Raw genomic sequence first — 114,981 nt, 5'->3', positions numbered from 1 at the left:
GTAACCACCATTCATTCCCTATACACGCTGTAAATCGGTTAGAATCCTGCGGTTAAACCCATTTTTCGGAACGAGGCGCCATGCAACTCTTGCAAGCCGAACGCGATGCGCTCCTGAAGCCGCTGGCTACGGTCACCGGTATTGTTGAGCGCAGGCATACCCTGCCCATTCTCTCGAACGTGTTGATCAAGAAGGATGGCGACGCCCTGTCCTTTACCGGCACCGATCTTGAAATTCAGATCAGTAGCCGCCAGGCCGAAGGCTTCTCTGGCGACGATTTCGCTATTACAGTCGCGGCTAAAAAGCTGTCTGATATCTTGCGTGCTATTGCGGATAAAACCGTTGTGAGCATGGAAGAGGCTGATGGCCGTCTGACGATCAAAGCAGGCAAAAGCCGCTTTAATCTGCAGACGCTGCCCGCAGCTGATTTCCCGCAGCTGGCGGTAGATACCAATCTGCGCGCCACAGTACGTATGCCTCAGGGGCAGTTAAAAGCCTTGCTGGGCCGTACCCAGTTTACGATGGCTCACCAGGATATCCGTTATTACCTAAACGGTTTGTTCATGGTTACTGAAGGCAATTTGCTCAAACTGGTTGCCACCGATGGGCACCGTCTGGCGTTTGCCTCGGCAGAAATCCTGGGGGATTTTGCTAAAAACGAAGTGATCCTGCCACGTAAAACCATCCTGGAGCTGTATAAATTACTGGCCGATTCGGATGACGAAGTCACGATCGATATCGCCAGCAATCAGGTGCGTTTTGCCTTTGGCAATATTGTGATTCACAGCAAGGTTGTTGACGGTAAATTCCCCGATTACAACCGCGTGATTCCGCAAAACAACGATAAAGGTTTGCTGATCGAGCGCCAGATGTTGCTGGCCTCTATGCAGCGTGCTGCGATTTTATCTAACGAAAAATTCCGTGGCGTGCGCTTAGTGCTGACCGACGGCCTGCTTAAAATTATGTGTAATAACAATGAGCAGGAAGAAGCGCAGGAAGAAGTAGAAGTGGATTACAGCGGCGCGCCGCTGGATATCGGCTTTAACATCCAGTATCTGCTGGACGTATTAACCAATACATCGGTTGAAACGCTGCACTTCTCGTTTGGCGATGTGACTTCCTCGGTACTGGTTACTATTCCGGATAACGAGCACTTCAAATATATCGTCATGCCAATGCGTATTTAGTCCGGCAGGCTGCTGCTAAGGTCGGGGCTGCCCGGCCTTTTGCATTTGTAAGATGTTAGGTTTTAGCCCCGGCGATGGAAGATTCGCACTGTTTTTATGATCTTGATCGGCCTTGCTTTTAGCTAAGATGAGCACCGTTTACATCGTTATAAAAATTTAGCCGAACCGAAATAATGGTTTGGTTTGTTTGTTGATTTAAGGAATAAGCAATGTCTGAGCAACAAGAATATGGCGCCGATAGCATTAGAATTCTGAAAGGCCTTGAAGCCGTTCGGAAACGTCCGGGCATGTATATCGGTGATACACAGGACGGCAGCGGCCTGCACCATATGGTGTTCGAAGTGCTGGATAACGCCATTGACGAGGCGCTGGCCGGGCATTGCGACACAATTAAAGTGATTATCCACGCCGATAATTCGATCAGCGTAGAAGATAACGGCCGTGGTATTCCAACCGATATCAAAGAAGACGACGAATTTAAGCGCTCTGCCGCCGAAATCGTCATGACCGAGCTGCACGCCGGTGGTAAGTTTGACCAGAATAGCTACAAAGTTTCTGGCGGCTTGCATGGTGTGGGTGTGTCGGTGGTGAATGCCTTATCCGACTGGCTGAAGCTGACGATTCGCCGCAACGGCAAAGCGCACAGCATGGAGTTCCGTCAGGGCGAGGCGGTTTCGCCGCTGGCCGTGATTGGTGACACCGAGCGCCGTGGTACCGAAGTGCATTTTATGGCTTCGATCGAGACTTTTGGCCTGGTTGAATACCACTTCGAGATTCTGGCAAAGCGTATTCGCGAGCTTTCCTTCCTGAATAACGGCGTAAAAATTCAACTGCTGGACCGCAGCCACGGCAAAGAAGAAAACTTTGCCTATGTGGGCGGAGTAAGCGGCTTTGTTGAATATATGAACCGCAATAAATCGGTACTGCACCCGCATATCTTTCATGCCTATGGCGAGAAAGACGGCATGATGGTGGAAGTAGCGATGCAATGGAACGATTCCTATCAGGAATCGGTGCAATGCTTTACCAATAATATCCCGCAAAGGGATGGCGGCAGCCACATGACTGCGCTGCGCCAGGTGATGACACGTACGCTTAATCAATATATTGAGCAAAACGAGCACGCCAAAAAAGCCAAGGTAGAAACCTCCGGCGACGATATGCGCGAAGGCCTGACCTGTGTGCTGTCGGTAAAAATGCCTGATCCAAAATTTAGCAGCCAGACCAAAGACAAGCTGGTTTCCAGCGAAATTGGCCCGGTTGTCAGCGAAGTGATCAGCCAGGCTCTGGCCGATTTCCTCTTAGAAAACCCCAGTGACGCTAAAATTATTTGCGGCAAGATTGTGGATGCAGCCCGTGCCCGCGATGCTGCCCGCCGTGCGCGCGAGCTGACCCGCCGTAAAGGCGTGCTCGATGGCCTGGGCCTGCCGGGTAAGCTGGCCGACTGCCAGGAAAAAGACCCTGCCAAATCAGAAATCTACCTCGTCGAGGGTGATTCTGCGGGTGGATCGGCCAAGCAAGGCCGCGATCGCAAGTTCCAGGCGATTTTGCCTTTGAAAGGTAAAATCCTGAACGTGGAACGCGCACGTTTCGACAAAATGATCTCCAGCCAGGAAGTTGGCACACTGATTACCGCGCTGGGCTGCGGGATTGGTAAAGACGATTTCAATATCGAAAAACTGCGCTACCACCGCATCATTATCATGACCGATGCGGACGTGGACGGCTCGCACATCCGAACGCTGCTGCTGACCTTCTTCTACCGCCAGCTGCCAGAGCTGGTGGAGCGCGGCTATATCTATATCGCCCAGCCGCCACTATTCAAAATCAAACACGGCAAGAGCGAGTCTTACCTGAAAGATGAAGCCGAGCTGAAGCAATACCTGCTGCGCCAGGCTTTAAATGGTGCATCCCTCTTGCCGGGCGAAGACCGTGAAGCCATTGCTGGTGAAGCGCTGGAAAAACTGGCCCGCCAGTACTTTGCCTCTGAAGCAGTGATCGACCGCCACAGCCGCTTTATTGATGCAGCCGTACTGCAGGCCATGATTGCCCTGCCAGCACTGACATTAAGCAACGAAGCCGAAGCACAGCAAAGTGTGGATCTGCTGACCAGCGCTATGGAAAAAGTGGCCACGCCAAACAGCCCGCGCTACACCTTCAGCTTTACCCGCTCAGAAGAAAGCTATGTGATCACCGCATCGCGCCGCCAGCATGGCGTATCAACACTGCAATACCTGGACGAAGCCTTCCTGCTGTCCGGCGATTACGCGCAAATGCGCAAAACCGCCGACATGCTGAACGGCCTCTTGGGTGACGGCGCTAAAGTAAAACGCGGCGAGCAAGTACAAGCTGTGACTAACTTTAAAGACGCCATCGAATGGCTGCTTGGCCTGATCCGCCGCAACATCGCCATCCAGCGCTATAAAGGTCTGGGCGAAATGAACCCGGAACAGCTATGGGAAACCACCATGGACGTCACCGTGCGCCGCCTGCTGAAAGTGAACGTTGAGGATGCTCTGGGGGCGGATGCGGTGTTCACTACGCTGATGGGTGATCAGGTGGAGCCACGTCGTCAATTTATCGAACAGAATGCGCTGATTGCGCGGAATGTGGATATTTGATTTGTTGTAGGATCCCATTAACTTCTGGATATTTCCCATTTTTCTATATTTTTGGGATTTCAGTTTGAAGCTGAAAAAGCCCCGGAAGGGGCTTTTTTGCTAGGTTTTGACCCATTTGGCTATGAAAAACACAGAGTGTGAGATTGACAAAACATTTGCGTTTTGTGCTCTGACCGCAATTTCTTTCGCACAAGGTGTGTGGATTTTGTTGTCTGTTGTTGAAGATCGGCACTATGCCATGCAAGGTGTTATCCCAGTATAAGCAGTCTGTCATGTACCATTAACGCACGGCATTCTTGGTGCATGTCCGCGAGACTTGGTATGAAAAGTGCAATCCACCAAGGATGAGTAATGACAAAAAAGTCCATGCGAACAGAACGAGAGGTCTTTGCAGATCTGGCTGAGATTTGCTGCCAGCCTGGCTACGTGCATGCTATAGGCAACATCTGCTTTCGAGATAACGTGATCCTTCATGCAGGTGACATGAAGGAGTCCGATATGAGGGATATGTTCTCTCCCTCGAGGCTAATTCGAACGGAGATCAATACTTTACTCGGCTTGATGATCAAAGCAGATATTGACTGGACCTTGCCTGCAGCGAGGATACAGCAGGAATACATGGATACATCGGAGAAACTCCTTCAGGAGCTACACCATTGTCTATCTGGGGAGTTTTGGTCAGGTCTAACGAAGGAAGCTGTGGAAGGTGGCTTCAACCCGTTCGAGCGTGGGGAGGTGTTGCGAGAACCGATTTTCTATAGCGGTGAAGCGGCCTACATTTTTCAGTACCTTGATCTGGCAACTCGTAAATACGCAGCGGATTCGCAATGGCTGCAAGTAAACCGTGGCTTCACCATTGATCACGCCACGCGTGTCGCGAAAGCAGTCGAGGGCGTCCATTCTGACCGCTTTGACACAATTCGTGAGCTCATGCGAAAGCAGCATCCTGACGAGTGGACAATGCTCCCTCTTTTCGCCTTCACTGCCGATGAGATTGCAGCAAAGGCGAATCTTGCTACTGATATTGTGGAGCGAGTACTTGGGGCATTTGAACTGTCATCAACAGAGCGCAATGAAGGATTCAATGCGCTTCACGACTTCAATGTGATTACGGCTATGCCCCTACTGAGGATGCCAAGCGGAGAGTTTTTATCACTACAGTCCTACTCATTGGCCGAAACGATATACGAAGCGCCCCATCATTGGATGTATCAAGACGAGGCATATCGTCCAATACTTTCGAAGAACCGAGGTGACTTTACTGAATATTTTGTAGCTGAACGACTGGGTTTGGTCTTTGGGAAGGATCATGTGCATTTGAATGTGGATATCTTCAAGACTAAGGCCACAAAGGTATCTGACGTAGATGTGCTTGTCGTTTGGGGCAATCGGGTCATCATTGTGCAGGCAAAATCAAAGCGCCTCACGCTTGAGTCGAGAAAAGGAAATGATCAGGTTATTCGCAGTGACTTCAAGAAAGCGGTGCAGGTTGCTTATGACCAAGGAGCTGCTTGCGCCACAAGCCTGATCGAAAAAGGAAGCAGGCTTGTGGCTGCTGATGGGCGCGAGGTCGTATTGCCGGATGAGATCAAGGAGATTTACATCTTCTGTGTCGTCAGTGACCACTATCCAGCCTTGAGCTTTCAGGCACGGCAATTCCTGAAGACAGAAACCATTGATCGGGTACAAGCGCCGTTGGTCATGGACGTGTTTGCGGTGGATGCCATGACCGAAATGCTTCAGTCCCCATTACAGTTTCTTAGCTATGTGGACCGACGAGCCAATTATGCTGAGCAACTCATGGCGTCGCAGGAACTAACAATTCTTGGCTATCACTTGACGAAAAATCTATGGGTGCAACCTGATGTTAATCTGATGCACCTGTGCGATGATTTTTCGGCTGGGCTAGACATTGCGATGGCGGTGAGGCGTGCTGGCATGCAAGGCGCCGCCACACCCGATGGTGTTCTGACTCGATTTGGAAAGACGACAGTTGGGCGAGTAGTGAAGGAAATAGAAGCTCGACCTGACCCTGCAACTATTGATCTCGGCTTCCTACTACTAGCAATGAGCGAGCAGGCTGTGAGGGACATGAGTCGAGTCTTAGATAAACTGGCTGCTCGGACTCGTGCTGATGGTAAGGTGCATGACGTTACGTTTGGTTTTCAGGAAGGCTTAGGTATTACCTTTCATTGCTCTGATGAGCCATTAAACGTGGCTGGCCCTCGACTGGAGTCATACTGTGCGTTGCGTAAATATCGAGAGAAAGCCTCGCAGTGGTTTGGTCTTTGCATGACTTCAACGGGACCTGACGTACGATTTGGTATTTCGCTGGTATTCCCTTGGAATCAAGATGAACTGATGGATGAGAGTACAAAAGAAATGATTGAGTCAGTCCCGAATAGCCAAGCTCTTCAGGAGCTGATGATGGGACGAAGCCGAGTGCATAAAATTGGCCGAAATGACCCCTGCCCTTGCGGCAGCGGATTCAAATATAAGAAGTGTTGTCTTAATCGTCACTAAGTTTACAATGCACACTGCGCTTACAAATTTTTCTTGGTTGTTGGTTTGGTAGTAAGAAATCGTATTGGGTTTGGCTAAATTTTTTATCAGCCCACCATTTTATTATTCGTAATGCGTTGGGTAGATAAAACACGCCTATCTTACTTGCTAGGGATTACTTAACTTTTAGTGCCTTCGGCACATTGATTTTGGCGCGGGTGTCCCCCGCTGGGGACTTACTTTCTTGCTTCGCCAAGAAAGTAAGCAAAGAAGGCGACCCCGGAAGCACGAAGGCCCCTCATCTGCGGACAATCGAGCGGCGGCTGCGGAACTCGCTCGCAAGCTCGCTCAAACAGTCCTCGCCGAAACCCCGCCCGCTTGTTCCTCGCTTCGGCGTGCTTCAAGGGGATTCTTAAGCCCTATGCACCTAGCGCAGCATGGATGTTTTTTCTTTGAGTGCAGCGGGAAATTAGTTAAAGAAGGTATTACGCCATATAGATTTAAAAACTATGTCGTTAATGCTTTTATTTTTTTATAAGTATTTGTCTGCGTTAATTTCTGATAATTGAAATCAAAGTTTTGTGTTTGCCAACAGTTTGGAAGGCTATAAATGCGCTCTCTGCACGGGGCTTTAGAGTCCCCTTGAAGCACGCCGAGCGAGGAACAAGCGGGGTGGGGTAGTCGTCAATTCGTGTTTGAGCGAAGCGAGTTGAATTGACGCCACCTCGATTGTCCGCAGCGAGGGGATGTCGTGCTTCGTGGGGCGGCCTTCTTTCGCTTCCTTTCTTGGCCGTTCAAGAAAGGAAGGCCCCAGCGGGGGCACCCGCACCAAAACTAACGTGCCGAAGGCACTAAAAATCATGCAGCCAGATTACAGGCTGGATGATTACACCCCCTCCCCAAAATGCACCGCCAGCCAAACCGCGCCATCACTCACTTCCAGTACGGTATGTGGGGTGTGGGCGGGGATAAACAGATAGTCGCCGCTGTGCAGTGCCACGGTTTTACCGGCGATATCCAGCGCCGCTTCGCCCTGAAGCAGCAGCACCCATTCGTCCTGCGGCTGGATGTATTCGGTGTGGGCGATGCGGGGGGAGCTGATGATGCGCTCTATTAGCAGGCCGGGCTGGGTGTGCAGGGGCTCGAAGTGCTCGCCGGTGGCTGGGGGCTTGCTTTGGTGGAAGATATTTTGGGGCATGGTTGGCCTCTGTAATGAATGGTGGAAGGCTGTGTTGATTATATTTTCAATACCGTGCTTGATTCATTGTCAGCAGCAAGCAGGTTGGGCTGAGTCTACGCAGCCCAACAGCGCTTATAATCTGTGGCGGTTAAGAGGCTTGTAAATTGGGAATAGAGGTTAATTGAAAATGGATGAAGCAAGCGGCATAAAGAATCAAACTCCACTCGCTGGTGAATTCTTGCTGTACGAAACCAGCGATGGGCGCACTCGGGTTGAGTGCCGTTTTGTTGAAGATACGCTTTGGTTAACTCAGGCGCTGATGGCTGAGCTTTTTCAAGTGAAAGTGCCAACGATCAATGAGCATTTGAAAACCTTGTATGCCGATGCAGAGCTGCAGCCCGAGGCAACTATTAGGAAATTCCTAATAGTTCGTTCCGAGGGCCCCCACCAGGTCAGCCGTAACCTTGACCACTATAACCTCGATGCCATTCTTGCCGTGGGCTACCGTGTTCGCTCTGCCCGAGGTACACAGTTTCGGCGTTGGGCTACGGAGCGTTTGAGTGAGTATCTGATTAAGGGCTTTACGCTGGATGATGAGCGGCTGAAGAATCCGCCGGTGGCGGGGTCGGGGGTACCGGATCGTTGTGATGAGTTGCTTGAGCGTATCCGCGATATTCGTGCCAGTGAGCGGCGGGTGTATTTGCGGGTGCGGGAGATTTTTGCGCTGGCGGCGGATTATTCGCCTTCGGCTGGCACAAACCACGCAGTTTTTCCAAAATAAGCTGTATTTAAATACAACAGGGAACATATGAGTGATATTCAGCTTTTTCAACTTTCCCAGTATAAAGCGCTGCCTTTAAAAGGGCGTGCTTCAGATTTGGAAAAGCCGCTACAAACTCTGATTGAGCGCAATTTAGATGTTTTATTGGGGGTGCGGTTTTTGGCCTCTGAATATGCGACGGGTAAAACACATGGTGGGCGGATCGATACCTTGGGCTTGGATGAAAATAATTGCCCGGTGATTATTGAATACAAGCGCTCGCAATCTGAAAGCGTGATTAATCAGGGTTTGTTTTATTTAAACTGGCTGATGGATCATCAGGCGGAATTCAAGTTACTGGTCATGGAGCGCTATGACAAGCCGTTGGCAGATGCTATTGATTGGAGCGGGCCACGGGTGATTTGTATTGCGGCGGATTTTACTAAGTATGACGAGCATGCCGTGCAGCAAATGAACCGGCAGATCGAGCTGGTGCGCTATCGCCTATTTGGAGAAGACTTATTGCTGCTGGAGGCCGCCAATACCCCTAATGTGCAATCTGTAGCGCCAAACAATGCCTTAGTTAAACCGCGTGGCTCGGATAAAAGCATGGCCGAGTTATTGCCGGAGCTAAGCCCTGAGCTGCGTGAGCTGCTGGCATCTTTAGAGGGCTATATCTTGTCGCTAGGGGATGATGTGCAGCGGCGGGAATTGAAGCTTTATTATGCTTTTAAGCGTTTAAAGAATTTTGCATCTATCGTTTTGCAAAAAGGGCGTTTATTGCTGTTTCTGCATTTAGATCCGGGGTTAATTATTAATGAACCTAATGGTCGCGATGTGAGGGACGTCGGGCATTGGGGTACGGGTCATGCAGAGCTGGGTATATCTAATCAGGCCGAGTTTGAAAATGCCAAGCCATTTATTTTGAAGGCTTATAAAGGCTAACCACTACTGGGAACAAGATACAAAGGGGCGGCATTGCATGCCTAACCTCTACTTTTAAGTGAGCTTAAAAATGAGAGGATTACCGGTTCATAGTTATTGACTCTGGTAGTGGATAGCGATCTGATAGCGTCGCTCTTGCCAGTGGAGCTCTGCGGGGGGCCGGGGGTAGGGGGCTGCACTAGCTACCTGTAAATGTGCTGCGCGATCAAATTCACGAACTTGTGACGGCGTGCCAATATCCTGGCTTACTATTTCCCCCTGCCGGTCAATAACAAATTCAACTACCACGATACCATGCTGACGACCGCTTAAAATCTTTGGTGTTTTTTTGTGGGCCAACAGATGGCGACGGACAGCCAAATCAAACTGATCACTCAGCTCCTGACTACCATGCTGCTGGGCTTGGCCAGTTTCTATTTGTTTATTATTGCTTTGTCTTGAGCCTTGGTCGCCTTGTTGTCCCTCTTTACTGGCCACCCTTGCAGGGCTGGGTGACAATGCTTCCTGCTTGGGATCGTTCTTTTCAGCTATATCTTGCATTATGTTTTTGCTGACCAGAGGTCTAGGTGGGAGCACTGATTGGGTTGGCTTTCGGAAGGTCTCTTTCGTAGGGGGGGGAGGTGGATCCATTTGTATTGGTTGCGTTGATTTTACTTTGATAGCAGGGGTTTGGGGGGGGCTATGAGTATTTGCCCCGGCCAGCGCAGTAGCGATACCAAGGCTTAGTCGTGTCGATTTTACTACTGCGGTGGTTACCAATGGCGCGGGTTGGTTGAATAAATACTGCGCTAAAAACAGCAGATGTAACAGAATTGAGCCAATCACCCAGCGTGATAAATTAGCAAACTCATTCATGGCGTATGCCCGTTAATGGTTGCAACGTCAGTAGCGCTAATACCAGCTGCTTGCAGTAACCCCAGGGTTTCGATCAGTCGTTGTACTGGCAGGTTTTTGTCCATTTGCAAGATCAACGATGCTTCCGGTGTCTTTTTGAGGCTACTTAACCGATTTGCTAGTTGCTCATGGTCGAGCCAATCGCTGTTATCCAGTTGCCAGCGTGCGGCATGGCTATCGATTAACAAATTGATCGGTAATGCATTTTGCCGGGTTAGTGGGGCAGCTTGCTCACTGGTAGGCAGATCCAGTTTACTGGTAAGCAGGGGGGCGTTGATCATCAACATCATAAAGGCTAGCAGCGAGAAGATTACATCGACCATGGGGGTCATGGTCTCTTGTAACCCTTTCTCTGCAGTTGGTTGTTCACTAACCCGAATCATGGTGTGGCCCCCTTCAGGATGTAGCCGCTGTGATTTTGGGTACTTAGCTCAACAGCATGTAACTGTGACAAGCGATTGAGGATCTGGCTACTTTGCGCCAGATCGCGCTTGATTCGCGACTGCATCAAGGCGTGAGCTAAGGTGCAGCAGATGGCGATTATCATACCTGCGGCAGTGGTCGACATTGCCTGCCACAGGCCATCAGCCACGATAGCGGGCTCAACAGGCCCATGATGTCGACCCAGATCATAAAATGCGCGCATTAGGCCGATAATGGTGCCCAGCAAGCCCAGCATCGGTGCAAGGGTTGTAATGGTCATTAGCCCTGATAGCCGATTTTTAAGCTGGCTAGCCAGCTCTTCCAATACGAGGCTTACTGCGCAGTCACGTAATGCTTTCTCTTGATCCTTGTGACGGATCAGGGTGGTTAGTGCCTCTTCATAAAAAGGGCGGATAGCCAGCAATTGTGTTTCGGCTTGTGCTACATCGGCTTGTTTCAGTGCAGTTAACACGGCGTGTTGGTCGGCTGGTTTCAAGCGGCGTTTGCTTAGTAGAAACAGAGTTCGTTCGGCGATCAATGCCAGTGCTAATATCGAGCAAAGCAGCAGAGGCAAGGCGGTAAAAATTGTCCACGGATTTTGCGGTAGCAGCTCCATCAGAGAGCTCCTTCGGGGTGAGTTTTTTTATCAGAGGATGCATTGTTTGCATTATCTGCGGCAGCAATTTGCAGCTCAAAGGTGTGCAGGCGCTTGTAAACCGAGATCAATTCCACGATGCTTGACCAGCTTCTGACCAAAAATTCCAATGAGCTTACAACTTTACTAAAAGCACGCTGGATTTGTTGCAAGACACCCAGGGTAATAACGCCGCTGACGATAGTCGGCACCAAAATGACATATGGCAGGATCGAGGAGAATTGCAGATAAGACCATTTGGCCAGATCAAAATAGAGGTAATGGCGATACATCTGCACATAGTTGTGGCGAACCTTGTCAAACAGCTCGTGCAAGCTCATAGGGGAGGCTCTCTGTGGATCATCTTCGCCAAGCACCAGCTCTTTCCGTAGTGCGGCTTCCGCTTTCTGGTTGTTAAATTCCAGCCCGGGCAGCTTGATGCCCACTATCGCCAGCAGGACGGTGCCACAAATGGCAGATAACATCGCGGAGTAGATCAGAATATGCGGCACTTCACCCAGCAGGGGGACTTCGCTGACGTGCTTACTCAGATTCCACAGTAGTGGCTGGAAGGCGATCAGAGTCATGACGGAGTGAAGTAAGGATACGCCTAGCCCCTCCATGATCCGGGCAAAGCGCATGGTATCTTCTTGTACACGCTGTGAGGCCCCTTCGATGTGGTGTACCAGGTGCCAGTAGCGGCAGTAGTGTTGATGCATCGCGGTTCGCCAGCGAAAGACGTAGTGACGAATATAGAACTCCAGCACGATGGCGATCAGTACATATACCACTGATATTTTTATAAATACCCATAGCTGGCTAAACAGCTCGGATTGGCTGACCGCATGAGGGGTCGCCAGGGCCTTTTGGATCAGGTTATAAAAATCGCCAAACCAGTTGTTCACCTTGACATCCAGTTGCACCTTGTACCAGGTGGTTGCCAGGATCAGCACACTGCCCAGCAGGGACCAGTGTAACCAGCGACGTTGCATAAAAAAGTTGCGAAACATGAGTCAAATTACTCCTGGGTTATGTGTGGCGCAGGCCGGCTAATAAGGGTGATGGCATTGGGCTTGGCAAACAGGTTTTTTGCGATGGATTTCAGCTCTGTCAGCCGGATCTGCCGCGCCAGGGAGGGCATGGCGGAGAGGTAACGCATATCACCATAAGCCTGGTGGCTTAAAATCATCCGGTGCAGCCAGGTGTTGTCGTCTTGCAAGCGGTATTGCTCGGCAAACTCGATATCTTTGCTTAGCCGCACCAGGCGTTGCTCATCAAGACGTTCATCCAACTTGCTCAGGATGTGCAAGGCTGCTTGTTGCAGCTCTTCGGCCCTCTCCGGGGCACAACTGAAGCTCAGTTCACTGATCAGCTGTTGGCTGGCACGATCGAGTTTCATTTCAAAGCGAACGCTATAGACTCCAGCCCGTTTGAGTCTCAATTCTTCTTTAAGCGCCTCTTGGGCGACTGGATTGAGGCTGGATAGCACGAACGCCTGCTCGGGAGTCCAGTTCATCTGTTGCCGGGTTTCGACCCGAATCCGTGCACCGCTGGCTGTTGAATCGATGATGTTTGTCTGTTGTTGCCCGGCGTATATCGGGTGGGGCAGCGGGTCAAGTGCCGGCTGACGTTTGATGGGGGTTAGATAGGTTTGTATCAGATTAGTGACCTCATCTTCTGCCAGCTCTCCCACTAGATAGAAGCGGGTCGGGGCCTGCAGGTGTGCGTTGGCAATGGTGCCCAGCTGTGCCGGTTGGGTGAGGCTGGCAAGACGCGGTGCCACGGGATGGGAGGCGAGCCCTGATTGCTGCATGGTTTGCCAGGCATTGGCTTGAGCTGAAAGTTTATGTCGGCGCGCCTGTTCTACCTGGGGGCGCACCTCGGCCAGCACATAGTCGGCAATACGGCCGGCTTGCAGATAGTGGCCATACTCGGTTAGCAGCGCCGGTAGTTGGCCGGGGCGCACTATGGCTGCCAGATCAAGGTGATCACCTTTGAGTTCCCATGACCAGTGTGGTTGTTGCTTGTCGTTGAAATAGGCCTGATTTTGCTGCTGTGACCAGAAGTCAAAGCCACTTTGCTGCCAAATCTGCACCGCTGTCTGGCTATCGAGGCTGGCGTAGCGACTGTTCTGATAACCTCCTTGTGCCTGGGCACGCACCAGTATTTGACCTCCTTGGGTACGGCGGTTTAGCCAGACGATTTCATCCCCATTGGCCAGTTGCCAGCGCACTACTGGTTGCTGAGGATCGCGCTGGGGCAGGCCGAGGTCAGTGCTTGCAGCTGGAAATTTCAGGGCGGGAAGGGTTGGAGCCTTGATGGCTGGTGCCGTGCTGACCACGAGTTTGTTGCTGGCGAGCGGACGGGTGGGCAGGGTTGCTAACTCACTGGAGTTAGCTTGCGTTTGCCATGTGTGGATTGCCGCAGCACTAGGTAAGGTGAACGATTTACCTCCGGGGATTTGAAAATAGGCGAAGCGGTCTTCGGCATCGAGCAGGGTGCGTAGTCGCTCGTTGAGCTGCTCAATGGTTAGCGCATCCAGCCATTGGCGGGTGTGCTGCTGATAGCGTTCAGTGGATTGAATGGGGCCTGAATGGAGCAGGGCTTCGGTGATCTTGTCTTCCCACTGAGCAAACTGACGCTTGGCAAGTTGTTGGGGATAGCTGGCAATCTGCTTATAGGCTCCCTGCTTGAGTTCATCGAGTAAGGTTTGATCGAGGCCGTGCTGGCGCAAATAGGCTTGCTCTTGCAGCACAAACATCAATCCTTGGTGATAGTCATGGGTATTGGCCGCCATTGCCAGCGTCAGCCTGGCAGGGGTTGGTTCATCCATTACCATGCTCCAGTTGCTGATCCCTGCAGGCAGGGCCTGAGCCCGACGGCGGACATGGTCACGTAGCAGACGACGCAGAAAGTAGTTCTCAAGAGATTGCTGCTTGCCGGTCAGGGTGTCACGGCTGGCCTGGGCTGTGCGCATTCCCATTGCAACACGGCTGCTGGTGCCTTTGGGATCTTGAATCTTACCAATATACAACTGCTTGTTGAGCGGTAGGTCGAGATAGGGGCGTGGTGTTGCTTGGGAGTTGTCTGGCTGGCCAAAGTGACGTTCGATCGTCTGTTTCAGCGTGGCTTTGTCAAGATGCCCTGCGACTACTAATAGCATGTTGGCCGGGCGATAGTGACGTTGATAAAACTGCTGCAGATCTGCAGTACTGATCCGCGCCAGGTCTGCACCAGTGCCAATGCTGGTGCGCTCGACATAGCGTGAGCCGTTGCGGGTGATTGCTTTTTTTTGGCTATTGATACGGGAGGCGACGTTTTCACCCTGGCGCATCTCTTCGGTGATGATTTGTCGTTCTTGCTGCCAGCTCTGCTCGGTAAAGGTGGGGTGCAAGGCGAGCTGGCTAAGTAGAGCCATGGCTCCGTCCAGATTTAGTGCATCGTCCGGGCGTGTGCGGATCATATATTGAGTGTGTGCCAGTCCGGTGACGGCATTTACCTGCAGGCCGGTTTTCCAGCCTAGCTGGGCCAGATAACGGTGTACGGTCTGAGGGTGAGCATGAGTTTCACGAAATACCATGTGCTCTACAGCATGAGCGACGCCACTGGGGCCTGTTTCATCGATTGCTCCGGCTTGTACGATGAGGCGCAGGTTAAATGGGTCGCTTTTTTGCGAACTGGGATACGCCACATAACGCAGGCCATTAGCTAATTGCCCTTGGATAAGCTCGGGAGCCCAGGTTAATCCGGGTTCGTCGGCATAAGCATGTGTGACCAAAGGGGGGGCACTAAACGAAGAAATTACAATAAAAGGTAAGCAGCGCAATAGAAGAGAGGTCATTTGATTCCATCATCTCGAATGTATCATTATTAATGCGAATGATATTGATAATAACTATCATTAAGAATACTATCTATAAATTAATGAGCCTAGCTAAAGCTTCATCAATTAATAACTTAATGGTCATTTTGTGGTTGAGGGCTTGGCTTTCTGAGTTGCTTTTAAATAAACAAGCTGCATTTGTTCGATAAGTAGGAGCGTTATGAAGCACCCCATCATTGTTGGTTGTCTAAGCTGCAGTTTATTGAGTGCCCACGCGAAGGAGGCCATCGATTTAGGGGCCATGGAAGTGAGCAGCACTACAGAGACTGCGAGCTCAAGTAGCCCACAACCTGCTGCTACGGCTTATGACAGTTTCGATCCTCTTGATACCGGCTTAAGTGTGATCAATCGCGAAACTATTGCCGCTGGCTATGAAGGGGGGACGGATTTTACCGGCTTATTACAAAACTTGCCGTTTGTGCAAATGGATACTGAACGCCAGGCGGGTACAGCTGAAGCTGCGCAGTCACTGCGGCCATCTGATTTTTCAATCTCTGGCGGCAATTACTATGACAATAGCATTTTGATTGATGGTGTCAGTGCTACCTCGATCATGGATGTTTCATCCAAATCGAAAAATGATTTTAATGAAGTATATGGTCAAACTTCCCAGACACTTTATGTAGATACATCCTTAATCGGCAGCGTAGACGTACTCGACTCCAACATTTCGGCCCGCTATGGCGACTTTATCGGAGGGGTTGTCGATATCAAGTTACGTCAGCCGGCACGCAAGTTCGGCGTTTCGGTTAGTGGAGGCTTTCAAAACGATAGTATGGTTAGTTACCGCAAATCTGGTAATGGTGAAGTAACTAAAGAAAAACCTGACTTTACTAAATACCAGAGTTCGTTCTCTGTCGATATGCCGCTGAGTGAGCGTTTATTTGTTCTGGCATCTATCAGCCGCTCAGAATCTGCTGTGTCTTATAACATGAGCGAAAACTACGGTGGCAATCAATTTAAAACAGGGGATCGTAGCAGTAATTATTTATTAAAAGCTCTATATGAGTACAGCGATGCTCTAAGTCTGGAAGGCCAACTGGTTTATAGTCCTTATCGCAGCGAGCACCAACCAGATAACAGTATCAACAGCCTAAACCTTAACCGCAGTGATGGCTTGTCTGCTTATGTGGCGGCTAATGGTGTGCGGGGAGCTGGCAATTGGCAACACAAGCTCTCTTACCAGTTGTCAGATGCAAGCCGGGAGTGGGATGGCGATCGCTTCCAGTGGCCCTCGAAAGCGGCTTCGGTGAACTGGTGTGACAGTACCAACTGTACCGAGGGAGGCTTTGGTTCACTGGATCAGACCCAGCAAGACATAGCCTATCACTTTACCTTTAATCAGCCGCTGGCTGGGGGTGATTTGAGTCTTGGGTCGGAACTGCGTTATACCGTAGCGCGTAAGCAACGGCCTCAAGACAACCGTTACTACAGTGGTGGTAAGGTGATGAACAGCGGCGTCACTGCTAACTGTGCCGCAGGTGATCCGGCTTGCCGTGGTGATGTGGTGCTGACTCAATACAGTGACTACGCCGCTTATGATGCGGAGGTAGCATTATTTAGTCAGGCCGTGTGGGCGGAGTATTTTCGCAGGATTGGTGCGGTGGAGTTGCGAGCAGGTGCCCGTTTGAATCATGATGATTTCTTGGGCAATCTCAATCTTTCCCCACGCGTAAGTGCCAACTGGTCATTGTTTGATGATACCTATTTGACACTGGGGGCTAATCGTTATTACGCAGCTAACATGGTTGGTTATGCGATTCGTTCCCAGTATCCCGACAGTTATTTCTATCGGCGCTCTGTAAATACTACTAATGGCGAGGTAGGAAGTTGGGCGTTGGGTAGTACAAGTCGAAGTACTGACTATGGCCAAGGCGATCTGAAAACGCCCTATAGTGATGAACTCACAGCAGCACTGACCTTCCCGGCTCCGCTGGACGGCCATTTCCGGGTTAAGGGGGTTTATCGCCAGAACCGGGATGGCTTTGCCAATAGCCAACGAGACAAAGTCTCGTTTGAACCGGGGGATGGCAGTAAATCCACTACTACGACTCTCTATACTCTGACCAATGATGGCAAGAGTGACTACAAGGGGTTGGCGTTGGAGTGGCAAGGGCAGGTTGAGCGCCATAGCTTTAACGCCAATATCACCTGGTCCAAGACCAAGACCTTTGGCGATACGAGCAGTTACTTTGATTATACCGACCCACAAGAGCAAGTTTATTACCAGGGCCGGGTGATCGGTATGGATGAGTTGTATGCTCTAAATGAGCGTAGTAACTTTGCTGCTCCCATTCGTGCCGCGGCAGGCTGGACTGCCCGCTGGAGTACGCAATTGCAGACCAATGCCTCACTGAACTACCGCGGTGGGTATGATTTTCTTGGTGATAGCGGTAATGATGTGAAGGTTGATGGCAGCTCTTATGATCGTTATGAGCAGATTACTATCGGCTCCTTTACTACCGTGAACCTCAATGCCCGTTATCTATTGCCAAAGTGGCAACAGCATTTGATGAGTGTGGATGTTCGGGTGAGCAACGTGTTTAACCGCACACCAGAGATTGCTAGTAACAGCAGCTCTGCCAGTTATCGGCTGGGTCGTTCAGTCTGGTTGGGGCTAAATTGCAGCTACTAATAATGGAGCATCTTGTAGCGTAATTACTTTATCCCGAGTGAGATGCTAATCCCCCCATAAAACCAGCTCATTTTGAGTTAGCCTATATTCAGCCCGGCAATCTGCAGCAAAACGCATATATTGAGCGCAATATGTGCACTGTGTGCGATATGAATGGCTAGCTTGCGATGATTTTGAAAGTCTTGCTGAAGTGCAAGAAACAGCAATGCAATGGCTGTGGTATTTATGTGGCATTTATAATAACGAATGCCCGTATATGGGATTGGGTGGCATTACCCCTCAATAGGCATACGTACCTGGCCCCTAATTTAAAGTGAGCTTGAATAATGTGTGGGTTGCCGTGTCTTATTCGTAATGAGGAGATCGGCCCGGCGGGATGTTATCCGTTTTTGCTTCAGGTAAACTGCGCCATGGCTGGTTTTTACCGGCTTTTGCCTGGTTCATCCTTTGCGTGGATGACCGCCTGGAGATATAAAAAATGACACAGAATCAATCAGAAGCCATTGTGGTGGCAGCTCTGTATAAATTTGTAACACTGGCCGATTTTAAAGCGCTTAAAGAGCTGCTTTTGCAATCCATGCTGGATAACGAAGTAAAAGGTACTTTGCTGCTGGCTTTTGAGGGCATTAATGGTACGGTGGCGGGGACTCGTGCCGGGATTGATGGCTTATTGGCATGGCTAAAAAGTGACGCTCGTTTTATCGATCTGGATCACAAAGAATCCTATTGTGATGAGCAGCCGTTTTACCGCAGCAAGGTTAAATTAAAGAAAGAAATCGTCACCTTAGGTGTGCCGGGCGTAGACCCTAATCAGGCTGTTGGTACCTATGTAGAGCCAGAGGATTGGAACGCGCTGATTAGCAATCCTGAAGTATTGCTGATCGATACACGCAACGATTATGAAGTGGCGATTGGTACGTTTGAGGGTGCAATTGACCCTAAAACAGCCAGCTTTCGCGAATTTCCAGATTATATTAAGCAGCATTTCGACCCTGCTAAACACAAGAAAGTCGCCATGTTTTGCACCGGCGGGATTCGTTGCGAAAAAGCCTCCAGCTATATGTTAGGGGAGGGCTTTGAAGAAGTTTTCCATCTGAAAGGTGGCATTCTTAAATACCTGGAAACGGTTAAGCAGGAAGAGAGCAAATGGGAGGGCGATTGCTTTGTGTTTGATAATCGCGTAACCGTACGCCACGATTTAAGCGAGGGTGATTTTGACCTTTGTCACGCCTGCCGTCAGCCCGTATCTGTGAGTGATCGTCAGTCTTCTCATTTTGTTGTCGGAATCAGTTGCCCGCACTGCTGGAATTCCCTGAGCGAAAAAACCAGAAATAGTGCGCGCGAGCGGCAAAAGCAGATTGAGCTGGCCAAAAAACGTAATCAGCCTAACCCGCTGGGGCGCAATATGCGGGGTAAGGATTAAACCAAGGGAGCTGTAAGTCGTAATGGGGCTTGCTCCGGTGCTGTGCTCGTTATTATGCAGTGTTAATAAAGCCAGGCAAAAAGCGCTTGGCTTTATTGCATTCTAATAGTTAAATGAGAATGAGAAGGTTTGCTTTTTATGGCCAAGCTTAATGTAGACCAGAGTTTAGCCCCTGTGCTGGCTGATCTATAGCGTAAGGTGAGTTGCTTTGCCCATCCTGTATTTTCCCAATTTTTGCTAAGGAAGTGCTTTTTGAAATACTCCACCCCACCCCGTTCAGCTTTGCTCGTGATGCTTAGCATTATTTTGCTGGCGCATGCTTATCTGGGAATGCGTTTATTTCCTGCTTTGGGTTTATACGGTATGGGTTTATCGCTGGGCTGGCTCACCTTGGTGCTGTCCAGCTTGCTGCTGCCTTTGGGTTTAGCAGCCAGGTTGATCAGTCAGCCGCCCTGGGCTGATCGCCTTGCCTGGCTGGGCCTGCTGGTGATGGGGCTGTTTTCTTCGTTATTTGTGCTTTGCCTACTGCGCGATGTCTCTTTGCTGCCTTTGTCTTATTTATTAAGCGATGCGGCTTATCAGAGCTGGCAGATTCAAAGTGCTTTGGGCGTGTTTGCAGGAGCTGTGCTGTTTACTTTTCTGGGCTTGATTAATGCAAGGCGTAGTGCGGCAATTGTGGATGTGGCAGTATCGGTTGCCAATTTGCCCGCAGAATTAGTCGGCTTCACCATTGCTCAAATTAGTGATATTCATGTCGGGCCAACGATTAAGCGCCCTTATCTGGATGCCATTGTTGATAAGGTAAATGGCCTTGAGGCCGATCTGGTGGCGGTAACGGGTGATCTGGTTGATGGCAATGTAGCCGATCTGTCCGCGCATACTGCGCCGCTGGCACGATTAAAATCCACTCATGGCACATTTTTTGTGACCGGTAATCATGAATATTATTCTGGTGCATTGCCGTGGATTGCTGAGCTGCGCCGCCTTGGCCTGCAAGTGCTGCTGAACGAGCATGTTTTGCTTTTGCACGGCGGCCATCAGCTGGTGGTGGCGGGGGTGACTGATTACAGTGCCGGGCATTTTTATCCTGATCATCAAAGTAATGCATCGGCGGCACTGGCAGGATCGCCCGGTGATTCGCCATTTAAATTATTACTCGCGCATCAGCCACGCAGTGCTTTTAAGGCGCAGGATCTGGGCCTGCATTTGCAATTATCCGGCCATACCCACGGTGGGCAGTTTTTCCCCTGGAATTTCTTTGTCCGTTTTCAGCAGCCCTTTACGGCTGGTTTGAATTTGCTGGGAAATGTGCTGGTATACACTAGCCGGGGTACAGGTTATTGGGGCCCGCCTAAACGTTTGTTTGCGCCATCGGAAATTACCCGGGTTACTTTGCAGCGTGGATAATAAAGGGATTATCATTATTTTAAAATCGGGTTTGCAAAGTAGTTATCTATGCTTTTTGGCGAAATAAGACTTTAGCCAAAGGTAAAATTTTGTTTGTGATTTCGCTGCCTGTAAGTAAATAAGTTTATCAATTGGTTGCTAATGTTCTATCTTTTAATGAGCTTGATACGTTGATAAAGGATGCGGCAATGACATTGAAATTTAGATTATTTCTGATGGGGCTCTCTGGCGTAGCTGCTGTCCTGATCATGGGGTTTATTGGTTTGAACGGCCAGAATTCATCACACAAAAGTGTGGATGATTTGCTTGGCGGCTTATCCATTATGCGCAATCAAATGGGATCGGACATGATGCACGATGCAATTCGTGGCGATGTCCTGTCTGCAATATTGGCAATTAAAAATAATGATATGAAAGGAGTTGAATCTGCAGAAAAAGATTTAGCAGAGCATGGTAATCATTTTAAAGAGCTATTTGCCAATAACGAAAAAATTGCAAAAGAAGCACAAATTAAAAATAAGATTGCCGCTGTAAAACCCGTTGTTGATACTTATATTGCACTGGCAACCAAGCTGTTTGCCAGTGCCAAAGCCGATCCGGCACAAATGGAAAAAGATCTGCCTATTTTTCAGCATCAATTTGAAGTTTTGGAAGAAGAAATGGCCAGTTTGTCAGATTTAATTGAAAAACAATCTGCTGAACAATCAAAAGGCTCTGCAGATATTTTTGCTCAGTCACAATTACACATGCTGGTGTTTCTCGCCGTGGTGATTGTTATCATGACTTTAATTTCTGCCTTGGTTACCAGACAAATATCATCTGTATTAAGTGAAGCAATCTCCATTGCCCAGGATATTGCTCATGGTGATTTTCGCCGTAATATCGAGACTTCACGTAAAGATGAAATGGGGCAGTTATTATTATCTTTAAAGGCAATGCAAAATCATCTGGAAAGTATTATCCGGCAGGTAAGCGATAGTGCAGAAGAAGTGATTTGCTACGGGCAAGAGCTGGCGGCGCAATCTACCCTAATCAGAACGGCATCGGAAAATCAGAATACCTCGGCAGAAGCTATTGCCGAATCAGTTGGCAAAATGGTGGAGAGTATCGAGCAGGTTAGCGGCAGCACACAACGTGCTCATAGCCTGACAGCAGAATCTGCCGAGCTGTCTAATGATGGGGCCAAAATGATTGCAGGTGTGCTGGCAGGGATGGATGAAGTTGAAAAATCGGTTTCTGAAACCTCAGGTATTATTCGCGGCTTAGGTGAGCAATCCGATCAGATTAATTCGATTGTGAATGTCATTAAAGAAATTGCCGATCAAACTAATCTGCTGGCTTTAAATGCAGCGATTGAAGCTGCCAGGGCGGGTGAGCAGGGACGGGGGTTTGCTGTTGTGGCAGATGAGGTGCGTACCCTGGCACACAGAACTACGCAGGCTACCCAGGAAATTGGCGGTGTGATCAGTAGTATTTTACAAGGCACCCGGGATGCGATTGAGAGCATGGATAGAGGAGTACAGCGGGTTAAGGATGGTAATGAGCAGGCAAAGGCAGTAGCTTTGGTGGTGCAGCGCAGCTGTGCAGGTTCTGAGCATGTAATTGAATCGGTGATGGATATTGCGACGGCCATGCAGGAGCAAAACAGGGGCAGCGATATGATTTCACAGGGTATCGGGCAGATTGTAGAGATGTCGGGTGAAAATGTAGGAGCCACCCAGCGTGCCGTGGATACCACCGCACGCCTGAATGAGCTGGCGATTAAAATGAAAGGGTTAATCTCGCAATTTAAGCTGCATACTTTAAAAACCAGCCGGGAAAATATTGATTAAATTCTTATCCTGAAGTGCTTTATCAGAAAAGGGTGAAATTAAGTCAGCAGCCTTCGCTTTCTATATTCATCATGCAATAGGACGGGCGATCTATATCAATGATCTCGCTACGAATCAGAATTTTTAATTGCTGCGGGTTATCTATTTTCAGGGCTTGAAGCAGTGCTTCTGAAAGTGATTTTTTAACCTCGGCTGAGCGGCCGCTCAGAATCCGCAATTGAATATGAATAAATGCTCTGCCTTCTGCGACATTCCCAATCTGGAAATGATCAAAGCCCATTGCACGGCTTTGGATATCTCCTTCAGCAAAATGGCCGGATTCAATCAGGGCATTGTTTAACTGCTGCAAGGCAAGGTTTGCATCAAATGTACTTAAATTATTACTGTATTCAATGTTGATATGTGGCATGAGTTTCACCTTCAGGGCGGCTTTGCAGCCAGACCCCGGATATTATCTCTGTTTAATCAATACGTTCAAGCGGCGCTTTGGGTAAAGGCGGGTTTGCTTCTGTATGTTGAATATGGTGCACTGTGCGCTGTGGGTAAGGAATAGAGATTCTTGCCGCATCAAATGCTTTTTTGATGTTTTCTGTTGTATCAAAAAAGACAGGCCAGTAATACTCGCTATCTGCCCAGACGCGTACCGTGAAATTAACCGAGCTATCTGCCAGGGCAGAAACGACAACCATAGGCGCAGGATCCTGGTGAATGCGCTTATCCGCATTTAATACGGATAACATTACTTTTCGTGCGTGATCAATATCATCGTCATAGCCAATTCCAAATATAAAATCAACACGGCGCACTGGCATGGCGGAATAATTAGTTAAATTGCCATTAGCTAAGGGGCCATTGGGCATCACAATGAGTTTATTATCACCCGTACGTAAACGAGTGGTAAAAATTTGAATACCTTCTACGGTTCCTAGTTGCCCCTGTGCTTCAATAAGATCACCTGCTTTAAATGGTTTGAACATTAAAATCAACACGCCGCCTGCAAAATTAGACAAGCTGCCTTGTAGTGCCAGGCCAATAGCCAAACCGGCAGCACCCAAAATAGCAATAAATGAAGTGGTTTCAATACCAATCATGGATGCGGCGCTAATTAGTAGCAGTGCTTTTAATGCCACATTGGCAAGGCTGCCTAAAAAGTGCCGTAAAGTGGATTCAACATTGCCACGGGCCAGTACTTTTTCAAGTAATTGTGTGGCAATACCAATTAGCTTCCAGCCAATAAATAGTGTAATCAGCGCAGCAAATAATTTAGGTGCGTAACTGATCGCCTGAGCTTGCAGAATCTCAATCCAATTCATTCGATTCACTTTATTTAGGTGATAATGATTTTGATTGTTACAGATATGGCAGGATATTCTAAGTGAATAAATTACGCTATATAGAGGAAATGCTGCACAGAATTGGGGTGGGGCATGCTTTTCTGCTGGTTTGCTAAGCGAACAAGTGATTGAATCATCTCAGTGCGGGTGAAACCCAACTCTATCAACGTAAGTGAAATGTTTCTCGTAGGGCGGGTGCATCCCATTTGTGCTAACCAAAAAAAGGCCTTTTTAGTGCCTTCGGCATGTTGATTTTGGTGCGGCATCCCCGCAAGGGACTCCTTTTCTTGAACCGCCAAGAAAGGAAGCAAAGAAGGCTGCCCCGAACAGCACGAAGGCCCCTCACTGTTTTTCGTTGTTTACTAAGACTGAATCAAATTGGTTAGCGTATATGGGGTGAAACCCGCCAGACTTTGGCATAAATACGGCGAAACGGTGGGCTTCACCCGTCCTACGAAAAAATTCGAATCAGAATCTTTAATTAGCGATCAATCCCTCCCATGCACAGGTATTTGATCGAAATATAATCATCAACGCCGTATTTGGAGCCTTCCCGGCCCAGACCCGATTGCTTTACCCCGCCAAAGGGGGTCAGCTCGTTAGAGATCATGCCGGTGTTGATGCCCACCATGCCGAAATCCAGTGCTTCGGCCACGCGCCAGATGCGGCCGATGTCGCGGCTATAAAAATAGCTGGCAAGGCCGAATTCGGTATCATTGGCCAGCCGGATTAACTCTTCTTCGCTGCTGAATCTAAATAGCGGAGCGAGCGGGCCGAAGGTTTCTTCGCGGGCCACTTTCATTTTGGCTGTGACATTGAGTAAGACGGTCGGCTCAAAAAAGCTATGCCCCAGCGCGTGGCGCTTGCCGCCCAGCGCCAGCGTTGCGCCCTGCTCCAGCGCATCTTTGATATGTTCTTCCACTTTTTGCACCGCTTTTTCATCGATCAGCGGGCCTTGGGTCACGCCTTCTTCGGTGCCAGGGCCAACTTTGAGTTTGGCAACGGCAGCACTGAGTTTGGCGGAAAAAGCATCAAAAACGCTGTCTTGCACATAGATGCGGTTGGCGCAGACGCAGGTTTGCCCAGCGTTGCGAAATTTAGAGACCATCGCGCCTTCCACTGCGGCATCCAGATCGGCGTCGTCAAACACCACAAAGGGGGCATTGCCGCCCAGCTCCAGCGATACTTTTTTTACCGTGTCGGCGCATTGCCGCATCAGTAATTTGCCGATGTCGGTAGAGCCGGTAAAGCTGAGTTTGGCCACATCAGGGCTACGCGTCAGCTCGCCACCAATCTGGCTGGCGCTGCCGGTAATCACATTAAATACGCCAGCGGGAATGCCAGCTTCGATGGCTAATACCGCCAGCGCCAGCGCAGAAAACGGTGTTTGTGTGGCGGGTTTAAGCACTATGGCGCAGCCTGCCGCCAGCGCTGGCCCTGCTTTACGGGTAATCATGGCGTTGGGGAAATTCCAGGGCGTAATGGCGGCCACCACGCCAATGGCTTGTTTGATCACCAGCAGGCGCTTATCGGCCTGTGGCGAGGCAATCACATCGCCGTAAATACGCCTGGCTTCTTCCGCAAACCACTCAATAAAACTCGCGCCATAGGCAATTTCGCCGCGTGCCTCGGCGAGAGGTTTGCCTTGCTCGGCGCTCAAAATTTGCGCCAGGTCTTCTTGGTTGGCCAGTATCAGCTCAAACCAGCGGCGCAAAATCACGCTGCGCTCTTTGGCTGTTTTTTTCTGCCAGGCGGGCATGGCGAGCTTGGCTGCGGCAATAGCCTCGGCGGTTTCGGCTGTACCCATTTTAGGAATATGCCCAATGATTTTCCCTGTGGCCGGGTTAGTTACCGCGATTTTCTCTGTGGCATCCTGCCACTGGCCGTTGATATAGCAGGTTTGTTTTAAAAGGGCAGGGTTGTTGAGTTGCAGCATGGGTTTTCCTTATTAAGGGTGGCTTTGGCCTGGTATTTAAGAGCGGCAGCCTCTGCGGGTAAACCGTGGTTAAAGATTTGGGTTTTCAGGTCTTTGATGCACTTTTAATCGCCTGCTCCAGCATTCCTAAAGCTTCATCCAGCACGCTGTCTTCTATGGTCAGCGGGCAGAGGAAGCGGATGACGTTACCGTACATGCCGCAGCTGAGCAGGATCAGGCCTAAGTTTTGCGCTTGTGCTTTAACGTTTGCGGTGAATTCGGCTGCGGGCTGGCCGTTTTCGGTGAATTCTACCGCCACCATCGCGCCAAGGCCGCGGATGTCGTGGATTTGCGGCGTGTTGGCTTTTAATCCTTCTAAACGGGCTTTGATTTTGTTGCCGATGATGTTGGCGCGCTCGCAGAGCTGCTCTTCTTCTATGATTTCCAGTACTGCCAGTGCGGCGGCAATGCCAATGGGGCTGCCGCCGTAAGTGCCGCCAAGGCCGCCGGGGGCTGCGGCGTCCATGAGGGCTGCCCGGCCAATCACGCCAGAAAGCGGAAAGCCGCCAGCCAGTGATTTGGCAACGGTGATTAAATCAGGCTCAACGTCAAAATGCTCCATCGCAAAGAGTTTGCCGGTGCGGGCAAAGCCGGTCTGGATTTCGTCGGCGATCAGCAAAATGCCGTGCTCATCGCAAATCTGCCGCAAGCCCTGCATAAACTCACGGGGCACGGGGTAAAAGCCGCCTTCTCCTTGCTCGGGTTCGATAATTATCGCGGCGATGCGCTTGGGGTCGGCGCTGCTTTTAAATAGCGCTTTTAAACAGGCCAGTGCCGCACCACTGCTGATGTCGCCAGATGGAAAAGGTGCGTGGTAAACGTCGGCGGGGAAGGGGCCGAAGCCGATTTTATAGGGGGCCACCTTACCGGTGAGCGCCATGCCCAGCAGCGTTCTGCCATGAAATCCGCCAGAAAAAGCGATCACCCCGGCCCGCCCTGTGGCCACGCGGGCAATTTTGATGGCGTTTTCAACTGCTTCTGCTCCCGTGGTCAGGAAAAAGCTTTTGCACGGGCCGCTGATGGGGGCGAGCTGATCAAGCTTTTCAGCCAGCACCACATAGCTGGTGTAAGGCATAACCTGATAGCAGCTATGCGAAAAAGCATCCAGCTGGGCGCTGACCGCAGCCTTAATCTTAGGGTGCAAATGGCCGGTATTGAGCACCGCAATGCCAGCGGCAAAGTCGATATAGCGCCGCCCATCGATATCCCAAACCTCGGCATTTTTAGCCTTGGCGATAAAAACCTGCGTGCTGATGCCTACTCCACGAGGGGTAGCGGCAAGGCGGCGATTATTCCAATTGTCCATTTTTATGCTCATCGAGAAATGTTGGGCGGGTTTTGCTCCATAGGTACTAATCAAAGTCAAAAAGACTTTTTTAGTGCCTACGGTACGTTGATTTTGGTGCGGACGTCCTGCGGGACCTTCCTTTCTTGCTCCGCTAAGAAACGAAGCCAAAGAAGGCCGCTCCGACCAGCACGAAGGCCCCTCACTGCGGATAATCGGCTCGGCGAAAAAGGCTGCTCGGGAGCAAGCCCGCTACCCCTTTTCCGAAACCCCGATTCGCTTATTCCTCGCTTCGGCGTGTTTCAATGGGGAATTTAAGCCCCGTGCCACTAGCAGCGATACAAGTCCAGATTTCAAAGGTTTGAAAATACTTAAATCCTAATCAAAGACAACTTAAATCAGAACCTATTTTTCTCCGTGGAACTCTGTGTCCTCTGTGTTCTCTGTGGTTCAAGATTTAGCGCTGTTCAAACGAGTTAAATCTTCCCCAATTCCCGCGCATATTCATCAATGCATTGCTTGGCCAGCCTGACAAATTCTTCTGCCTGTGCGCGGGTCATGACTAGTGGCGGGGCGGCGATCATGCTGTCGCCGGTGGCGCGCATGACTAGCTGGTTTTTCAGGCAGATATCGCGGCAGCGCAGGGCCATGCTGCTGCCGTGCTCGAAACGCTTGCGGCTGGCTTTGTCTTCAACCAGGGTGAGAGCAAAGAAAAAGCCCAGACTGCGCACATCGTCTACCAGCGGGTGGTTATCAAATGCGCCGTGCCAGAGCTGGGCGGCGTAGGGGGCGATTTCTTCATTCATGCGCTCGATAATGCGTTCTTTTTGCAGGATGCGGATATTGGCGGTCGCCACGGCGCAGGCGACGGGGTGGCCGGAATAAGTAAAGCCGTGGTTAAAATCGCCGCCTTCTATCAGCACTTTGGCGATGGTGTCGTGGATTAAAACCCCGCCAATCGGGATATAACCCGAGCTTAAGCCTTTGGCGATGATCATCAGTTGCGGGCGTATGCCGTAGTGCTGGCTGCCAAACCATGAGCCGGTGCGGCCAAAGCCACAGATCACTTCGTCGGCGATAAGTAAGATGCCGTAATGATCGCAAATGCGCTGGATTTCAGGCCAGTAGGTGGAGGGCGGAATAATAATCCCGCCTGCGCCTTGCACCGGCTCGCCAATAAAGGCCGCGACATTTTCAACGCCTAGCTCCAGAATCTTCTGCTCCAGCGCTCTAGCGGCTTTTAGCCCGTATTCCCTGGGGCTAAGCTCGCCGCCATTGGCGTACCAGTAGGGCTGCTCTATATGGGCAATACCGGGAATGGGGAGATCGCCTTGCTCGTGCATATAGTGCATGCCGCCAAGGCTGGCCCCGCCTATGGTGGAGCCGTGGTAGCCATTTTCGCGGGCGATGATGGTTTTCTTTTGCGGCTGGCCAAGTGTGGCCCAGTAATGACGAACCATACGAATAATGGTGTCGTTCCCTTCCGAGCCGGAGTTGGTATAAAAAACGTGGTTGAAGCCTTCGGGGGCGACTTGCGCCAACAGGCTGGATAGCTCGATTACTGGCGGGTGGGTAGTTTTAAAAAAGGTGTTGTAGAAGGGGAGTTGCAGCATTTGCTGGTAAGCCGCTTCGGCCAGCTCTTGCCTGCCATAGCCGATATTGACACACCAAAGTCCGCTCATGGCATCAAAAATTTTATTCCCGTCCGAATCATATAAATAAACGCCCTCACCGCGAGTAATCACGCGTGAGCCATGAGCATTGAGCGCGGCGGTATCCGAGAAGGGGTGGATATGGTGGGCGGCGTCTAGCTCCTGGTATTGTGCCGTGCTGCGGCCGGGGCTAATGGGATCCGGATTCATCGAGTGTCTCCTTGTTGCAGTGTGGGTTTTGTCCCATGTGATCATTTGAATATGGTGTGTTGCTTGCAAATCAAATCAAATCAAATCAAAAGCAAATGACATTTTTAGTGCCTTCGGCACGGTGTATTTTGGTGCGGGTGCCCCCGCGTGGGCGTACTTTTCTTGAACGGCCAAGAAAAGTACCAAAAGAAGGCCGCCCCACGAAACACGAAACCCCTCACTGCGGACAATCGAGCGGCGGCTGCGGAACTCGCTTCGCTCAAACAGTCCTCGCCGAAACCCCGCCCGCTTGTTCCTCGCTTCGGCGTGTTTCAAGGGGAGACTTTAAGCCCCGTGCGATGAGTCGCGACTACATCTAGATCTCTGTGTTTTGAAAAACTCAAAAACTCCAAAAAACTCGTAGGTACGAACCGCGAAGCGTTTCGTACATGCCAACTCAAACCAAACTTAAAACATAAAATTTGCATCTAACTCTGTTTTCCTCTGTGAACCTCCGTGTTCTCTGTGCCCTCCGTGGTTCAAGATTTGGGCTTTCATAGAGCAGCATCACACATGCAGCAGTAAATGTTTTCTTTCCCATGGGCTGATGACTCTGGCGTATTCGACGTATTCGGCTTCTTTTACGGCGCAATAGGCTTTGATAAATCGCTCGCCCAGTACCTTGGCGATGGGTTTGCAGTCGCTGAGGATTTGGGTGGCAGCATCCAGGCCCCGCGGGAAGGCGAAGGGCAGGGTGTAGGCGTCGCCGGTGAGGGGGTCCGTAGGTGTAAGTTGTTCTTCTATGCCTAAATAGGCACAGGCGAGGGTGGCAGCGAGGGCTAGATAGGGGTTGCAATCCACGCCGGGCAGGCGGTTTTCTATGCGGCGGGCGATGGGGTCGGAGTGCGGCACACGTATGCCGCAGGTGCGGTTATCAAACCCCCATTGCACATTGATGGGCGCGGCGTAGTAGCGGGTCAGGCGGCGGTAGCTGTTTACAAAGGGGGCGAACAGTGCAATCACCTGCGGGAAGTATTTTTGCATGCCCGCTACCGATTGATAAAACACCTCGCTGGGCGTGCCATCCACATTTGAAAACACATTCTGGCCGCTGATTGTATCTACCACGCTCATATGAATATGCATGGCAGATCCGGGTTCGTTTTCCATGGGTTTAGCCATAAAAGTGGCGTACATATTGTGGCGAATCGCCGCTTCCCTGACGGTGCGTTTAAATAGGAAAACCTGATCGGCCAGCTCCAGTGCATCGCCATGCAAAAAATTGATTTCCATCTGGCATGCGCCAATTTCGTGGATCAGCGTATCAATCTGTAGGCCCTGGGCATCGCAATAGTCGTAAACATCTTCAAACAGATCGTCGTATTCATTTACAGCATCAATCGAATAGGCTTTGCGGCCGGTTTCCGGGCGGCCGGTGCGGCCCAGCGGCGGTTGCAAGGGCAGATCCGGATCGCGGTTGATATCGACCAGATAAAATTCCATTTCTGGTGCAACGACCGGCTTCCAGCCTCTATCCTCATACAGCTTGAGTACACGGCGCAGCACATAGCGGGGGGATAGCTCGACGGGCGTGCCGTCAAAATAAAAGCAATCGTGAATGACCTGTGCAACGGGGTCCTTGGCCCAGGGCACGATGCGGATAGTGCTGGGGTCTGGAATCAGGATCATGTCCGGATCGGTCACCGGGGTGATTTGCTCGGCGTACTCGCCAGTGACGGTTTGCACCAGCACGGTTATCGGCAGGCGCATGCCTTCATCTTCACTGAATTTTTCTTTGGGCACAATTTTGCCGCGGGCAATGCCGGTGAAATCGGGCGTAACACATTCAACTTCAGTGATTCGACGTTCTCGCAGCCAGTCGCTGATCAAGCTCATGGTTGACTCCGTGTTTGAGCACTTCGTTAAGCAGGCGTTTTTAAATACTGGTTTTGTGCGTTTTTACAGATTTAGGAGCGGTAGCCCTGCAGTGAACTGCACCCAAAAGAAGCACAACTGTTATTGCTTCAGCACCCTTGCCAGGTGGCGTTTTTTGCAGGCGTCGCCAAAGGCGGCGAGCAGGGTGAGCGAGAGCGGATTGTCCTGGAATTTCCATTCCGGGTGCCATTGCACTGCAAGTGCGAAGGCTGTGTTTTTTACGCTGAAGGCTTCGATCAGGCCATCTGGGGCAAAGGCTTCGGTCTGCAGGTTGTCGGCGAGCCTTGCTACTCCCTGATGATGGAGCGAGTTCACTCTGGCTGTACTTTGCCCGTAGAGCTGCTCAAGTAAACCACCAGCAACAAGCTGAATATAGTGTGCGTCCCCGTACATCTCATCGGAGCTGCCATTTTTTTCACGGTGATCGAGCATGCCTGTTTGCTGGTGTACAGCTTGCTCCAGCGAGCCACCAAAGGCTACATTCATTTCCTGTGCACCGCGGCATATTCCAAATACCGGTATGTTTAAAGCGACCGCCGCACGGATTAGCGGCAGGGTGGTGGCGTCTCTTTGCGGGTCGTTAAAATCATTTTCCAGGAGTTTGCCGTGGTAGTGCTGTGGCTCGATATTGGATTGGCTGCCGGTTAGCAGCAGGCCATCAATTGTTGTCAATATTTGCGCAATCTGGCTGGCGTCCCCCAGGGCAGGAATCAGTAGAGGAATACCACCTGCAGCCAGTGCAGCGTGGATATATTTTTCACCTGCCAGGTGAAAAAAATGGCTGTCTTTCAGCCACCAGCGACAACAGGGAATCCCGATAATAGGTTGGGTCATGGTAGGCCTTGGTGTGCGCGTGGCGCGTGGGGTGGGTATAAAAACATGACCACTTTGTATAGTTTTAAGCTTAGTTCGTTAACTATATTTGACAAGATTTGTGGTTATTTTTGTGCTGTCGGTTTTTTTATCTATCAGATAAACCCTGTCCTGACGGCAATGTGGTGCTGCTGCTTGAAAATAAAAACCACTCTGGCTAATTGCTCAGGCATGGCATATTTTAAGAATGTGTTGATTATTTTGAACAGGTAGAGCCAATGGACGTAGGGGCAAGGCTTAAGGCGGTGCGGGGGCGGTTTGCTCTGTCGCAACGTGAATTAGCCAAGCGGGCCGGGGTGACCAATGCCACGGTGTCTTTAATCGAGCAGAATCGGGTTAGCCCGTCGATTAGCTCATTAAAAAAACTGCTGGAAGGATTTCCGATATCTTTGGCGGAGTTCTTTACTTTTGAGCAGGAGATTGCTGTGCCCAGCTATATTTTTCCGGCTGGCGTACAGCCCAATCTGGGCAATGCGACGGTGCAAATGTATCTGGTTGGCTCGGGAGTGGTGAATAGGCAAATTGGCCTGCTGCGCGAGCAATATCAGCCCGGAGCCGATACCGGCAGCGAAATGCTGCAGCATGAGGGGCAGGAGTGCGGTGTATTGGTGAGCGGCTCTATGGAGCTGACTATTGATGGGCAGGTGCACCTTTTGCAGGCAGGGGATGGCTATTATTTCCCAAGCTGCCTGCCACATCGTTTTCGTAATATCGGCACAGATACGGCCAAAATTATTAGCGCCAATACACCGGGCTCTTTTTGATTGCCGGTGTTGCCTAAGCCAAACCCTGAGGCCATAACAACAAGCTTCGTAGTGTTTACATTTTAAGCAAAAGCATCTGAAGGCCTGGAGCAGGGAGCACACAGAGAAAAATAAGGCGGTATCAGCTTGCTTTGATGCCGAGGCGTTGCGGAACAACTACCTTATGAAATTTATTTATTTTTTCTCTGTGTTCTTTGTGCACCAAGATTGATGGTTTTTTAATCAAATAAAGCATCTACATAATCTTTGGCAATAAAGGGGCGCAAATCGTCAATGCTTTCACCAACGCCTACAAAGCGCAGCGGAATTGGGCGTTGTTTGGCAATGGCTGCGATAATCCCGCCTTTGGCTGTGCCATCAAGCTTGGTCAGAATCAGGCCGGTCAGGCCCAGCGCATCATCGAACGATTTCACCTGGCTGAGTGCGTTCTGGCCGTTATTAGCATCCAGCACCAGCATGATTTCGTGCGGGCCACTTGGATCGGCTTTTTGCACCACGCGTTTTACTTTTTTGATTTCTTCCATCAAATGCAATTGCGTAGGCAGGCGGCCAGCGGTATCGACGATCACTACATCAATGCCACGGGCTTTGGCTGCGTTAACCGCATCAAAAGCTACCGCTGCAGAATCACCGCCATCCTGGGCAATGACTTGTACGCCGTTGCGCTCGCCCCAAACCACCAGCTGTTCACGCGCGGCAGCGCGGAAAGTATCGCCAGCGGCAAGGAGCACAGTCAGGCCCTGGCTTTGAAAATATTTAGCCAGCTTGCCAATGCTGGTGGTTTTACCCGCACCATTTACACCTGCCACCATCAAAATAAAGGGCTTATGCGTGCTAACATCCAGCGGCTTTTGCAAGGGGCTGATTAAATCGGTAAGGGAGCTTTGCAAAGCGCCTTTTAGCTCGGAGCCATTTTTAAGCCCGGCAAGGCTGACACGATTGCGTACATCGCTGAGCAAGTGCTGTGTTGCATCAAGGCCCATATCGGCGGTGAGCAGCACGGATTCCAGCTCTTCATATAAATCTTCGTCAATCTGCCCGCCGCCAAACAGGCCCGCCAGGCTTTTGCCTAAGCGATCCCGAGTTTTAGCCAGGCCTGCTTTGAGGCGTTCGGCCCAGGAAAGCTTGGCTTGCGGCTGCGCGACTTCAATAATGGCTGCAGGAGCAGGAGCAGGAGCAGGAGCAGGAGCAGGAGCAGGAGCAGGAGCAGGAGCAGGAGCAGGAGCAGGAGCAGGAGCAGGAGCCACCACGGTGGGTGCTACTTTTTCAGCTATTTGTGGCTCTGCGCTTGCTGTTTCAATGGTCGTTTCAACTACCTCAATAACAGGCGTATCGGCTGGATTAATCGGTGCCGTGTCGATTTGGACAGGCTCTGCCACCAGTGTTGTTTCTGGGGCGACCGGAGCAACCGGCTTTTTTTTGCGAAAAAAACTAAACATGAGTTTGCGGGTATTCCGAAAGATGGCGGAAAATGCAGGCAGCTTGTCGATAAGTCTGCATTAAAAAATCCTAATCAGGCTTTTTTAACAGGCTGCCGGGCTATTTAAATTACAGATTGTTAGGATTTTAACATGGCAGCACAGTTCAAAAACCAGGTTCGTATTATTGGCGGTGACTATAAGCGCCGTTTATTGAAGTTTCCTGATGCAGAAGGGCTGCGTCCGACGCCTGACCGGGTGCGTGAAACATTATTTAACTGGCTGGGGCAGGAGTGCACCAACCTCGTTTGCCTCGATCTTTTTTCCGGCAGCGGCGCGCTGGGTTTTGAGGCGGCATCAAGGAATGCCAGGCGTGTGGTGATGGTAGAGCGTGCTAAAAACGTAGCTGCCAGCCTAAAAGATAACCAAGCTTTGCTGGGGGCTGCCAATATTGAGGTGATCTGGGGCGATGCTTTGCGCTTTTTAGACACAACCAGCGAGCGTTTTGATGTGGTGTTTTTAGATCCGCCTTTTGCTTCAGATTTTTTAGCGCAAGTATTACCAAAACTACCACGCATCCTGAATGAAGGTGCCGTGATTTATGCTGAAACGGCCAACTGGCCGGATAGAGAAGGCTGGGAAATCGTCAAAGAAGGCCGGGCCGGGCAAGTAAAATACGCTTTGCTGCGCGCGGTGAGGGGGCAGAGTTAAACCCTAAACTCAAATCTTGAACCACGGAGAAAAAAATACATAAGGTTTTCTCCGTGAAACTCCGTGTTCTCTGTGACCTCCGTGGTTCAAGGTTTGGGTTTTCTAAGTGTAGGGCTTTCTTTGCCCTGCTGCTTAATCAGTAATTGAGTAAAGTCTGCAGCGCACATGGGTTTGTAGTAGTAATAGCCTTGAATTAAATGGCAGCCTAATTGTGCCAGGTAGTCAGCCTGGGCTTTAGTTTCTACGCCTTCGGCGATAAGTTTTAATCCCAGATTGCTAGCGATATCTACAATAGAGCGCACAATTGCAGCCGAATGCAGATTGTCTGGCAAGGCCTGGACAAAAGACTGATCGATTTTTAAATAATCAATCGGGTAATGCTGCAAATAAGCCAGATTAGAATAACCAGTGCCAAAATCATCCAGTGCCAGGCTAAAGCCGGAGCTGTGTAATTGATTCAGCAGGCCGGATTGGCCATTGCCCATCAATAGACTTTCTGTTAACTCCAGCTCGACCAATTCTGCAGGAATTTTATGATAACTTAAAATGGCGCTTAGCTCATCCGGCAGCTGGGGTTTAAATTGCAGGGCAGATAAATTAATGGCCAGCCGGTTTAATTTTAATCCGGATTTTTTCCATTCGGCAATCTGGCTGATTGCTTCATTGAGTACCCAGCTGCCAATAGCAACAATTAGCCCTGTTTCTTCGGCGAAAGGAATAAAACTTGAAGGTGGAATCATGCCTTTTTGCGGGTGCCGCCAGCGTATCAACGCTTCTGCGCCCATTATTTTTTTACTGGGCAAATCTATTTGCGGCTGAAAGAATAATTCGAATTGATTGAGATCCAGGGCATGATGCAATTCAGCTTCAAGTTTTATTCGGTCAAGTGAGCGGCGGTTCATTTCGCTGGAATAAAACAGATAATTCTGATTATTTTTCTTTGCTCGTTGCATGGCCACTGTGGCGTTATTGATGAGCGTTTCGGCATGATAGCCATCATCTGGATAGATGCTGATGCCAATATGGCTTAATAAAACAATTTCCTGGTTTTTTAAATAAAATGGAGCTGCCGTTGCTTGTAAAATACGTCTTGCTACCAGGATTGCATCATCTCTTTTTTCTATTTCAAATAGCGCAATATAAAATTCATCACCACTGAAGCGGGAGACGACGTCTTCTTCGCGTAATGCGACCCTGATTCTTTTGGCCAGCTCAGTTAATAGTATATCGGCTTCCGAGTGGCCGAATGAGTCGTTAATATTTTTAAAGCTATTGATATTAAAGCAGAGCAGCGAGCCGTGTTTTTTCTTACGTTTGGCCTCTGCTAAAGATTGCGCCAGTAGGGAGAACAACATGGCGCGGTTGGGCAAATTGGTGAGGGTATCGTAATAAGCCAGTTTATGAATTTTTTCTTCGGCAAGGCGTTTTTCGGTGAGATCGGAAAAAACCACAAAATAATGGCTGACCGAGCCGTAGCTGGTTTGTACTGCGCTGATGGTTAGCCAGGCTGGGAAAACTTCTCCGCCTGCGCGGCTATCCCATAATTCACCTTCCCAGTGCCCCATAGCTTTAAGAGTGGCTTCAATGCTTTTGCTGCTGTATTTCTTTTTTAAAAAACTGGGGATGGTTCCCAGTACTTCGGCACAACTTCGGCCGGTAATTTTTAAATAAGCGTTGTTTACACTCACAATCAGCTTATTGCTATCGGTAATTACAATGGCCTCGCGGGCGTATTCGATGATGCGGGTGTAAAGCCGGCTGCGCTCTTCATTGGCAAGCTGGCTGCTGATATCTCTTACATAGCCGATCAGTCTTGTGGGCAGGCCCACCTTATTGCGCACCAGTGTAAGGTGCAGGTGGGCCCAGAAATGACTACCGTCTTTACGTCGTCGCCTTACATCCATTTCGGCATGGCCATTGGCAATGACTTCATTAAAAAAGTCTTCTTCTTCCTCGTCTGCAGTATCGGCATACAAAAGCAGAATATGCTTGCCCAGCACTTCATCTGCAGCATAGCCAAACAGTAACCCGGCACCATGGTTCCAGCCGGTGATATAGCCTTCCAGATCCATGGTGATCAGCGACGCCTCAAGTGCCGCATAAATGCCAGAATCGCTGTCCAGCTCGTTATTCATGTATCCGCCGACGCCAGTAGTTTTCTGACCCAGTGACAGGCGCTGATTTCGGACTTTAGCCAGCTGGCTGAGTGGGTGTCAGGCAGCAGGCTGGCGAGCTGTGTGTTGTCTGCGGCTTCAATGGCGATAAGTGCTTTGATGGCATTGCCGATAGCCCCTTCTCCTGCGAGTAAACCAGCGCGAAGTTCGGGGCTGAGTGGTAGCGGGCTGAGGATCTCTGTAAGAGGCTGGCCAAACAGGCGATCAAGCAAAGACAGCATCCCTGCCATAAAGGCTGCATCGGGTTTGACTCCGGGCAGTGCACTGCTGCCGGCCCAGCCTTCCAAACGTTTAGCCCGTAATGCCGCAAGCAGCAGCAGCGGCGGGGTGCCACTGTCGGCTCCGAATTGTTCGGCATAGAGCAAAAGCTGTAGCCAGCGTTGCAGCTGGCGCCGGCCAAGGATGGCGACGGCTTGCCGAAGGCTTTCGGCGTGGGTTCCGCCACCGACGGCTACCGAGTTGACCAGTCTTAATAAGCTAAAGACCAGCTGCGGCGCTTTGGCAATCACGCCTTCGATGGCTGACGTATCGGCATCACTGGTGATTAAGCCGAGTAATTCAAGCAGCACAGGTTTGCTGGGGTTGGGGCGGCTGTCGATTTTTTGTGGTGACAGCAGCCAGGTACCTGTCAGCCATACTTTAGGTGGTAATTGGCCAGGCAGGGTGGTAACTCCGGCAATCAGGCAGGGGTCTTCGCTGGGGGCTGTGAGTAATCTGCGTGAGGTTTGAGGATGGGGCAGTGCCAGCTCATTATTATTGAGGAGCACCACAAAGGGATGCGGCTCTGGCAAGTTTGCGGGGAGTGTTCCATCGCTGCTTTCCCACAGACATGGGAGTTTTGCGAGTACAGAGTCGGCTAGCATTGGGGCCAGCAAGGCCAGCTGGGGGCCATCTGCATGGGCACGTAAAGCAACCCACTGATTTTCTGTATTCCAAACAGGTTCGAATAGCATAATTTGAACGCAGTGTGATGACTCTTTACCCTAGCTCTGTCAGAAGCCAGGGGCAAGGAGTCATTACTTTGTCAGATTATTAATGGTTTATTTCCACACTATTTTCTTGGTTTATGCTGCTTGTGCATAGACTTTTGCTTCTCTTGGTGTAAGAAACACGGTTTCACCTGTTTTCCACTGGCCTTCTTGCTGGCGCTCGCGGGTGAGCTCCACCTCTACGATGTCGGCATTGGCGGCTTCAACTTCCAGTCTTACGGTGGCACCTAAAAGCCGGACATGGATAATCCTGCCCTCGATAGCAGACGCATTGGCTACGCGGGAGAGATCAATTTCATGCGGGCGCACATATACGGTAGCTGCCGAACTGCTTGCATCGGGTGCTGCAAAGCGTGCGCCGCCGACTTCGGCCCAGCCTTCGTGCACTCGGCTGTGGAAAAGATTTACATCGCCTAAAAATTGGTAAACAAAGGGCGTGGCGGGCGTGTCGTAGACCTGCTCGGGTGTGCCAATTTGCTCAATCTGGCCTTTATTCATTACCACTACGCGATCGGCTACTTCCAGTGCCTCTTCCTGATCGTGAGTGACAAATACACTGGTGATATGCATTTCATCGTGCAGGCGGCGCAACCAGCGGCGCAGCTCTTTGCGAACCTTGGTGTCGAGCGCACCAAAAGGCTCGTCCAGCAGCAAGACTTTAGGCTCGACTGCCAGTGCGCGTGCCAAGGCAATCCGCTGTCTTTGCCCGCCGGATAACTGAGCCGGAAAGCGATCGGCCAGCCAGTCCAGTTGCACCATATTGAGCAGGGCATGAACTTTTTCTTTGATGACTGCTTCTGAGGGCCGGGTTTTCTTTGTGCGAACGCGCAGGCCAAAGGCGACATTTTCAAATACCGTCATATGCCGGAACAGCGCGTAATGCTGGAAAACAAAGCCGACTTGCCGCTCTCTTACATGGGTATCGGTGGCGTCTTCACCATGAAATAAAATCTGCCCCTGATCCGGTGTTTCCAGCCCCGCAATTACCCGCAGCAGGGTCGTTTTACCGCAGCCAGAGGGCCCGAGCAGCGCCAAGAGCTCGCCCGAGTTGACTTCCAGATTCAGATTGTCCAGCGCGGTAAATGCGCCGAAGCGTTTGGTGATGTTTTTAACTTCGATACTCATATTGACTTGCCTTTTGATGTTGCGTAGCAAAACCCAAATCTTGAAACACGGAGTTTCACGGAGAAAATCCTAAGGACTTTTAACGGTGCAGGGAGCTAAGCTATCGCCGACTCCCGACTCCCGACTCCCGACTCCCGACTCCCGACTCCCGACTCCCGACTCCCTATCTACTCTTCAACCGCATGCCGCCGGTCTGCTGCGGCTTGCTGCTCACCTTTCCATTCCACATAGCTTTTGGCCGCGAGGGTAAGCAGGGCTAAGAGTGCCAGGATGGAGGCGCAGGCGAATGCGCCGATAAAGTTGTATTCGTTGTAAAGAATCTCTACATGCAGCGGCACGGTATTGGTCATGCCGCGAATATGGCCGGATACCACCGAGACAGCGCCAAACTCACCCATGGCACGGGCATTGGCCAGAATCACGCCGTAGAGCAGGCCCCATTTAATATTGGGCAGCGTCACCCGCCAGAACATCTGCCAGCTGGATGCGCCTAGCACAATGGCGGCTTGCTCTTCATCTGAGCCTTGTGCTTCCATCAGCGGAATCAGCTCACGGGCCACAAAGGGAAAGGTAACAAAGATCGTGGCGAGCACAATGCCGGGCACGGCAAAGATAATTTTGTAATCGTTTTCAATCAGCCACGGCCCCCACCAGCCTTGCGCACCAAACATCAGTACATAGATCAGGCCCGCTACAACAGGGGACACTGAAAACGGCAGATCAATCAGCGTGGTTAAAAAGCTTTTGCCGCGAAAATCAAAGCGGGCAATCGACCATGCGGCGGCAATACCAAAAATTAGATTGGCGGGGAGTGAAATTGCAGCAACGATTAGTGTCAGCTTGATGGCCTGCACGGCGTCTGGCTCTATAAGGGCTGCCAGATAAAGCTGCCAGCCCTGACGAAACGCTTCGATAAAAACGGACGCTAGCGGAATCACCAGAAAAACGCCAATAAACAGCAGTGCAAGACCGGTGAGCAGGTAGCGAATGGCGCGGCTTTCGGTGGTAACGATGGAGCGTTGAATTGTTGAAGCCATTACCTGTACCCCCCGAGCCTAAGCTGTCTTGCAATATTTCTGAAGGTGGAGATGTGGTGTATTGAAGTCATTATTTGCGCCTCCCCAGTCGTTTGGCTGCCCACCACTGCAGGCCGTTAATTAGTAAGAGCAGGGCAAACGACACCACCAGCATCACTACGGCAATGGCGGTAGCGCCCAGATAATCGTATTGCTCCAGCTTGGAAATAATCATCAGAGGGGTGATTTCTGAAACAAAGGGCATATTGCCCGCGATAAAAATCACCGAGCCATATTCACCAATTGCCCTGGCAAAGGCTAGCGCAAAGCCGGTCAACAAAGCTGGCAGGATGGTAGGAAAGATCACTTTGTAAAAAATCTGCCAGCGTGTTGCTCCCAGGCTGCAGGCTGCTTCTTCCAGCTCGTGCTCTAAATCTTGCAGCACGGGCTGCACTGTGCGCACCACAAAAGGCAGGGTCACAAAGGTTAGTGCAATCACGATGCCGATGGGGGTGAAGGCAATCTTGAAACCCAGCGGCTCCAGATATTGGCCGATCCAGCCGTTGGGCGCGTAAATGGTTGCCAGGGCAATCCCGGCCACGGCGGTGGGCAGGGCAAAAGGCAGATCGACCATGGCATCAATAAAGCGTTTGCCATAAAACTGATAGCGCACCAGCACCCAGGCTACCAAGAGGCCGGTAAAGAGATTCACCAGCGCTGCCAGCAGGGAAGCGCCAAAAGTCAGCTTATAAGAGGCCACCACGCGCGGCTCGCTGATAATCTGCCAGAAATGCTCCCAGCTGAGTGCGCTGGTCTTGATTAACAGCGCAGAGAGCGGCAGCAGAACGATGATCGATAAATAAAACAGTGTGTAGCCCAGGCTTAAATTAAAACCCGGCAACACACTTGGCTGTTTGAAGCGCATGGTGAATCCGATGGGGGTTTGCTAGGGTCGGGGGAAAACTTCTGTAGACACAGAGAACGGTAAGAACTCAGAGCGCGCAAAGAAAACCCAAGGAAAAACGTTGATTCAATCGTTATCCCCGAGTGCTTTTATCGGGGATCCAGAGCCGATGCTGTATTTCCGCCTGCGCGGGAATGACGTCACTGAATGATCAGCGTTTCCTTAGAAAATGGTTTCTCTGTGTTCTTTGTGTGCTCGTTTAGCTCTGTGTCTACAGATCTTTTTGAATAATTACTTAGCGCTTAGCAATGCTTGCTGCGATCTGGTCGTAAATTGCTCCGTCGTCAAAGTGGGTTTTCTGGGTTTTTTGCCAGCCGCCGAATTCTTCGATGGCGAATAATTTAATTGCCGGGAATTGCTTGGCGTATTTGGCTGCGATGGCTTTGTCTCTTGGGCGCAGATAGTTTTGCGCGGCGATTTCCTGGCCTGCCGGGCTCCACAGATATTTCAGATATTCTTCTGCCTGCTTACGCGTGCCTTTTTTATCGACTACTTTATCGATGATGGCCACCGGTGGCTCGGCTTCGATCGAGACGCTGGGGTAAACCACCTCAAAATTGCCACGGCCAAATTCTTTGGCGATCATTTCGGCTTCGTTTTCAAAGGTCACCAGCACATCGCCAATCTGGCGCTGCATAAAGGTAGTGGTGGCGGCGCGGCCACCGGCATCCAGCACGGGGATGTTTTTGAATACGCTGGCGACAAATTCCCGTGCTTTAGCATCGTTGCCACCTGGTAGTTTGGCGGCATAGCCCCATGCCGCCAGATAGGTGTAGCGGCCATTGCCCGAGGTTTTTGGGTTGGGAACGATTACGCCAACGCCGGGTTTTGTTAAATCATTCCAGTCTTTAATGCCTTTCGGGTTGCCCTTGCGAACGATCAGTACCTGCAAGCTGGTAAAGGGCGCTGCGTCGTTCGGCAGGCGCTTGGCCCAGTCGGCAGGCAGTAATTTGGCTTTATCCGCGATGGCGTCGATATCGTTGTGCTGATTCATGGTGACGACATCGGCTTGCAGGCCGTCGATCACCGAGCGCGCCTGTTTGCTGGAGCCGCCGTGCGACATTTGCAGGGTGATGTCTTCGCCGGATTTGGCTTTCCAGTATTTGGCAAAGGCGGGATTGTAATCTTTGTAAAAATCACGCATGACGTCGTAAGACACATTCAGCAGAGTGCTGTCGGCAAAGGCAGGCAGAGTGGTGCTCAGTGCAATGGCGACAAGCAGGGATTTAAGACGCATGATGATTTCCTAGGTGTATCTCAGATAGCGTCGATTTTTACCGGTTTTACCAAGTTTCACAAAGACTATCGAGTGTTATTTAAATAACCAAACTTACTTGTCTAAGTATTCGGGTTCAGCCAGAAAATAGCCTTGTAAGAAATCAGCACCGCTTTCTTGAGCTATTGTCAGTTGTGCTGTGTTTTCTATGCCTTCGATCACAACCTGACTATCCAGCCCATGCAGCATTTTTACCTGCTGGCCTAATAGTTGCTGCGCCTTACTGTTGTTATCCGTGGCATGAATGAATGCTTTGTCCAGTTTTGCAATGTCTGGAGATAGGGGCAATAGGCGGTAGAGACTGGCGTGGCTGTAATTATCCAGCGCAATCCGGTCGCCACGCTGACGATAGTTTTGCAGCGCATGGGTAAGGTCTGTTTCATGTGCGTCAGAAATAGCGGATTCAAGTACTTCCAGTACCACATCGGCAGGCCTTAAGCCCTGATCCTGCAAAATGCGCTCGAACGCCTCGCCATGCTGTTTTTTTAACGGCAAGCAGCAGCTCGGGGTGAACATTCAGAAATAATGTTTTGTGTGGCCCCGCCAGGTGGTTCATTAAATGCAGGCTGCGGCACAGGTGATCAAAGGCCACCAGGCATTCGCCATGGCTGGCGTTTTTAAATACATCAGCAGGGGTGATATGGCTTTGCAGCGGATGCTGGCGCGCAGCAGGCCTTCTTTGCCGATGATGGTTTGTGCATTAGCGGTAAAAATGGGTTGGAATACGCTGGTAAGCCCCAGCCCAAGTGCCTTCGGCACGATTTCGCGCTCCTGGGTAGACGCAAACCGGGCACTGGGCCAATCGGCGAGGGTATCTTCGGGCACATGTAAAGTGCCGCTGGGATGGTGGACTGGGACTGGCATGATGTACTCTTTTCTAGTGGTGCTTATGCGTGCTAGGTCTTTGTTAAAAAGTGACTCTTGCAAGCTTTGAATCATCGTAAGAAGGGGGAAGCCCGCCAGATTTATGTCTCAAAAGCGAATAAGCGACGGGTTTCACCCCATGTGCGCTAAGCAAAGTCAAAAGCCTTTTTTATTAGTGCCTTCGGCACGTTGATTTTGGAGCGGTTAGCCACTGCGGGGCCTTCGTTTCTTGCTTCGCCAAGAAACGAAGCCAAAGAAGGCGGCCCCACGAAACACGAAAGCCTCTGCGTTGCGGACAATCGAGTCAGCGGCTGCGGGACTCGCTTCGCTCAGACATCCTCGCCGAAACCCCGCCCCGGTTGTTCCTCGCTCCGGCGTGTTTCAAGGGGATATTAAAAAGTCCTATGCAGAGAGCGTGGCTACTGTGCTTTTCGCAATTGGCTAATAAAAACAAATTTGATAAGCGGGTATGAGGTTTCACCCCCTGACATACCACCCTAGCGTGCTAGCACTTACTTACTCGGCTGATAAATCTGGTCAAACGTGCCGCCGTCGCTGAAGTGGTTTTTTTGCGCTTTGGCCCAGCCGCCGAATACGTCGTCGATATCAAACTGCGTTACTTTCGGGAATTGCTTGGCGTATTTGGCCGCTGTGGCAGGGTCGATCGGGCGGTAGTAGTTTTGCGCGATGATTTCCTGACCTTCTTTGGAATACAGATACTTCAGATATTCCTCGGCTACTTTGCGGGTGCCTTTTTTATCGACCACTTTATCGACCACGGCTACAGGTGGCTCGGCCTTGATCGAGTAGCTCGGGGCGATTATTTCAAATTTATCTTTGCCTACTTCTTTAACCACTAATTCGGCTTCGTTTTCCCAGGCCAGCAAGACGTCGCCAATACCACGCTGGGTAAAGGTGGTGGTGGCACCGCGCGCACCGGTATCCAGTACGGGGACATTTTTGAAGAGTTTTTGCACATAATCGCGGGCTTTATCGTCCGAGCCGTAGGTTTTCTTGGCCCAGCCCCAGGCGGCCAGATAATTCCAGCGCGCACCGCCGCTGGTTTTAGGATTAGGCGTAATGACTTTGACATCGTTTTTGATCAGATCTGCCCAATCTTTAATCCCTTTGGGATTGCCTTTTTTAACGAGGAACACAATGGTCGAGGTATAAGGCGAGGCATTGTCTGGCAGCTTTTTTTGCCATGCAGGATCGAGCAATTTAGCAGGGGTGGCCAGCTCGTCAATATCGTAAGCCAGAGCCAGCGTGACTACATCGGCCTGCAAGCCATCCAGTACCGAGCGAGCTTGCTTGCCCGAGCCACCATGCGATTGGCGCACAGTGACATCATCACCGGTTTTTTTCTTCCAGTAGCTGGCAAAGGCCTTGTTGTAATCCTGATAAAGCTCGCGGGTAGGGTCGTAAGAGACATTCAGGATTTCAACTGAAGCTGCAAAAATGCTGCTGCTGGCAATGCTAAGAATTAAGCTGGTGATGAGTTTCATGAGTGAGCCCCTGTTGGATAAGGCTCAGTCTAATAGGGTATTTTATATATTCAAAAAGAATTAATAGTTGTTTTTATATTCCATTTATACGTGTTTGTATTTATGAGAGGAGTGCATTTACAAAGTTTTCTTTGTTTAGATAACGGGGCTCGCTTAAAAAATAGCCCTGTAGCATATTGGCGCCACTCTCCCGGGCAAGGCGTAGGTGCTCTGCGCTATTAATTCCTTCAATCACAACCTGGCTCCCCATATCGTGCAGGCGATTCACAAACTGGCATAAAAATTTTTGTGCCTGGACGGGGTGTTCCTGGCTGAGTTGATTGATTACCACGCGATCAAGTTTCACTATTTCCGGGCTGAGCGCAAGCAGGCGGCTCAGGTTACTGCTTAGAAAACCATAGTCATCAACAGCAATCTGGTAACCACGTGCACGGTAGTTTTTTATCGCCTGAGCCAGGCGGCTGATTTGCCCCTCTGGGATGGTTGATTCAAATATTTCCAGCACAATATCAGCCGGACTTAAGCCCTGATCTTGCAAAATACGCTCAAAAGCCTCGATATGCTGTATGCCGGAGGACATCAGTAATTCCGGATATACATTTAAAAATAAAGTGCGGCGCTGGTTGGGGCCTGCCAGGTGGTTCATTAGGTGCAGGCTGCGGCAGAGCCGGTCAAATTCAACCAGGCAGCCCCCGCTCTGTGCGCTCTTAAAAACATCTGCTGCCGAAAGTGCTTTGCGACGAATGCTGGCCCTGAGCAGGGCTTCTTCACCGATAATTTGCAGGGTGTGTGTATCAAATACAGCCAGAAAAGCACTGGTTAACTCCAGGCCCAGGGCCTTAACAACAATGCCCCGATCTTTTGTGCTGGCAAATTGCGCCATTGGCCAGTCATTTAATGTGCCCTGAGGAACGCTGATTACCCCATTACGGTGTTTTATTGCAACTAAAGGAGGCATATGGACTCTTTATTAAAAAATAGCTAAGGATGCCCGTAGTATTTCAGGAGTGATTTATTTTTAAATATGAAGCCAATTAAATGGCAATGTCGGTGTTTGATTTACAATGATTACAATAAGAGAGGTTTTGATTTTTAAAAATTAAAATGCAATGTTATTTTTTAAATTAGAAAAAGAAAAAATTAAATAAAATATAGCTTGTGTAGTATTTTTTAGTAATTAAATAGTAGCAGGGATGACTGCTGCCCTTATAATTTGAGAGGTGTAGCAGGAATAAGTTCCATGAAAATATAGTTTTATTTGCATCTTATAAATAAGGGGCTGAGTGAAAATTGAAAGCTTATAAAACGGCCTTAATCGAAAAAAAGGCGCCCTTGCTGGAGCCGACCTTTTTATTGTCAAATACACTTGGGCAACAAGGCATGCTTAGGAGGAGGTTGCAGCAGGCTATTTTTTTAACATCCGGCATTGATACAAATTATTCAAGAGTAAAGCTTGTGGTGCAATATTATATGTTGTGTGCATATTTTGCCCGTTTTTAATGGTAATCCGATTATTAATGGAGAATTAAATGCAAAATATGTTTACAAGAATAGTTTTCTGGGATGTGTTAACAATAACAGGTAAAATATTTGATCGTTTTTTTAGCTTAGCCATTATATAAATTACCAAGCACCTCACCCAACAAATCATCAATGCTTTATGAAATTTAAATGGTCTATTGTGTTGTGCCTGCCGGTAACCGGTTTGTATAAGCCCTGCATTTTTGGATGCAGGGCAGGCAGGCTGGCTAGAAGGCGCCCATAAAATCACGTTTACCAATCTCTACACCATTGTGACGCAGTAGCGCGTAAGTTGTGGTGATGTGGAAGAAAAACTGCGGTAAGCCATAAGAGAGCAGATAAGTCTGGCCATCAAGTTTTTTCTCCTTAGGTGTACCGGGGCGCAGCACAATCTCTAAAGCTTCGCTGCCGTTAATTTGCTCTGCATTTAATCCATTGATCAGGGCCAGTGTTTTAGTGATACGAGCCTGCAGCTCGGCAAAACTTTGCTCATTGTCTTCATACACCGGTACATCAACGCCTGCCAAACGCGCCGGAACACTTTTGGCAAAGTCACAAGCGATCTGCACTTGGCGCACCAGCGGGAACATATCTGGATACAAACGTGTTTGTAGTAGGACAGCCGGGTCAATTTTGCGTGCTTGGGCATGAGCTTCGGCTTTGGACAAAACATCGGACAGAGCAGTGAGTAATTGTTTAAAAACGGGAACGCTGGCGGTGTACATGGAAATGGACATGATGTTCCTTGATCGGGTTGGAGCGGCAGATCCGCAGAACTATAGATGGGGGGGGGACAGGCATTAATCAATAGCAGGTTTTTGATGAGTATCATGCCGGAGAGCAGGTTTAAAACATGGCGGTTTAACCGGGTAGCTTATGAGCTAAATAGAAACTGCTTTAGTAAGCTTTAAAGAGATGGGGTAAATTTTTTCGCCCAGGGCCTGAGTTGATTCACAATTTAGTGCAATTATGAGTTAAACCCCGACAGTGCTTTAAGGAGGGGGTACTTATTAGAATGGGAAGGCTTGTGTTTGTAAATTATTCTGTTCCCTGTAAGGTCAGATGAGAAGATTTGGAAAATACCGGGTACGTTTTTTCATCCTGATGTAGTGGTATATGCAGGGTGCTGATGGCTTGCAGATCGAGTTGAAAAAAGCTAATGATTTCTTCAAGCTGGCTGGCTTTTGAGCTCATTTCTTCTGATGCAGAGGATAGTTCTTCCGAGGATTCGGCATTAAGCTGTGTTGATTTTGCCAGTTGGCTGACAGCAAGATTGATTTGATCCAGGCCCATTGCTTGCTCGTTGCTTGCGGCGCTGATTTCCTGGACCAGGCTTGCTGTTTGGGTGATGGTGGGCAGTATTTGATCGAGCAAATCTCCTGCTCTTTCAGATAGAAGTACGCTGTTGTCGGCGATTTCACCAATTTCCCGTGCCGCAATCTGGCTGCGTTCGGCCAGTTTTCGCACTTCAGAGGCAACCACGGCAAAACCCTTGCCATAGTCTCCCGCACGGGCCGCTTCAATTGCTGCATTGAGTGCCAATAAATTGGTTTGATAAGCGATGTCATCGATAATGTTGATTTTTTTGGCAATCTGATACATGGCTGCGGCAGTCAGCTTGACGGCTTTTGCGCCTTCTATGGCATCTGTGGACGACTTGCTGGCAATACCATCACATATTCTGGAGTTGTCGGCACTTTGCGCCACAATGGAGGTGATCTGCTCTACCGAGGCACTGGTTTCTTCCACACTGGCGGCCTGTTCAGAGGCATTTTTGCTGATGGAGCAGGCTGATGCGGATAGCTCTACCGATGTGGAGGCCAGTGTGCTGGCCACGCTGCTTACCTGCTCTAAAACCTGTGTAAGATTATTGCTCATCTGCTGTACATGAAAGAGCACACTGGATTGATCATTGGGCTGAAGCTTGATAGGGATCGTCATATTTCCGCTTGCAATATGCTGGACGATTTCAGCAGCATAGGCAGGCTCCCCTCCAAGCTTGCTGTAAATGGAGCGTACTATCCAGGTAACGAGCGGAACAATGGTTGCGAGTAAAAGAATGGTGACCGTAATTAGCCAGATTAATGCCTGGCTCACTACGTTGTCGGCTTCTGACTCAAGCCGTTTTTGCTCTGTGTCGGCAAGAAGAACGAGCTCTTGAATCGCAATACGGTGAGTCTGGTAAAGCCGATCCAGCCGCTCTTTTGATTCGTTCATTTCGTTTTGATTGCCCGCTTGCAGCGCTGGCAAAAAGTGGTGGGTTGCTTCTTGATAAAAGGCATGGGCTGGTTTAAAAACGGGTTGAGTGAGCCCCCGCAATAATTGAGAAGGCAGGTTTCGGGTATTCCAGTTTTCCTGCCCCTGGTAAAACGCCTGTTGAGTTTCCTTAAAGCGTTTGATGAGTGATGCCTGATGCGTCGGTGAGCTGCTCAATTGGTTGATGATCAAAAAGGACTCGATAATATATTGGGGCGGCGGCAGGATATCTGCTGTCAAATTATTGATGTCGGTGATGTGTTTATAAAGACGGCCATTAATCATGACTGTTGTGAGTGACTGGTAGGAGTAGCTGGCCAGCAGCAAAATACAAAGCAAAATGGTGCCAAGCAAAATGCTGAGCTGTTGTTTGACAGATATTTTTTTAAGTGACATTTTCATTTAGCCTTAAATATCTAGTGTGGCCTGGATTTTAGTCAGCTTAGCTCTATTAAAGGGTAATGATGGAGAAAATTGCTAAACGGCCTGATTGAATAGTTATTTTCATTATTTGTCAGTTTTAGGTTTGTTGCAGAGCAATATTTTTTGTATTGAAGGCTATCGATGAGGACATGGATCATAAAAAAGGCAGCATCTTTGCCGCCCTGTCTTTAATCTAATAAGCCAGCTCGGCTCTGTTTCTAAATTCTTCCAGCGCTTCCGGATTAGCCAGTGCATCGGTGTTTTTTACCGGCCTGCCATGTATCACATTGCGTACGGCCAGCTCGACGATTTTGCCACTGATAGTGCGGGGAATATCGCTTACCTGAATGATTTTGGCAGGTATATGGCGCGGGGTGGTGTTGCTGCGTATGACCTGGCAGATGCTGTTTTGTAATGCCTCGGTAAGCTTTATGCCTTCACGTAAACGTACAAACAGCACTACGCGCACGTCGTTATCCCAATCCTGGCCGATGGCGATGGATTCTAGAATCTCCGGTAGTTTTTCTACCTGACGATAAATCTCGGCCGTGCCGATGCGCACGCCACCGGGGTTGAGTACGGCGTCAGAGCGGCCATGGATAATAATGCCGCCGTGGATGGTTTCTTCGGCGTAATCGCCTTGCGCCCATATGCCGGGGTATTGGCTGAAGTAAGCGGCTTTAAGCTTTTCACCTGCCGGATCATTCCAGAAGCTGACCGGCATGGCCGTAAAGTGGCGGGTGCAAACCAGCTCGCCTTTTTCGCCTATTACCGGCTGGCCTGCATCATTCCAGACTTCCACTGCCATCCCCAGGCCTTTGCATTGCAGCTCGCCGCTCCAGACCGGTAGCGCAGGGTTGCCAAGGGAAAAGCAGGAAATAATGTCGGTGCCGCCCGAGATAGAAGACAGGCAGAGGTTTTGTTTAATATCGCGGTAAACGTACTCAAAGCTTTCGTGCGAGAGCGGCGAGCCGGTAGAAAGTATCGCTTTCAGCTTGTCCAGACTGTGGGTATTCATCGGCTTGGAATCGGCTTTTTCCAGCGCAGCCAGATATTTGGCGCTGGTGCCAAAGATGCTGATGCCCTCCTGATCAATCAGATCAATCAGCCGGTCGGCCTTGGGGTGAAACGGCGAGCCGTCGTAAAGTACAATGCTCGCGCCAAGGGCCAGGCCAGACACCATCCAGTTCCACATCATCCAGCCGCAGGTGGTGTAGTAGCAAAGTGTGTCGGCGGCGGTGAGGTCGGTGTGCAGCCCCAGCTCTTTTACATGCTGCAGCAAGGTTCCGCCTGCGCCGTGCACGAGACACTTGGGCACGCCCGTGGTGCCGCTGGAATACATGATGTAAAGCGGATGAGCAAAGTCGGTGGGGACGAATTCTGGCTCGCCAGCGGCCTGATAGAAATCATGCCAGAGTGTGACCCTGGCATTGCCCGCCTTAAAGCTGGCCGCTTGCGCCTCTGCATGGGCGTAGGGAACGATAATCAGCTGCTCTACCGAGGGCAGTCTGGCTACAATTTCTTTAATTTTTTCGGCAAGTTGCAGTGTTTTACCTGCATAGCGATAAGCTGCACAGGCAATCAATACCTTGGGCTCGATCTGCCCGAACCGGTCGGTGACGCCCTGCATGCCAAAATCAGGCGAGCAGGAAGACCATATTGCGCCCAGGCTGGCCGTGGCTAGTGCGCCGACGACAGTTTGCCAGGTGTTGGGCATCATGGCCGCTACCCGGTCGCCATAGCCTACACCGGCCTCAATCAGGCTCTTTTGCAAACCGGCTACATGGGCTGCGAGGTCCTGATAGCTCAGTACTTCGCGCGAGCCATCCTCGCCAATAGAAATAAGTGCCGGATAGGCATCACGGCGGCGCAGCAGATGTTCGGCAAAGTTAAGCTTGGTCTGGCTGTACCAACTGGCGCTTGGCATGGCCGAGTTTTCTGTGAGTACTTCGCTGGCAGGCTGACTGAATTTGATCGCAAAGAACTCGACAATCGCCAGCCAGAACGCCACCCGATGCGCCACGCTCCAGGCATGCAGCTGTGTATAGTCGCTCAGCTGCAGCTGATGTGCCTGATTAATATAGCGGCGAAACGCATCCATCTGCGTAGCGGCAACTTGCTCAGGCGAGGGCGTCCAAAGCGCTTTTTGCATGTCGATTCCTTTATGTTGACTTACATAAAACCCAAATCTTGAAACACGGAGTGAAGGAGAACACGGAGGATCACGGAGAAAAGCAAATCCAGGTGAAGGTAAACTTGCAATGTATGCCGCGTTATCTTTAAAGCTGAACGACGGTTTTAAAATATTTAGAGAAGTTCTGATGGTGAAGTAGCAAGGTATAAGGACTTGGTGAAGAAATCGTTTTTCTCCGTGCCATTCTGTGTCCTCTGTGTTTCAAGACTTGGGTTTGCTGGTTTCCGATTTAATCCGGGCTATCTGCCTGATTCTGCGGGTGGGCTGCTATAAAAGCCGGGTGTGCATTGGCGAGTGCTTCAACTCTTAATATCTTTGGGTAAGCATCCAGTGGCACATTAAAGCGGCGGGCGGCGTAGAGCTGGGGGATCAGATAGGCATCGGCCAGGCTGGTTTCGCCAAAGCAATAGCCGCTCTCGCCAATTAATTGTTCAACGGCCACCAGCCCTTGGCTGATCCATTCATTAATCCACGCGGTAATATCGTCTTCCCCGCATTGATGATGTTGGCGCAGATAGTTAAGCACGCTGACGTTATGCAGCGGGTGTACATCGCAAGCGATCAGCGCCGCCAGGCCGCGAACCCTGGCTCGCTCAAATAAATCTTTGGGCAGCAGCGGTGTTTCCGGATAGCGCTCTTCCAGGTACTCGATAATCGCAGGCGACTGGATCATCGCTTTCTGCGCCTGATCCAGTAAAGCAGGCACGCGAGCTTGTGGATTGACGCTGAGATAAGCCGTGTCTTTTTGCTCGCCCTTGAGCAGGTTGACCGGCACGGCTGCATAAGCCAGCCCTTTGAGCGCCAGCACAATCCGTACCCGGTAGGACGAGGTAGAGCGGTAATAGCCGTAGAGTTCCATGCTTAAGCCTTATTTATATTTGTCACAGAGCGGGTGAAACCTGCCGGATTTACTAGGGTCTGTTGACGTTTCAAGCTAAAGTCATGCAATGATGGATGCAAACCCGCAGAATTCAGGTTCCTACACCATTTCCCCTGCAGGTTTGCGATGCCCCGATTAATGCTCAGTAACGAGCTTTGGTCGAAGCTAGAAAAGATTCTGCTTCAACACACCATTTACAACAAGCCTGATTTACGAATTACCGTCGAAGGAATGTTTTACCGCATGCGCGTTGGCTGCCCGTGGCGGGATTTACCCAGCGCCTTTGGTGAATGGAATTCAGTCTATAAACGCTTTAATGCTTGGTCTGTAGCTGGGAAATGGCTCAATATTTTCAAAGCCTTACTGATCGACCCCGATTTTGAATGGGTATTCATTGATGGTAGCTATGCCAAGGCGCATCAACACAGCGCCGGGGCGGCCAGCGATCAATCTGAAGCGATTGGCAAAAGCCGTGCAGGGAACACCAGCAAAATTCATTTGGCGGTAGATGCTTATGGTTTGCCGATTGCCTTCGAAATTACCGGAGGCGAGATTAATGATTGTACTGCCGCCCCAGAGCTGATTGCCCAACTGCCTTCAGCCGAAGTGATCATCGCAGATAAGGGGTACGATAGTGAGTACCTTCGAGGGCTGATTTCTGCGCAGGGTGCGCGATCAGTGATTCCCAGAAAACGTAATTCAATCAAAGGGAATGTGGATCTAGATCGTGGGCTGTATTGCTATCGACATTTGGTCGAGAATGCTTTTGCGCGATTGAAGCATTACCGCGCAGTGGCATTCCGATATGACAAGTTGAAGCGAAATTATGAAAGTGTCATAGCCATGGCGTGCGCATTTTTATGGCTACCGATGTGAAACGTCAACAGACCCTAAGCAAAATACAAAAAGACCTTTTTAGTGCCTGCTGCACGTTGATTTTTGTGCGGGAGTCCCCCACGTGGGCCTTACTTTCTTGCTTCGCCAAGAAAGTAAGCAAAGAAGGCGACCCCACGAAGCACGAAAGCTCCTCATCTGCGGACAATCGAGCGGCGGCTGCGGAACTCGCTTCGCTCAAACAGTCCTCGCCGAAACCCCGCCCGCTTGTTCCTCGTTTCGGCGTGCTTCAAGGGGATTCTTAAGCCCCGTGCCGAGAGAGCGGTCATTGTTTTTATTCGTGGTCTACAAAAGTCAAAAAATTGCTTAGAGCAAATGGCGTTTCATTCTCCTAAACCTTTTTGCCAGTTACTTCGCAGCTAAAATCACACCACGGCATTCGCCGAAGCCGATGCTGGGGTGGCCGTCTTTTTTGCAGCGGGCCAGCATGATGATTTCGTCGCCGTCAGCTAAAAAGCAGCGCTCTTCGCCGGAATCGAGCTTGATCGCTTGCTTGCCGCCATTGCTCAGCTCCAGCAGGCTGCCCAGTGAATCAGACGTCGGGCCGGATAAGGTGCCGGTGCCGAGTAAATCGCCGGAGCGCAAGCTGCAGCCGTTTACGGTGTGATGGGTAATCAGCTGCGCCACGGTCCAGTACATATTCAGTGTGTTGGATAGCCCCAGACGATGCGGTGGCAGGCCCTGGGCTTTTTGTGCTGTGGTGTGTAGCAGTACTTCCAGCTCGATATCAAAAGCGCCATTGGTCTGATCGGCGGCATCATAAAGATAAGGCAGCGGTTGAGGGTCGCCCTCAGGGCGGGCGGGCTGAGCAGTGCGATAAGGCGCAAGCGCTTCGGCCGTGACTACCCAGGGGGATACGGTGGTGGCAAAGTTTTTAGCCAGAAACGGCCCAAGCGGCTGGTATTCCCAGGCTTGCAAATCACGTGCCGACCAATCGTTCAGTAAGCAAAAGCCCGCAATATGCTTGTAGGCATCGGCAATATGGATTGCCTCGCCTTGCTGGTTGTTGCCTGCAATCCAGATTCCCAGCTCCAGCTCGTAATCTAAACGGGCCGATGGGGTGTGCGCTGGAACTTCCTGGCCTGGTTTGAGCGTTTGGCCCATAGGGCGGCGCACGGCAAGGCCGCTTGGATAAATGGTGGAAGAGCGGCCGTGGTAGCCAATCGGCACGTATTTGTAATTAGGCAGCAGTGGATTATCCGGGCGGAATAATTTACCCACATTGATCGCGTGATGAATGCCGGTATAAAAATCGGTGTAATCGCCGATTTTGGCGGGTAAGTGCATTTTGCAAACGCTGGCAGGGCGCAGCAGGGCTTCGCCTTGTGCTTGCAGGTTTTTAAGCTGGGCGTAATCGGTATCAAGCAGCTCTAACAGCCGCTCACGCAGTGCCAGCCTTGCATTGCCTGGCAGGGAGAAAAAAGCATTCAGCGATTTGCCGCTGGCCGCTTGCGCAGCGCTCAGTGCTTCGCCGCTAAATAAGCTGTTCTCAACTGCAGTTTGCAAATCAAAAATAAAATCACCAATCGCCACCCCGCCACGCGGCGGCAAGCCCTCTGGGCTAAAAATCCCGAAAGGCAGGTTTTGCAATGGGAAATCACGGTGATCATTAGCAGAAGTAACCCAGCTGAGGCGATATGTAGTGGAAGTCATGAGAGGCTCCGTTGGGTTTTATATAAAAAGTTCTGCAGACACAGAGATCGGGGAGAACACAGAGCACACAGAGAAAAACCAAGTCCTGCTAAGGTTTTCTCCGTGTGCTGCTTTTTAACCCTGTGTTCTCTGTGTCCGCAGACTTTAGGGTTTTAACTTGGCCTTTCTACGTTCTGAGTTTTAACAGATTTTTGGGGTTCAATTTAAATCTGGTTTTTATTAAATGTTTTGGGCATGTCTGCCCAGCAGTCGTCGTAGTCTGTTTGAAGCTGCTCGCATTCCAGGGCGTATTGTGTTGGACGAATCACGCTGTGGGTTTCAAACATAAACGCCATAGTGTGCTCGATTTTTTGTGGTTTTAGTGTTGCGCTACTGGCATTGATAAAAGTTATGGCATCCGGCCCGTGGGCGCTCATGACGTTATGCAAGGAGCAGCCGCCAGGTACAAAGCCACCGGCCTTGGCATCGTACTCACCACGCACCAGGCCCATAAACTCGTTCATAAGATTACGATGAAACCAAGGTGGGCGGAAGGTGTTTTCAGCTACCATCCAGCGTGGCGGGAAAATCACAAAGTCGCAATTGGCCTGGCCAGTCACGGCCGATGGCGATGTGAGCACGGTAAAGATAGAAGGGTCCGGATGGTCGTAACTCACAGTGCCTATGGTGTTAAAGCGGCGCAGATCATATTTATACGGCACGCTGTTGCCGTGCCAGGCCACCACATTAAAGGGTGAATGGTTCATGGTGGTAGCCCAGAATTCACCTAAGAATTTTTGCACTAACTGTGTCGGCTGATCCACATCTTCGTAGGCCGCAACTGGTATTAAAAAATCTCGCGGATTGGCAAGGCCGTTGCTGCCGATGGGGCCCAGATCGGGAATGCGGAAAGGGGAGCCGTGGTTTTCACAGAGATAACCTCTGGCCGTGTCATCTAATAGCTCCACTTTAAACTTCATACCGCGTGGAATCACCGCTATTTCTTCGGGTTCTATTTCTAAAATACCCAGCTCGGTAACAAGGCGCAGCCGGCCTTGCTCGGGCATGATCAGCATTTCACCATCGGCATTAAAAAATGCGCGCTGCATGGAGCAATTGGTGCGGTAAAGATGGATGGTAATGCCCTGCGGCGCATCGCTATTGGCAGCCATGGTAATCAGGCCGTCGATAAAATCAGTAGCCGCATCAGGAATCGGCAAGGGATTCCAGCGCAGGCGGTTAGGAGTGATGGCCCCTGATTGACAGCCCTGGCGTTGTTTTTCCAAGCGCTCAAATTTGCCGTGCGCGGCAGATGGCAAAATACGATACATCCAGGTACGACGGGCTTCGGCACGTGGCACGGTAAAGGCGCTGGTAGAAAACTGCTCGGGGTATAAGCCATAGGGGGCTTTTTGCGGTGAGTTCTGCCCCTCTGGCAAGGCACCGGCCAATGCCTCGCTGGCAAATTCATTTCCAAACCCTGAAAGGTAGGTCAAAGTAGCGCGTGACATGGCGTATCCTTTTTACGTTATGCGTAATTGGTTTACGCAAAACATAATTTGATTTTAAATACTCGTCAAGTTATAAACGCCCATCGGATTTCAGTGATAAACACAGCATGGCAGAAAATGACAGACGGCAAAGTGTGGGCTCGGCAGAGGTGGCAGCTCAGGTATTAAAAGCGCTGGCCGATCTGGCCCCGGCCACGTCCCTGACCCAGCTGGCGGAGCATTTGCAAATGCCTGCCAGCAAGGTGCATCGCTATTTGCAGGCGTTAATGGCTACTGGCTTTGCCGAGCAAGATTTAGCCAGTAATCATTACGCTCTGGGCCAAGAAGCGCTGCGGGTCGGCCTGATTGCGCTGGGTAAAATGGATGTATTAAAAGTTGCCACGCCTTACCTTTTAAATTTGCGTGATCAGCTGAATGAAACGGTGTTTTTTGCGGTATGGGGAAATAAGGGTGCAACGGTGGTGCAAGTTGAGCAGGCGCTTAGATCCATTAGCCTGATTACCCAGGTGGGATCGGTACTGCCCGCGTTTAAATCGGCTACGGGTTTTGTGTTTAGTGCATATTTACCCGAGCAGGAGCTGAAGCGTTTACTACAGGAGGCGGCGATTACCAAGAGCGGCGCTCAGGAAATCAATATGCTGTTAGCAAAAATTCGCAGCCAGGGCTGGCACAGCATTCAAGGCCTGCTGATCAGCGGCGTTGATGCGATCTCTGCCCCGGTATTTGATGCGCGCAATCAGATTATTGGTGTAGTAACTGTAGTGGGCTCATCTTCATCCACCCTGCAACCCAGCGCAGAAAGCGAGCTGGTACAAAGATTACTGGAAGCCACAAGGGTGATTAGCCGCAGGATGGGGGCGGCTTGAGATGGCCCAAGAGCACCAGTTATTTAGTCTTTTTAGTATTCTTTCTGTTCTTCTGTACCTGCAGATCTTTTCGGCCTCTGATCAGCACCCTAATCATCACCCGACATAAATCGTTAAATCACTATTGATTTGAATATGGCAGGCCAGGCGCACCAGATCAGGCGTATCGGTCACCAGAAGCGGGGAATTAGCGGCCAGCCCCGCATGGCGGATCATCACGTTTCTTTCTTTGCTACCCAGTAAAGTCATGCTGCCGCTAGCTGCATGCTCTAAACGTACTTTACATGCACCACAGGTTCCCTGACCACAACGCCATGCCAGTTGTAATTTTCCATCACTAACTAATGTTCTGACAGCAGAAATAAGCATACTTTCTGCTTGGGCGGTGCATTCCAGATAGCTGGTATCTTGTAAGTTAATGAAAGTTAATTTGTACATGTGCGGGGAGCTAAGCTTGGTTTAAGATGAAGAAACAATCCATATTGTAACTGGCTATGATCAAGAAAATACCCACGGAAGTGCTGAAGATCGGCATGTATATCCATGATCTGAATGTGGACTGGATGGATCATCCATTTTTGCGTAAGCAGTTTGTAGTAAAAACTGAGGATGATTTACAAAAGATTCTTGCTTCAGGCGCTCGCGAGGTTTACATCGATACCGAGCGCGGGCTTGATTATGCTCATGCACCTACTGTAGAAGAGGTGAATGCATCCATTGAAGCCGAAATGGTCAAGGTCGCTATTGCACCTGCTCCGGTTATCCAAGTCTCCACTACCGAGGAAATGAGTCGCGCTAAGCGGATTCATAAGCAGGCACATAATCTGGTGCGCACGGTTATGCAGGACGCGCGGATGGGCAAAGCGATTCAAATGGATGACGTGGAAGAAGTTGTTGAGGCTATTACTGATTCTATTTTGCGTAATAGCAGTGCTTTATTAGGCTTATCGGGAATTAAAGATAAAGACGAATATACTTTTTTACATTCGGTGAGCGTCTGTACTTTGATGGTGACGTTTACTAAAAGTATGAATTTTCCTGCCGAATTAATTCGGCAAGCCGGTATTGGCGGTTTATTGCACGATACAGGAAAAATTATGGTGCCCAATGAAATCTTAAATAAACCGGGACGCCTGACAGAAGCTGAATTTGAAATAATGCGCTCTCATCCAATGGAGGGCTTTAAGATATTGTCGCAGGTTGATTCAATTGGTGAAATTCCATTAGAAATTACACTTCACCATCATGAGCGCATGGATGGTAGTGGTTATCCGCATAAATTACCCGGTGAAAATATTACCCAATTAACACAAATGGCATCGGTGGTGGATGTTTATGATGCAATTACATCCGATCGTTGTTACCACACAGGCATGCCTCCATCGGAGGGTTTGAAAAAACTATGGGAATGGAGCAAATTTCACTTTAATCCAACACTGGTTCAAGCCTTTATGCGCACTGTAGGTATTTATCCTGTGGGCTCTCTGGTGAAATTGGAGTCAGGGCGTTTGGCGGTGGTGCTGGAGCAAAACGAAGGCAATTTATTAATGCCAAGAGTCAAAGCTATTTTTAGTACCAAGGCTAATACTTATATTCCGCCGGTGGAAATCGACTTATCAAGATCCATGGGGCTGGGCGGGGCAGACCGGATTATGGGGCATGAATTACCAGATAAATGGGGAATCGATATCACCCGCTTTCTTATCCCTCCTGGGTAAAAAGACAAAAAAGGTTTGTAGACACAGAGAGCGGGAAGTTAAAAAGCAGCACACAGAGAAACCACTAAGGGAGGTTCTGACTATTCAGTTTTATTGCTCTGACGGGAATTCAGTGTTTTCACCGGATCTCCGATAAATGCATTCGGAGATGACGACTTAAATATTCGAGATAAATAAACCTCAATCTTCTTTTATGAATTCTTGGTGTTCTGCTTTTTATCTCTGAGTGCTCTGTGCCTACAGAACCTGGGGTTTATATGTTTTTACTAAAGACCTTTTAGCTTCAGCATCCCATCCAATCGCCTCGCCATTGGCGTGCGCATCAGAAATAGCAATCCTAAAATAGCTGCGTAGATAAGAGGGGTTGTTAAATCCCGTTTTACCAGCCACAGATAATGCAGCACACCCAGGCCCGCAATCAGATAAACCAGCTTATGCAGGCGTTGCCACTGGCGCTTTAATTTGCGGATCGCCGCTTGATTCGATGTGGCGGCCAGTGGAATGAGCAAGACAAAAGCTAAAAACCCAACGCTAACAAAAGGGCGTTTGATCACGTCGTGCCAGATAGCGGCCGGGTCTAAGCCATGATCGAATGCAAAGAACGTCAGCGCGTGGATAAAGGCGTAAAAAAACACATAAAGCCCGAGCATACGGCGGTAAAGAAGCAGTTTTCCGTAGCCGCTAAGGCGGCGAAGCGGAGTAACTGCAAGGGTAATCAGCAGGAAATTCAGTGTCCATGTGCCGGTTTGCCGGGTTAAAAATTCAATTGGATTAATGGCTTGCCCTGTTGCAAATAAAATCCAGGCCATAGGCAGTAAACAGGTAATAAAGAGGATGGGTTTGCTAAAACGCATTGTGGCAAGCTCATAAAGTATGGGGTTAATGGTTTAGTCACGTGATACTGCTTAATCTGACATCCGGCCGGTATAATGCTCATCCTCGCATAAGGAAATAGCAATGTCGCAGAGCATTATTCACGCCGCACACCGTATTGTGGTGAAAGTTGGCTCCAGCCTGGTTACTAATGAAGGCCGTGGCCTCGATCACGCTGCCCTTTTGCGCTGGGCGCAGGAAATTGCCGAAGTCTCGAAAATGGGCAAACAGGTGGTGCTGGTTTCCTCAGGCGCCATTGCCGAAGGGGTGGCGCGTTTGGGCTGGTCGCAAAAACCGACGTCAGTGCACGAAAAACAGGCTGCTGCGGCGGTTGGGCAAATGGGGCTGTGCCAAGCTTATGAGAGTGCTTTTCGCGCTTACGGCTTGAAAACAGCACAAATTCTGCTGACACATGAAGATCTGGCCGATCGTACCCGCTATCTAAATGCCCGCTCAACCTTGATGACTTTACTGAATCTGGGCGTGATTCCCATCATCAATGAAAATGATACGGTGGTTACCGCCGAAATTAAATTTGGCGATAACGATACCCTGGGTGCTTTGGTGACCAATCTGATCGAAGGCGATGCGCTGATTATTCTCACTGATCAAACCGGGCTTTATACAGCGGACCCCCGCTCCAATCCTGATGCCAGGCTGGTTAAAGAGGCAGAAGCAGGGAACGCCAGCCTGGAAGATATGGCGGGCGGCGCAGGATCCAGCGTGGGCACGGGCGGCATGTATACCAAGATTATTGCTGCCAAGCGTGCTGCCAGAAGTGGCGCGTCAACCGTGATTGCTTGCGGACGGGAGCCGGATGTCTTAGCGCGTCTTGCCCGGGGTGAGCGGATTGGTACCCAGTTAACTGCCCAATCAACACCGCTCGCGGCCAAAAAACAATGGATTGCTGATCATCTGCAGCTTAAAGGTAGTGTGGTGCTGGATGCAGGGGCAGTACGGGCGCTGCGTTTACAGGGCTCCAGCCTGTTGCCAATTGGTGTAAAAGAAGCGCTTGGTGATTTTCTGCGTGGCGATGTGGTGAGCTGTGTGGATGCCAGTGGCTTAGAAATTGCCCGTGGTCTGGCCAATTACAGTGCTGCCGAAACCCGCCGCATTATGTGCTTACCCACAGGGCAGATCGAGGCTACCCTGGGGTATATCGATGAATCAGAGCTGATTCATCGCGACAATATGGTGTTGATGGGGGGGTAATTTGTGAGGGCAAAGCCTGCCCTCCATTTTGCGCCTAGCGAACTATCTTCGGTAGTTCGTTCGATGTCATTGAGTTAACGATGTTTTCTACCGTGGTTGGCGCGTCTCCCCAGCAAAACTCTTTGGCCAGTTTGTATTGATAGCCATTGCGTTTGCCTTTAAAAATCGCCTCCCACGGGCGGTTGAGGTTTTGCCATTGATTGCCGCTTAAGTAGGCATAGCTGCGATATTGATTGGTTTTGCAATCAATTCCCTCAAAGCTGACATTTCTCACCTTGCTACCCTTGCTGGTTACGGCGGCTGCATAGCGAATAATGTCATCTTCTCCGACCACAATACTATCGAGTGCAACTTCAAATTTATTCATTCTGGAGTCGTAGTTAGCACTAAATTCCTGCCATTTTTGAAGCTTTTCCGGGTCTGCTCTGGTGAATTCTTTTTCTTGCGGGATGGGCTGTGGCGTCTCTTTTAGCAGGTGTGAGAAAGTTGTTCCGCTATTGCGCTCTACGCCCGGTGGCGGGGCATTGCTGTATTCGGATGCACTGGCAAGATTTGGCAGGGCCAGCAGGGCGACTAGAAGAAAACGTTGCATATTGATCCTTAAACAATAATTTAAAGCGTGCCCGTCAGGCCCCGCTGGTGTTTTTTTGCCGCTGTGTTTGGTGCAACGCAGGAGCCAAACGGATGTCAGCAGAGCCTAGTGTGGGATGCGGCGGATAGGAATACTACGCGTGGGGCGAATACTAAACCATGTAGCCTGCAGGGTAATATGTTGGATATCGTAATGCTCGCCCAGCATGTGGTTGATGTGCTGAAGCTGCAAGGGCCAGGTTTCAGGCTTTTCAATCACGATATGCGCTGATAATGCCACTTTGCCACCCGATATATTCCAGATATGCAGATCATTGACCTGCACCACCCCTTTTTCTGCCGCCAGTGCATTGCCAATTTCTTCTAAATTCAAGTGCTGCGGTACACCTTCCATTAAAACATGGGTTGCCTGGCGGAGCAGGTTCCAGGTCGAGCGCAAAATCAGCATGGAAACGACAACCGATAAAATCGGATCAATCGCTTGCCAGCCGGTAAAGTAAATCACTGCACCTGCGGTGATGGCCGCTACAGACCCCAGTAAATCACCCAGCACATGAATCATTGCCGCACGGCTGTTCATATTGTCGTGATCATGCGAGAGCTGCCAGGCGGAGATGATATTTACGACCAGCCCGATCACCGCAATAATCATCACGCCCATGCCGTTGATTGGCTGCGGGGCGAGCAGACGGCTCACCGCTTCGACCACAATCCATACCACCAGGGCAATCATGGCAAGGCTGTTGATGAGTGCGCCTATCACTTCGGCACGGGCATAGCCATAGGAGTTAGCGGTGTTGGCAGGGCGCTGGCCGATAATATTGGCGATCAGGGCAAGGAGCAGTGCGGCAGTATCGGTAAACATGTGGCCTGCATCTGAAATCAGCGCCAGCGAGCCGGTCATTACACCGCCAATTAATTCAATGATGCCAAAGCCACCCGTGATGATCAGAGCCAGTAACAGCCTTTTTTGCGAGCTGGGCTTGCCGTGATCGTGGTGATGATGGGCGTGATCAAAGCTGTGATCGTGGTGCTCATTATGCCCGCCGGGCTGATCATGGGGGTGATCGTGCTGATGTGGCATCTTACTTTTCCTGACGTATCGTTATCTGGAAGCCTTGATCGCTTGCTAGGGAGATGCTGGCTTGGTGTAACTCGGCAATTCTGTATACGATTGATAAGCCCAGCCCTGCACCTGTCTGGTTTTGCCCGGGCGGGCGGTAAAAACGCTCTCCCAGGCGTGTTAATACTTCGGGTGGAACGCCGGGGCCATCATCGCTGATGCAGATACTATTTTGATTGAGTCTGAGCGTAATTGCTGCATTTTCTCCGGCATAACGCCTGGCATTATCAAGTAAGTTGCGAAGCAGCAGAGCCAGTAATCCGGCATGCCCCCGCCAGGGGTAAACGTTTTCCGTTTGCAAACAGCTTTGCTCCAGTCCTGCGTCTTGCAGTGCTTGCCTGGCAAGCTGCTCCATATCAATATTGAGCCCGGTTTCTATCGCTGCGTAGTCCAGCCTTGCCATTTCTAATAGCTGAGCCACCAAATGGGTGCTGCGATCTACACCCAGCAGGGCCTGTTTTAATGCTTTTTCGCGGGCGGCCGGGCGTGGGCTGCTCTGGGCCAGCTCGATTTGTACGCGTAATCCAGCCAGAGGTGTGCGAAGCTCGTGTGCGGCATCGGCAGTAAAGCGCCGCTCTTTTTCCAGTGTGGCGCTTACCTGTGCAAAGAGTGTATTGAGGCGATTGCGCAGTGGTGCAATTTCACGCGGCACAGGCAAAGTGAGTGCTTCCAGATTATCGGGGGCGCGGCGGGCAAGTTCGGCATCGACCGCTTTGAGTGGCAACAGACCATGGCGGATGGCCAGCAGTAAGAGCGGTAGTAAAATAGCCAGGGCCAGCCCGGCCGTCAGGCCAACATAGGCCACAATTTCGTCAATCAGTTTGTCACGCTTTTGGTGAGGCTCGCCGACAATGAGCTGACGTTCATCATCCTGACGAACTGCGATTTCCCAGTGGTTGCCATCGAGTTCAATGGTCTGGGTTTTTTTTTCTGGTTTTTCCTGAAAAGGCAGGGCGTGTTCACTGCTGGACAGAAGTAATTGTCCGCTATGGCTATAGAGGCTGAATGCAACCCGGGGCAGATGGTCGGGTTTTCGGAGCGGGCTAAATTGTAAGTCATCGTCATCCCCCAGACTTTGCCATAGCAGATCGGTGTAAACGTAGAGCTGTTTATCCAGTAATTCACTGATTTCATCGTGGGTTTCATACAGCAGCACGGCGCTAAACGCTGCCCAGGTTAGCGAGGTGAGCAGCAGCACCAGCAGGGTAAGCCGAGTGGCAAGTGAAGCGCTTTGCAGCCAGTTTTTCATTCTTTTTCTTCCAGCCGCCATCCCAGATTACGCGCATTGCGAATTACTACATTGCTTAGTTTTTTGCGTAAATGCGAGAGATGTACATCCAGTGTGTTGCTTTCAATATCTTGCTGCCAGCCGTAAAGTTTTTCTTCAAACTGAGGGCGCGATAAATAATGAGGATGATTAGCCATCAAAAGGTGCAGCAGGCGGTACTCCATTGCGGTTAGATTAAGTATCTGGCCTGCCTGCTGTACCGATTGATGTACGGGGTCGAGCACCAGATCCTGCCAGCATAGCTCGCCATCGTGTTTGCCTTTGCCTCGGCGCACCAGGGCACGTACCCGTGCGCAGAGCTCCCCCAGGGCAAAGGGTTTGATCAGGTAATCGTCCGCCCCTGCATCCAGGCCTTTGATCCGGTCTTCAATGCTGTCTCTGGCGGTGAGCAGCAGCACCGGCAGATGGGCGCGCTCACGGCGTATCCATGCTAAAAGTTGCAAACCATCCATGCGTGGCAAGCCGATATCAAGCACCACGCCATCGAAGCTGTGTTCGGTCATTAAGGCCAGCCTTGCCGATTCCCCGTCTTTTAGCCAGTCGACGACAAAACCCGCATCACTTAAGCCTTCGGCAATGCCATCGCCCAGGAGGGCGTCATCTTCAACCAGTAGTAAGCGCATGGATATCCTTATGTGGTTTGGGCAAGGGAAACCCGGGCCTGACCGGCAAAATTTTTTGGAGTGAGTTTTGATCGATAGCCAAATTCTGAACCTCAGAGAAAAATGCAGGGCATAAAGCGCACAGAGAAAACCGGGTAGTCTCTGTTTTTCTCTGTGAAATATTGCGCTCTTCAGGGTTCTAATACTTTGGCCGCTTTAAAGCTGAAGTACTTTAAATAAGCAGGGATGCTCAGCTATTTTCCTCTGCCGGTGCTTCTGCCCTTTTATAACCGTGCACCATGGCTGCAGGCAGATTTTCCTTATGTCGCCAGCTTTCTAAAAGTGCTGCTGCAATGTGTAGACCCACGCCGCCCAAAAGTATGTAAGCCAGCGTGCCATGTAATTCTTCCAGCCATTCTTCGCCAAAAAAAGCATCTGTTCCCATCATATAGCCTGTGCCCCCCATGGCGAGGGTCATGATCAGTAAAAACAGCATCATGACCGCCCCTGCCGGGTTATGGCCAAGAAAACGCGGGTGCTGGCCCCGGCGCATGGCTTGTAAATAGGGAATGACGCGTTTGGGGGTAGGAAACCAGTCGCTAAAGCGGGCATGGCGGCTGCCGATAAATCCCCAGATTATGCGGGTGCATACAATACCCAGCGCCGTATAGCCTTCCCAGCGGTGCCAGATCGCGCCTTCTTCGTTTAGAAAATTACCTAACACCGCAATAGCGAGGCTCCAGTGCAAAATGCGCACGAGCGGGTCCCATACTTTAACTCGATTCATTCGGATCCTTCTTGCTACTTAAGTAAAGCCAGCGTATGCATTTTTCAGGGGAGGCTCTAGCGAAAGCCCGGTCAGGCATTTGCAGCCGGAATCATTACCGTTACTTAAACGGAGAGGAAGTGGGAAGTGCCCACCCCTCTTGATCTGCCCGTATTAAATTAATCACCAATTTCGGATTTGACGATTTCCAGTGTTTTGGTATCGAAATAGACTTCGGCTTTTTTGCCTTCTTTATTCCAGCCGTAGATTTCGTAGCATTGGCCGGATGTTTTGAATTTTTTGATTTTGTAACCCATGGCTACAATCTTGCTCTGAGCATCACTTGAGCTGAGCCACTCAGCTTTAGGGTGCGGTGTGCAATTGGCGCTGGCCATGGACAGGGAAGAAGCCGCGAGGGTGGCAAGGGCAAGCAGGGTCGTGATTTTCATAATAATTCCTTAGTGGTGGAGTGATGAAGAGCTTGCATTTCAACACAGCATCATTAAGCGAGACTTAAGTTTGGGTACCTAAAAAATATATTTTGTTAAAGCAGGCCCTGTTCTCAGGCCGGGGGTTGATGGTCTAAATCCGGTCTTTGAGACGGATCAAGGTGGGTCATTAAATTGAGCACCCGGTGCCGCTGCATAACGCGTTGCCGGGCGCCTACGGCAATATCGTGGCCCGCTTCTACGGTAATGAGTGCTTCTACTTCGAGATGGGCATCCACCACAATCATGTCACCCATTTTACGCGTGCGCAGGTCATGCACGCCCAGTACGCCTGGCGTAGTTAACAGTGTTTGCCTGATGGCCTGAACTTCATCATCGTCGGCGGCTCTGTCCATTAAGTCATGCAGCGCATCCCAGCTGAATTGCCAGCCCATTTTACTGATCATAAAGCCGACTAAGAGCGCCGCAATCGGGTCCAGAATAGGGTAGCCAAGCAGATTACCGATAATGCCCAAGCTAACGACCAGCGATGATGCCGCATCCGAGCGGGCGTGCCAGGCGTTGGCTACCAACATGCTGGATTTCACCCGTTTGGCCACGCTGAGCATGTATCTGAACAGCAGTTCTTTAGAGATTAGTGCCGCGCCCGCTACCCATAGCGCGACAACGTGCACTTTCTGGATAGTTTCAGGAGCTTCCAGCTTATTGAATGCAGCCCAAAGCATGCCAATGCCCACGGCCAGTAAAATCAGGCCAATAATCAGTGAGGCGGCAGTTTCAAAACGCTGGTGCCCATAGGGGTGGTCTTCATCTGCGTCTTTTTTGCTGTGATGACTGGCAAAGAGCACCACTCCATCGGATACCAGATCAGAGAGTGAGTGAATCCCGTCAGCGATCAGTGCCTGTGAGTGGGCAAATAGCCCGATCACAACCTGTGCACTGGCCAGAATAATATTGACGATTACGCTGACCCACGTACTGCGGGTGGCTGCCGAGGTATGTTTGTGCACTTCGGAGGTGGGATCGGTATGGGGCATTGTTTATCCTTTATGGCAGGACGGCTGCTGTCTGTTTCTACTCAAAGCGGTGGGTTTATTTAGTACTATTTTTACATAAATATTTTGTAAGAAATTTGTAAATAGTAAAAGAGAGAAGCCGGGGCAACTGCCCATGTAAAAAGTGCAACTTTGCACCGCGGCAAAATTGCACTGAGTTGTAGTTATAACAATGGTACAGCGCACGGTAAAAATGTGGCTGGCTGTTCCCCTGTTTTGAAATAAAGTATCAATGATCGATTTTGGAGCGCACAACGGCCAGGGTTTTTGGATCGAAGTAAACATCCACTTTCTGGCCGTTTTTATCCCAGCCCTCAATTTTGTAGCAATTGCCAGACTCTTTGAATTCTTTCACTTTGTAGCCCATGGCAACGATTTTGGCGTGAGCATCGCTGCCAGCCACCCATTCTGTTTTAGAGTGGGTGGTGCAGAGGTAATCGCTGTCAGCTATGGCTAGCGAAGAAATGGCTAATGTGGCAATAGTCAGTAAGTGAGCGATTTTCATGCTGTTTCTCTTAGTGATGTGAATGAATGAAGGCATTTAATCACAGGACGATGAAGCCAGACTTAAGCGCGTGCTAAATGGTTTTGTGATGGTATTTGTTCACTAAAGAAGATTCTATTTACCGCGTCGGTGGCCTTCTCCTGCACACGATTGCAGCAGGGCTTGACTAGCTTGCTACAATGGGGGTCTTTTGTCCGGAGTCAGCCATGTCCAGCCGCCCAGAGCACCAGCAAGCCGCTGATTTAAGCGGCCTGAACTGCCCTTTGCCCATCTTGCGTACCAAAAAGGCTCTTGCCACGATGCAAAGTGGTGAAGTGCTGCATGTGATTTGTACCGATCCTGCGACGCCGGCAGATTTCACTGCTTTTTGCCGCCAGACAGGACATGAGCTCATTGAGACCTGGCCGCAAGATGGTAAATTTCTATTTTTGATTCGTAAACGTTAAAAAAACAATAAAACTATTTATAAATATTGAGAATCACTATATGAGCAAATCAATCACCATTATTCGCCCTGATGACTGGCACTTGCATCTGCGTGATGGCAGTTTAATGGCTGCTGTCTTACCGCATACTGCTAAAGAATTTGCCCGCGCAATTGTCATGCCTAATTTAAAACCACCTGTTACAACGGTGGATGCCGCATTTGCTTATCGGCAAAGAATTTTAGAAGCACTGCCTGCAGGTGCGCAGTTTGATCCCCTGATGGTGCTGTATTTAACCGATCATTTAACGGCCGAAGAAGTTGCTAAAGCCAAGCAAAGTGGCTTTGTTAAAGCGGTGAAGCTTTATCCGGCGGGCGCTACGACCAATTCGGATTCTGGCGTAACTAATTTTGATAAAGTGATGCCCGCCTTAGAGAAAATGGCCGAGCTGGGTTTGCCATTTTTGGTGCACGGTGAGGTGACTGATCCGCAGATAGATGTATTTGATCGTGAAGCGGCATTTATTGATAGCGTGCTGATGGTGCTGCAACAAAGATTGCCTAAGTTAAAAATTGTGTTTGAACATATCACCACCAAACAAGCGGCTGAATATGTGCTGAAAGCGGGCCCGAATATCGCCGCCACGGTGACACCGCAGCACCTATTAATGAACCGCAATGCGCTGTTTACCGGCGGAATTCGTCCTCACCATTATTGTTTGCCAGTACTTAAGCGTGAAGAACATCGCCGTGCGCTGCTGGCTGCGGTGACATCCGGCAGCAAGAAATTCTTCCTGGGAACCGACAGCGCGCCTCACGCCAGGCACACCAAAGAAGCCGCCTGTGGCTGTGCGGGTATTTATTCCGCTCATGCGGCTCTGGCCTTATATGCTGAAGCGTTTGAATCGGTGGGTGCGCTTGATTTATTAGAGGCTTTTGCATCTAAAAACGGGCCGGCTTTTTATGGTTTACCTGAAAACACGGATACAGTAACGCTGGTTAAAGAAAGCTGGACCGTGCCTGCAAGTTATCCATTTGGCGAACACAATGTCGTGCCTTTACGTGCTGGGGAAGAAATCCATTGGAAGCTGATTTGAAAACGATGTTGCTTAGCAGGGCAGTGAGCAAACCCGGCTGGTGGATATTTGGTATAGCGATGCTTGCCGCTGCCTGGTGGGGGCAGCCGTTGGTTGATTCGGCTCATTTTGAAAATCATTTTTTTGGTGTGTTCTGGTATTCCATGATCGTTCTGGGGCTGATGTTCTGGGTGATGCCTGCTGAGCAATACACTGACGGCACTATTTTGGAGCGGCGCATCATGCTGCTGGGGCTTGTGCCAGTATGGAAAAAAAGCGAGCTTGTGAGCGCTTTTGAGCAGGTAGAACTGACGCAAGAGCCCAATGTTTTTGGCAAGGATAGCGTTTGGCTCAGCCTGATTAATAGCGAAGATGGCGAAATTTCCCGTCGTTTTGTATTTGCTTATTTTCCTGCCAGCCAGCGTGGAATCGCTAAAGCGCAGCAAATGGCCGGTGATTTATCACAAATAAGTGGATTGCCGTTTGCACAGGCAGCCGCTGAGGTGTGATAATCCGCCTCTGCGGAGCAGGCCAGACAGTCGCTGCCATACTTTTAGGGTATGGGGGAGGAAAGTCCGGGCTCCATAGGGCAGGATGCCGGTTAACGGCCGGGCGTTGCAAGGCGACGGAAAGTGCAACAGAGAGCTGAACCGCCGATGGCCCAAGTTGAAAGCCTTTATTGATACAAGGCCGGATTGGGATCAGGTAAGGGTGAAAAGGTGTTCCCGTCAGGGATGCAGGCCGCAAGGTCTGCCGGTAAGAGCGCACCGCGGACGTGGTAACACGGACGGCAGGGTAAACCCCATCCGGAGCAAGACCAAGCAGTAGACGTTGAGGTGGCCCGCCGAGTCTACGGGTAGGTTGCACGAGCCCAGCAGCAATGCTGGGCCTAGAGGAATGACTGTCACCTTGGGGTAACTCAAGGCTACAAAACCCGGCTTATCGGTCGGCTCCGCAACCCCATTAGTAAGAAAGCCGATCCCAAAAAAAAGGATCGGCTTTTTTGCGTTTGAAAACTCTGCTTGCCAGATTCAAATCTGGAATCCAAAAGGCAGGGAAAAGCCAATTGTATTGATTTAAAAATAAAATAAGAATTGTTTTTATTCTGATGCTTGCAAGTGCGCCGGATTAAGCAATGAATTTAAAATATGATCCTGCCATATTCCGGCAATTTTTAAGTAAGAGCGGGCATAGCCTTCTTTCTCAAAGCCCAGGCGTTGCAAGAGTTTGGCGCTACGCAGATTATGCGGCAAATGGTTGGCCATTATCCGGTGTAAATCTTGAGTGCTGAAAAGATGCCCGATGGCAGCGTCAAGTGCTTCTTTCATCAGCCCTTTGCCTTCTGCCGATGCTGCAAGCGAATAGCCCAGATGGCAGGCCATAAAAGAGCCACGGACAATATTGCTAAAGCTGCATTGCCCTAACATTTCATCCTGCTGTTTATCCAGTAACACCCAATGAATGGCTGAGCCTTGCTGGTACTGCAGGCGGGCGTTTTCTAAGCGGAGCTGCCAGGCAAAGGGGGTAAAGAAATCCTCATCCCTTTGCGGGTCCCAAGGGGCAAGATGGCTGCGATTTTTTTGCTGAAAGCCGGCCCAGAGCGCGGCTTGTGCCGGCTCTGCCAGCACAAGCCTTAAGCGTTGAGTTTCGAGCTGTGCAGGTTCTGGTACTTTTCGAAAGATATTTTTTAACACCAGGCTCATAAGGCATCTTGCGGGTTATTGGCGTGTAGTCTGGTTTCCAGCTCGCTGATCCGGGCTTCTAATTCATGCATTTTTTCGCGTGTGCGAGCCAGTACCTCTTGCTGGATTTCGAATTCTTCCCGGGTGACTAAATCCATTTTGGTAAAGGCCGATGCCATCATGGCACGGGCGTTTTTTTCCATATCTTTGGCTGGGCTGGCGGCAATTGCCTCGGTGATTTTGCTGGCGATTTCATCAAAAAATTTATCTTTAAGCATGTTAAATATCCTCAGTGTTGTTACTGCACCGTATGCCGGTGGCGGCTCATCCCTGGCCCGTTGTTCTAAGAGCTTACTCTGTGCTGTGTTCAGGGCTTTCGTCTGAAAACGGGGTCAGTTTGATCTTTAAGTTTAGCAGAAGCTTGCCATTTTTAGATCGCACTACTCTGGTGCAAATTTAAGTTGCAGTGCACCATGAAACGTCTATTGTTGGAGCATCACCTGCTTGCTTAGTTGTTAACTTTATGAAAACAGAGCGTTTTTTTGTTTGGCACACTTTGTGCTAATCCATGAGCGTCCCCACCTTTTATAAGGAGCACCCCATGAAATTCGTGTCTGCGATTATTAAGCCGTTCAAGCTCGATGAGGTTCGCGAAGCATTGTCGGAAATTGGCGTTCAGGGCTTAACCGTAACCGAAGTGAAAGGTTTTGGTCGCCAGAAAGGGCACACCGAGCTTTATCGTGGTGCCGAATATGTGGTGGATTTTCTGCCCAAGGTAAAAGTGGAAGTGGCTATTGCTGATGACCAGCTGGAGCAAACGCTGGAAGTTATCGAAAAGGCAGCCAACACCGGCAAGATTGGCGATGGCAAAATTTTTGTATTTGATCTGCAGCACGTGGTGCGGATTCGTACGGGTGAAACGGGCGAAGACGCCATCTGATTGAACTTTGCTGGAGAGAGATGATGAAAAAATTGTTTACAGCATTTGCCCTCGGTGCGGTCTCGGCACAAGGTTTTGCCGTCGAAATTGCAGCATCTGCACCGGTTGCCATCGTGGATACCATCAATAAAGGGGACAACGCGTGGATGTTTATTTCCACCGCGCTGGTTATTTTGATGTCCATCCCAGGTCTGGCGCTATTTTACGGTGGCCTGGTTCGCTCTAAAAATATGTTGTCGGTGCTGATGCAGGTGTTTTCTGTATTTGCAATGATTTCAGTGCTGTGGGTAGTCTATGGCTATTCGCTGGCGTTTACTGAAGGCAATGCTTTCTTTGGCTCGTTCAGCAAAGTGATGCTCAAAGGGGTAACGCCGGATTCGATTGCGGCCACTTTTACTAAGGGTGTCGGTATTTCCGAGCTGATTTATGTGGTTTTCCAAGGTGCATTTGCAGCCATTACCTGTGGCCTGATTGTGGGGGCATTTGCCGAGCGGGTTAAGTTTGCTGCGGTGATGGCCTTTTGTGCAATCTGGTTTACTTTCTCCTACCTGCCGATGGCTCATATGGTCTGGTACTGGACTGGCCCTGATGCGTACCTCACGCAAGCTGCGGCAGATGCGGCAACCGCCACGGCTGGTTTCTTATTCCAAAAAGGTGCGCTGGATTTTGCGGGTGGTACGGTGGTGCACATCAATGCTGCGGTTGCAGGTTTGGTCGGGGCATTTATGGTGGGCAAACGCATTGGCTTTGGCCGTGAAGCCATGACACCGCATAGCTTAACCATGACTATGATTGGCGCTTCATTGCTGTGGTTTGGCTGGTTTGGTTTTAATGCCGGATCGGCTCTGGAAGCCAATGGTGTGGCGGCTCTGGCATTTATTAATACATGGCTGGCAACAGCGGCAGCAACAATGTCTTGGCTGCTGGCGGAGTGGGTGCTTAAAGGTAAGCCTTCATTACTGGGCGCGGCTTCAGGTGCGGTTGCTGGTCTGGTGGCGATTACCCCGGCATGCGGCTTTGTGGGTGTAGGCGGTGCTTTAGTGATTGGCTTACTGGCAGGCGTGATTTGCCTGTGGGGCGTGCATGGTTTGAAGCGTTTATTGGGTGTGGACGATGCGCTGGATGTGTTTGGTGTGCATGGCGTGGGTGGAGTTTTAGGGGCCATTCTGACCGGTGTATTTGCTGCGCCAGATTTGGGCGGCACGGGCATCTGGGATTATGTGAGCAATAAAGTAGCTGCTGATTATTCGATTCTTGCTCAGGTAAAAATACAAGCTATCGGCGTAGGCACAACTTTGCTATGGTCGGCGGTGGTTTCAATTATTGCCTTTAAGCTGGTTGATCTGGTGATTGGCCTGCGTGTACCGGAAGAAGAAGAGCGCGAAGGTCTGGATGTGACCAGCCACGGTGAAAAGGCATATAATCTATAGCTTATATAGATAAAGTCCCAAGGCCATCTTTACGATGGCCTTGGGGCATTAACAATTTGCGGCAAGCAAATCAGGCAGCTGTCTTCTCATTCTCTCTCTAAAAGGTCTCGGTTTATTGCTGTCTGATTAATTTGCTGCGTATTGTGGGAAGCCTGCCAGGAAACTGGCGGGCTTTTTTATTTCTTTGCCGCTTGGATGGCCGCAATTCTGGCCTGTTTGATTTTCTCCGGGATTTGCGCTTTATCCTCACAGCCTTGGGCAATCTCGCCGCTGTTTACCGTATTGGCGGTGGCCAGTAGCTTTAATAAATAGGCTGCTTGCGGATATTCGCAGTTTTCAAATGTGGCTCGCCCACGAGCATCCGCCAAGCAGGCGTCGAGCATTTGGCTAAAGCGTTCAGGCTTTCTGAATGCGTCGCAGCGCTGAAAGACTTCCAGTACGGTGGCGGAGCGTAGTTGTTCTGCGGTGTGGATAAGGGTGTGTTCACGGCAAACCATGCGGGCCAGATCGCGGCAATCGCCAGGCACACGTAATCTTTCGCATAAAGCATCTACCAGCGGCACGCCGCGTGCTTCGTGGCCGATATGCCCTGGTAAAATATTGGCTGGCGTGGTGGCTTTACCCAGATCGTGGCAAAGCGCGGCAAAGCGGGTAGCAAGCGGCCAGTTCTGGCTGGCGCAGTAGTCGATCACCATCATGACATGTACGCCGGTATCGACTTCAGGGTGATAGTCGGCACGTTGCGGCACGCCCCAAAGTGCGTCGATTTCCGGCGCAATACGGGCCAGCGCACCGCAGCGGCGCAGCATTTCAAACATTTTAGATGGCCTGTCTTCCATCAGCCCCTTGGCAAATTCCTGCCACACCCTTTCTGCCACCAGATGATCAACTTCACCGCTGCTGACCATTTCTTGCATCAGGGTGAGCGTTTCTGGTGCCACATCAAAGCCAAAGCGCGCGGCGAAGCGGGCGAGGCGCAAAATACGTACCGGGTCTTCGCTAAAAGCGGGGGAGACATGGCGGAGTAATTTGGCGGTCAGATCTGCCCGGCCATTAAACGGATCGGTGATCTGGTCGTTTTCATCTTCGGCGATGGCGTTAATGGTGAGGTCGCGGCGTAGTAAGTCTTCTTCTAAGCTGACATCTGCGCTTGCAAATACGGTAAAGCCTTTGTAACCATGGCCCGATTTACGTTCGGTGCGGGCAAGGGCGTATTCCTGATGCGTTTTCGGGTGCAAAAATACCGGGAAATCTTTACCAACAGGCGTGTAGCCTAGTGCTTGCATTGCTTCAGCCGTGCTGCCAACCACCACCCAATCGATATCTCTTACCGGAAGGCCCAGCAATTTGTCCCTTACAGCACCGCCAACGCGATAAACCTTCATTGATCTTTCCTTAGATTTTTTAGTCACTTTATCTGTTAATTATATTGCCACTACAATTCATTGTCTTTTACGCACTGATGATAAGGAGGCTCTATGAAAATCGCCAACAGCATTACCGATCTGATCGGCAATACGCCCTTAGTGAAGTTAAATCGCGTTGCACAGGTAAGCGGAGCAACGATTGTAGCAAAGCTGGAGTTCTTTAATCCTTCGCACTCGGTGAAAGACCGCATTGCGGTGGCGATGATCAATGCCGCCGAGGCCGCAGGCCTGATCGGGCCGGATACGGTGATTGTGGAGCCTACTTCCGGCAATACCGGCATTGGCCTGGCCATGGTTTGTGCGGCGCGCGGTTATAAGCTGGTTCTCACTATGCCGGAAAGTATGTCCAAAGAGCGCCGGGCATTATTACGCGGCTATGGCGCAACACTAGTGCTGACGCCTGCTGCAGAAGGGATGGGCGGGGCGATTGCTACTGCAAAAGCATTGGTGATTGAGCACAGCAATTACTTTTTGCCGCAGCAGTTTGAAAATCCGGCTAATCCGGAAATCCACCGCCGTACAACGGCGGAAGAATTGTGGAATGATACTGATGGCCAGATCGATATTCTGGTGGCAGGTGTGGGCACAGGCGGCACAATCACAGGGATCTCAGAAGTATTAAAAGCGCGTAAACCTTCATTTAAAGCAGTGGCAGTAGAGCCGGATGCCAGCCCGGTGCTGAGCGGCGGTCAAAAAGGCCCGCATCCTATTCAAGGGATAGGCGCTGGCTTTGTACCGGGCGTTTTGAATATCGAAAGCTATGACGAAGTGATCCGGGTAAAGAGTGAAGATGCTTTTGCAACGGCGCGTGCTCTGGCGAGGCAAGAAGGCATTCTGGCAGGGATTTCCGCAGGAGCCGCAACCTGGGCCGCCATCGAGCTGGGCAAGCGCCCGGAAAACGCTGGCAAGTTGATCGCAGTGATTATTCCTTCTTTTGGCGAGCGTTATCTATCTACGCCTTTGTTTGAAGGCTTGCTGGATTGATGTTGGGGGCGTCGTCGTCGGGGCTAAGTTAAATTCAAAAAGATGCTTTTTATGTCTTTGGCACGTTGATTTAGGAGCGATAGCCACTGTGGGGGCGCTCTTTTCTTGAGCTGCCTAAGAAAAGAGCCAAAGCCGCAAGCCCAAAAGTATGAAGGCTCATCACTGCGGATAATCAGCCTGGAGCAAAAGGCGGCTCGGGAGCAAGCCCGCTCCCCATTTGCTAAAGCCCCGAGCTGCTTATTTCTCGCTTTGCGTGCTTAGAAAGGAGTTTTTAAGCCTCGTTGGGAGTTATGACCTAGATCTCTGTGGCTGAACTTGAAATATATTTAAGGTTTAATATGAATGGTTAGGTGGCTTGAAAATATTGTGTTTTTTTGACTGAGGTCTAATGTCGAGAACTTTCTGATGTGGAAGGAGTCCGCTTGTGTCTTCAGATTTTGTCATTGGCTGCAGCCATTGATCGGAACTGCGCCACCCAACTTAAACCGTATGGTCTGTCCGAAGGGGGGGCACCACTGTTTCTGTTGGATGCCGAGCAAGACGGTGCCCTCTGAAATGACACGAAACAGCGTACTGTGCTAAGAGCTACCCGGCCTTAGCGGACACTAAAAACCACTTTACCGGCGGCTGAAATTAATGCTCCGCACCGGTTTGCTGCGATAGTGCTAATTAAATGGAGGTGAGTTTGCCGAAAACCTCTTTAAGATGCCTGAATGTTTAGAACCAATTTCTGCGTAAACAAAATGCTTATTATATTCTGGATATTCGTATTCGGATCAATCTGCAGCGCGCCTTCCAGCGCATCGCCAACACAATCGCCGGCACTTAAAGATTGCACAAAAGTCCACTGCCCCAAACTAATGGCCTGCCATTGAGTCCGGCTGATTAAAAGTTGCTGTCCGCCCTGCGCAAGATCTGCGCTGGGCCCTCCCGCATGCATCGCCAAAATATCCGCAATCGGCCATTGGGCAGACTGCACTAGCTGCAAGCTGGGATGAAACTGCAATTGCATACTGGCAAAGTCTGTTGCGGCCAATTCGGCTAGCTCAGGCAATCCCAACACGGCCTCATCGGTTGCCAGATAGGCACGCCAGCGGGCCCAATCGACTCTGGCCATATCGGTTAAGTACGGCAACTCGGCTGCAGGGGCAAATTGGGCAATAAAGTTGGAAAAATCATCACCCATTGCATGCAGGTCGGCGGAGTTAGCCGGGGTTGCATCAACATATTCCCGTGCCAGTGCGGCGAAGAAATCTTCTCCCACCAACTGCATGACATTACTAAAAATGCTTTGCAGCGCGGCAATACGATTTAGCCGGCAATTGGCGCGATAGTGGCGCATTCGTTCGGCAAAGTGTAAACCGTCTTTGGTAGAGTGTGGGTCAAGCAGCAAACCGGCAAACGTAGTTATTGCCTGGACGTAGTTCATGCATATACCCCTGGTGTATTGATCAATGATTCATTAACAAATTGATCTAAGGAGCAATATTCTTGGAATAAGCTAGAAAAATCTGCCAGATTTGTATCGCGCTCTAATAAGACCGGTTTCGGCCCCCAGCGCTGTAATGACAATCGCAACAAGGCCAATACCTCGGTGCTAATCGGCGCGCCGTGGGTATCAATCGCTGTGCCTTCAAACCATTCAAATCCGGCGACATGGATTTCATGCACTGTGTCGCCCGTAATACGAGATAGCTCTTGCTCGGCATCGAGCCCTAAATTGAGCGAGTTGACATAAAAATTATTCAAATCTACCAGCAAACCACAGCCGGTGCGGCGCACTAGTTCGGCCATCAATTCAGCCTCGGATATCATTTCACCGGCAAAGCCCACATAGGACGACACGTTTTCCAATAAAATTGGCCGCTGTAGTACGTCTTGTACTTGCACAATGCGTTCCACCAAATGTTCGATCACCCCTGCTACCCGTGGAATAGGGAATAGGTCATTAAAATAGCGCTCGGAGTGCCGATTCCACGCCAGATGCTCTGACACTGCGGCTGGCTCAACCCGGGCTACTAATTGCTTGAGTTGAGCCAAATGTTTAGTGTCGAGTGGGCTTAAACTGCCTAATCCTAGCCCAATGCCGTGTAAGCTTACTGGATAATCCGCGCGTAAATGACACAGTGCAGCCAGCGGCTCGCCGCCGCCAAAATAATTTTCGCTGTGGACTTCCCACCATGCTACCGCCGGGCGCTGCACCAAAACCTCGGCAACGTGGGGAGCGCGTAGGCCAAGCCCAGCCTCGCAGGGTAAATTGTTAAACATGAGGATGCTCTCTAAAAAAACTAAAGTCGTGGCAAAACTTGATTAAAGTCTTGCCACCCATTACCCAATTACATGGGTTTAAGCGTACCCTTCATCTTCACACAGGTCCCCGCTGCAACGTATTTCCACTCTTTACTATGCAAATCACTTTTGGCTTGCCCTGCGCAGGCGTGCCCATTGGCTGCACAATCATTTTTGCCAGCCATGGCAACTCCGTAGCATTTTTCTTTTTCTGCTGCGACGACCGTGCCCGAAACACCCGCGGCCAATACTGCAGTTAACGCGCTGGTGAGGATGAATTGCTTGTTCATGACGATGTTCTCCAAAGTGGTGTCAGCGATACCGAAATGGGTATCTGCTACTTTGTCGGGTGAAATCACAAGATCTGGCAGCTGCCGCTGGAAAATACGCAAAATAACCATTAAATTAGCTGTAATAGTTTTCTGCGCTTACCGTGTGATGTTTTTAGTTCGTATTCCACCGAGCAGACAGAAAGGAAAATTCACCACCACCGACCGAGCGTTGCAGCATCCAATATTGATATTATGGATATAGCCCACAGGGGGCACTTAGCGCAGCCGATTGCGCTGCTGGCCCATTTCCGTGCAACGGAGCCGTTTACGCTCAGTTATTTTGCAGCGATGTCCAAATATCATCCCAATCCTCGTCTTTGATCACTCCTTTACGTTTCAGCGTGATCTCGCCATTTTTGCCGATCACAAAGACGGTGGAGTCATTATTCATTTCGCCAAAATTATCTTGCTGTGCAGCATCGGGGCGCCACAGTAGCGGGAACTGCTCATCTTGGGGCGTGGTGGCGCGCACTAGCTCGGCGTAGCTGCGAAATGGCTCAGGTTTACTATCGAGCCCAACGCCAATCACATTAAAGCGACTGGCTTTATTGGCTTTGTAAAATTCACGAATCAGTTTGAAGTTGTACACGCAGGTATCGCAGCCGGCTTTAAAAAACACCAGCAGCACGGTTTGATCTTTACCGCGCACTTGCGCCAGATTCACGGCTTTGCCAGTGACGACATCCCGCCCTTGTAGCATCGGGGCGGCATTGGCATTGGCATTGGTGCTGGCGTAAACCAGGAAAATACAGCAGCAAGAAAGCCAGAATTTTTTCATTGCAGATCCTTATTAATCAGTTTGAGATTGGCGAAACCACAGGCGCTCCAGCGCCCACCGCTGGAGAGGAATGGCAATCAGCACCAGCAGCAACAAGCCCCACTCCAGATGGTCTTGCAGTGCGGCGGGGATGTCTTCTAGCACGTGGTAGTAGGAAACGACTGCGACCAAATTCAGTACAAATAGCCCCATTGCAGATAGGCGGGTGAATAAGCCCAGCACCAGTAGCACCGGTAGAGCCAGCTCGCCCAGGGTACCGCCAATTGCCGCCAGCTGCGGCGATAACAGCGGCACATGGTATTCGTCGGTAAACAGCATGACTGTGTTTCCCCAGTCGGCCACTTTGGTCAGGCCTGACATAAAAAAGATTTTGGCGAGATACAGGCGTAGTAGCAGATCGGCGACAGGTGCGAGCGGGTTAAGCAGCTTCGCCTTGGCAAGGCGTGATAATTGAGTGGTCAATGGCCATTTCCTTATTGTGAGTACCAATTAGTCGGTAGCGGGCTATTGATCTGACAATATGAGCAAAAAATCCCCTTTGAGTCAGTAAAAGGGGAATAGCGGAGATGAAGTGAGGTAGCCTGAGTTTGGTGGGCACAAACGTTGTGAAATACAGTGAAGTGGAAGCGGCCACCCGCAGGACTCATCTTACATTCGGGCAGTCAATATTGTACGCATGGCTATCGGACGCTGATTGAGCAGTTTGGTTTGCGGGTATCGATGTCGCGGCGGAGGAACTGCTACGACAATACGCCGATGGAAAACTTTTTGGGCCGTTTGAATAATGAGCTGATTCATTATCAGCGTTATAAACCGTGAATCAGCCATCAGCAGCATCAGGGGAATACATAGAAATATTTTATAACCGTCAACGGCGGCATTCTTGCCTTGGTAACGTAGCGCCGGCAGTGTTTGTCCAAAACTTCAGCAAACATTGCAAGTACGTATGAAATAGGTGTGTCTACTATTGTCAGGACAGGTCATCTGGGGCGACCCCATTACTCGCTGTTAAATAAAACTAGACGACTGGTCTATTTTTATGGGAGACTGCGTTCATGGCAAAACACGAAGACACACGCGAACATTTATTGGCAGTAGGCGAATCTATTCTCAGGGGGAAGGGATTCTCTGCTGTTGGGCTGGCCGAGATCTTAAAGGCGGCAGAAGTACCTAAAGGTTCGTTCTATCATTATTTCCCCTCAAAAGAGCACTTTGGCTGTGCGCTTTTAGAGCGTTATTTTGTCAATTATCAGCTGCATATGCAGGTTTTGGAAACACAATACGATTGCAGTGGCGAGCGGCTGATGCACTACTGGCACAGCTGGCTGATGTCGCAAGGTGCTTGTAGTCAGGCTAACCAGTGTATGGTGGTGAAGTTGTCTGCAGAGGTAGCCGATTTATCAGAGCCGATGCGGCTGGTTTTTAAGCTGGGCACTGATGGTGTGATTGAGCGGCTGGCAAAATGGCTGGATGAGCCGCGCTGTGAAGGGGCCTTGTCGCCAGACATGGATGCTCGGTCCGCGGCCTTGATGCTGTATCAGATGTGGCTGGGCGCAAGCCTGCTGACCAAAATTCGTCAGGATGGCAGTGCGCTTGAAACTGCTATGCAAACGACTTGCCACCTTTTGGGCGTGAAAGATTTATAGGAAGGGGCACACTTTTGTGCCTGTGCACCGCTTAACGGGGAAGGGCAGATCAGCTTTGTCTTCCTGATAATTTTTGTAATAAATACTTCGGCAGCGTTGCCGATTTTTTTGATGCTCAAATTAGACGACTGGTCTATTTTTGTAAATTTATAAGGAATGCATCATGCAACAATTCGAATTTTATAATCCGGTTCAAATCGTTTTTGGCGAAGGCCAGATTGCTAAATTAGCCTCTCTTGTACCAGAAAAAGCCCGTGTTCTGGTACTTTATGGTGGTGGTAGCATCAAAAAAAATGGCACTTATACCGAGGTGATGGAAGCCTTAAAAAATCATAGTGTGACTGAGTTTTCTGGGATTGAAGCCAATCCTACTTATGAAACCATGATGAAAGCCGTGGCACAGATTAAGGCCGAGAAAATTGATTTTCTGCTGGCTGTGGGTGGTGGCTCGGTGATTGATGGCACTAAATTGGCTGCCGCTGCTGCTTTGTACGAGGGCGATCCATGGGAAATCTTTACTACGGGTGGCCAGCATATTAAAGCCGCTTTACCTTTGGGCGCAGTGCTAACTCTGCCCGCTACCGGCTCGGAAATGAACAATGGCTCGGTGATTAGTCGCAGCGAAACCAAAACTAAGCTGCCATTTATGAATCGTCATGTATTTCCCAAGTTTGCCATTCTTGACCCTACTAAAACCTATAGCCTGCCAGCAAGGCAAATTGCTAATGGTGTGGTGGATGCCTTTATTCATGTAGTCGAGCAATATCTGACTTACCCGGCCAATGCGCCTGTGCAAGACCGTTTTGCCGAAAGCCTGTTGCAAACTTTACTTGAAGTTGGCCCGCAGGCACTGGCGACTCCACATGATTACACCGTACGTTCCAATTTAATGTGGGCCGCCACAATGGCGCTAAATGGCCTGATTGGTGCCGGGGTGCCGCAAGATTGGGCAACACACTTGCTTGGCCATGAATTGACCGCTTTATATAATATCGACCATGCACAAACACTGGCGATTGTTTTGCCATCGATGCTGAATGTACGCCGTGCAGCCAAGCGTGAAAAACTGCTGCAATACGCCGAGCGTGTATGGGGCATTAAAGAAGGGTCGGAAGACGCACGTATCGATGCTGCGATTGCTAAAACCCGTGAATTTTTTGAAGCCATGGGTATTAAAACCCGGATGCGTGATTACGGCCTGGAAGTAAGTGCAATTAATGCTGTAGTTGAGCAGCTAAAAGCCCACGGCATGGTGGCTCTGGGTGAGCGTGGGGATGTGGATTTAGCCATCAGCAAGCTGGTTTTGGAAGGCAGCTACTAAGATGAATGCTGCGCTGATTTTGCATCATTACCAGGCCTCGCCGTATTCTGAAAAAATACGCAGTTACTTAGGATTTAAGCAGTTGGCATGGCAATCCCTGCTTATGCCGATGCTGCTGCCCAAGCCTGATTTAATGGAGCTCACTGGTGGCTACCGGCGTGCGCCGGTGCTGCAAATTGGCGCAGATATTTATTGCGATTCGGCCTTGATTATTCAGGAGCTGGAGCGGCGTTTTCCTCAGCCAGCTTTAGCGAGCGGGCCACAGGCGGCGCAAGCCGGTTTGCTGGGCCGCTTGTTTGATGTGGATATTTTCTGGCGGGCGGTACGCTATCTGATGGCCTGCCGTATTGAGCATCTTCCACAGGCTCTGCTCGATGATCGCATCGCTATGCACCCGCAGCTGCCTTTGCAAAAATCGCAATTACTTGCCGATCAGGCGCAATTGGCGATTCAGCTGCAAGCTTTGATTAATCAAGTGGATCAGGCATTAAGCGGCCGCGATTATTTAGGCGGCACTCACCCTTGTGCCGGTGATTTTGCGGTGTATCACACGCTGTGGTTTTTGCAGGGTGCACAGCTTTTGGCAGATTTTATTCCAAACACTTTATTGCCATGGATGGGCAAAATGGCGGCATTGGGCCATGGCCAGATGCGCAGTGTTACCGCGAGCGAGGCGTTTGCTGCCGGCAATCAGGCTCAGCCAGCCGCCCTTGCTGAAATGCCGGATTCGCTGTTTAAAGCAGGTCAGAAAGTGCTTGTTCAGCCAGAAGGCTATCCGCAGGAAAGCGTGGCGGGTGAGCTGGTTTATCTGGATGAGCAAAAAATAGTGATCGCCCGTCAAAGTACCGTTTGCGGCCTGCTGCATGTCCATTTCCCACGTATGGATTACGACATTCGCGCTGTTTAATTAATCTCTGGAGCTTATACATGCCATCAATACTGAATCGTCGTATCGTTTTAGCTAGCCGCCCGCATGGCGCGCCTGTACCTGCAAATTTTCGTCTGGAAGAGCTCGCCATCCCTGCTATCGGCAGCGGTGAAGTATTACTGCGCGCGCTGTATCTGTCTCTCGATCCTTATATGCGTGGCCGGATGAGCGATGCGCCTTCTTATGCTCCGCCGGTAGAAGTGGGTGCCGTGATGGTCGGTGGTACGGTTAGCCGCGTTGAAGCATCGCAACATGGTGATTACGCTGTCGGTGATCTGGTTGTGAACTTTGGCGGCTGGCAGAACTACAGCACCTCGGATGGCACAGGCCTGCAAAAGCTGGGTGCTTTGGCGTCTCCATCGCATGCGCTGGGTGTGTTAGGTATGCCGGGCTTTACCGCCTATATGGGCCTATTAGAAATCGGCCAGCCTAAGGCGGGTGAAACCGTGGTGGTGGCTGCTGCCACTGGTGCAGTCGGTGCGATCGTCGGGCAAATCGCCAAGATCAAAGGCTGCCGAGTAGTAGGTATTGCTGGTGGTGCTGAAAAATGTGCTTACGCCGTGAACGAGTTGGGGTTTGACGCATGTATCGATCACCGCGCCAGCGATTTTGCCGAGCAGCTGGCTGCGGCCTGCGCTAAAGGTATCGATGTGTATTACGAAAATGTAGGTGGCGCGGTGTTTGATGCGGTTCTGCCTTTGCTTAATACCGCCGCGCGTGTGCCGCTTTGTGGCTTGATTTCACAATACAACGCTACCAGTTTGCCTGCTGGCCCAGATCGCTTATCCATGCTGATGGGCACGCTGCTGAAAAAACGTATCCGCATGCAAGGTTTTATTATCTGGGATGATTTCGGCCATCGCTACGGTGAATTCTTTGTCGCCATGAGCCAGTGGATTAAAGAGGGCAAAATCAAATACCGTGAAGACATCGTGCAAGGCTTGGAAAACGCCCCACAAGCCTTTATTGGCCTGCTGGAAGGGAAGAATACCGGTAAGCTGGTAGTGAAGGTGGCTGAGTAAGTTTGATTTTTACTCCGGATTTTTCTGTAACACCTAAACATTGAAATACAGAGGGCACAGAGAAAATGGAGTTTCACGGAGGAAATTATTTTTTGAATTAGACCTTATCAAACCTGACAATCTAGATTTTTATCGCAGCTAGTGGCATAGGGCTTAAAAGCCCCCTGCGGGGGATTCCCTCACCAAAATCAACGTGCGAAGGCACTATAAAGTCAATTCAATCAAGGAAATCTTATGTCTGCAGATCAATTATTCACTCCCATCACCATCGGCAAAACCACACTGGCTAATCGCATGGTGATGGCGCCGCTCACCCGTTCCCGCGCCAGCCAGCCGGGCGATGTACCGACTGAAATGAATGCTGTTTATTACGCCCAGCGCGCGAGTGCAGGGCTGATTATTTCAGAGGCGACCAATATCACAAATCAAGGCAAGGGTTATTCCCTAACGCCGGGTATCTATACCGACGCTCAGGAAGCGGGCTGGAAAAAAGTGGTGGATGCCGTGCATGCCAAGGGTGGAAAAATGTCCTTGCAGCTTTGGCATGTGGGGCGCATCTCTAACCGGCTGGTACAGGAAAACGGCGCAGCGCCGGTGGCCCCGTCGGCTATTCAGGCGGTTAAATCAACCAGCTTTGTGATTCTGCCGGACGGCACGCCAACGCGCGCGCCTTGCGATGCGCCGCGTGCTTTAGAAACCGCAGAGCTGCCGGGTATTGTGGCCGATTATGTGGCTGCCGCTGAGCGCGCTATGCGGGCAGGGTTTGACTTTGTAGAAATCCATGCAGCCAACGGCTATTTGCTACAGCAATTCTTAGCCACAGGCAGCAATCGGCGCACCGATCAATATGGCGGCAATATGGAAAACCGTGCACGACTGTTGCTGGAAGTGATTGATGCTGTGGTAGCAAAAATTGGCGCGGATAAAGTAGGTGTCCGCTTGTCACCTAACTTTATCGCTCACGATATTGTGGACGACGAATCAGAAGCGATGGCAATGTATCTGGCTGTCGAATTTAACCGCGCAGGCGTGGCCTATTTACATATTGCTGAACCGGATTGGGCTGGTGGTCAGCCTTTAAGCGATACCTTCCGCACTAATTTACGCCAGCAATACCAAGGCGTGATCATGACTTGTGGCGGCTACGATGCACAAACAGCAGATGCACGTTTAGCCTCCGGCACCGCAGATGCAATCGCTTTTGGCCGTCCGTTTATTGCCAACCCTGATTTGGTAGCACGTTATCAGCAAGGTGCAGCACTAAATGCACCGGATCAGGCAACATTCTATGGCGGTAATGAAGTAGGTTATAGCGATTACCCGGTACTGGGATAAAGCAAACTTAGGGTGGGCTGTGCTTACGGGGCATTTATGCGTGGGCATAGGAGCTGTGCTCACCCTTTGTTTATTTGTATCGTTGCCAGCTAATCTCTGTTTTTTCTGCATCACCGCCGGAAAAGGTTTTTAGTTGGCTTTGTAGCTGGCTGTTTGTGGTTTTGTGTTAAAGGCACTCGCTGCTTACCAGTTGATAAGAGCAGGCCTGTAGTGCTTACATCCAGTATTTTTAAAAGCATAAGATTTAATTTATTTTGGCTCAGAATAATTGGTGTGCTGCTTTATTTATAAAACACAGGGTTATTACTGATTTTAAATAAGGATGCTATGTTTTTATTTAATAGTATGAATGGCTGTTTGTAAGGGAAACTATTTTGGTCAGATTAATATACTTTTACTTTATATGATATTTATTGTTAATGCTCTTGCCATTTTTCAGAAGAAAACTTTGTTGTTAATAGTGATTGTTGTTCCTGCATATTTTGTTGTTTTTTAAATTATGCTTTTTATATATTAAGGGTGCTTTGATCAGATATAGGCTTATTTTATGTCTCTGTCGTAATTTGCCTGCTGCTGATTTCAGATAAGCCTGCTTTGTGTATATTTGTTGTTATTTTTGTAAAAAGTGGCGATTAAAACAGGAATTAATCGCCTACCCAATGGGGACTTATCAGGTTTACCATCTGGCAGATACTTTTTGATGAATTTGCCGGAGTTAGCATGAAAAAAACATTATTGGGTGCGCTTTTGGTGCTGTCTTTGCCAATGGCCGCACAAGCGGGTGATTTAACCGCTAGAGTTGGCGATGGCTTTTTTGGTGCCTCTTATGAAGGCAGCCTGCTTTTATTGACGACTAGTGCAGATTGGCTGACCAATGACGATGCAGGCAATATCGGCTCGCTTGGCCTGGGTGTCCAGGCGCCACTGGGAATTGCGAAGTTAAAAGCGGGCGGTAAACTGGTTTATATGGATTTAAAGCATCAGGATAATCACTACGCTGCAGCTTTAGGTGGTGGTGTAGATATCCCGATTGGTGCGTTTACTATTTATGGCCAAGGTTATTATGCGCCATCAGGGTTCGCCTCGGATGGTGTTGATCATTACAAAGAGGCCCGCGCTGGTGTGCGCTGGAATATGACCAAAATGGTTTCGCTGGATGCAGGTTATCAGTATGGTTATATGGGGGGCAAAGATGGGAATCGCTCGGTTGCTGTTGCCGATGGTTTCTATGTGGGCGCGCAGCTTAACTTCTGATTTAAAGAAGTCAGTGATAAAAAAACGCAGCGGTGGCTGCGTTTTTTTATGTCGGAATGTTTAAAGCTGGCTTAGTTTGAATGCATGGCTAATCAATCTCTCTGATTAGCCGTATTTTTAAGATCATCCCTAGCATCAGCAGTGCCAGCAGCAGGCCAAACACTGGTAGTACCCACTGAATACTGATATGCATCGCAAATAAGGCAGTAACCAAAGCATAGGAGAGCGGGGCAAGGCCCATGGATGCCATTGAGTTCAGGCTCATAATCCGCCCCAGTTTTTGCCTGTCGGTGTAATGCTGGATAAGCGACATCATCGGCACATTATTGGCGGCAACACCCAGCCCGATTAAAATTTGCAGCCCTAATGCAACAGGCAGCCAGGTGGCGAGGGCCAGGGAGGCCAGTAGCAGGCCTTCGATGGCAATCACCACGGTAATCATCAGCAGGCGTTTTTGGGCGGGCGGATAAAGGGTAAGCAGCAGCCCGCCCAGCACCATGCCCGCTGCAAAAGCGCTTTGCATAAAGGAAAGCGTGCTTGCGCTGCCTTGCAAAAGATCAGTCACCACCAGCGGTACACCTAATCCCAAGGGCCCCATAAAAAGTAAATTGGCTGCAGCATAAACCAGCATCAGGGCCCGCAGCACGGGCGTTTGAATCATGTACTGGATACCTTCTTTTAGCTCGCTGAGCATGCCAAACCGTTTGCGGGTTGCCAGTAAGGCTGGCTCTTTGATCAGCGCCATGGCAATCAGCCCGGCCAGCAGCATGATGGCGGTGAGCGAAAATACCATCTCATAACTAAACAAAGCCAGCATGGCACCACCTAGCACCGGGCCAAAAACCAGTCCCACCTGATTAGTCGTCAGCATGATGGAATTAGCACGGGTTAAATCGCTGTCGGCCACAATATTGGGGACGAGTGCATCGCGAGCTGGCCAGAAAAAAGCATCCAGCGCGCCATAAATCAGCGCAAAGCCAATCATTACGCCCATGCTGAGCTGATTATTGGCAACAATCCCCACCAGCACCATCAGTAGCAGTACTCGTAAGCCCACCGAGGCCAGAATAATATGGCTGCGCTTCATCCGGTCGGCCAACACGCCGCCTACCGCCATCAGCATAATGCGTGGCACCGATCCGGCGATCATTACCAGCCCTAACTGCTCTTTTGCCCCTAGTGTTTTGATCACCAGCCATGTTTCGGCCAGCATGGCGATGGCAAGCGCAAAGTTGCTAATCAGGCTGGCCAGCCAAAGCAAAAGGAAATTGCGATTGCGCAATAGTGCAGGTGCTTGCTTCATAGATCTCGGAATCAGTATGTTAAAATGCGTCAAACATCTTAAGCGCAGTCGCAGCCAGAGCGTTATGCTCCGCTTGCGTATTTGCCTCACATTATTCCTCTTTACATTTCATCCCTTTAAAAGGAAACCACTATGGCTTTTCGTAAGATGACCGAGCTTGAATTAGCGGGCAAAAAAGTACTGATCCGCGCCGATCTGAATGTGCCGGTAAAAGACGGCGTGATTGGTGATGACACCCGTATCCGCGCGTCGATCCCAACGATCGAAGCCGCCTTGCAAGCCGGTGCTGGCGTGATTGTGATGAGCCATCTGGGCCGCCCGACTGAAGGCGAATTTCAGCCTGCTGATGATCTGGCCCCTGTAGCCAAACGCCTTGGCGAATTAATGGGGCGCGATGTGGCCGTGGTGAATGATTTCAAAGGTTTTGTAGTTAAAGGCGGCGAGCTGGTACTGCTGCAAAACGTGCGCTGCAATAAAGGCGAAAAGAAAAATGCCGACGAGCTGGGCCAGGCCTACGCTGCGCTGTGCGATGTATTTGTAAACGATGCTTTTGGTACGGCTCACCGTGCCGAAGCATCCACCCATGCTGTGGCTAAATTTGCCCCTGTCGCAGCCGCTGGCCTGTTGATGGCGGGCGAGCTGGATGCGCTGGGTAAAGCACTGAAAGCACCGGCTTCACCGCTGGTGGCGATTGTGGCGGGCTCTAAGGTATCCACCAAGCTGACCATTCTTGAATCTTTGTCTGATAAAGTAGATTACCTGGTCGTGGGTGGAGGGATTGCCAATACTTTCCTGCTGGCCGAAGGCCATGAAATTGGTAAATCTTTAGCCGAAGCCGATCTGGTGGATAACGCCAAGCGCGTGATCGCCAAAATCCGCGCCCGTGGCGGCGATGTGCCTTTGCCTACAGATGTGGTGGTTGGCAAGCAATTCTCCCCAACCGAGCCTGCTGTTGTTAAAGCGATTGCCGATGTGGCCGCGGACGATATGATTTTTGATATTGGCCCGGATACCGCAGCACGCCTGGCTGAAGTATTAAAAACCGCCGGTACTATTGTCTGGAATGGCCCGGTTGGTGTGTTTGAGTTTGACCAGTTTGGCAAAGGCACCGAAGTGCTGGCCCGCGCTATTGCTGCATCGCCAGCGTTTTCGATTGCCGGTGGTGGCGACACACTGGCCGCAGTGGCTAAGTACGATATTGCGAACGATGTCAGCTATATCTCTACTGGCGGCGGCGCTTTCCTTGAATTCCTTGAAGGCAAAGTATTGCCAGCCGTAGAGATTCTGGAACAGCGCGGCGCTTAAGCCCCTTTATAAAGATCAACGCCAGCGATTTCGCTGGCGTTTTTTTTTGTTAAAACTGCCACAAAGTGGTTTTAGCGTTTTCCCGAATGATGTAATTCCGAATTGGGCTATAGCAGCGGCAGATCTAATATGTGTTGCATCGCAGCAACTTCTTTCTGGATCTTACATGTCACTCGTCTCCCTTCGCCAGGTTCTCGATCACGCCGCCGAACATGGCTACGGCGTACCCGCATTTAACGTCAATAACCTCGAACAAGTTCAGGCTATTTTGCAAGCCGCCGATGCCACATCCAGCCCGGTGATCCTGCAGGCCAGTGCCGGCGCGCGTAAATACGCAGGCGAGCAGTTTTTGAAAATGCTGATCGAAGGAGCAGTAGCCAGCTACCCGCATCTGCCTATCGTCATGCATCAGGATCATGGTGTAAGCCCTGCGGTGTGTATGACCGCCATTAAAATGGGTTTTACCAGTGTGATGATGGATGGCTCTTTACTGCAAGACGGCAAGACGCCATCCGACTATGCCTACAACGCTGCCGTCACTGCCGAAGTGGTACGCATGGCGCATGCTTGTGGCGTATCGGTAGAGGGCGAGCTGGGCTGTTTGGGTAGCTTAGAAACCGGCATGGGCGAAGAAGAAGACGGCGTAGGGGCAAACCGCGCATTAAGCCACGCCGAAATGCTGACTGATCCGCAAGAAGCGCTGGCCTTTGTGAAAGCCACTGGTGTAGATGCACTGGCCATTGCCATTGGCACCAGCCACGGCGCGTATAAATTTACCAAACCACCTTGCGGCGAAGTGCTGGCGATTGATCGTGTGCGTGCCATTAATGCTGTCATCCCCGATGTGCATCTGGTGATGCACGGCTCATCCAGCGTGCCGCAAGAATTGCTCGAAGAAATGCGTAAATATGGCGGCGAGCTGAAACCTACATGGGGAGTTCCCGTAGAAGAAATCCGCCGCGCCATTCAGTACGGTGTGCGCAAAATCAATATCGATACTGATCTGCGCCTCGCCATGACTGCCGCCATCCGCCGCCATCTGGCCATGAACCCGGCAGACTTCGACCCGCGCGCCTATTTAAAACCCGCCATCAGCGCCATGCGCTCAGTTTGCGAAGCCCGCTACGATGCTTTTGGCGCAGCCGGGATGGCAGAGAAAATGAAACCTGTATCGCTGGAAAAAATGGCGCTGCGGTATAACAAGGCTTAATTAAATTAATTGTGATTTATTTAATTAAGCTGTTAAATAATTGCGGCAGGTATTTTATAAAAAATAAATAAAATACCTGCCGCAGTTTTATTATTGAAAAGGCAAAATTTAATTTTCTATATTTTTGTGTATGCCCACATTCTCAATATTTTCAATAAGCTCATGATTTAAGGGATCGATCACTTTCGCGGCTATATCGGTACCAGATGTTGCCGGGTTTGTTATCGTCTGCTTTCAATATACAGAGGGTATGTTTGAGTTTATTGTTGCTTAGCTGTTGACTGGAATACTGGCGGGTTGTGCGGCTTGTACTACTTTGGGCGCTGGGCTGGATCTTACTTTGGCAACGATTACACTGCTGTCGCATGCGTCACCTGCGTTATCTACCCAACAGGTGCACTGATCAATATTGCCCTTGCTGTCAATTTCCACTTTGAGCGGGCCAATCTTGCACCAGCGGTTATTCAGGCTGGAGTACAGGTGGTCTACATCGAGTGTTTTACGGCTAAAGCTACGGGCAGGCAGGGTGTAAATACCGTGCTCACCATCCCATACCGCAACAGGCAGGCTGCTTAGATTGACCACTTTGCCATTTAAGGGCCAGGGCCAGTACATGGCCGATGCATAGGTACTAAGGCAGCTAATACTGAGAAAAAGCAGGGTATAGAGAATTTGGCTTGTACGTGTCATGGGCTCAATAGGTGAAAATGCTGGCGGCACATCATGCCGTATTTGTTTGGCGGGTGGTTGTGATCTATTGCCGTTTTATAGCGTTAAAATTGAATACAAGCTCTGCCCGCTTCGAGTGAAAAACAAGGGCAGTTTTCCAGATAGCCATCCGCTTTTAGTGTGACCGTGCTCATTCCCAGTTTGCACCAGCGCCCAGATGCGGTTTCTTGTACATGGTCGATATCCTGATTGTTGCCAGAGCGGGTTTGGGCGGCAATGGTGTAGTAAAGGTGATCGTCATCCCATACTTTGGCAGCTTGAGCTGATTGATTGTTTAGCGAGCCATTAAGTGGCCAAGGCCAGTGTCCGTCTCGCTCTTTTTCCTGCATGAAAGTAAGGTAAGTGAGGGCACAGGTGCTGGTAATCAGAAAAATGCCCAGAATAATTAATCTGGCCGGGGTGAATATTTTTAGCATCGTAGCAGGGGCTCTTTTCGGGAAAAATGTTAAGTCCGTTTAAATAAAGCCAGTGCCGCCAGACGCTGCACCGTATGATCTACAATCGGCTCAGGATAATCATAGCTGGCTTTTTGCCCGAGAATGGTGCGCCCAAGCCATGGCGCATGGATTTCTTTATCGCTAAGCGCTGCCAGCTCGGGGCAATAACGTCGGATAAATTGGCCCTGCGGATCGAAGCGTTCGGATTGTGTGATCGGGTTAAATATCCGGAAATAAGGTTGGGCATCGCAGCCAGTCGATGCTGCCCATTGCCAGCCGCCGTTGTTGGCCGCCAGATCAAAATCATTCAGTTTTTCAGCAAAATAACGTTCGCCCCAGCGCCAGTCAATCAGCAAATCTTTGACTAAAAAACTGGCGGCAATCATACGCAGACGATTATGCATAAAGCCGGTTTGATTTAGCTGGCGCATGGCGGAATCTACTATCGGAAAACCCGTGCGGCCTTCGCACCAGGCAGCAAAGTGCTCGATATTATTCGGGAAGGGCAGCGTATCGTATTCAGGTTTGAATGCATGCCGGACAACTTCTGGCCGATGCCAGAGAATTTGCTGATAAAATTCGCGCCAGATTAGCTCGGAAAGCCATGTTTCTGCTCCCGCCCCGCCAGTCTGCCAGGCCCTTTTTGCTAGTTCTCTGATTGATACCGTGCCAAAGCGCAGGTGCACAGATAAATAGGATACGCCTTTAACTGCCGGGAAATTCCGTGCCTCATGGTAGCTATGGATGCGCTGGCAAAAGTCATCAAAGAGCGCTTTACCGCCGTCCATGCCAGGTTTTAAATTACTTACATCCACTTTATCAAAACCTAATTTTGCCAGTGCAGGCATCGCTTCGCTTTTTAGTGGCGCGAGATGATTTAAATAGGGGTGTGTAGAGTAGGATTTCAGGTAAAAGTCGTTTATTTTTTCCAGCCATGCCCGTTTATACGGGGTAAATACGCTATACATATTGCCGGTTTTGCTGAGTACTTCGTCTTTTTCAAAAATGACCTGGTCTTTAAAACTGTAAAAGTGGCAATTATTTGTAGCTAATTGTTCAGCTACACTGAGGTCTCTGGCTATGGCCTCAGGTTCGTAATCGTGATTGCAATAAACTGCGGCAGCTTTGAATTCTTTGGCCAGACGTGGTATTTCATTGCTGGCACTGCCATGGCGGATGAGCAGGTCGGAACCCTGTTCAATCAGAGCTGCTTTTAATTGTTGCAGGCTATGCCATATAAAAGCGACACGCCGGTCTTCTTTTGATAGTCCATTTAAAATGGCAGTATCGAAAATAAATACTGCAATGACTTCCCGTGATGCTTTTAGTGCGTGATACAGGGCAGCGTGGTCAAACAGACGCAAATCACGGCGAAACCAAACGAGTGATGTCATGGGTAAAGGAGGCGTAATTGAATGCCATATTGTGCCATTGGCCGGGGGCCTTTTGTTATATGATTCGCTCTCCTGCTGATGCGCCCATTCTTAGCGCCTTGTGCGATAATTACCGGCATGGATAACGCAATGAACTTTTCTCGTCATTTTTTGATTGCGATGCCTAGCCTCGTCGATCCGATTTTCTCCCGAGCCCTGACCTTTGTGTGCGAGCACAACGAGCATGGTGCCATGGGCGTAATTGTGAACCGGCCGCTGGGTATGACGCTTTCCTCTTTGTTTGAGCAGATCGATATCGAGTTGCATCGCCCCGATATGGGGGCTCTTTCGGTGCATTTTGGCGGGCCGGTGCAAACCGATCGTGGCTTTGTGCTGCATACCCCGCTGGGCAGCTGGCAATCTAGCCTGGCTGTTTCGGATGAGATGGGCTTGTCTACTTCAAGAGATGTTTTGCAGGCGCTGGGGGACGGCGAGGGGCCGGATCAGGTGTTTTTAACCCTGGGCTATGCGGGTTGGGATGCAGGGCAGTTAGAGAATGAGATTGCACAGAACTCCTGGCTTACGGTAGAAGCCGATCCTCAAATTATTTTTAATTTACCGCCCGAAGCACGTTATGCCGCGGCCTTGGGTTTGCTGGGTATTGATATTGCAATGTTGTCCAAAGAAGCAGGCCACGCTTAGTTTTGTCGTGGCTTTTGCTCCAGGCACACGCCATCTTTTGAAAACGCTCGAAGCATCCGGGCTGTCATCTGGAAAATAATGAGTACTCTGCTGGCTTTTGATTTTGGTGAAGTGCGGATTGGCGTAGCCGTTGGCTCATCCGAGCTGGGTATTGCTCATCCGGTAGAAACGATCACCGCAGAAGGAAACGAGCGCCGTTTTGCAAGGGTTGAGCAGCTGATTCGGGAGTGGCAGCCTGCAAGTCTGATTGTGGGTCTGCCTAGCTATTTGGACGGTACTCCACACGAGATGACGCGTCTTTCACGCAAATTTGCCAATCGCCTGCACGGGCGCTTTGGCCTGCCGGTGTTTCTGGTGGATGAGCGTTTGTCGAGCGCTGCTGCCACTAGTGCTTTGAATGAAGCGGGTGTCCGTGGCCGTCGTCAAAAGCCAGCTCTTGATCAGGTGGCTGCCATGCAGATTTTACAAACCTATCTTGATTCTCCCGCCACCGGCGAGGCGCTCAGTCATCGTTCGGCCGAGGTTTCTGTTGATCATGCTGACAAGGATGCTGATGTATAACCCGCAGTTAAATGCTCAAGGTGAGCTGATCCACCTGTTAACGACTGAAGGCCTGCCTAAGCGCATCCTGACCCAAATTCTCGATCAGGCAGCCCAATACGTTGACAATGGCGAATTACTAAATAATAAATGGCAGGATCTGGCTGGAACTTCTGTTTTTAATCTGTTTTTTGAAAACTCAACCCGTACCCGCACTACTTTCGAGCTGGCAGCGAAGCGTTTGAGCGGCGATGTTTCCAGCCTTAATATTCAAGCCTCCAGCACCGCCAAGGGCGAGACCCTGCTCGATACCATTCATAATCTGGAAGCCATGGGTGCCAATTTATTTGTTGTGCGCCATTCAGAATCAGGAGCTGCGCATTTAATTGCCAGGCATGTAAAGAAAGGCATTGCGGTAGTCAATGCAGGCGATGGCCGCCATGCTCACCCTACGCAAGCCCTGCTGGATATGTTCACCATTCGCCACTTTAAGGGCGACTTTACCAAGCTGCGCGTAGCGATTGTCGGGGATGTTTTGCATTCACGTGTGGCGCGCTCGCAAATCCATGCGCTGAGCACTTTGGGCTGCCCGGAAATCCGTGTGATTGCGCCTAAAACGCTATTGCCTACGGGGATCGAGCAGCTGGGTGTGCACGTATACCACGATATGGCCGAAGGCCTGAAAGACGTCGATGTAATTGCCATGCTGCGTTTGCAAAATGAGCGCATGGCGGGGGCTTTTTTGCCATCGACTCAGGAATTCTTTAAGTATTACGGTCTTACCCCGGAAAAACTGGTGCTGGCGAAATCGGATGCCATCGTGATGCATCCCGGCCCGATGAATCGTGGTGTAGAAATCGATTCTGCTGTGGCCGATGGCCCGCAGGCAGTGATTTTGCCGCAGGTGACTTTCGGTATTGCTATACGCATGGCGGTGTTAGCAATTGTGGCCCGTAACCAGAAAGCGAATAAATAATTATGAAAAATATCGCAATTTTTGGTGGGCGATTAATTGATCCACTCAATGATACTGATCAGGTGGCTGATTTATACCTTGCCGGCGGTAAAATTGTGGGTGTGGGTTCGGCTCCTGCTGGCTTTGTGCAAGATGAAACTATTGATGCAAAGGGTTTATTAATCAGCCCCGGCCTGGTTGATTTAGCTGCCCGCCTGCGTGAGCCGGGGTTTGAATATAAGGCCACTTTGGCATCTGAAATGGCAGCTGCGGTGGCCGGTGGGGTGACCAGTATTGTGTGCCCGCCAGACACCGATCCGCCACTGGATGAGCCTAGTTTGGTGACCATGCTGCGCCAGAGAGCTAAAAATCTGGACCTGGCCCGCCTCTACCCGGTGGGTGCCTTAAGCCGCCAGCTTAAAGGCCTGGAACTCACCGAAATGGCCGAGCTGCGTGATGCCGGTTGTGTGGCGTTTTCACAGGGTGATCAGGCGGTCGGCAACTTACAGATCCTGTTCCGTGCGATGCAATATGCGGCGACCTTTGATGTGGCTTTGCGCTTGCTGCCACAGGAGGCGGATTTAAACGCCGGTGTGGCTCACGATGGCGACTACGCAACGCGTATGGGCTTGACGGGTATTCCGGTGCTGGCCGAAACGGTGGCGATTTCCAATATTTTACTGTTAATGAAAGAAACCGGCGCACGCGTGCATTTATGTCGCCTTTCTTCCATGGCCGGGCTGGATCTGGTGCGTGCCGCCAAGAAACAAGGCCTGCCGGTTACTTGTGATGTGAGCATCAATCATATTCATCTGGCGGATGTGGATATTGGCTTTTTTGATAGTAATTTCCGCTTTGATCCGCCATTAAGGTCGTGTCGTGACCGGGATGCGATTGTGGCGGCGCTGGCAGATGGCACGATTGATGCCATTTGCTCAGACCATAGCCCTGTGGATGACGACGGTAAATTACTGCCGTTTGCTGAAGCAGAGTCGGGTGCTACCGGCCTGGAGCTACTCTTGCCGCTGACGCTTGCATGGGCCGAGCGCCAGCATGTTCCATTGCCACAAGCCTTGGCTAAAATCACCGCTGTTCCTGCTAAAATGTTGGGTTTTGCCGCCGGTTTAGAGATCGGCAATCGTGCAGACTTGGTGATTTTTGATCTGCAAGCCCATTGGCAAGTGACGCCTGCAACGTTGAAAAGCCAGGGCAAAAACACGCCGTTTGTAGGTATGGAAATGAAGGGGCAGGTGGTGCATACGCTGGTGAAAGGCAAACGAGTGTATCAATTAGCAAACTAAGGGATATCAGCAGGCCCGTGTGCTTGGTTTATCTTGGTACTCGGGCTATACTTTTGCCTTATTAAAACGATCGTTTAATTTCTTCCTTGGAGAACACAATGTCTGATCTGGCTTCCCTGTTTCAAACCGCGCAAGATGATGTGGTTAAATTAAACGATGCGCCGGATGTGGCGACAAAGCTCAAGCTTTATTCCTTGTTTAAACAAGCAGCGGAAGGCGATGCAACAGGCGATCGCCCATCGGCTATTCAGTTTGTTGCCCGTGCCAAGTTTGACGCATGGACAGAATTAAAGGGTATGAGTGGCGATGAAGCCAAACAGAAATATATTGATCTGGTTGTAGAGTTAAAGGCAAACGACGAATAACAAAATGCCGGGTTAGATAACCCGGCATTTTTCATGGGCGCTTATTTTGGGCTTAACGGTCAGGTGATAAGTGACTGACAGCTGAGTGAGTGACACCGGTAAACCAAGGCAGCAGCAAGCAAGGTTATCTGGTGGCAAGGCATGCTAGCAAAAGCGATTTGGATACAAGGTCGGCAGGCTTGATCCGTTGGCGAGGCCTCTTTGGTGTTGTCATGGTGAGCTATTACTTTGTACTGCTCTGCTTCAGTATTTCCGTGAGGGATATTACCGGCCAGTGTTTGCACCGGCTGCTCTTTAGTGGCTAAGTACTGCGGGCAGCTGGTAATCACCACTGATTCTGGCGGCGACCTGTTCTGCACTTTTTCTATCCGGGTAGGGGCCAAGTCTTACACGGTGAAGCTGGCCTATGGTCTGGATGAGCAGTTTGTTCGCATCGTTATCCAGCTGGCCGGACAAATGATTACGGAAGTTTTCCGCATTGGCTAAGGAGCCAAAGGCGCCTAGTTGTAAATAAATTGCACCATTGCCTGCATCGGCCAGCGGAATGCTGATGGGTTTGGGTTTGGCTGCAATCACAGGTTGAACGGCTGCTGCTATGGCGCTTGGCGTATCGCTGGCAAGCAGGCTTTCGACTTCTACTTCGGCACTGCCATCCATGGTGTAGCCAAGCCGACAGGCGGCAAGAAAGGATAAATCGATCACCCGGCCGTGTAAGAATGGTCCTCTGTCATTCACACGCACAATAATGCTGCGGCCATTTTTTACATGAGTGACACGGGCGTAGGACGGGATAGGCAGGGTGGGATGAGCCGCTGTAATGGCGAACATATCGTAAATTTCGCCGGTAGATGTTTTTTGCCCGTGAAATTTACGTCCATACCAGGATGCAGTACCACGTTGCTTTAATTCACCGGGGCGGGGCAGCGGGGTGAAATTTTGCCCCAGCACGGTATAGGGGTTATTCGCCCAGCGATGCAGAGGCTCCCAGCGTGGCAGAGGTTCTGGGATCTGATCTATGCCTGCCGGAAAGGAGTCCATCGGGCCATCGTCTTTATAAAAGGCCCCGCCTCCTTTGGCTGAATAATTACAGCTGTATTGTGCAGGCGTAACTTGCGCTGGCGGCAACTGGGCAGGCGAGGGTTTCCCCGTTTGCCTGACAGGTGGTGAGGGGGTGGTACAAGCCACCAGTAACAGCGCCGCTATGAGCGGGGAATAATGTTGGCATTTCATGATTTCATCAACTTTCGATCACCCTGCACACTCATTAAAAGGCCGAAACCAGTAAGTAGCGATACCATTGATGTACCGCCATAGGACACCAGTGGCAGCGGAATGCCGACCACGGGCAAAATGCCTGAAACCATGCCCATGTTTACAAAAGCATAGGTAAAAAAAGTTAGTGTAATAGCACCTGCCAGTAAGCGTCCAAACAGGGTTGAAGCATTATTGGCGATAATCAGGCCCCGGCCAATTAGCAGCAAATACAAAATCAGGAGAATGGCATTTCCCAAGAGACCAAATTCCTCGCCAAAGACGGCAAAGATAAAGTCGGTTGTGCGTTCAGGAATAAAATCCAGATGGGTTTGCGTGCCGTTTAGCCAGCCTTTACCAAAAATACCGCCCGAGCCAATGGCAATCGTACCCTGGATAATGTGGTAACCCGCGCCCAGCGGGTCTTGCATCGGATCGAGCATGGTGGCCACACGGCGGCATTGGTACTCGTGCAGGATATTAATGCAGGAGTTCCAGTGTGTGACCACATAAGCCAAACCTCCGCCCAGCGCGCCTAAAAGACCGATAAACTTCCACGATAGTCCTGCAAAAAAGAGGACATAAAAACCGGATGATGCAATCAGTAAGCTGGTGCCCAGATCGGGTTGTTTCATGATTAAACCAACTGGCACAATCATCAATATGGCGGCAAACAGATAGTGCTTCCAGCGAATGCTGGTTTCAAAATGATGGAAATACCAGGCCAGCATCATCGGTAAAGCCAGCTTCATCAATTCGGAAGGCTGAATCTTTGTGACACCAATATGCAGCCAGCGCCGCGCACCGTGGCTGATGTCGCCAAAAAGTGCCACTGCAATAAGCAGCAGCAGGCCAACCACATAGGCAGGTACGGCAAGCCGTATCAAGGTTTGTTGCGAGGTATTGGCTACCAGCCACATCACGGTGAGGGCGATACACATAAAGGTGATTTTATTGATGATCATGTCCAGATCACGATTGGATGCAGAAAACAGCAGTATCGTGGAAAGGATCAGTACCAATGTGGTAAACAGCAAAAGCCAAGGATCAATTGGTCGAATAAGGCGATCCCACAGATGTTTAATCACCGACGGCCTCCTCTGCAGCACTTGCCGCCTGGGGGACTGAGCTGGCTGTTGCCTTAGGAAGAGCAGGCAATTTACCGTTGATATAGTAGTCCAGTGCTTGCCTTGCAATCGGGGCTGCGGCTTGCGCACCAAAGCCGCCGTTTTCTACGATAACGGCTAGCGCAATAGTTGGGTTTTCTGCCGGGGCAAAAACAATAAACCAGGAGTGATCACGTAAGCGCTCACTAATATTTTTATTGTACTTACTGCCCTTCAAGCTATATACCTGCGCCGTGCCGGTTTTACCTGCGGCAAGATAATTTGCGCCGGCAAACGAGCGTGCACCGGTTCCCTCGCGAATTACACCTTCCATGCCACGAATGACACGCTCTACATTTTTACTTTGCCACGTCATGGTTTTGACGGGTTGAGGCTCAACCACTTTTATGGTTCCTGTAATCGGATCAATAATTTTGCCAACTGCATGCGGGCGGAACATGACGCCCCTGTTGGCTAAAGTGGCGGTAGCATGTGCCATTTGCATCGGGGTATAGCTGTTATAACCTTGGCCAATCCCGACCGAGACTGTTTCACCCGAATACCATTTTTGGGTAGCGGGTGTTTTAAAGCGCTTTTTCTTCCATTCGGGGCTGGGCAGAATGCCGGGGCGCTCGCCATTTAAATCGACGCCGGTCTGGTTGCCAAAATCGAGCGTTGCCATAAATTTGGCGATATTATCAATCCCCATTTGCACCGCCAGCTGGTAAAAGTAGGTATCACTGGATACTACAATGGAGCGGTCAAAACTCATCGAGCCATAGCCGCCTGCATGCGAATCTCTAAATTTATTGTTGCCATATATAAAGTAGCCTGGGTCGCTAATTGTCTGGCGGGTTAAGGGGAAATCGCCTTCAAGTGCTGCCAGGGCCATAAAAGGCTTAAAAGTTGAGCCCGGAGGGTATTCACCACGTGTGGCGCGATTAAGCAGTGGCTTATCTGGCGAGGTATTGAGCTCATTCCAATTCAGAGGGTCAATTCCATCTACAAATAAATTAGGATCAAAGCCCGGTTTGGAAACCATCGCTAATAGCCCGCCGGTTTTCGGATCAATGGCGACGAGCGAACCACGGCGTTTATCGAATAAATCTTCGACTACTTTTTGTAATTTAATGTCGATAGAAAGGGTGAGATCACTGCCGGGCACAGGAGGGGTGCGGCGTAAGGTGCGTACGGCCCGCCCACCTGAATCGATTTCTACTTCTTCAAAACCGGTTTTGCCGTGCAATTGCTGCTCGTAGCTTTGCTCAATCCCGATTTTGCCTAAATGATCGGTACCGCGGTAATTAGCGGCAACACCGTCTTCATCGAGTTGTTCTAAATCTTTGGTATTGATACGGCCAATATAGCCAATTAAATGGCTGGCGATTTCGCCTAATGGGTAATGTCTGAATAAACGCGCTTTAATTTCTACGCCGGGAAAGCGGTAGCTATTGGCCGCAAAGCGGGCGACTTCTTCATCACTTAAACGGGTGCGGATAGGCAGCGTTTCAAAATCACGTGTTTCATCCCGCAGCTTTTTAAAGCGGCGTTTATCTTTGGCAGTGATTTCGATAATGCTTGAAAGCTGCTCGATTGTTTCTTCTAGGTCGGTCTGTTTAGAGGGGGTAATTTCCAACGTATAGGCAGAAAAATTATGCGCCAGTACTACGCCGTTTCTATCCCGGATAATGCCGCGTGAAGGCGGTATAGGAACTAGTGATATCCGGTTTTGTTCAGCCAGCGTCATATATTTTTCGTGCTGAACAGCTTGTAACCAGAAAAAACGGCTAAATAACAGGGCAAAGAGAGATAAAACAAAAAGGGCAGCCGCGATGATCCGCAGCTGGAAAGCATAGCGCTCTCGATGCTGATTTTTAATCTCGCCCTGGCTCATAGTTCTTCTGTCGTCGGTCTGCGTTGGTGAGAGAGCAGAATATTGGAAAGGGGAGGCCAGATAAATGCAGCCACAAAGCAACCTGCAAAATAGGCCCAGCCAGGAAACGGTGCGCCCATCACGGTGCGTAATGCCAGCATCAATGCCTGCCCGGACAGCATAAGAGCCAAGGCAACAAAACCTTGCTGCCAGAAGGGGAAGACCGCCAGCTGGCGCTGGCGTGCCAGCGTCAGATAGGCCATGACGGTATAGGCTAATGCATGTTGACCGAGAATATTGCCATCAGCCACGTCCATTAAAAGACCAAGGAAGAAAGCACAGCCCACACCAACGCGGTGAGGTTGGTTGAGCGTCCAGTAGACAATAAAGAGTGCTACAAAATCCGGAGCAAAGCCAACCAGGCCGGCTTGCCAGGGCAATAAATTAATGGCAAGAGAGAGCACAAAGGTCAGCAGGATAAAACCACTGCTTACCGGGCGAAGTAACTGACGTGAAATTGGCATTAGCGGCCCTTCTTTTTCTTGGTGCTAGCCGCTTCTGAAGCACTGGCTGGGTAGGGGGCGAGGGCTTGATTGTGATCTAAAATAAGTAAAAACCGGTGTTGATCAATCCCGGCCAGTGGGGTGCAGTAAATGCGTGCAAAGGCATTGTTACGTTCAATTTTTTGCACTTTTGCTACAGGCAGGCCTGCAGGATATAAACCATCAATACCGGAGGTAATCAAGATATCGCCTTCTTTGATTTCAGAATTAGACGACATATTGCGAATTTCTAATGGCAAACCGCGCCCCATTCCATAAATGACGGTGCGTAACTGATTACGCTCGATTTGCACTGGCACCATATGGTTGCGATCAGAAATGAGCCGTACTTCACTGGTCATGGGTTGTACGCGCACAACCTGGCCAACTACGCCGCTGGCATCTACGACAATCTGTCCCTGGCTGATTTTAGCCATTTCACCGCGATCGACGATCAGGCGGGCTGTAAACGGATCGCGGCCATTGTAGAGGATTTCCGTAAGCTGGCTGGGCTGGCTGGCTTGCACGCTGCTAAGTTGCCTCAGGCGGGTATTTTCGGTTTCCAGTGCTTTTAATTTCATTGCATTGACACTGGCTACAAGCTGGGCGTCATGTAGCTTGCGATTTTCCCCCAGCAATTCTGCTTGTCTTGATAAAAAGCTGCTGGTGTCTCTAAGTACTTTAAACGGCGCAGTGACCAGCCACTGCAAAGGATAAAGCAAGATAGAAAGCTGCTGGCGGACAGGCCCGAGCACCCGATAGTTGGCATCTCCCACTATCAGACAAATAGACAGAATAGAAAACAGGAAAAACCGCGTCAGCGGCTTAGGTCCCTGCTTAAAAAAGGCGGGCTGAGAGGCTTGCATGAAAGACGGCCGATGGTTCCCAAAAGCTAAGTAAAACGCAAGCCACGTAAGATATGCAGAAGGCTTGCGTGTGTTTTATCGCAAATCGTTATTTCGACCTGCTTTACGAGCTTAATCGTAAGTAAAGATGCTGCCCGCTTTATCCAGCTTTTCCAGCGCTTTGCCTGAGCCACGTACAACGCAGGTGAGTGGGTCTTCAGCCACAAACACCGGCAGGCCGGTCTCTTCCATCAATAGGCGATCCAGATCACGCAGCAATGCGCCGCCGCCCGTCAGTACCATACCTTTTTCGGCAATATCTGCTCCCAACTCTGGAGGTGTTTGTTCCAGTGCCTGTTTTACGGCTGAAACAATCTGGTTGAGAGGCTCGGTCAGCGCTTCCAGAATTTCATTAGAAGAAATAGTAAACGAGCGGGGAATCCCTTCCGCCAGATTGCGACCTTTTACTTCCATCTCACGCACTTCTGCACCTGGGAAGGCGCTGCCGATGCGTTTTTTAATTTCTTCTGCGGTCGCCTCACCAATTAGCATGCCGTAGTTGCGGCGGATGTAATTGATGATCGCTTCATCAAATTTATCGCCACCTACGCGCACGCTGGATGCGTAAACAATACCGCCCAGAGAGATCACGCCGACTTCGGTTGTACCACCACCGATGTCCACTACCATTGAGCCGGTTGCTTCTTCAACCGGCATGCCTGCACCAATGGCTGCGGCCATTGGCTCTTCGATCAGTTCAACTTTTCGTGCGCCTGCACCCAGGGCCGATTCGCGGATCGCACGGCGTTCAACCTGGGTAGAGCCGCAGGGTACGCAAATAACAATACGGGGAGGGGAAGAGAACATGCGGCTTGGGTTCACTTTTTTGATGAACTGCTTGAGCATTTGTTCGGTGATGGTGAAGTCGGCAATCACACCGTCTTTCATCGGACGAATTGCGTTAATGCTGCCTGGTGTTCTGCCAAGCATTTTCTTGGCTTCTGCGCCAACGGCTAAAATCGTTTTCTTGCCTGATGGGCCACCTTCTTGCTGGATGGCCACTACGGAAGGCTCATCAAGCACAATACCTTTGCCCTGCATATAAATCAGCGTGTTGGCAGTGCCAAGGTCAATGGCGATGTCGTTGGCAAAGTAGCCGGAAAGAAGTCCAAACATTCGGGTCTCACACTTTTATAGAGGTGTTGAAGGCCGCCGGTAAAATACCCACGGGTTATTAAGTTTTGTGTGTTTTTAAGCAAGATAGAATGATCTGTTCATCTAATCAGGTGAGTGATCATGGATAACTCATCACTGAACAAAAGCCTAAATATCCAGGTCTTGCACATTGTTTAAACACATACTGCTGTCCGTCGGCATTACCAGCCACGGCACGATATTGGGTTTTACCACCTTTTTAGTCTTGCGCTTTAAAGGCAAGAGCAGCTTACTAAGGCGACGGTGCAAGCGAAAAAGTTCCGCGGCACATTTGAATCTTGATGCTGCTCACCCTAGTGTACTGACGGGTGGTAGTAATCAAACCCTGTATGATACCCTATCGAGTTGACGTTAATAAATGTTTACGGGGTAAATCCGACATGTCCCTGTCTATTGAAGATGTAGCACGTATTGCTCGCTTGTCACGCATTGCGGTGACTGGTGATGAATTAGCGGTTACTCAAGGCCAGTTAAACCAGATTCTTACTTTGATTGAAGAAATGCGTGCCGTCGATACCACAGGTATCGAGCCGATGGCACATGCGCAGGATGTGATGCTGCGTCTGCGTGATGATGTAGCGCGTGAGCCTGATCGTCGCGAGGCATGGCAGGCGGTGGCGCCAGCGGTAGAAGCTGGCTTATATCTTGTTCCGCAAGTGATTGAGTGAGGGGCGGGGGGTCTCCCGGCTAAAAAATAATGATAGAAAAATCAGTAAAGCAGTTATCGGCCATGCTGGCAGCTAAAGAAATTTCTGCGGTTGAAATGGCCAGCGAATATTTAGCACGCGCTAAAGTCATGAGCGATCTGAATGCCTTTATTACTTTGGACGAGGATAAAACCCTTGCCGAAGCGAAAGCGGCGGATGCGCTGCTGGCAAGCGGTCAGGCTGGCGTATTAACTGGCGTGCCGGTTGCGCAAAAAGATATTTTTTGCCAGCAGGGCTGGAAAACCAGCTGTGGCTCCAAAATGCTGGATAACTTTGTTGCACCCTATGATGCCAATGTAATTGAGCTATGCCGTAAGGCAGGCTTAGTGAGCCTGGGACGCACCAATATGGATGAGTTCGCAATGGGCTCATCCAATGAAAACAGCTTTTACGGGCCGGTAAAAAATCCCTGGGATAAATTGGCTGTGCCGGGTGGCTCATCAGGCGGCTCGGCTGCGGCTGTTGCGGCGCGCCTGGCTCCGATTGCCACGGCAACGGATACCGGCGGTTCGATTCGCCAGCCTGCGGCATTTTGCGGCGTAACCGGCATAAAGCCGACTTACGGCATTGTCAGCCGCTTTGGCATGATCGCTTTTGCGAGCTCCCTGGATCAGGGCGGCCCGATCGGCAAAAGCGCTGAAGACTGCGCGCTGCTTCTGAATGTGATGGCGGGCTTTGATGAGCGAGATTCCACTTCACTTGAGCACGCCAAAGAAGATTACAGCCATGATTTAAATACACCGCTGACGGGTTTAAGAATTGGCTTGCCTAAGGAATATTTTGCCGAAGGCTTGGCAAGCGATGTGGCTGCTGCTGTGGATGCTGCCATCAGCGAATATAAAAAGCTGGGTGCCACCATTGTTGAAGTCAGCTTACCGAATACCAAGCTGTCTATCCCTGCCTATTACGTCATCGCTCCTGCAGAAGCTTCGAGTAATCTGAGCCGCTTTGATGGTGTGCGTTATGGCCACCGCGCTGCGGAATACTCTGGTCTGGCTGAAATGTATGAGAAAAGCCGTGCAGAGGGCTTTGGTGCAGAAGTCAAACGCCGCATCCTGACTGGTACTTATGTGCTGAGCCATGGTTATTACGATGCTTATTATCTGCAAGCACAGAAAATCCGCCGCATTATCGCCAACGATTTCCAGGCTGCATTTGAGCATTGCGATCTGATTGCTGGCCCTGTTGCGCCAACAGCAGCCTGGAATCTGGGTGAGAAAAATGCCGATCCAACGGCGATGTATTTGGAAGACATCTATACGCTGGCGGTGAATCTGGCTGGTTTGCCAGGCATGAGTCTGCCGGCAGGCTTTGCTGTAAATGGCCGCCCGGTTGGTTTACAGCTGATTGGTAATTATTTCAGTGAAGCCAAAATGCTGAATGCTGCGCATCAATTGCAGCAAGTCACCGACTGGCACACACGTGCGCCCAGCCTTTAAGCAGCCACAGGAATCACCAAAATGAAATGGGAAGTAGTGATCGGGCTGGAAGTTCATACCCAGCTCTCGACTCAGTCGAAAATTTTCTCCAGCGCCAGTACCGCTTACGGTGCTGAGCCAAATACGCAGACCGCAGTGGTGGATGTGGCCATGCCGGGCGCCTTGCCGGTAATGAACCGCGGTGCGGTAGAGCGCGCTATTCAGCTGGGCCTGGCGATTGGCGGCAAGATTAATCGTAAATCGATTTTTGCGCGTAAAAACTATTTTTACCCTGATTTGCCTAAGGGCTACCAGATCAGCCAGTTTGAATTGCCGGTGGTTGAGGGGGGGGCGATTGAGATTCAGGTTGGCGATGTCACAAAAACAATTAATGTGACCCGTGCCCACCTGGAAGAAGATGCGGGTAAATCGGTGCACGAAGACTTCCATGGCATGACCGGGATTGATCTGAACCGCGCCGGTACACCGTTGCTGGAAATCGTTTCCGAGCCTGAAATGCGCTCCGCCGCCGAGGCGGTTGCTTACGCTAAAGCCTTGCATAGCCTGGTAACATGGATCGGTATTTGTGATGGCAATATGCAGGAAGGGAGCTTTCGTTGTGACGTCAATGTTTCTGTGCGCCCGGAAGGCCAGAAAGAATTTGGTACGCGCCGTGAAATTAAAAACTTGAACAGCTTTAAGTTTATGGAGCAGGCGATCAAGTTTGAAACACAGTGGCAGATTGATCAGATCGAAGATGGTCATAAGATTCAGCAAGCCACTATTTTGTTTGACCCGGACAGCGGCGAAACCCGCATGATGCGCAGTAAGGAAGACGCGCATGATTACCGCTATTTCCCTGATCCTGATCTGCCGCCACTACGCATCTCGGAAGACTGGATTGAGCGTGTACGCGGTGAAATGACCGAGCTGCCACAGCTGATGCGTGTGCGCTTTAGCACGCAATATGGTTTATCGGCTTATGACGCCAGCACCCTGACCAGCTCTAAAGATATGGCCGTGTACTTTGAATCCATGGTTGCCGCAGGTGCGGATGCTAAGCTGGCTGCTAATTGGATCATGGGCGATGTGTCTGCCACCCTGAACCGTGAAGAAAAATCGATTGGTGACAGCCCTGTTTCTGCCGCAGCTTTAGCCGGTTTAGTGAAGCGCGTGATGGATAACACCATCAACAACAAAACCGCTAAAGACGTGCTGAAAAAAATGTGGGATTCCGGTGATGCAGCGGATGCGATTATCGAGCGCGATGGCCTGAAGCAAACCACCGATACAGGCGCAATCGAAGCTATTATCGACGAAGTGCTGGCGGCTAATCCTAAGGCGGTTGAAGAGTATAAGAGCGGCAAGCTGGCCGCGATTAACTCCTTGATGGGCCAGTGCATGAAGGCCAGCAAGGGCAGAGCCAACCCGGCGATGGTGACCGAGATTTTGACTAAGAAGCTCAGCTGATTATTGCCTGGTTATTAGAAATAGCGAGCCTGTGGGCTCGCTATTTTTTTGCAAAAATGTTGGGCGGGTTTCACCTCATGTACGCTAAGCAAAATACAAAAAGATCTTTTTAGTGCCTTCGGCACGGTGATTTTGGAGCGGTTAGCCACCGCGGGGCCTTCCTTTCTTGCTTCGCCAAGAAACGAAGCCAAGCGACAACAGCAAAACACGAAAGCCCCTCCGCTGCGGACAGTCGGCGGTAGGCGGGATTGGCTCGTTCCTCGCTCCGGCGTGTTTCAAGGGGAGATTTAAGCCCCGGGCCGTGAGCATAGCCGTCTTCTTTTTTCTTTGTTTGCTACTAAAAACCAAATTGCTTAGCGCATATGGGGTTTCTCCCTCCCTAAGAACGATGCGATGCTTGTAAAGCATAAGCAATGATCACCAAAGCGTTGTATACCGCCTTTGTAATCACCCGCGCTTTCTCTGCGTACTGTTTTTTAAATTCCGTGTTCTCTGTGTCTGCGGATTTAAGGTTTTTCATAAAAATCCGCCTGAAGGCTGTTGCTTAAAAATTAGGCAGGCGTTAGAATGCGCGGCCTTTTACTGCGCCAGCAGACTATGCATATCGGCCCCTATCCCCTTGTTAATAATCTGATTGTTGCTCCCATGGCGGGCGTGACCGATCGCCCCTTTCGCATGCTTTGCAAGCGATTTGGTGCGGGGCATGCGGTGAGCGAGATGATGACAGCTGACAGCAGCATGCGCTCGCACCAGAAGACTTTGCGTCGCGCTAATTTTGAAGGTGAGCTTGCACCGGTTTCTGCACAAATTGCCGGCTCTGATCCGGGCTTACTTGCTGAAGCTGCGCGGTATAATGTGGCGCACGGTGCGCAGATCATCGATATCAATATGGGGTGCCCGGTTAAAAAGGTTTGCAATAAGTTAGCGGGTTCGGCCTTGTTGCAAAATGAAGACTTAGTTGCAAAGATTCTGCATGCCGTGGTGCGTGCCGTAGATGTGCCAGTTACACTGAAAACCCGTTTGGGCTTTGCCAATGGCGAAGAAAATATTATGCGTGTGGCTAAAATAGCCGAAGAGGCAGGGATAGCCGCGCTGGCTATTCATGGCCGAACACGTGAAGATATGTACCTGGGCAATGCGCGTTATGCCTTGATCGCTCAGGTAAAACAATCGATTCAGATTCCTGTAATCGCCAATGGCGATATTGATAGCCCGCAAAAAGCGGCGCTGGTGCTTAAAGAAACTGGTGCCGATGCGATTATGATAGGGCGGGCAGCACAGGGCAGACCGTGGATTTTCCGCGAAATTGCTCATTACCTGGCCAGAGGGGAAGTTCTGCCTGCGCCCGAAGTGGTAGAGGTTCGTGATGTATTACTCGGCCATCTGGACGATCTGTACGCTTTTTATGGTGAGTATTCTGGTTGTCGTATCGCTCGCAAGCATATCGCCTGGTACACCAAGGGCTTACGCGGTAGTAATGAATTTCGTCAGTCTATGTATGCACAAGAATCAACGCTAGGGCAGGCAAATGCCACCCGCAATTATTTTGATGGCTTGCTCACTTTAGGTGAGCGGTTACAGTACGAAGATGTACCAGAACAAAAAGAAAACCACAATGAATCGGGAGATTTATGAGTACTCAAACCGATCTGATCGCCGAGGCAATTTACGCTTCTCTCGACCAGTATTTCCAGGACCTGGATGGCGAACCGCCGTGCGCGATGTACGATATGGTCCTGGCCCGTGTTGAAAAGCCACTATTGGAATTAGTATTGGAGCGCGTAGAGGGAAATCAGACACGGGCCGCCGATATGCTGGGCATTAACCGCAATACCTTGCGTAAAAAATTACAGATTTACGATTTGCTGTAATGTGTAGAGGTGTAGTTTTTACAAGAAACCAGTTTGTATCTTCAATACAGGGAAGCTGAAATCATGACCAAAATTACCCGAGCGCTAATCAGCGTATCCGATAAAACCGGTGTGCTTGATTTTGCCAAAGCATTGGCAGCTCTTGGCGTCGAAATTTTGTCGACCGGTGGAACCGCTAAATTGTTTAGCGACAATGGCGTACCAGTAATTGAAGTGGCAGATTACACCGGCTTTCCTGAGATGCTTGATGGACGGGTAAAAACACTGCATCCAAAAATTCATGGCGGTATTTTGGGCCGCCGCGATTTGCCTGCACACGTAGCCACCATGGCTGAACACCAGATTGGTAATATCGATCTGGTCTGTGTGAATCTCTACCCGTTTGAAGCGACGATTGTCCGCCCTGATTGCAATTATGAAGATGCAATCGAAAACATCGATATCGGTGGCCCGGCTATGGTGCGCTCTGCCGCTAAAAACCATGCCCATGTGGCGATTGTGACAGATGCTGGTGATTACGCCTTGCTGATCAAAGAAATGCAGGCTAATGGCGGTGGCTTATTGCTGGCAACGCGTAAAGTGCTGGCTAAAAAGGCCTTTAGTCATACCGCTGCTTACGATGGTGCGATTTCTAATTACCTGACGGCGCTGACCGCCGAGGGCGAGAAAAAATCTTATCCGGATCGCCTGAATATGCAATTCGTTAAAGTGCAAGATATGCGCTATGGCGAAAACCCTCATCAAAGCGCGGCTTTTTACCGCGATATCGACCCTGCCATGGGTAGTCTTGCTGATTACAAGCAATTGCAGGGTAAGGAATTAAGCTACAACAATGTGGCCGATTCTGACGCAGCCTGGGAATGCGTGAAGCAGTTTGCAGAGCCTGCTTGCGTGATTGTGAAACATGCCAACCCTTGTGGTGTGGCCGTAGGCACAGACAGCTACTCGGCTTATCGCTTAGCATTTGCAACGGATACCACCAGTGCATTTGGTGGCATTATCGCGTTTAACCAGACTGTCGATGCTGATACTGCAGAAGCTGTTTCCAAGCAATTTATGGAAGTGCTGATTGCCCCCTCTTACACAGCAGAAGCATTGGCTTTGCTGGCCAAAAAACAGAATGTTCGTGTGCTGGAAGTGCCGGTAGAGCAGGGCGCGAATCGTTTTGATGTGAAGCGCGTGGGTGGTGGCTTATTGGTGCAAACACCTGACTCACACATTCTTACATTGAGTGATCTAAAAGTAGTCACCAAGCTTCAGCCAACCAAAGCACAGCTTAAAGATTTGCTGTTTGCCTGGAATGTTGCCAAATTTGTTAAATCAAATGCCATTGTCTTTTGCGGTAAAGGCCAGACGCTGGGTGTAGGGGCGGGCCAGATGAGCCGCGTTGATTCAACCAAAATTGCGGCCATAAAAGCAAAAAGCGCAGGTCTTGATTTACGCGGCTCGGTGGCGGCTTCTGATGCCTTTTTTCCTTTCCGTGATGGTGTGGATGTGATTGCTGAAAATGGTGTTTCTGCAATTATTCAGCCAGGCGGCTCGGTGCGGGATGATGAAGTGATTGCTGCTGCGGATGAGCATGGTATTGCAATGGTGGTAACAGGGATTCGTCATTTCCGTCATTAATGTGATAGGTTGAATGTCTGAAAGCGGGGAAGAAACTCCCCGCTTATTGTGTTTATGGTGCTTGGTATATTTAAGTATTTAACTGGGTGGCTGCTTGTATAGGCAGTGGCTTTTGCTTTGAAATATTTTGGTTGAGATAATGAAAAAACTGTTTGCCACCCTTTGCTTGCTGATTGCTTTACCTGCATCTGCAATAGATTGCTCCAATATGTGGGATTGGGCGACGGCGGCTTGTCAGCGCGTAGATAAAATTAACCGGGAAGGCAAGAATGATTTGCTGGTTTCGGGGTATTCCTGGCATCAGCGCTCTACTTATGAAGCCGAGAAGCTGGAGTCATTTAATGAGTTTGCTTACGGTGGCGGCCTGGGGAAGCGGATTGAATTTGAAAATGGGGATCAGGAATTTATCTACGGCATGATTCTGGCCGATTCGCACGAGGATCCACAGCTGCAGGTGGGCTATATGCGTCTCTGGTTTTGGCCGGTTGTTGGGAAGCTATCGGTAGGCGCGGGGATGTCGCTCTCTCTGATATCGCGCCAGGATGTGATTGCCGGAATTCCCTTTCCGGCACCTCTTCCTTTTTTAGCGGTACGTTATGGTAAGGCCTCGGTGATGGGCACTTTTATTCCTCGTTTAAATGGCCAGCTTAATAATGGCAATGTGGCTTATTTCTTTGGCCGCTACGAATTTGATTAACAGGAAACAGATTCATGAATATTTTAGTGATTGGTTCGGGTGGTCGTGAGCATGCGTTGGCCTGGAAAATTGCCCAATCCGAACGTGTAGGTAAAGTTTTTGTAGCGCCAGGTAATGCAGGTACGGCACTGGAAAAAGATTTAACTAATGTAGACATCAGCGCCATTGATGAGCTGATCAAATTTGCTAAAACAGAAAATATCGGCATCACCATCGTGGGGCCAGAGGCTCCATTATCGCAAGGTGTGGTTGACGCCTTTCGCGACGCGGGTTTGAAAATCTTTGGCCCAACCCGTGCTGCAGCGCAGCTGGAATGGTCCAAAGACTTTGCCAAAGCCTTTATGCTGCGCCATGGTATTCCCACTGCCGCTTACCAGACGTTTACCAATGCGGATGAAGCGCATGCTTACATCAAGGCACAGGGCGCTCCGATTGTCATCAAGGCGGATGGGCTGGCTGCTGGCAAGGGGGTTGTTGTTGCTGTAACTTTGGATGAAGCGCACGCAGCGGTTGACTCTATGCTGTCAGATAATAAATTTGGTGATGCGGGCGCTCGTGTAGTGATTGAAGAGTGTCTTATCGGGGAGGAAGCCAGCTTTATTGTGATGGTTGACGGTAAAAATGTACTGGCAATGGCTTCCAGCCAGGATCATAAACGTCTTCTGGATGGTGATGAAGGCCCGAATACTGGGGGAATGGGGGCATATAGCCCGGCGCCTGTGATCACCCCTGATGTGCACGCCAAAGTCATGCGTGAAGTCATCTTACCCACCGTTCAGGGTATGGCTAAAGATGGCATCGTCTTTACCGGCTTTTTGTATGCTGGTTTGATGATTGATACTTTGGGTAATCCTAAGGTGATCGAATATAATTGCCGTTTTGGTGATCCTGAAACCCAGCCGATTATGCTGCGTTTAAAGAGCGATTTTGTCACTTTGCTCGAGCACGGTGTAAATGGCACTCTGGATCAGGTTGAGGCCGAATGGGATAGACGCGTGGCAATGGGTGTGGTGATGGCTGCGGCCAATTATCCGGAAACTCCTCGCAAAAGTGATTTAATCTCAGGTCTGCCGACGGTGGCTTTGGAAGATGGTCATGTGTTTCACGCAGGCACCGTGCTTAATGAACAAGGTGAAGCCATTACTGCTGGTGGCCGTGTGCTTTGTGTTACCGCTTTTGGCGACAGTTTTAAAATGGCGCAAAAACGCGCTTATCAAATTCTGGCGGGTGTATCATTTACCGGTGCTCAGTATCGTAGTGATATCGGCTGGCGGGCGATTGGCCGTAAATAAAGGTTAAATTGACTGCAAAAAAGCCATGCATTGATTGTATGGCTTTTTTATCGCACAAAAATTGTGTGCTGATACAAGTCAATAAATCTGGGTGCTTGCATTGACGCTTGTTGATGTAAGGTAGATTATGAAGTTAACAAAAACCGTTCTCATTGCTAAAACTATGACACTCGCCGATCTTCCGCTTAACATCCCTGCCAGAATCCTCTCTGCCCGGCTTGATGCTGATTTATGCCAACGCCTTGCTGCACTGGGCTTGCATGTGCAGCGTGATGTACAGGTGATCCGTCGGGGGGTAATGGGCGGGCCTTTACAGCTGCGGGTTGGCAGTACCGAATTTATGTTGCGCCGCAATGATGCCAGGCAGATTGTGGTTGATATTCTGCCACAAGCACATAGTTGATGATTGAGGTGGTGGCATGAAACGCGTTGCCCTCGTAGGGATGCCCAATACTGGCAAATCAACCTTATTTAATCGCATTACGGGAGGTACGGCCCGCACCGCCAATTGGCCGGGGCTAACGGTGGAATTGGCTTCCAGCCGTATTTTACTGGGTGGCTCCATGGTGCAGATGGTTGATCTGCCGGGGATTTATGATTTAAGTGGTGGAGCTGAAGACGAGCGGATTACTCAGGAATTTCTGAATAAAACAGAGCTCGATGCCGTGTTGCTGGTGCTGAATGCCACGCAGCTGGACAGACAGCTGGTTTTGGCTTTGCAGCTAAAGGCATTGGGGGCGCCGCTGATTATTGCGCTTAATATGAGTGATGAAGCCAAGCAGGCGGGCGTGCAAATTAATCTGGAAGGCCTGGCTGCGGAGCTGGCCTGCCCGGTGCTTAAAATTAGTGCCAAGCATGGGCAGGGCGTGCCTGATTTAAAAGAGGCGCTTAATCGCCTGATTAGTCAAAAAGATCCTAAGCAAATTTCCCTAGCCCATGCACCGGCATCCGGCACCTTGCATCAGAATGAGGCACGGCTGTATAGCCGCTTTATTCAGCGCCCCTCCATTTTGCCGCCCGGCCCCACCGCCATGCTGGATCGCTGGATCTTACATCCGGTGCTGGGTTTGCCGCTGTTTGTATTGATGATGTTTTGTCTGTTTCAGCTTACTTATGCCATCGGCGTGCCATTGCAAGATCTGGCTAACGAAGGGCTGGATTGGTTCAAGGCTGAGATCTTGACGCCGGGTATTGCCCCCTGGCCGCCATTTTGGTCCGGTTTTCTGATTAATGGGGTGTTTGACGGCTTAGGTACGGTCCTGACATTTATTCCGATTATTTTTCTGTTTTTCTGTCTGATGGCCATCATCGAAGACTCGGGTTATTTCTCCCGCGCGGCTTTTATGATGGATGGGCTGATGGCTCGTCTGGGCATGGATGGCCGTGGCTTTGTAATGTTGATGATGGGCTTTGGTTGCAATGTGCCTGCCTTAATGGGCACAAGGGTGATTCGGGATAGAAAAGCGCGTTTGCTGACCATGCTGGCGATTCCTTTTTCGCTTTGCTCGGCGCGTTTGCAGATTTTCCTCTTTTTAACCGCTGCACTGTTTACTCCCCTGCAAGCGCCGTGGGTGCTGTTATCACTTTATTTTGCGAGTATTTTTATTTCTATGGGCACGGCGCTGTTGCTGCGCGGCCGTTTTAAATCGACCGAGCCATTCACGCTGGAGCTGCCGCCCTATCGTTTTCCTGTACTGAGGCAAATCTTTTTGCGTGGCTGGGGCGAGGCGGCCGGTTTTGTACGCCTGGCGTCCACCATGATTGTGATTGGCGTTGTTCTGGTTTGGCTATTAAGTAATTATCCGAGTCCGCAACATAGTTATTCCATCATGATTGCCGAATTTTTTCAGCCGGTGTTGTCCCCCATTGGGATTCAGGCCGAGTTGTCGATTGCCCTGATGTTTGGTTTTGTGGCAAAAGAAGTAGTGCTCGGTGCGCTGGCGGTGATTGCCGGGCAGGATGGCCCCGCCCTGGCACATCATTTATCTGTCGTGCTCGATCCGGTATCAGCTTATAGTTTTATGTTGTTTTCATTAACCTATGTGCCTTGCGTTTCTACTATTGCTGCTATGCGCAAGGAATCCAATAGCGCGGCATTAACTACTTTTTCTGTGGTCTATTCTTTATTACTTGCCTGGGTGCTGTCGTTTATCTTTTACCAGGGGGCAAGAGCCTTGGGTTTCTGATTGCATTGGTATAAACAGGGGCGGCGATGCCCCTGTTTTGCATCCATCTTACAAAGGTTAATGATGAGCGATTTATTGTTTCCGGATATCCAGCCTCGCCGCAGTGGCCGTCTTGCCGTAGATGATGTGCATACCCTTTATTGGGAAGAATGTGGTAATCCTGATGGTGTGCCGGTACTGTTTTTACACGGTGGCCCCGGCGGTGGTATTTCGCCCATGCATCGTCGTTTTTTTGACCCAGCCTATTATCGCATTGTGCTGTTTGATCAGCGCGGTGCGGGGCAATCCACGCCCTTAGGCGAATATTGCAATAACACCACCGCTCATTTAATTGCTGATATTGAAGTCTTACGCCAGATGCTGGAGGTAGAGCAGTGGCTGGTGTTTGGCGGCTCCTGGGGCTCCACCCTCGCGCTGGCTTACGGAGAAGCACATCCTAAGGTGTGTTTAGGTTTTATCTTGCGCGGGATTTTTCTTTGTACTGCGGCCGAGGTGGATTGGTTTGTGAATGGTATTGGCTATTTTTACCCGGAAGTTCATGCCGAATTTGCTGCGTATATTCCTGCGCCTGAGCGGAGTAATTTGCTTGAAGCCTATAGCCAGCGTCTTTTCAATGCTGATCCGGATGTCTATCTGCCTGCTGCCCGCAGCTGGAGCCGTTATGAAGGTAGCTGCCTGTTTTTAGAGCCGCAAAGCAGTGCCATTGCTCAGTTTGAAACCGATGCTGTTTGCATGAGTCTTGGCCGCTTAGAGGCGCACTATATGCGTTACGGGGCTTTTATGGACGAAGATCAGCTGGTGCAGAACGTGGGCAAGATTCGCCATCTGCCTGCGGTGATTATCCAGGGCCGCTACGATGTAATTTGCCCGCCAAAATCAGCTTATCGCCTGCATCAGGCCTGGCCAGAATCGACTCTACACATCATCCCCGATGCGGGGCATGCGGCGATGGAGCCGGGAATTGCTACGGCTTTAATTAAAGCGACTGAGGAATTTAAATTGCAGGGGAGGTTTTCTTAATAGGATGGGTGAGCCGTCGTAGGGCGGGTGGAACTCGCCG

The 114,981-nt window shown here is 50.2% G+C and carries 105 protein-coding genes, 1 other RNA gene and 2 pseudogenes; 49 read left to right on the top strand and 59 right to left on the bottom strand.

The genetic code is table 11. The annotated features are described in order from the left end of the window. Window positions 1-80 precede the first annotated feature (80 nt). The 3 genes from dnaN to EJO50_RS12100 all read left to right on the top strand — a co-directional run bounded on the left by dnaN (window position 81) and on the right by EJO50_RS12100 (window position 6,331). On the top strand, window positions 81-1,187 hold the full coding sequence (dnaN, locus tag EJO50_RS12110; protein ID WP_046351797.1) for a DNA polymerase III subunit beta: 1,107 nt from the start codon (window positions 81-83) through the stop codon (window positions 1,185-1,187). Window positions 1,188-1,396: 209 nt separating this feature from the next. Then, window positions 1,397-3,808 carry a DNA topoisomerase (ATP-hydrolyzing) subunit B gene (gyrB, locus tag EJO50_RS12105; RefSeq protein ID WP_125974502.1) on the top strand — a complete coding sequence of 804 codons (2,412 nt, stop codon included), beginning with the start codon at window positions 1,397-1,399 and terminating at the stop codon, window positions 3,806-3,808. Between the two features lie 351 nt (window positions 3,809-4,159). Further along, entirely contained in the window at window positions 4,160-6,331 is a 2,172-nt protein-coding gene (locus EJO50_RS12100) for a nuclease-related domain-containing protein (protein WP_125974500.1), read from the top strand. Window positions 6,332-7,196: 865 nt separating this feature from the next. Here the strand turns inward: EJO50_RS12100 and EJO50_RS12095 are convergent. Beyond that, window positions 7,197-7,508 (bottom strand): cupin domain-containing protein, encoded by a 312-nt coding sequence (locus tag EJO50_RS12095; RefSeq protein WP_125974498.1) that lies wholly within the window; start codon window positions 7,506-7,508, stop codon window positions 7,197-7,199. A 169-nt stretch (window positions 7,509-7,677) separates the two neighbouring features. On the opposite strand from EJO50_RS12095, the gene EJO50_RS12090 reads away from it, so the two are divergent. Then, complete coding sequence (locus EJO50_RS12090) at window positions 7,678-8,271, top strand: virulence RhuM family protein (protein WP_125974496.1); 594 nt, start codon at window positions 7,678-7,680, stop codon at window positions 8,269-8,271. A 27-nt stretch (window positions 8,272-8,298) separates the two neighbouring features. Beyond that, complete coding sequence (locus EJO50_RS12085) at window positions 8,299-9,195, top strand: DUF5655 domain-containing protein (protein ID WP_125974494.1); 897 nt, start codon at window positions 8,299-8,301, stop codon at window positions 9,193-9,195. Window positions 9,196-9,288: 93 nt separating this feature from the next. Here EJO50_RS12085 and EJO50_RS12080 read toward each other — a convergent pair whose 3' ends face one another. Genes EJO50_RS12080 through EJO50_RS12060 form a run of 5 tightly spaced genes read right to left on the bottom strand, consistent with a single transcriptional unit; the run spans window position 9,289 to window position 14,987 of the window. Further along, window positions 9,289-10,050, bottom strand: a complete 762-nt coding sequence (locus tag EJO50_RS12080) for a TonB family protein (protein WP_125974492.1) — start codon at window positions 10,048-10,050, stop codon at window positions 9,289-9,291. Further along, window positions 10,047-10,472 (bottom strand): ExbD/TolR family protein, encoded by a 426-nt coding sequence (locus EJO50_RS12075; protein WP_125974490.1) that lies wholly within the window; start codon window positions 10,470-10,472, stop codon window positions 10,047-10,049. Before EJO50_RS12075 ends, EJO50_RS12080 begins: the two co-directional genes overlap by 4 nt. Next, window positions 10,469-11,128 carry a MotA/TolQ/ExbB proton channel family protein gene (locus EJO50_RS12070; RefSeq protein WP_125974488.1) on the bottom strand — a complete coding sequence of 220 codons (660 nt, stop codon included), beginning with the start codon at window positions 11,126-11,128 and terminating at the stop codon, window positions 10,469-10,471. The genes EJO50_RS12075 and EJO50_RS12070 overlap by 4 nt, the downstream gene beginning before the upstream one ends. Then, window positions 11,128-12,156: a putative transporter gene (locus tag EJO50_RS12065; protein ID WP_125974486.1), complete on the bottom strand. Its 1,029-nt coding sequence runs from the start codon at window positions 12,154-12,156 to the stop codon at window positions 11,128-11,130. Before EJO50_RS12065 ends, EJO50_RS12070 begins: the two co-directional genes overlap by 1 nt. Before the next feature lie 8 nt (window positions 12,157-12,164). Continuing rightward, complete coding sequence (locus tag EJO50_RS12060) at window positions 12,165-14,987, bottom strand: M16 family metallopeptidase (protein WP_125974484.1); 2,823 nt, start codon at window positions 14,985-14,987, stop codon at window positions 12,165-12,167. Window positions 14,988-15,189: 202 nt separating this feature from the next. On the opposite strand from EJO50_RS12060, the gene EJO50_RS12055 reads away from it, so the two are divergent. From EJO50_RS12055 to EJO50_RS12040, 5 genes and pseudogenes are all read left to right on the top strand, one after another. Beyond that, window positions 15,190-17,664 carry a TonB-dependent receptor plug domain-containing protein gene (locus EJO50_RS12055; RefSeq protein WP_125974482.1) on the top strand — a complete coding sequence of 825 codons (2,475 nt, stop codon included), beginning with the start codon at window positions 15,190-15,192 and terminating at the stop codon, window positions 17,662-17,664. A 77-nt stretch (window positions 17,665-17,741) separates the two neighbouring features. Beyond that, window positions 17,742-17,950 (top strand): annotated as a pseudogene (locus EJO50_RS17495) (integrase core domain-containing protein); the annotation flags it as partial. A gap of 192 nt (window positions 17,951-18,142) precedes the next feature. Then, window positions 18,143-19,087 carry an oxygen-dependent tRNA uridine(34) hydroxylase TrhO gene (gene trhO, locus EJO50_RS12050; RefSeq protein WP_125974480.1) on the top strand — a complete coding sequence of 315 codons (945 nt, stop codon included), beginning with the start codon at window positions 18,143-18,145 and terminating at the stop codon, window positions 19,085-19,087. Window positions 19,088-19,339: 252 nt separating this feature from the next. Beyond that, window positions 19,340-20,494 (top strand): metallophosphoesterase, encoded by a 1,155-nt coding sequence (locus tag EJO50_RS12045; protein ID WP_233702073.1) that lies wholly within the window; start codon window positions 19,340-19,342, stop codon window positions 20,492-20,494. 188 nt (window positions 20,495-20,682) lie between these two features. Next, on the top strand, window positions 20,683-22,326 hold the full coding sequence (locus tag EJO50_RS12040; RefSeq protein WP_125974478.1) for a methyl-accepting chemotaxis protein: 1,644 nt from the start codon (window positions 20,683-20,685) through the stop codon (window positions 22,324-22,326). 43 nt (window positions 22,327-22,369) lie between these two features. Here EJO50_RS12040 and EJO50_RS12035 read toward each other — a convergent pair whose 3' ends face one another. The 7 genes from EJO50_RS12035 to EJO50_RS12005 all read right to left on the bottom strand — a co-directional run bounded on the left by EJO50_RS12035 (window position 22,370) and on the right by EJO50_RS12005 (window position 31,530). After that, the gene (locus EJO50_RS12035) at window positions 22,370-22,735 is read right to left on the bottom strand and encodes a 5-carboxymethyl-2-hydroxymuconate Delta-isomerase (RefSeq protein WP_125974476.1); all 366 of its coding nucleotides are present in this window, start codon (window positions 22,733-22,735) and stop codon (window positions 22,370-22,372) included. 52 nt (window positions 22,736-22,787) lie between these two features. Continuing rightward, the gene (locus EJO50_RS12030; RefSeq protein WP_125974474.1) at window positions 22,788-23,639 is read right to left on the bottom strand and encodes a mechanosensitive ion channel family protein; all 852 of its coding nucleotides are present in this window, start codon (window positions 23,637-23,639) and stop codon (window positions 22,788-22,790) included. Between the two features lie 502 nt (window positions 23,640-24,141). Further along, window positions 24,142-25,596: an NADP-dependent succinate-semialdehyde dehydrogenase gene (gene gabD / locus EJO50_RS12025; RefSeq protein WP_125974471.1), complete on the bottom strand. Its 1,455-nt coding sequence runs from the start codon at window positions 25,594-25,596 to the stop codon at window positions 24,142-24,144. 85 nt (window positions 25,597-25,681) lie between these two features. Then, window positions 25,682-26,941, bottom strand: coding sequence for a 4-aminobutyrate--2-oxoglutarate transaminase (gene gabT, locus EJO50_RS12020; protein WP_206434381.1), 1,260 nt, complete (start codon window positions 26,939-26,941; stop codon window positions 25,682-25,684). 455 nt (window positions 26,942-27,396) lie between these two features. Beyond that, entirely contained in the window at window positions 27,397-28,782 is a 1,386-nt protein-coding gene (locus tag EJO50_RS12015; RefSeq protein ID WP_125974467.1) for an aspartate aminotransferase family protein, read from the bottom strand. 546 nt (window positions 28,783-29,328) lie between these two features. Beyond that, window positions 29,329-30,657, bottom strand: a complete 1,329-nt coding sequence (locus EJO50_RS12010; protein WP_125974465.1) for a glutamine synthetase family protein — start codon at window positions 30,655-30,657, stop codon at window positions 29,329-29,331. 120 nt (window positions 30,658-30,777) lie between these two features. Then, window positions 30,778-31,530, bottom strand: coding sequence for a gamma-glutamyl-gamma-aminobutyrate hydrolase family protein (locus EJO50_RS12005; protein WP_125974463.1), 753 nt, complete (start codon window positions 31,528-31,530; stop codon window positions 30,778-30,780). Window positions 31,531-31,787: 257 nt separating this feature from the next. On the opposite strand from EJO50_RS12005, the gene EJO50_RS12000 reads away from it, so the two are divergent. Next, complete coding sequence (locus EJO50_RS12000) at window positions 31,788-32,333, top strand: cupin domain-containing protein (protein WP_125974461.1); 546 nt, start codon at window positions 31,788-31,790, stop codon at window positions 32,331-32,333. 218 nt (window positions 32,334-32,551) lie between these two features. Here EJO50_RS12000 and ftsY read toward each other — a convergent pair whose 3' ends face one another. After that, window positions 32,552-33,772, bottom strand: a complete 1,221-nt coding sequence (gene ftsY, locus EJO50_RS11995; protein ID WP_164521499.1) for a signal recognition particle-docking protein FtsY — start codon at window positions 33,770-33,772, stop codon at window positions 32,552-32,554. A gap of 132 nt (window positions 33,773-33,904) precedes the next feature. Here ftsY and rsmD point away from each other — a divergent pair, with 132 nt between their 5' ends. Further along, complete coding sequence (gene rsmD / locus EJO50_RS11990; RefSeq protein WP_125974459.1) at window positions 33,905-34,462, top strand: 16S rRNA (guanine(966)-N(2))-methyltransferase RsmD; 558 nt, start codon at window positions 33,905-33,907, stop codon at window positions 34,460-34,462. 86 nt (window positions 34,463-34,548) lie between these two features. On the opposite strand, the gene EJO50_RS11985 is transcribed toward rsmD, so the two are convergent. From EJO50_RS11985 to EJO50_RS11940, 10 genes are all read right to left on the bottom strand, one after another. Next, window positions 34,549-36,597 carry a putative bifunctional diguanylate cyclase/phosphodiesterase gene (locus EJO50_RS11985; protein WP_125974457.1) on the bottom strand — a complete coding sequence of 683 codons (2,049 nt, stop codon included), beginning with the start codon at window positions 36,595-36,597 and terminating at the stop codon, window positions 34,549-34,551. Then, on the bottom strand, window positions 36,594-37,589 hold the full coding sequence (locus tag EJO50_RS11980; RefSeq protein WP_125974455.1) for an HDOD domain-containing protein: 996 nt from the start codon (window positions 37,587-37,589) through the stop codon (window positions 36,594-36,596). Before EJO50_RS11980 ends, EJO50_RS11985 begins: the two co-directional genes overlap by 4 nt. 111 nt (window positions 37,590-37,700) lie before the next feature. Then, window positions 37,701-38,750: a sulfate/molybdate ABC transporter ATP-binding protein gene (locus EJO50_RS11975; RefSeq protein ID WP_125974453.1), complete on the bottom strand. Its 1,050-nt coding sequence runs from the start codon at window positions 38,748-38,750 to the stop codon at window positions 37,701-37,703. Window positions 38,751-38,917: 167 nt separating this feature from the next. Continuing rightward, complete coding sequence (gene cysW / locus EJO50_RS11970) at window positions 38,918-39,787, bottom strand: sulfate ABC transporter permease subunit CysW (protein WP_125974451.1); 870 nt, start codon at window positions 39,785-39,787, stop codon at window positions 38,918-38,920. Between the two features lie 70 nt (window positions 39,788-39,857). Next, the gene (gene cysT / locus EJO50_RS11965) at window positions 39,858-40,691 is read right to left on the bottom strand and encodes a sulfate ABC transporter permease subunit CysT (RefSeq protein ID WP_125974449.1); all 834 of its coding nucleotides are present in this window, start codon (window positions 40,689-40,691) and stop codon (window positions 39,858-39,860) included. Window positions 40,692-40,965: 274 nt separating this feature from the next. Beyond that, window positions 40,966-41,967 carry a sulfate ABC transporter substrate-binding protein gene (locus tag EJO50_RS11960; RefSeq protein WP_206434380.1) on the bottom strand — a complete coding sequence of 334 codons (1,002 nt, stop codon included), beginning with the start codon at window positions 41,965-41,967 and terminating at the stop codon, window positions 40,966-40,968. Window positions 41,968-42,060: 93 nt separating this feature from the next. Further along, the gene (locus EJO50_RS11955; RefSeq protein ID WP_164521498.1) at window positions 42,061-42,501 is read right to left on the bottom strand and encodes an EAL domain-containing protein; all 441 of its coding nucleotides are present in this window, start codon (window positions 42,499-42,501) and stop codon (window positions 42,061-42,063) included. A gap of 60 nt (window positions 42,502-42,561) precedes the next feature. Further along, window positions 42,562-42,870, bottom strand: a complete 309-nt coding sequence (locus EJO50_RS11950; protein WP_125974443.1) for a hypothetical protein — start codon at window positions 42,868-42,870, stop codon at window positions 42,562-42,564. Between the two features lie 512 nt (window positions 42,871-43,382). Then, window positions 43,383-44,375, bottom strand: coding sequence for a sulfate ABC transporter substrate-binding protein (locus EJO50_RS11945; protein WP_125974441.1), 993 nt, complete (start codon window positions 44,373-44,375; stop codon window positions 43,383-43,385). A gap of 100 nt (window positions 44,376-44,475) precedes the next feature. After that, window positions 44,476-45,333: an EAL domain-containing protein gene (locus EJO50_RS11940; protein ID WP_125974438.1), complete on the bottom strand. Its 858-nt coding sequence runs from the start codon at window positions 45,331-45,333 to the stop codon at window positions 44,476-44,478. A gap of 332 nt (window positions 45,334-45,665) precedes the next feature. Here EJO50_RS11940 and EJO50_RS11935 point away from each other — a divergent pair, with 332 nt between their 5' ends. Next, window positions 45,666-45,875, top strand: a complete 210-nt coding sequence (locus EJO50_RS11935; protein ID WP_125974436.1) for a hypothetical protein — start codon at window positions 45,666-45,668, stop codon at window positions 45,873-45,875. A 248-nt stretch (window positions 45,876-46,123) separates the two neighbouring features. Here EJO50_RS11935 and EJO50_RS11930 read toward each other — a convergent pair whose 3' ends face one another. The 4 genes from EJO50_RS11930 to maiA all read right to left on the bottom strand — a co-directional run bounded on the left by EJO50_RS11930 (window position 46,124) and on the right by maiA (window position 51,628). Beyond that, window positions 46,124-46,633: a DUF1993 domain-containing protein gene (locus EJO50_RS11930; protein WP_125974434.1), complete on the bottom strand. Its 510-nt coding sequence runs from the start codon at window positions 46,631-46,633 to the stop codon at window positions 46,124-46,126. Between the two features lie 301 nt (window positions 46,634-46,934). Beyond that, on the bottom strand, window positions 46,935-48,548 hold the full coding sequence (locus tag EJO50_RS11925; RefSeq protein ID WP_125974432.1) for a methyl-accepting chemotaxis protein: 1,614 nt from the start codon (window positions 48,546-48,548) through the stop codon (window positions 46,935-46,937). A 220-nt stretch (window positions 48,549-48,768) separates the two neighbouring features. Continuing rightward, window positions 48,769-50,727: an acetoacetate--CoA ligase gene (locus EJO50_RS11920; protein ID WP_125974430.1), complete on the bottom strand. Its 1,959-nt coding sequence runs from the start codon at window positions 50,725-50,727 to the stop codon at window positions 48,769-48,771. 271 nt (window positions 50,728-50,998) lie between these two features. Continuing rightward, complete coding sequence (gene maiA, locus EJO50_RS11915) at window positions 50,999-51,628, bottom strand: maleylacetoacetate isomerase (protein ID WP_125974428.1); 630 nt, start codon at window positions 51,626-51,628, stop codon at window positions 50,999-51,001. Between the two features lie 147 nt (window positions 51,629-51,775). On the opposite strand from maiA, the gene EJO50_RS11910 reads away from it, so the two are divergent. Continuing rightward, window positions 51,776-52,525 carry an IS5 family transposase gene (locus EJO50_RS11910; protein WP_125971449.1) on the top strand — a complete coding sequence of 250 codons (750 nt, stop codon included), beginning with the start codon at window positions 51,776-51,778 and terminating at the stop codon, window positions 52,523-52,525. Window positions 52,526-52,891: 366 nt separating this feature from the next. On the opposite strand, the gene fahA is transcribed toward EJO50_RS11910, so the two are convergent. Both fahA and hmgA read right to left on the bottom strand, forming a co-directional pair. Further along, window positions 52,892-54,196, bottom strand: coding sequence for a fumarylacetoacetase (gene fahA / locus EJO50_RS11905; RefSeq protein ID WP_125974426.1), 1,305 nt, complete (start codon window positions 54,194-54,196; stop codon window positions 52,892-52,894). A 203-nt stretch (window positions 54,197-54,399) separates the two neighbouring features. Beyond that, complete coding sequence (gene hmgA / locus EJO50_RS11900; RefSeq protein ID WP_125974424.1) at window positions 54,400-55,686, bottom strand: homogentisate 1,2-dioxygenase; 1,287 nt, start codon at window positions 55,684-55,686, stop codon at window positions 54,400-54,402. A 107-nt stretch (window positions 55,687-55,793) separates the two neighbouring features. On the opposite strand from hmgA, the gene EJO50_RS11895 reads away from it, so the two are divergent. After that, window positions 55,794-56,552 carry an IclR family transcriptional regulator gene (locus tag EJO50_RS11895; protein WP_125974422.1) on the top strand — a complete coding sequence of 253 codons (759 nt, stop codon included), beginning with the start codon at window positions 55,794-55,796 and terminating at the stop codon, window positions 56,550-56,552. A 96-nt stretch (window positions 56,553-56,648) separates the two neighbouring features. Here the strand turns inward: EJO50_RS11895 and EJO50_RS11890 are convergent, their stop codons facing one another. After that, window positions 56,649-56,921, bottom strand: coding sequence for a 2Fe-2S iron-sulfur cluster-binding protein (locus tag EJO50_RS11890; protein ID WP_164521497.1), 273 nt, complete (start codon window positions 56,919-56,921; stop codon window positions 56,649-56,651). A 125-nt stretch (window positions 56,922-57,046) separates the two neighbouring features. Between EJO50_RS11890 and EJO50_RS11885 the strand changes: the two genes are divergently transcribed. Continuing rightward, complete coding sequence (locus EJO50_RS11885) at window positions 57,047-58,270, top strand: HD-GYP domain-containing protein (protein WP_125974418.1); 1,224 nt, start codon at window positions 57,047-57,049, stop codon at window positions 58,268-58,270. 266 nt (window positions 58,271-58,536) lie between these two features. Here the strand turns inward: EJO50_RS11885 and msrQ are convergent, their stop codons facing one another. Further along, a complete protein-coding gene (msrQ, locus tag EJO50_RS11880; RefSeq protein WP_125974416.1) occupies window positions 58,537-59,124 on the bottom strand; it encodes a protein-methionine-sulfoxide reductase heme-binding subunit MsrQ in 588 nt (195 codons plus the stop codon). Window positions 59,125-59,227: 103 nt separating this feature from the next. On the opposite strand from msrQ, the gene proB reads away from it, so the two are divergent. Next, window positions 59,228-60,355: a glutamate 5-kinase gene (gene proB / locus EJO50_RS11875; protein ID WP_125974414.1), complete on the top strand. Its 1,128-nt coding sequence runs from the start codon at window positions 59,228-59,230 to the stop codon at window positions 60,353-60,355. A gap of 34 nt (window positions 60,356-60,389) precedes the next feature. Here the strand turns inward: proB and EJO50_RS11870 are convergent, their stop codons facing one another. The 8 genes from EJO50_RS11870 to EJO50_RS11835 all read right to left on the bottom strand — a co-directional run bounded on the left by EJO50_RS11870 (window position 60,390) and on the right by EJO50_RS11835 (window position 66,734). Beyond that, the gene (locus tag EJO50_RS11870; protein WP_125974412.1) at window positions 60,390-60,947 is read right to left on the bottom strand and encodes a CNP1-like family protein; all 558 of its coding nucleotides are present in this window, start codon (window positions 60,945-60,947) and stop codon (window positions 60,390-60,392) included. A gap of 105 nt (window positions 60,948-61,052) precedes the next feature. Then, window positions 61,053-62,030, bottom strand: a complete 978-nt coding sequence (locus EJO50_RS11865) for a cation diffusion facilitator family transporter (protein WP_125974410.1) — start codon at window positions 62,028-62,030, stop codon at window positions 61,053-61,055. Window position 62,031: 1 nt separating this feature from the next. Then, complete coding sequence (locus tag EJO50_RS11860; RefSeq protein WP_164521496.1) at window positions 62,032-63,318, bottom strand: ATP-binding protein; 1,287 nt, start codon at window positions 63,316-63,318, stop codon at window positions 62,032-62,034. Continuing rightward, on the bottom strand, window positions 63,315-63,980 hold the full coding sequence (locus EJO50_RS11855) for a response regulator (RefSeq protein WP_125974406.1): 666 nt from the start codon (window positions 63,978-63,980) through the stop codon (window positions 63,315-63,317). Before EJO50_RS11855 ends, EJO50_RS11860 begins: the two co-directional genes overlap by 4 nt. A 229-nt stretch (window positions 63,981-64,209) precedes the next feature. Beyond that, a complete protein-coding gene (locus tag EJO50_RS11850) occupies window positions 64,210-64,746 on the bottom strand; it encodes a cytochrome b/b6 domain-containing protein (RefSeq protein ID WP_125974404.1) in 537 nt (178 codons plus the stop codon). A gap of 158 nt (window positions 64,747-64,904) precedes the next feature. Then, a complete protein-coding gene (locus tag EJO50_RS11845; protein ID WP_206434379.1) occupies window positions 64,905-65,174 on the bottom strand; it encodes a PepSY domain-containing protein in 270 nt (89 codons plus the stop codon). 113 nt (window positions 65,175-65,287) lie between these two features. Beyond that, window positions 65,288-66,211, bottom strand: a complete 924-nt coding sequence (locus EJO50_RS11840; protein ID WP_125974400.1) for a cation diffusion facilitator family transporter — start codon at window positions 66,209-66,211, stop codon at window positions 65,288-65,290. 247 nt (window positions 66,212-66,458) lie between these two features. Beyond that, window positions 66,459-66,734 (bottom strand): PepSY domain-containing protein, encoded by a 276-nt coding sequence (locus EJO50_RS11835; RefSeq protein ID WP_125974398.1) that lies wholly within the window; start codon window positions 66,732-66,734, stop codon window positions 66,459-66,461. A gap of 206 nt (window positions 66,735-66,940) precedes the next feature. Between EJO50_RS11835 and EJO50_RS11830 the strand changes: the two genes are divergently transcribed. The 4 genes from EJO50_RS11830 to rnpB all read left to right on the top strand — a co-directional run bounded on the left by EJO50_RS11830 (window position 66,941) and on the right by rnpB (window position 69,192). Then, the gene (locus EJO50_RS11830; RefSeq protein WP_125974396.1) at window positions 66,941-67,180 is read left to right on the top strand and encodes a sulfurtransferase TusA family protein; all 240 of its coding nucleotides are present in this window, start codon (window positions 66,941-66,943) and stop codon (window positions 67,178-67,180) included. A 40-nt stretch (window positions 67,181-67,220) separates the two neighbouring features. Then, window positions 67,221-68,255 carry a dihydroorotase gene (gene pyrC, locus EJO50_RS11825; RefSeq protein ID WP_125974394.1) on the top strand — a complete coding sequence of 345 codons (1,035 nt, stop codon included), beginning with the start codon at window positions 67,221-67,223 and terminating at the stop codon, window positions 68,253-68,255. After that, complete coding sequence (locus tag EJO50_RS11820; protein WP_125974392.1) at window positions 68,252-68,743, top strand: hypothetical protein; 492 nt, start codon at window positions 68,252-68,254, stop codon at window positions 68,741-68,743. The genes pyrC and EJO50_RS11820 overlap by 4 nt, the downstream gene beginning before the upstream one ends. A gap of 14 nt (window positions 68,744-68,757) precedes the next feature. Beyond that, window positions 68,758-69,192: RNase P RNA component class A (rnpB, locus tag EJO50_RS11815), an RNA gene on the top strand. Between the two features lie 142 nt (window positions 69,193-69,334). Here rnpB and rimJ read toward each other — a convergent pair. Together rimJ and EJO50_RS11805 are read right to left on the bottom strand one after the other, a co-directional pair. Continuing rightward, window positions 69,335-69,937, bottom strand: coding sequence for a ribosomal protein S5-alanine N-acetyltransferase (rimJ, locus tag EJO50_RS11810; RefSeq protein WP_125974390.1), 603 nt, complete (start codon window positions 69,935-69,937; stop codon window positions 69,335-69,337). After that, window positions 69,934-70,194, bottom strand: coding sequence for an accessory factor UbiK family protein (locus EJO50_RS11805; protein ID WP_125974388.1), 261 nt, complete (start codon window positions 70,192-70,194; stop codon window positions 69,934-69,936). Before EJO50_RS11805 ends, rimJ begins: the two co-directional genes overlap by 4 nt. A gap of 323 nt (window positions 70,195-70,517) precedes the next feature. Between EJO50_RS11805 and glnK the strand changes: the two genes are divergently transcribed. Together glnK and amt are read left to right on the top strand one after the other, a co-directional pair. Then, entirely contained in the window at window positions 70,518-70,856 is a 339-nt protein-coding gene (glnK, locus tag EJO50_RS11800) for a P-II family nitrogen regulator (RefSeq protein WP_125974386.1), read from the top strand. Window positions 70,857-70,876: 20 nt separating this feature from the next. Then, window positions 70,877-72,286: an ammonium transporter gene (gene amt / locus EJO50_RS11795; RefSeq protein ID WP_125974384.1), complete on the top strand. Its 1,410-nt coding sequence runs from the start codon at window positions 70,877-70,879 to the stop codon at window positions 72,284-72,286. 176 nt (window positions 72,287-72,462) lie between these two features. Here amt and EJO50_RS11790 read toward each other — a convergent pair whose 3' ends face one another. Next, a complete protein-coding gene (locus tag EJO50_RS11790; RefSeq protein WP_125974382.1) occupies window positions 72,463-73,671 on the bottom strand; it encodes a multifunctional CCA addition/repair protein in 1,209 nt (402 codons plus the stop codon). A 93-nt stretch (window positions 73,672-73,764) separates the two neighbouring features. Here EJO50_RS11790 and cysK point away from each other — a divergent pair, with 93 nt between their 5' ends. Beyond that, window positions 73,765-74,697 (top strand): cysteine synthase A, encoded by a 933-nt coding sequence (gene cysK, locus EJO50_RS11785; protein WP_125974380.1) that lies wholly within the window; start codon window positions 73,765-73,767, stop codon window positions 74,695-74,697. A 700-nt stretch (window positions 74,698-75,397) separates the two neighbouring features. Here cysK and EJO50_RS11780 read toward each other — a convergent pair. The 5 genes from EJO50_RS11780 to EJO50_RS11760 all read right to left on the bottom strand — a co-directional run bounded on the left by EJO50_RS11780 (window position 75,398) and on the right by EJO50_RS11760 (window position 78,558). After that, a complete protein-coding gene (locus EJO50_RS11780) occupies window positions 75,398-76,126 on the bottom strand; it encodes an HvfC/BufC N-terminal domain-containing protein (protein ID WP_125974378.1) in 729 nt (242 codons plus the stop codon). After that, window positions 76,123-76,965 (bottom strand): MNIO family bufferin maturase, encoded by an 843-nt coding sequence (gene bufB, locus EJO50_RS11775; protein WP_125974376.1) that lies wholly within the window; start codon window positions 76,963-76,965, stop codon window positions 76,123-76,125. The genes EJO50_RS11780 and bufB overlap by 4 nt, the downstream gene beginning before the upstream one ends. Before the next feature lie 68 nt (window positions 76,966-77,033). Next, the gene (locus EJO50_RS11770; RefSeq protein WP_233702070.1) at window positions 77,034-77,387 is read right to left on the bottom strand and encodes a BufA1 family periplasmic bufferin-type metallophore; all 354 of its coding nucleotides are present in this window, start codon (window positions 77,385-77,387) and stop codon (window positions 77,034-77,036) included. A gap of 202 nt (window positions 77,388-77,589) precedes the next feature. Further along, on the bottom strand, window positions 77,590-78,096 hold the full coding sequence (locus EJO50_RS11765) for a peroxiredoxin family protein (RefSeq protein WP_125974374.1): 507 nt from the start codon (window positions 78,094-78,096) through the stop codon (window positions 77,590-77,592). 12 nt (window positions 78,097-78,108) lie between these two features. Then, window positions 78,109-78,558: a DoxX family protein gene (locus EJO50_RS11760; RefSeq protein WP_233702068.1), complete on the bottom strand. Its 450-nt coding sequence runs from the start codon at window positions 78,556-78,558 to the stop codon at window positions 78,109-78,111. A gap of 162 nt (window positions 78,559-78,720) precedes the next feature. Here EJO50_RS11760 and EJO50_RS17490 point away from each other — a divergent pair. The 7 genes and pseudogenes from EJO50_RS17490 to EJO50_RS11725 all read left to right on the top strand — a co-directional run. Further along, a pseudogene (locus EJO50_RS17490) lies at window positions 78,721-79,046 on the top strand (integrase core domain-containing protein); the annotation flags it as partial. Window positions 79,047-79,151: 105 nt separating this feature from the next. Then, complete coding sequence (locus EJO50_RS11750) at window positions 79,152-79,742, top strand: TetR/AcrR family transcriptional regulator (RefSeq protein ID WP_125974370.1); 591 nt, start codon at window positions 79,152-79,154, stop codon at window positions 79,740-79,742. A gap of 163 nt (window positions 79,743-79,905) precedes the next feature. Next, entirely contained in the window at window positions 79,906-81,063 is a 1,158-nt protein-coding gene (locus tag EJO50_RS11745) for an iron-containing alcohol dehydrogenase (protein WP_125974368.1), read from the top strand. A gap of 1 nt (window position 81,064) precedes the next feature. Beyond that, window positions 81,065-81,970, top strand: coding sequence for a glutathione S-transferase family protein (locus tag EJO50_RS11740; protein WP_125974366.1), 906 nt, complete (start codon window positions 81,065-81,067; stop codon window positions 81,968-81,970). Window positions 81,971-81,990: 20 nt separating this feature from the next. Continuing rightward, on the top strand, window positions 81,991-83,013 hold the full coding sequence (gene curA / locus EJO50_RS11735; RefSeq protein ID WP_125974364.1) for an NADPH-dependent curcumin/dihydrocurcumin reductase: 1,023 nt from the start codon (window positions 81,991-81,993) through the stop codon (window positions 83,011-83,013). A gap of 234 nt (window positions 83,014-83,247) precedes the next feature. Next, window positions 83,248-84,348, top strand: coding sequence for an alkene reductase (locus EJO50_RS11730; RefSeq protein ID WP_125974362.1), 1,101 nt, complete (start codon window positions 83,248-83,250; stop codon window positions 84,346-84,348). Window positions 84,349-85,068: 720 nt separating this feature from the next. Continuing rightward, the gene (locus tag EJO50_RS11725) at window positions 85,069-85,602 is read left to right on the top strand and encodes a YfaZ family outer membrane protein (RefSeq protein ID WP_125974360.1); all 534 of its coding nucleotides are present in this window, start codon (window positions 85,069-85,071) and stop codon (window positions 85,600-85,602) included. Between the two features lie 88 nt (window positions 85,603-85,690). Here EJO50_RS11725 and EJO50_RS11720 read toward each other — a convergent pair whose 3' ends face one another. After that, window positions 85,691-86,905, bottom strand: a complete 1,215-nt coding sequence (locus tag EJO50_RS11720; protein WP_125974358.1) for an MFS transporter — start codon at window positions 86,903-86,905, stop codon at window positions 85,691-85,693. A 132-nt stretch (window positions 86,906-87,037) separates the two neighbouring features. On the opposite strand from EJO50_RS11720, the gene EJO50_RS11715 reads away from it, so the two are divergent. Further along, the gene (locus EJO50_RS11715; protein ID WP_125974356.1) at window positions 87,038-88,210 is read left to right on the top strand and encodes a phosphoglycerate kinase; all 1,173 of its coding nucleotides are present in this window, start codon (window positions 87,038-87,040) and stop codon (window positions 88,208-88,210) included. A 166-nt stretch (window positions 88,211-88,376) separates the two neighbouring features. Beyond that, window positions 88,377-89,420, top strand: a complete 1,044-nt coding sequence (fba, locus tag EJO50_RS11710; protein ID WP_125974355.1) for a class II fructose-bisphosphate aldolase — start codon at window positions 88,377-88,379, stop codon at window positions 89,418-89,420. A 270-nt stretch (window positions 89,421-89,690) separates the two neighbouring features. Here the strand turns inward: fba and EJO50_RS11705 are convergent, their stop codons facing one another. The 3 genes from EJO50_RS11705 to EJO50_RS11695 form a co-directional block, all read right to left on the bottom strand. Continuing rightward, entirely contained in the window at window positions 89,691-90,110 is a 420-nt protein-coding gene (locus EJO50_RS11705; RefSeq protein ID WP_125974353.1) for a hypothetical protein, read from the bottom strand. A gap of 83 nt (window positions 90,111-90,193) precedes the next feature. After that, on the bottom strand, window positions 90,194-90,565 hold the full coding sequence (locus tag EJO50_RS11700) for a hypothetical protein (protein ID WP_125974351.1): 372 nt from the start codon (window positions 90,563-90,565) through the stop codon (window positions 90,194-90,196). A 29-nt stretch (window positions 90,566-90,594) separates the two neighbouring features. Next, the gene (locus EJO50_RS11695; protein ID WP_125974349.1) at window positions 90,595-91,980 is read right to left on the bottom strand and encodes a cryptochrome/photolyase family protein; all 1,386 of its coding nucleotides are present in this window, start codon (window positions 91,978-91,980) and stop codon (window positions 90,595-90,597) included. Window positions 91,981-92,109: 129 nt separating this feature from the next. On the opposite strand from EJO50_RS11695, the gene EJO50_RS11690 reads away from it, so the two are divergent. The 5 genes from EJO50_RS11690 to EJO50_RS11670 all read left to right on the top strand — a co-directional run bounded on the left by EJO50_RS11690 (window position 92,110) and on the right by EJO50_RS11670 (window position 95,822). Continuing rightward, window positions 92,110-92,661, top strand: a complete 552-nt coding sequence (locus EJO50_RS11690) for a YqgE/AlgH family protein (RefSeq protein ID WP_233702066.1) — start codon at window positions 92,110-92,112, stop codon at window positions 92,659-92,661. A gap of 78 nt (window positions 92,662-92,739) precedes the next feature. Beyond that, complete coding sequence (gene ruvX / locus EJO50_RS11685) at window positions 92,740-93,222, top strand: Holliday junction resolvase RuvX (RefSeq protein ID WP_125974347.1); 483 nt, start codon at window positions 92,740-92,742, stop codon at window positions 93,220-93,222. Beyond that, on the top strand, window positions 93,197-94,177 hold the full coding sequence (locus EJO50_RS11680; RefSeq protein WP_233702064.1) for an aspartate carbamoyltransferase catalytic subunit: 981 nt from the start codon (window positions 93,197-93,199) through the stop codon (window positions 94,175-94,177). The genes ruvX and EJO50_RS11680 overlap by 26 nt, the downstream gene beginning before the upstream one ends. A 2-nt stretch (window positions 94,178-94,179) precedes the next feature. Then, the gene (locus EJO50_RS11675; protein WP_125974343.1) at window positions 94,180-95,457 is read left to right on the top strand and encodes a dihydroorotase; all 1,278 of its coding nucleotides are present in this window, start codon (window positions 94,180-94,182) and stop codon (window positions 95,455-95,457) included. 98 nt (window positions 95,458-95,555) lie between these two features. Continuing rightward, entirely contained in the window at window positions 95,556-95,822 is a 267-nt protein-coding gene (locus EJO50_RS11670; protein WP_125974341.1) for an acyl-CoA-binding protein, read from the top strand. 294 nt (window positions 95,823-96,116) lie between these two features. Here the strand turns inward: EJO50_RS11670 and EJO50_RS11665 are convergent, their stop codons facing one another. The 6 genes from EJO50_RS11665 to EJO50_RS11640 form a co-directional block, all read right to left on the bottom strand. Further along, window positions 96,117-97,052 (bottom strand): septal ring lytic transglycosylase RlpA family protein, encoded by a 936-nt coding sequence (locus tag EJO50_RS11665; RefSeq protein ID WP_125974339.1) that lies wholly within the window; start codon window positions 97,050-97,052, stop codon window positions 96,117-96,119. Beyond that, window positions 97,049-98,161, bottom strand: a complete 1,113-nt coding sequence (gene rodA, locus EJO50_RS11660) for a rod shape-determining protein RodA (protein ID WP_233702062.1) — start codon at window positions 98,159-98,161, stop codon at window positions 97,049-97,051. Before rodA ends, EJO50_RS11665 begins: the two co-directional genes overlap by 4 nt. Then, window positions 98,154-100,073: a penicillin-binding protein 2 gene (gene mrdA / locus EJO50_RS11655; protein ID WP_125974337.1), complete on the bottom strand. Its 1,920-nt coding sequence runs from the start codon at window positions 100,071-100,073 to the stop codon at window positions 98,154-98,156. The genes rodA and mrdA overlap by 8 nt, the downstream gene beginning before the upstream one ends. Continuing rightward, window positions 100,070-100,576, bottom strand: coding sequence for a rod shape-determining protein MreD (gene mreD / locus EJO50_RS11650; RefSeq protein ID WP_125974335.1), 507 nt, complete (start codon window positions 100,574-100,576; stop codon window positions 100,070-100,072). The genes mrdA and mreD overlap by 4 nt, the downstream gene beginning before the upstream one ends. Further along, window positions 100,576-101,460 (bottom strand): rod shape-determining protein MreC, encoded by an 885-nt coding sequence (gene mreC, locus EJO50_RS11645; RefSeq protein WP_125974333.1) that lies wholly within the window; start codon window positions 101,458-101,460, stop codon window positions 100,576-100,578. Before mreC ends, mreD begins: the two co-directional genes overlap by 1 nt. Window positions 101,461-101,571: 111 nt before the next feature. Then, window positions 101,572-102,615, bottom strand: coding sequence for a rod shape-determining protein (locus EJO50_RS11640; protein WP_046351519.1), 1,044 nt, complete (start codon window positions 102,613-102,615; stop codon window positions 101,572-101,574). A 419-nt stretch (window positions 102,616-103,034) separates the two neighbouring features. Here EJO50_RS11640 and gatC point away from each other — a divergent pair, with 419 nt between their 5' ends. From gatC to gatB, 3 genes are read left to right on the top strand one after another with little or no spacing between them, the layout of a single operon-like run. After that, window positions 103,035-103,322, top strand: coding sequence for an Asp-tRNA(Asn)/Glu-tRNA(Gln) amidotransferase subunit GatC (gatC, locus tag EJO50_RS11635; RefSeq protein WP_125974331.1), 288 nt, complete (start codon window positions 103,035-103,037; stop codon window positions 103,320-103,322). Between the two features lie 29 nt (window positions 103,323-103,351). Beyond that, window positions 103,352-104,800, top strand: coding sequence for an Asp-tRNA(Asn)/Glu-tRNA(Gln) amidotransferase subunit GatA (gene gatA / locus EJO50_RS11630; protein WP_125974329.1), 1,449 nt, complete (start codon window positions 103,352-103,354; stop codon window positions 104,798-104,800). Window positions 104,801-104,821: 21 nt separating this feature from the next. Next, window positions 104,822-106,249, top strand: coding sequence for an Asp-tRNA(Asn)/Glu-tRNA(Gln) amidotransferase subunit GatB (gene gatB, locus EJO50_RS11625; RefSeq protein ID WP_125974327.1), 1,428 nt, complete (start codon window positions 104,822-104,824; stop codon window positions 106,247-106,249). Between the two features lie 379 nt (window positions 106,250-106,628). On the opposite strand, the gene EJO50_RS17180 is transcribed toward gatB, so the two are convergent. Beyond that, window positions 106,629-106,769: a hypothetical protein gene (locus tag EJO50_RS17180; RefSeq protein WP_164521495.1), complete on the bottom strand. Its 141-nt coding sequence runs from the start codon at window positions 106,767-106,769 to the stop codon at window positions 106,629-106,631. Between the two features lie 77 nt (window positions 106,770-106,846). On the opposite strand from EJO50_RS17180, the gene dusB reads away from it, so the two are divergent. The 8 genes from dusB (at window position 106,847) to pip (ending at window position 114,941) form a co-directional block, all read left to right on the top strand. Next, window positions 106,847-107,884 (top strand): tRNA dihydrouridine synthase DusB, encoded by a 1,038-nt coding sequence (gene dusB, locus EJO50_RS11620; RefSeq protein WP_125976460.1) that lies wholly within the window; start codon window positions 106,847-106,849, stop codon window positions 107,882-107,884. Then, complete coding sequence (locus tag EJO50_RS11615; RefSeq protein ID WP_046351523.1) at window positions 107,881-108,120, top strand: helix-turn-helix domain-containing protein; 240 nt, start codon at window positions 107,881-107,883, stop codon at window positions 108,118-108,120. Before dusB ends, EJO50_RS11615 begins: the two co-directional genes overlap by 4 nt. Before the next feature lie 63 nt (window positions 108,121-108,183). Beyond that, window positions 108,184-109,746, top strand: a complete 1,563-nt coding sequence (gene purH / locus EJO50_RS11610) for a bifunctional phosphoribosylaminoimidazolecarboxamide formyltransferase/IMP cyclohydrolase (protein WP_125974325.1) — start codon at window positions 108,184-108,186, stop codon at window positions 109,744-109,746. Between the two features lie 139 nt (window positions 109,747-109,885). Further along, the gene (locus EJO50_RS11605) at window positions 109,886-110,443 is read left to right on the top strand and encodes a phospholipid:lipid A palmitoyltransferase (RefSeq protein ID WP_125974323.1); all 558 of its coding nucleotides are present in this window, start codon (window positions 109,886-109,888) and stop codon (window positions 110,441-110,443) included. 14 nt (window positions 110,444-110,457) lie between these two features. Beyond that, a complete protein-coding gene (purD, locus tag EJO50_RS11600) occupies window positions 110,458-111,735 on the top strand; it encodes a phosphoribosylamine--glycine ligase (protein ID WP_125974321.1) in 1,278 nt (425 codons plus the stop codon). A 127-nt stretch (window positions 111,736-111,862) separates the two neighbouring features. Further along, entirely contained in the window at window positions 111,863-112,138 is a 276-nt protein-coding gene (locus tag EJO50_RS11595) for a FeoA family protein (RefSeq protein WP_206434378.1), read from the top strand. A 16-nt stretch (window positions 112,139-112,154) separates the two neighbouring features. Next, a complete protein-coding gene (gene feoB / locus EJO50_RS11590; RefSeq protein ID WP_125974319.1) occupies window positions 112,155-113,921 on the top strand; it encodes a ferrous iron transport protein B in 1,767 nt (588 codons plus the stop codon). A 60-nt stretch (window positions 113,922-113,981) separates the two neighbouring features. Then, window positions 113,982-114,941 (top strand): prolyl aminopeptidase, encoded by a 960-nt coding sequence (pip, locus tag EJO50_RS11585; protein ID WP_125974317.1) that lies wholly within the window; start codon window positions 113,982-113,984, stop codon window positions 114,939-114,941. Window positions 114,942-114,981 lie beyond the last annotated feature (40 nt).

The organism is Iodobacter ciconiae, from assembly GCF_003952345.1.
Classification (GTDB): Bacteria; Pseudomonadota; Gammaproteobacteria; order Burkholderiales; family Chitinibacteraceae; genus Iodobacter; species Iodobacter ciconiae.
Note: the sequence above shows the minus strand (reverse complement) of the source record. Positions and strands in the feature narration are given on the sequence as shown.

Coding starts and splice junctions, on each gene's coding strand:
- dnaN (WP_046351797.1), top strand. CDS start 81: ATGCAACTCTTGCAAGCCGAACGCGATGCGCTCCTGAAGCCGCTGGCT.
- gyrB (WP_125974502.1), top strand. CDS start 1,397: ATGTCTGAGCAACAAGAATATGGCGCCGATAGCATTAGAATTCTGAAA.
- EJO50_RS12100 (WP_125974500.1), top strand. CDS start 4,160: ATGACAAAAAAGTCCATGCGAACAGAACGAGAGGTCTTTGCAGATCTG.
- EJO50_RS12095 (WP_125974498.1), bottom strand. CDS start 7,508: ATGCCCCAAAATATCTTCCACCAAAGCAAGCCCCCAGCCACCGGCGAG.
- EJO50_RS12090 (WP_125974496.1), top strand. CDS start 7,678: ATGGATGAAGCAAGCGGCATAAAGAATCAAACTCCACTCGCTGGTGAA.
- EJO50_RS12085 (WP_125974494.1), top strand. CDS start 8,299: ATGAGTGATATTCAGCTTTTTCAACTTTCCCAGTATAAAGCGCTGCCT.
- EJO50_RS12080 (WP_125974492.1), bottom strand. CDS start 10,050: ATGAATGAGTTTGCTAATTTATCACGCTGGGTGATTGGCTCAATTCTG.
- EJO50_RS12075 (WP_125974490.1), bottom strand. CDS start 10,472: ATGATTCGGGTTAGTGAACAACCAACTGCAGAGAAAGGGTTACAAGAG.
- EJO50_RS12070 (WP_125974488.1), bottom strand. CDS start 11,128: ATGGAGCTGCTACCGCAAAATCCGTGGACAATTTTTACCGCCTTGCCT.
- EJO50_RS12065 (WP_125974486.1), bottom strand. CDS start 12,156: ATGTTTCGCAACTTTTTTATGCAACGTCGCTGGTTACACTGGTCCCTG.
- EJO50_RS12060 (WP_125974484.1), bottom strand. CDS start 14,987: ATGACCTCTCTTCTATTGCGCTGCTTACCTTTTATTGTAATTTCTTCG.
- EJO50_RS12055 (WP_125974482.1), top strand. CDS start 15,190: ATGAAGCACCCCATCATTGTTGGTTGTCTAAGCTGCAGTTTATTGAGT.
- trhO (WP_125974480.1), top strand. CDS start 18,143: ATGACACAGAATCAATCAGAAGCCATTGTGGTGGCAGCTCTGTATAAA.
- EJO50_RS12040 (WP_125974478.1), top strand. CDS start 20,683: ATGACATTGAAATTTAGATTATTTCTGATGGGGCTCTCTGGCGTAGCT.
- EJO50_RS12035 (WP_125974476.1), bottom strand. CDS start 22,735: ATGCCACATATCAACATTGAATACAGTAATAATTTAAGTACATTTGAT.
- EJO50_RS12030 (WP_125974474.1), bottom strand. CDS start 23,639: ATGAATTGGATTGAGATTCTGCAAGCTCAGGCGATCAGTTACGCACCT.
- gabD (WP_125974471.1), bottom strand. CDS start 25,596: ATGCTGCAACTCAACAACCCTGCCCTTTTAAAACAAACCTGCTATATC.
- gabT (WP_206434381.1), bottom strand. CDS start 26,941: ATGGACAATTGGAATAATCGCCGCCTTGCCGCTACCCCTCGTGGAGTA.
- EJO50_RS12015 (WP_125974467.1), bottom strand. CDS start 28,782: ATGAATCCGGATCCCATTAGCCCCGGCCGCAGCACGGCACAATACCAG.
- EJO50_RS12010 (WP_125974465.1), bottom strand. CDS start 30,657: ATGAGCTTGATCAGCGACTGGCTGCGAGAACGTCGAATCACTGAAGTT.
- EJO50_RS12005 (WP_125974463.1), bottom strand. CDS start 31,530: ATGACCCAACCTATTATCGGGATTCCCTGTTGTCGCTGGTGGCTGAAA.
- EJO50_RS12000 (WP_125974461.1), top strand. CDS start 31,788: ATGGACGTAGGGGCAAGGCTTAAGGCGGTGCGGGGGCGGTTTGCTCTG.
- ftsY (WP_164521499.1), bottom strand. CDS start 33,772: ATGTTTAGTTTTTTTCGCAAAAAAAAGCCGGTTGCTCCGGTCGCCCCA.
- rsmD (WP_125974459.1), top strand. CDS start 33,905: ATGGCAGCACAGTTCAAAAACCAGGTTCGTATTATTGGCGGTGACTAT.
- EJO50_RS11985 (WP_125974457.1), bottom strand. CDS start 36,597: ATGAATAACGAGCTGGACAGCGATTCTGGCATTTATGCGGCACTTGAG.
- EJO50_RS11980 (WP_125974455.1), bottom strand. CDS start 37,589: ATGCTATTCGAACCTGTTTGGAATACAGAAAATCAGTGGGTTGCTTTA.
- EJO50_RS11975 (WP_125974453.1), bottom strand. CDS start 38,750: ATGAGTATCGAAGTTAAAAACATCACCAAACGCTTCGGCGCATTTACC.
- cysW (WP_125974451.1), bottom strand. CDS start 39,787: ATGGCTTCAACAATTCAACGCTCCATCGTTACCACCGAAAGCCGCGCC.
- cysT (WP_125974449.1), bottom strand. CDS start 40,691: ATGCGCTTCAAACAGCCAAGTGTGTTGCCGGGTTTTAATTTAAGCCTG.
- EJO50_RS11960 (WP_206434380.1), bottom strand. CDS start 41,967: ATGCGTCTTAAATCCCTGCTTGTCGCCATTGCACTGAGCACCACTCTG.
- EJO50_RS11950 (WP_125974443.1), bottom strand. CDS start 42,870: ATGCCAGTCCCAGTCCACCATCCCAGCGGCACTTTACATGTGCCCGAA.
- EJO50_RS11945 (WP_125974441.1), bottom strand. CDS start 44,375: ATGAAACTCATCACCAGCTTAATTCTTAGCATTGCCAGCAGCAGCATT.
- EJO50_RS11940 (WP_125974438.1), bottom strand. CDS start 45,333: ATGCCTCCTTTAGTTGCAATAAAACACCGTAATGGGGTAATCAGCGTT.
- EJO50_RS11930 (WP_125974434.1), bottom strand. CDS start 46,633: ATGTCCATTTCCATGTACACCGCCAGCGTTCCCGTTTTTAAACAATTA.
- EJO50_RS11925 (WP_125974432.1), bottom strand. CDS start 48,548: ATGTCACTTAAAAAAATATCTGTCAAACAACAGCTCAGCATTTTGCTT.
- EJO50_RS11920 (WP_125974430.1), bottom strand. CDS start 50,727: ATGCAAAAAGCGCTTTGGACGCCCTCGCCTGAGCAAGTTGCCGCTACG.
- maiA (WP_125974428.1), bottom strand. CDS start 51,628: ATGGAACTCTACGGCTATTACCGCTCTACCTCGTCCTACCGGGTACGG.
- EJO50_RS11910 (WP_125971449.1), top strand. CDS start 51,776: ATGCCCCGATTAATGCTCAGTAACGAGCTTTGGTCGAAGCTAGAAAAG.
- fahA (WP_125974426.1), bottom strand. CDS start 54,196: ATGACTTCCACTACATATCGCCTCAGCTGGGTTACTTCTGCTAATGAT.
- hmgA (WP_125974424.1), bottom strand. CDS start 55,686: ATGTCACGCGCTACTTTGACCTACCTTTCAGGGTTTGGAAATGAATTT.
- EJO50_RS11895 (WP_125974422.1), top strand. CDS start 55,794: ATGGCAGAAAATGACAGACGGCAAAGTGTGGGCTCGGCAGAGGTGGCA.
- EJO50_RS11890 (WP_164521497.1), bottom strand. CDS start 56,921: ATGCTTATTTCTGCTGTCAGAACATTAGTTAGTGATGGAAAATTACAA.
- EJO50_RS11885 (WP_125974418.1), top strand. CDS start 57,047: ATGATCAAGAAAATACCCACGGAAGTGCTGAAGATCGGCATGTATATC.
- msrQ (WP_125974416.1), bottom strand. CDS start 59,124: ATGCGTTTTAGCAAACCCATCCTCTTTATTACCTGTTTACTGCCTATG.
- proB (WP_125974414.1), top strand. CDS start 59,228: ATGTCGCAGAGCATTATTCACGCCGCACACCGTATTGTGGTGAAAGTT.
- EJO50_RS11870 (WP_125974412.1), bottom strand. CDS start 60,947: ATGCAACGTTTTCTTCTAGTCGCCCTGCTGGCCCTGCCAAATCTTGCC.
- EJO50_RS11865 (WP_125974410.1), bottom strand. CDS start 62,030: ATGCCACATCAGCACGATCACCCCCATGATCAGCCCGGCGGGCATAAT.
- EJO50_RS11860 (WP_164521496.1), bottom strand. CDS start 63,318: ATGAAAAACTGGCTGCAAAGCGCTTCACTTGCCACTCGGCTTACCCTG.
- EJO50_RS11855 (WP_125974406.1), bottom strand. CDS start 63,980: ATGCGCTTACTACTGGTTGAAGATGACGCCCTCCTGGGCGATGGCATT.
- EJO50_RS11850 (WP_125974404.1), bottom strand. CDS start 64,746: ATGAATCGAGTTAAAGTATGGGACCCGCTCGTGCGCATTTTGCACTGG.
- EJO50_RS11845 (WP_206434379.1), bottom strand. CDS start 65,174: ATGAAAATCACGACCCTGCTTGCCCTTGCCACCCTCGCGGCTTCTTCC.
- EJO50_RS11840 (WP_125974400.1), bottom strand. CDS start 66,211: ATGCCCCATACCGATCCCACCTCCGAAGTGCACAAACATACCTCGGCA.
- EJO50_RS11835 (WP_125974398.1), bottom strand. CDS start 66,734: ATGAAAATCGCTCACTTACTGACTATTGCCACATTAGCCATTTCTTCG.
- EJO50_RS11830 (WP_125974396.1), top strand. CDS start 66,941: ATGTCCAGCCGCCCAGAGCACCAGCAAGCCGCTGATTTAAGCGGCCTG.
- pyrC (WP_125974394.1), top strand. CDS start 67,221: ATGAGCAAATCAATCACCATTATTCGCCCTGATGACTGGCACTTGCAT.
- rimJ (WP_125974390.1), bottom strand. CDS start 69,937: ATGAGCCTGGTGTTAAAAAATATCTTTCGAAAAGTACCAGAACCTGCA.
- EJO50_RS11805 (WP_125974388.1), bottom strand. CDS start 70,194: ATGCTTAAAGATAAATTTTTTGATGAAATCGCCAGCAAAATCACCGAG.
- glnK (WP_125974386.1), top strand. CDS start 70,518: ATGAAATTCGTGTCTGCGATTATTAAGCCGTTCAAGCTCGATGAGGTT.
- amt (WP_125974384.1), top strand. CDS start 70,877: ATGATGAAAAAATTGTTTACAGCATTTGCCCTCGGTGCGGTCTCGGCA.
- EJO50_RS11790 (WP_125974382.1), bottom strand. CDS start 73,671: ATGAAGGTTTATCGCGTTGGCGGTGCTGTAAGGGACAAATTGCTGGGC.
- cysK (WP_125974380.1), top strand. CDS start 73,765: ATGAAAATCGCCAACAGCATTACCGATCTGATCGGCAATACGCCCTTA.
- EJO50_RS11780 (WP_125974378.1), bottom strand. CDS start 76,126: ATGAACTACGTCCAGGCAATAACTACGTTTGCCGGTTTGCTGCTTGAC.
- bufB (WP_125974376.1), bottom strand. CDS start 76,965: ATGTTTAACAATTTACCCTGCGAGGCTGGGCTTGGCCTACGCGCTCCC.
- EJO50_RS11770 (WP_233702070.1), bottom strand. CDS start 77,387: ATGGTTATTTTGCGTATTTTCCAGCGGCAGCTGCCAGATCTTGTGATT.
- EJO50_RS11765 (WP_125974374.1), bottom strand. CDS start 78,096: ATGAAAAAATTCTGGCTTTCTTGCTGCTGTATTTTCCTGGTTTACGCC.
- EJO50_RS11750 (WP_125974370.1), top strand. CDS start 79,152: ATGGCAAAACACGAAGACACACGCGAACATTTATTGGCAGTAGGCGAA.
- EJO50_RS11745 (WP_125974368.1), top strand. CDS start 79,906: ATGCAACAATTCGAATTTTATAATCCGGTTCAAATCGTTTTTGGCGAA.
- EJO50_RS11740 (WP_125974366.1), top strand. CDS start 81,065: ATGAATGCTGCGCTGATTTTGCATCATTACCAGGCCTCGCCGTATTCT.
- curA (WP_125974364.1), top strand. CDS start 81,991: ATGCCATCAATACTGAATCGTCGTATCGTTTTAGCTAGCCGCCCGCAT.
- EJO50_RS11730 (WP_125974362.1), top strand. CDS start 83,248: ATGTCTGCAGATCAATTATTCACTCCCATCACCATCGGCAAAACCACA.
- EJO50_RS11725 (WP_125974360.1), top strand. CDS start 85,069: ATGAAAAAAACATTATTGGGTGCGCTTTTGGTGCTGTCTTTGCCAATG.
- EJO50_RS11720 (WP_125974358.1), bottom strand. CDS start 86,905: ATGAAGCAAGCACCTGCACTATTGCGCAATCGCAATTTCCTTTTGCTT.
- EJO50_RS11715 (WP_125974356.1), top strand. CDS start 87,038: ATGGCTTTTCGTAAGATGACCGAGCTTGAATTAGCGGGCAAAAAAGTA.
- fba (WP_125974355.1), top strand. CDS start 88,377: ATGTCACTCGTCTCCCTTCGCCAGGTTCTCGATCACGCCGCCGAACAT.
- EJO50_RS11705 (WP_125974353.1), bottom strand. CDS start 90,110: ATGACACGTACAAGCCAAATTCTCTATACCCTGCTTTTTCTCAGTATT.
- EJO50_RS11700 (WP_125974351.1), bottom strand. CDS start 90,565: ATGCTAAAAATATTCACCCCGGCCAGATTAATTATTCTGGGCATTTTT.
- EJO50_RS11695 (WP_125974349.1), bottom strand. CDS start 91,980: ATGACATCACTCGTTTGGTTTCGCCGTGATTTGCGTCTGTTTGACCAC.
- EJO50_RS11690 (WP_233702066.1), top strand. CDS start 92,110: ATGAACTTTTCTCGTCATTTTTTGATTGCGATGCCTAGCCTCGTCGAT.
- ruvX (WP_125974347.1), top strand. CDS start 92,740: ATGAGTACTCTGCTGGCTTTTGATTTTGGTGAAGTGCGGATTGGCGTA.
- EJO50_RS11680 (WP_233702064.1), top strand. CDS start 93,197: ATGCTGACAAGGATGCTGATGTATAACCCGCAGTTAAATGCTCAAGGT.
- EJO50_RS11675 (WP_125974343.1), top strand. CDS start 94,180: ATGAAAAATATCGCAATTTTTGGTGGGCGATTAATTGATCCACTCAAT.
- EJO50_RS11670 (WP_125974341.1), top strand. CDS start 95,556: ATGTCTGATCTGGCTTCCCTGTTTCAAACCGCGCAAGATGATGTGGTT.
- EJO50_RS11665 (WP_125974339.1), bottom strand. CDS start 97,052: ATGAAATGCCAACATTATTCCCCGCTCATAGCGGCGCTGTTACTGGTG.
- mrdA (WP_125974337.1), bottom strand. CDS start 100,073: ATGAGCCAGGGCGAGATTAAAAATCAGCATCGAGAGCGCTATGCTTTC.
- mreD (WP_125974335.1), bottom strand. CDS start 100,576: ATGCCAATTTCACGTCAGTTACTTCGCCCGGTAAGCAGTGGTTTTATC.
- mreC (WP_125974333.1), bottom strand. CDS start 101,460: ATGCAAGCCTCTCAGCCCGCCTTTTTTAAGCAGGGACCTAAGCCGCTG.
- EJO50_RS11640 (WP_046351519.1), bottom strand. CDS start 102,615: ATGTTTGGACTTCTTTCCGGCTACTTTGCCAACGACATCGCCATTGAC.
- gatC (WP_125974331.1), top strand. CDS start 103,035: ATGTCCCTGTCTATTGAAGATGTAGCACGTATTGCTCGCTTGTCACGC.
- gatA (WP_125974329.1), top strand. CDS start 103,352: ATGATAGAAAAATCAGTAAAGCAGTTATCGGCCATGCTGGCAGCTAAA.
- gatB (WP_125974327.1), top strand. CDS start 104,822: ATGAAATGGGAAGTAGTGATCGGGCTGGAAGTTCATACCCAGCTCTCG.
- EJO50_RS17180 (WP_164521495.1), bottom strand. CDS start 106,769: ATGAAAAACCTTAAATCCGCAGACACAGAGAACACGGAATTTAAAAAA.
- dusB (WP_125976460.1), top strand. CDS start 106,847: ATGCATATCGGCCCCTATCCCCTTGTTAATAATCTGATTGTTGCTCCC.
- EJO50_RS11615 (WP_046351523.1), top strand. CDS start 107,881: ATGAGTACTCAAACCGATCTGATCGCCGAGGCAATTTACGCTTCTCTC.
- purH (WP_125974325.1), top strand. CDS start 108,184: ATGACCAAAATTACCCGAGCGCTAATCAGCGTATCCGATAAAACCGGT.
- EJO50_RS11605 (WP_125974323.1), top strand. CDS start 109,886: ATGAAAAAACTGTTTGCCACCCTTTGCTTGCTGATTGCTTTACCTGCA.
- purD (WP_125974321.1), top strand. CDS start 110,458: ATGAATATTTTAGTGATTGGTTCGGGTGGTCGTGAGCATGCGTTGGCC.
- EJO50_RS11595 (WP_206434378.1), top strand. CDS start 111,863: ATGAAGTTAACAAAAACCGTTCTCATTGCTAAAACTATGACACTCGCC.
- feoB (WP_125974319.1), top strand. CDS start 112,155: ATGAAACGCGTTGCCCTCGTAGGGATGCCCAATACTGGCAAATCAACC.
- pip (WP_125974317.1), top strand. CDS start 113,982: ATGATGAGCGATTTATTGTTTCCGGATATCCAGCCTCGCCGCAGTGGC.